This is a genomic window from Roseobacter sp., from assembly GCF_045106495.1.
GTDB lineage: Bacteria > Pseudomonadota > Alphaproteobacteria > Rhodobacterales > Rhodobacteraceae > Roseobacter.
In genome coordinates, this window is record NZ_JBGCEQ010000010.1 from 115,344 (window position 1) to 230,288 (window position 114,945).

The following is a 114,945-nucleotide window of genomic DNA, read 5'->3' on the forward strand; positions in this document are numbered from 1 at the left end:
AAACGGGTCGGTGATATCTTCGATTTGGGTAAAACTGGGATGCGGGTTGCGCAGATGGAAAGTTTGAAACCGATCATCCCAGTCTGTCAAACTGCGAAGAACAGCAAAAGAAGGTGTCGCACCCATTCCGTTCATGCGGTTCTTTTCATTGATCACATGGCACCGGCCACACATCGAAAGCGACAGAGTCTCTCCTTCTGCGACATCGCCGTCGAAATCGACAACCGGTACCGCAACAGCCGCCGCCACTTGCGTAGAGAACGGACTGCCGTCGGGCGCAATGAAGCTTTCAATGGTACGCTTGCCAATGTCCGAGCGCAGCCATGTCGCGAAACGTTCCGCGCGTGCGTCGCCTTCATGTTCAAACGACCACTGCTTACCCAATCCCACAAAGAGAGTTTGGCCCCCTTGCGTGAAGCGCATCTGGGCAGCTTCATCTTCCCCCACACGGGTGATGCGCACACCGGTTTTCAACACGAAACGCGGCACGACAAATTGGGCGAAACCCGATTGTTCCAAAACGTTTGGCACGGCAAGCCGCAAGTCTTCTTCGGCTGCCAAGGGGCGCAGAACGCCGATGAAAATCAAGGTCGCCAACAAGATCCGCACAAGCACTCCCCAATTCCGCCGGACAGAGGTTCAGCCTAGAACCAGCTCCGCGCCACCGTCAAGTTTTCAAAATGCACCGCCCAAAAGCGCCAAAAGGAACCCAATATGAGTGAAGATTTCAACATGTCGATGCGAAAATTTCTCAAGCAGGTCGGCGTCACCTCCCAGCAAGCCATTGAAGAGGCCATGCGTAACGCCGGTGACACGGACAACAAGACCTATACCGCGAAAGTCGTTCTGACCGTCGACGGGCTGGATCTGGAACATGTCGTGACTGGTGAGATCACCGGCCACCGGGACGGATAAGATACAAATGAGCCTGACTCGAGACGACGTTCTAAAGATCCTCAAGACGGTAACCGATCCGGTGACCGAAACCGATATCATGGCCGCTGGGTTGGTCAAAGCGCTGACTGTAAGCGACACAAGTGACGTGCGCTTTGTTATTGAGGTTCCGCCCTCGCAGGCGGCCCTCTATGCCGAGGTACAAGCCGCGGCGGAAACGGCTGTCAAGGCGCTTGATGGTGTAGGGACCGTATCCGTGGTCATGACCGCGCATAGCACCCCTTCCGCCCCGCCTAATCTGAAGCCGCAAAAGTCTTCCGCCCCTTCTGGACCGCAGAAAATCGCAGGCATCGACCGGATCCTGGCCATCGCTTCGGGAAAGGGCGGTGTCGGGAAATCGACCGTCGCGTCCAACATAGCCTGCGCTCTGGCAGCAGAAGGCCGCCGCGTCGGCTTGCTGGATGCGGACGTTTATGGCCCGTCGCAACCCCGCATGCTCGGTGTTTCGGGGCGACCCTCCTCTCCCGATGGCAAAACGATCCTTCCGATGCGCAATTTCGGCGTGACCATGATGTCCATTGGGTTGATGACAAATGACGATCAGGCCGTTGTCTGGCGCGGACCCATGTTGATGGGCGCACTGCAGCAAATGATGAATCAGGTGCAATGGGGCGCGCTGGACGTGCTGATTGTTGACCTGCCCCCAGGCACGGGCGATGTGCAAATGACATTGGCGCAAAAAGCCCATGTCGACGGCGCAATTATCGTCTCTACTCCGCAGGATGTCGCTTTACTGGATGCACGCAAAGGGATCGATATGTTCAATCAGTTGGGCACGCCGATCCTGGGCATGATTGAGAATATGTCGACTCACATCTGTTCCAAATGCGGCTACGAAGAGCATGTGTTCGGGCACGGAGGGGTTGCAACCGAAGCCGAAAAGCTGGGCGTACCATTGATGGCAGAAATCCCCTTGCATCTTGACATTCGGATTGCGGCGGATGGCGGTGCTCCGATTGTCGTATCAAAGCCCGACAGCGCGCAGGCAGAAGCCTTTCGGGATGTGGCACGGGCGCTCATTGCTGACGGAAAAGCATGAGCGGTCCGGGGTTTCCACCCCTTTTTCAAGGGCTTGCAACAGCTGGAGCTGATCCCTTCGATGTCGCGCGCAGCGAGGCTGATGCAGGGTGCGATGCCGGTCTGGTGGCGTATGACATCACGCTGGACCGCCTCCGCGCCGCCTTGGTCTTTGCCCCGGAAGTTTCCCTGCGCGACGCCATGATCATGCTACCCATTTGCGGGATAGGTTTTCAGAACGCACTGGGGGCCTTGGCGCCGCCCGAAGTTTCCGTGCATCTGGCGTGGCAAGGCGACATCCGAGTGAACGGTGCGGTCTGCGGTGCGCTCAAAGTGGCTGCTGCGCCACATGACGCGGACCGCGCTCCCAATTGGCTTGTCGTCGGGCTAACGCTCACACTTTGGTCTGACGCGGCTGACGCAGGCACAACCCCCGATCAAACAACCCTCTTTGACGAAGGGTGCAGCGAAGTTGACGCAACCCACCTTTTGGAAGCATGGGTGCGCCATACGCTTGTCTGGATTAATCGCTGGGAAGAGGATGGCGTCAAACCCGTTCATGACGAATGGACGGGGCTGGTACATGGTGTCTCACAGCAGATCGACATAGACGGCTCCAGCGGCACGTTTTTGGGTGTTGACGAAAACTTCGGTTTGCTGTTGCAGCAGGATGATCAGACACAGATCATGTCGATGATGCGAAATTTGACGGAGGTCTCATGAAACTGGCTCGGGCTATTCACTTTGACGATAGCGATACACGCGTTTTTCACAGCCCTGCGCGCACCGGCGAGTGGTGCATTTCAGGCGGTTTCGAGTTTTCCAATTGGTCCGAAGGGGATCTGGTTGGTAAGGCAAAACAGGCCTTCACCAACGGTTGGATGGGGTTGGAGACCTTTGGTCGCGTGAGCTTCGTCGCGGTAACACAGATCGAGGAAAACGAGCGCGATGGGATCGCCGCAACGCTCGCGCGGCATTTCGTGGAAATCTATGGCGCGCCCTCGGTCGAGTCCGCCATGGGAGTTGCCCTGGAAGAAATCAACCAGATGCTGGCGCTCTGCGACGATCAGGATTTCAATACTCTGCTGACCGTCACACGTGAATTGACCGAAGCCGGCGTGAAAGAGAGCTATCGGATGATTGAACCGCAGGATGCAGGCATTGAGCAATTTGCGATCCATGGGTCACTGGACGAAGAGCCGCATCAACACTAACCTCACTCCGACTTGGCGTTAAACGTAAACAGCGTCTCTCCATCGATCGTGTAATTATTGATCATATCTGCAGCGCGTGGGCTGGTTAGCCAGTTTTCGAGCAGCACGGCAAGATCATTGCGTACATGTGCGTGTTTTTCTGGGTTGACCGCCAGATACGCATATTGATTGAAGAGCGCCGGATCACCGGCATAAAGCAGCGACAAATTGGCCTTGTTACCAAAATTCAACCAACTCGCCCGGTCCGCCAGGATATAGGCATCCAGGCCTGCGGCAGTGTTCAGGCTCGCTCCCATGCCTGCGCCTACTTCATGATACCATGCACCAAAAAGCTCTGGGTCCAACTCCGCTGAGCGCCAGAGAGCGCGTTCCTTTTTGTAGGTGCCGCTGTCATCGCCTCGGCTGACAAAAGCCGGTTCAGCCGTACCGATCCGCCTTAAGGCATCTGCTGCCGATTGTGCACCACCTGCATCCGCAGGGTCGTCTTTAGGCCCAATTAGCACAAAATCATTGTACATGATTTCGCGTCGGTACGTGCCATAGCCTTCGATGACAAACTGCTCTTCCGCGGCACGCGAATGCACCAGAATAGCGTCTACATCCCCCGCCTTGCCCAGACGCAGCGCTTGCCCGGTTCCCACCACCAGCAATTGTACATCAAGATCAAGGTCCTGCTTGATGGTCGGCAACAGGACATCTGCAAGACCAGAGTTTTCAAAAGACGTCGTCACGGCCAGCTTGATCTCTTGCGCCAAAACGGCAGTGGACAAAATACTCGCCACAAAGAAGCTGATGATACGGGCGATCATATGATGATGTCTCCTCTGAAAAACGCCTGTAGCTCAGCGGTGCGCGGCGCTTTGAAAAACGGGTCCGCTGCGCCCGTTTCATGCACAACGCCGTGCAGCATGAATATAGCATCGCTCGCCAGCCGCCGCGCTTGACCCAGATCATGAGTTGTCATGATAATCTTAGTTTTTCCGCGCAAGGCATCGTGCAAAATAGTTTCGATTTCTCGTGTCGACGCGCCATCAAGATTTGCACAGGGTTCATCCAGAAACAACACATCCGGCTTGCGGATCAACGCACGCGCTAGCGCCAGTTTTTGTTTTTCTCCTCCCGATAATCGGGTGGCCTGAAGGCTGATACGGTCGGCAAGACCGATCCGGTTTGTCCATTTTTCAACCTGATCCTCAATTTGCGCGCGCGGGGCGCCGCTCAGTTTCAGCGGATACTTGAGATTGTCTGCCACGGTGCGCCTCAGCATGATCGGTGTCTGAAACACATAGGACTGACGGTGGCGCGCTTCAGCTTCAGGCACAGACCATGTCGTCACTCCTTTGCTGAGCCGTTCCACCCCGTGCATCACCCGCAACAAAGTAGTCTTGCCGCTGCCGTTGGGACCGATGATCATGGTCAGACCCTCTGGTTGAAGCGTCAAGTTGACTGGCCCCAAAAGACGTTTGCCACGTCGGTACACGGCAACGTCCGCCAGTGTCAGAGGCAGGATCGAACTCACCACCGTCCCTCCCGCTCCGTGCGCGACAACCAATGGATCGCGATGTTTATGCCAACGGCCAAAGCGATCAGCACAAATCCCAAGGCCAACGCCAATGCAAAATCTCCCTTGCCGGTTTCCAATGCGATGGCTGTGGTCAAAACGCGGGTGGCATTGTCGATGTTACCGCCCACAATCATGATGGCGCCGACCTCGCCAATGGCGCGCCCGAACCCGGCCAACGAGGCCGTCAAGAGGTTGCGCCGCCCGTCCCAGATCAGCGTCTTTATGCGTTGCCAGTTGGTGGTATTCAGCGAGATCAGCAAGTCATGGTATTCCGCCCAAAGCTCGCGCATCGCCTGATGGGTGATGGAAGCAATGAGCGGTGTAATGATCACGACCTGCGCGATGATCATCGCCGATGGGGTAAACAGTAGACCTAGGACGCCAAAGGGACCGGAACGTGACAACAGAATATAAACGATCAAGCCAACCACGACCGGTGGCAGCCCCATGAGCGCATTCAGCAAAGATATGGTTAGCCGCCGATAGCGAAACCTGCGGATCGCCAAAAAGGTCCCAAAGGGCAGCGCGATGACCGAGGAAATAACCAGCGCAGACAGGCTCACCTGCAGAGACCTCAGGCTGATGCTCATCAGATCAGGGTCCAGGCTCACCACCAGCCGGAACGCCGACACCAGACCTTCGTAGATATCGTTCATGTCTCAGGCCGGCTCATAAGCAATGCGTTCAAAACTAAGTTGCTTCGTCCTATGACATGCGCCGCAGCAGCGCAATGAGATCAGACCAGTTCGGCGTCGGTCATGATCTCGACCAAGGCGGGCCCCTTGTGGTTCAATGCCTCGGTGATCGCAGCTTCGACGTCTGCCGGATCTGTGACTTTGACGCCATGCCCCCCGCACAGCCGGGCAAAGGCCGCAAAGCCCGGGTTTTGCAGGTCCGTTTCCCAGACCGGCCATTCGCCTGAACGCTGTTCTTTGGAAATTTTACCGAGTTCGCCGTTGTGGAGAAGAATATGCGTAATATCCATCCCGTATTTGACCGCCGTGGTGAACTCCATGGGGTATTGTCCAAAGCCGCCGTCGCCCGAGATGGATACCACCTTGCAGCCTTTTAGGTCTGATTTGTCCTGCGTCGCGGCCCAAGCTCCCAAGGCTGCAGGCAAACCAAAGCCGATGGAGCCGAGATAGCCCGACATCAACACCCGTTGCGTTCCTTTTGTTTCCAGATAGCGTCCAAAGGAATAGGTGTTGTTTCCCACATCGACGGCAAAAATTGTGTTGTCCGGCACCAGCCGCCCCAAAGCCTCAAAAATTGCGAAGGAGTGGATGCCGCGACCTGCGTCTTCCTCTAGCCGATGTTGCTTTTCACGCCGCCAAATATCCCAACGGTCAACAAGTTCTGAAATCTGGTCTGCCCCATTCGGATTGATGCATTCGGCCTGGGAAATGGCCGTGCAGAACGCGCCAACATCGCCCCAGATCGGCAATTTCACTGGATGAAATTTTCCCAACTGCATGCGCTCGTGATCCACTTGAATGATGTCTTTGCTGCGCTCGATCCCTGTGTGATTGGAAAAACTGGTGCCCAAGGCAATGATCAGGTCGGCTTCATTCATGAACCAACTGGCTATGGGCGTGCCGGAGCGGCCCAATACACCGCCGGCGCAGCGATGACTGTCTGGCAGCAATCCTTTGGCTTTAAATGTAGTCAGCACTGGTGTTCCGAGTTTTTCCGCCAACGCAGCGATGTCGTGCCGCATCGGATAAGCTCCGTGGCCCACGACAATGATCGGCCGTTTGGCTGATTTGATCAGGGCAGCCGCTTTGTCAATCTCGCTTTGCGCAGGAAGAACAGGCGCTTGGGTCACCCGCCCTTCCGGTGCACCCGCCGCCTGATCCGAGGCATTGGTTTGGACATCGTCAGGAAAAATAAGATGCGCCACATCTTGTTCGACAATGGCAGTCTTGCAAGCAAGCGAAGCAAGCTCTGCATGGTTGGAACTACCGAGCACAGGTTGTGAAAAACGGGTGACCGCCTGAAAGGCTGACACCAGATCAATGTCCTGAAACGCCCCGGGACCCATAACTTGAGTTTGCACTTGGCCGGTCATTGCCAGAACCGGAGCGCGGTCCACTTTCGCATCCCAAAGTCCGGTCAACAGGTTCGTCGCCCCCGGCCCTGCGATTGTCAAACAAGCCGCTGGCGTACCTGTAAGTTTTCCATAGGCCGAAGCTGCAAAGGCCGCAGCCCCCTCGTGACGAATCCCAAAATACCGCATTCTTCCATCAACAACGGCCAACCTGATGGCATCGGACAATCCCAAGTTTGAATGCCCCACCATGCCAAAGACGGATTGCACACCCCAGTTGGCAATCGTTTCAACCATCACATCCGTGACGGTACGTACATGTGGCGGTTCGGCCGGAATACCTACAAATATATCACCGTCCCGTATGTCGATGGGATAGATGTCCTGCCCGCTGTCTTCGTGGCCACCGGGTGGTTTACCGGTCAGCGGATCGAAGTCCCAGCCGTGCCAGGGGCAGCGGATCCAGCATTTGCCGTCGATGCCCTTTTCGATGGAGCCCTCGCCAAGTGGCCCTCTTTGATGCGGGCAATGATTGTTCATGGCAGCCCATTGCCCATCAAAATGAACAAGGCAGATGGAAGTTGTCCGCGCCGTGACCGTTTTCACACGTCCTTCGGGCAGGTGATCGGTATGACCAACGCGGATCCAGTCGAGGGTTTCATCACTCATGGGGTTCTCCTGCATCGCGCGCGCTTGTGAAAAAATCGTATAATTTCTGGGCTATTGTCAAAATGCCAAAACATCCCAGTGCCCAGATCAGCAGTTCGAAAGGGGCGGCATTGGTTCCGCGGACCCATTGGCCCACAAGCCCGCCTTGAGGGCGCAAGGCTTCCCAGCCAAAGAGGCCCGGGCGTGGCCAAAGAGACAGGTACCAAAACCGCGAAAGGTAGAAAAAAATTGCGGCCAACAAGGCTACGACAAGGATCATAATGAGCCGACGCGTCATTCCAATAGCTCCATCGTATCCGGATCGAGCCGAAGAACCAGCAAATCGCCACGCCGCTCCACTTCTCCCTCAAGCGAGATGTATTGCGCCACGTAGTGATAAGCTTCTTGCGGCAGATGCCCGCCGTCTGGCCCGGTGATCAATAGAAATTCCGACCCCTCAACCGGATGTGTGGAGACAAAAACCGGCGGCACCCCTCCGATGAGACAGAGGTTGGCACAAGCTTTGTGTGCCAGCCCACGACCCGGTCGCATGGCGCCCGCGAGGCACTTGCCGTCACAGATTTCCCCGGCCAGTTTCCAACGTCCGAGCTGTTCGGTTTTGACCTCCGGGGCATCTCCTTCAACCGCGTCGAGCCCATTCTTGCCGCCTCGTAACTGCATCATATCCAGATCGCCACGTTCCAGTATGACACCCGAGACCTGTGCAAGTTGTCCCTCCAAAGGAATGGCCCGGCTTTCCACACTGGTCTTGCCGGTGCCAGCCAGCATAAGTGTGTGTCCTTTCTTGATCAGCTCATTGCCTTCGGTCACGCGCAGCAATGGATAGGGGGTCAGTTCTACAACGCCGGTGACAGTTTGCCGCCCATAATCAAAACGAAAGGCGCCCTCGCCCGGATTGTCTTGCGCCACGCCCAACGCCAAGCCGAACCCTGCAAGGCCGCTAACGAAAAGCACGCAAACCGCAAGTAAAAGACCGCGAAGATTCTTGGGCGTTGGCAAATAGCCCACAAAGAAGGGCTTGTTTTCATTGCTCATGGTGTAACCTCCCTGCCCGGCACAGGAACCGGCTCAACATAGGTGCCCGGCGCGTTTGCGCGCGTATCAACCATGACAGAGCTGCCTTCGATTTTCAGATTGTAGGTAGGGACCATTTCCGTGAACGGCGCGGGCGAGCGGCCGGACGCCACATCATATTGGAACCCATGCCAAGGGCAGGTGACCAGACAATCGATGATCTTGCCCTCGCCCAAGGGTCCATTTTGATGTGCACAGGCATTCGAGATGGCGCTGAGTTTGTCTGCGTTCAGATAAACGGCCACACGCTCGCCACTTGCCAAGAGTTTTATCTTGGCAAAACCGTCGGTCATTTCGGACAGATCACAGACAAGCACCCAATCCTGCGGATCCGCCTGGAGCGCGCGATCTGACCTGCGCTCGTGCAGAGCAGCCAAAAGGTGCAGCGCCCCGACCGCACCAGCCCCGCCCAAGAAAATTACGGTGAAAGCATGATTTTGTTGATCCTGTAGGATTCCGAACGACACATGCGCCACCACGGAAAGATAAGCAGGGTAAACAAGATAGTGGATACGCTTCCAAACCGGAGGGCTGAGAAATTTCATCCAGAAATCATGGCTTGTGGCCGCTAAGACAATCAGAACAACAAGTGCAAAGATGCCAAAGACTTCGAAGGGGAAGCCCGCCAATTGTCCATAGCTTGTATTGGCGAAAAGCAGTGCTTCGTATTTGTTCGAATTGGAAAAGGCAAAATACCAATCAATGATGTAACCTGCGTGAGTGATAGCAACAAAAACCGTCATCACGCCGAAATGGCGCCGATTGTAGAGCAATGGTAAAAACCGGGGATCCAGCCGGGCCAGCGGGCCAATACACAATATCACCGTGAGCATCACAAAGGCACAAGCGCCAAAGGCGCGGGCATTGTGCACCTGCGCGTTGATCGGGCGCTCATGGCTCAGAATACCGGGCGCTGCATAGAGAAACACGTAAAGAAACAACCCGACGCCCAAGAGCATCACCGCGTCATAGATGTATTTGTTGTTGTTCCACTGAACAGGAATGTATTTCACGCTCATTGGCTGACCTCCGCCGGTGCCGACAACAACAATGGGGCAATGTCGGCAGGCCAGACCTGGCGTAGACTTAGGCCTGTCAGGATGATTGCACAAATGCCTATGGGCAGGATCCACCCTACCGCGAAATGGGCCTTGCGCGGCGGATCGTAGCGGTTTTGCCAGTTTTCACTTTCGGTCTCGTAGAGGTACCAGCGCCAAAGCACCAGCGGCCAGATGACCAAAACACCTGGGATCAGGAGCGGACGAAAAATATAGGCGTCCCGGGCGTCTTCGTCGATCCGGTCCATGCCAATCGTTAGAAATACCGCGGCCACAACCGCACCAATGCTGCCCCAAATGCGCAACCCCATCAGGATCGCTTCGGCTTGATTCATGCGACGCCTCCGAATGTAACGCCGGAGATGGCCGACATGTCTTTTTTCCAGGTCGTCAGGTCGTCCTGGTTGAACTGCGACAGATGCGTATGTCCGCAGGCCCGCGCCATCACTTGCATCAACTCAACCGAGGCTTCAAAGAAATTCGCCAGCTGCCGCGCGGATTTATCAACCACAATGCGACTGACAAGATGCGGTTTTTGCGTCGCTATCCCAACAGGGCAATTGTTGGTATGGCAGGCGCGCATGGCCAGACAGCCAATCGCCTGCATCGCCGCATTTGAAACCGCAATCGCATCAGCACCCATAGCCATCGCCTTGATGAAGTCTGCGGGTTTGCGCAAGCCACCGGTGATCACTAACGATATGTCATCGCGCTCCAAACGGTCCAAATGCGCGCGAGCACGGGCCAGCGCTGGAATGGTCGGCACTGAAATGTTGTTGCGGAAAATGATCGGTGCCGCGCCGGTGCCTCCGCCACGCCCGTCCAGAATGATGTAATCAACACCAACTTGCAGCGCGGCATCTATGTCCCGTTCTATGTGTTGCGCGCTCAGCTTGTAGCCAATGGGAATACCGCCCGTCCGGTCACGCACTTCATCCGCGAAGTCCTTGATTTGCGCGGGATCCGCCCAGTCCGGGAAACGGGGTGGTGAAATGGCATCCTGGCCCTCTTTCAGCCCTCTCACATCGGCAATCTTGCCCTTGACCTTGGCACCGGGCAAATGCCCGCCTGTTCCGGTTTTGGCACCCTGCCCGCCTTTGAAATGGAACGCCTGAACTTTGTCCAGTTTGTCCCAGCTAAAGCCAAAGCGTGCAGATGCCAACTCATAGAAATAGCGCGAATTGGCTTCTTGCTCTTCCGGCAGCATGCCACCTTCGCCCGAACATATGCCGGTACCTGCCAATTCGGCCCCGCGCGCCAACGCCACCTTTGCAGGTTCCGACAAAGCACCAAAGGACATATCCGAGACAAAAAGGGGAATCTCCAATCGCAAGGGTTTTTGCGCATTCGGCCCAATAATGATTTCTGTTCCAACCGCGGCATCCTCCAGCAGCGGCGGCTTGGCAAGCTGCGCTGTGAGAAGTTGGATGTCATCCCAATCGGGCAGTTCCGCCCGCAACACACCCATGGCGTCTACACGCCCATGATGCCCGGTCTTGCTCAGACCATCCCGAGCATATTGCTGGATAAGACCGGTATAGGGTTCACCGGTATCACTATGGCTAGGGTCCGCATAAAGCCCCAGGTAAGCGTCTCGGTTGTAGGGTTGTGGGTTGTCATGGCCCCATTGATCAATCTCGTCGGCATCCACCATGAGCTGGTCGCCGTCGACCCATGACTTGAACTTGGGCAAGGCTTCCTCGTTGGCATAAGACGACACACCGCTGTCAAGTCGGTAATCCCAGTCGTGCACCCCGCAAATGAGATCTTTGCCGCGCACATGCCCATCTGACATTAACGCCCCGCGATGTAAGCACCTTCCATAGAAAACCGATATGTCATCATCAAATCGCACCACAACCAGATCGACCTCGCCCACGATCGCATACTGGGGGTCGCGATCCGGCAATGTGCTGATCGTCGCTATGGGTGTCGGTGTCATTTCATATTCCTTGTCTACCTGAATGAGGTGCCCTTTGACCGGGTATCATTGCTGGGTGGATTACATCAACTTGCGACAGGTCGCTGGCACAAGCCAAATCACTTTTTTCTGTACAGTGAAATTTTAGCATATGCGTAATGCAGTTGCGCTGTTGTGTCTTGCGGCAACTCCACCAGCCGTTGGCTCTACTTGCGTTCTAAAGCTTCAACGGGAACCTTGGCATATGTATATAACAATCCGCAATTGACTTAGGTATCCGCGTCGGAGGACATCAAAGGATTGGTTTTCACCGCCCGCACTCCCGCGCGCGCAATCGCCACGATTGTCAACAACGTCAGAGTCCAGAAAAACCACGTGATCGGACCCCGCAAAAGGATCATCGGATCACTGCCTGACATCAGCATGGCCTGTCTGAAATTGTCTTCCAGCAAGGGCCCAAGGATAAAGGCGATCAGGAAAGGGGCTGCAGGGATATGGTACCGCACCATCAGATACCCAACCCAGCCCATGACAAACATGACGCCAACATCAAAGATGTTATTGTTTACCGCAAAAACTCCGTAAATACAGAGTACCAATACGGCAGGGATCAGAATGCGTTTGGGAATGTCGGCAACATATTTGAAACCACGAATGGCCACCGATCCAATCATGAACAGGAAGAAGGAACTCACAATCAGACCGATGAAAAGCCCGTAGATGATATCCACATTCAGAATGAACATCATCGGCCCCGGTTGCAGACCGTGAACCATGAAAGCGCCGATGATGATTGCCGTGATCACATCGCCTGGCACCCCTAGCGCCAAAAGCGGGATCAGCGTCGCCCCGGCCACGCCGTTATTACCCGCCTCAGAGGCGGCAACCCCTTCGATTTCACCCTTGCCGAAATTGTCTTTGTTTTTCGAGGTACGCCGCGCTTCTGAATAGCTCAGAAAAGCCGAAGGGGCCGCGCCGATGCCTGGGATGGAGCCCAAGAATACGCCAATGAAACTGCCCCGCAGGATGGATTTGAAACTGCGACGGTAGTCTGCCCAGGTGACCCAATTCTTGCCAAGACTGCGCGCTTTGCCCACATGCGCGGTGGGGTGCCAGACCATGGCCAGAATTTCCGGGATCGCAAAAAGACCAATCAAAACGGCAATAAAATTTAATCCGCCCATCATATTGGGGTCACCGAAGGTAAAACGATTGGTGCCATAGACCAGATCCAGCCCTATGGTCGCCAGCAAAAGTCCAAGAAGTGCAGAAAGCGCGCCGCGCAAAAGGCTCTCCCCGGAAACGCCGGCGATGATGGTCAGGGAAAACAGGATGAGTGTAAAAAACTCAGGCGGTCCGAAGCTGAGCGCAAAGGACGCCAACCAACCAGCAAATAGGATAAGAGCCAGGTTCGAGACAACATCCGCCGTGCATGAAGCCCAGAGTGCCATGCCCAAAGCCCGCCCCGCCTCACCCTTTTCCGCCAAGGGATAGCCATCGAGGATGGTGGCGGAAGAGGCTGGAGTGCCGGGTGTTTTGATAAGAATGGCCGGTATGGATCCGCCAAAAATTCCACCCTTGTAGACGCCCAGCAAAAGAAGAATGCCAGTTATAGGTTGCATGGCAAAGGTAAAAGGCAAGGTCAGGGCCACGGCCATGGTTGCCGACATGCCCGGGATTGCGCCACCAACTACACCGATGGCGACACCGACAAAGAGGGCTAGAAAAGACTCGATGTTACCTACCAGGCTGAGACCCGCGGCGATGCTGTCGAGAAAACTCATGGCAACCTCAAAAACTCACCCTGGGGAATGGCAACCCCTGCCACATGGGCAAAGAATGCATAGAGCACCAAGGGAATAACCAGGGCACAAACAACGGCCGTGATCGGATGCCGAGTGCGGACCAGAAACGCGCTGGCGAGAAAGACCAACATGGACGTCAGCACCATACCTAACCGGGGCAAAAGATACATCGTCAGCGCCATGATGATCGCCATACCGAGCAATCGCAGCCACGCCGCGCCAGGATCATCAACCGGTGAATTGACAGGCTTATCAGCGGCGGGCAACCTTATGCCCGAAAAAACCAAGCCCAGCCCGGCCAAACCGGTGAAACCGGCAAGGGTATAGGGCCAGAAAAGCGGCGACAAAACGATGTTGCCGACATTGCTGGGCGAAGACACCCATGAAGGGATCGCGTAAAGCGTCAGAAAGAGGGCTGCGACAACGGCCCCAAGGCCCAGTCGTAATTGCACCTGTCGCTGCGTCATATCCCCCCCTTTTTGCAAACCACCGGGTTTGAACGAAAAACGCCGGGGTGCTTTGCCACCCGGCGTCAAACCTTAAAGACTGTTCGGCGCTTTTGACCTAGCCTTCAATTCTCATGCCCAATTCGTCAACAAGTTTCCGAAAGGTATTGTATTGTGCATCGATGAAGGCATTTGCGTCTTCGGGTGACATTAGCTCAATTACCGATCCGCGCGTCGTCATCTTTTCCAAGAACCCTGCGTCCTGCGTAGCTGCTGCCATCCAGGTACCCCATTTGTCTGCAACGTCATCGGGCAGGCCGTCCGGCCCGGCGATCCCGGTCCATCCCACCAACTGGTGCAACGCGGGTTTACCAAGATCGGCGGCTGTCGGCACATCAAAGCCGGCAACAGGTTCTTTGGTGGTGACCATTAAAGGTACCAATTGCTTGTTTGCCACAAAACTGGAAATGGCCGAAGAATTGGTGCAGAGGAAGGTCGCCGTACCGTTCAAAACGGCGGTTGCGGCGGCGCCGCCGCCTTTTTGCGGAATATGCGTGGTTTGGGTCAGCGGTTCAGCAACACCGAATTCCTTCAACACCATGACCGCAGCAAGATGCAAAAGCGAGCCGACGCCTGATGAGGAATAGGTCACGCCGCCCTCGTCCACCTTGGCAATCAATTCTTCCATTGAAGTAATGCCCGACGACGGGCTGACCGCACAGGCGACGGGATTAATTTCATAGACCGTCACGAACCGAAAATCGTCAAGCGTATAGGGCAATGTTGCCTTCATCGCCGGGTTCACCGAATGCGACCCCACGCGGGCGAACAACATGGTGTAGCCGTCCTCTTTGGCGTTTTGTACCGCGACAGAGCCTGTCGCACCACCGGCACCCGTTACGTTCGCCATGACGAGAGGCTTACCGACCGCCGCGCCCAAAGGTTCGGCAATTGTGCGCGCCGAGATGTCAGTAGCGCCGCCTGCTCCATATGGAATGACCATATTGATCGGTCGCTCAGGATATTCCGCGAATGCCCCGCTTGCGACCCCAACGCCCAAGGCGAAGATCGCTCCTATTGATTTGAATGACATCATATTCCTCCCAGAATGACCGGCCTTTGAAGCTCCCCAGGGCGCGGCCGATGACGCCCTTGACAATTGGTAACGTTAAGACATGCTTTATAGTAGTAATAATATATTACAAACTTCGTTAGCATTGCTAACAATAAAGGCCGAATTTGAATGTCCATTCGCACGCTGCGTACGCTCATTGCAGTAGACGATCACAATACGTTTAGCGCCGCAGCAGATGCTGTCTTTGTCACCCATGCTGCCGTCAGCCAACAAATGCGGGCGTTGGAGGAGACATGGGGTGTCCAACTATTTGACCGTTCAAGGCGCACCCCTGAATTAACACCTGTTGGTCGCGCGTTGGTCGCCAAAGCCCGCGAAGTCGTCCGCGCCTATGACCAGATGTTACCTTCCGTTTTGGGCGAAAACGGCGTCAGCGGCGAAGTCCGGCTGGGCGCACTACCAACAACGCTGACAACACTTGTGCCATCTGCCATTTCGATGCTCGTAAACAGCTACCCAACCGTGAGGGTAAGGTTATTCCCCGGGCTGACCAATCAGCTGGTGTCGCAACTGGAGCGCGGTGCATTGGATGCTGCCATTGTGTCACGTCCTCAGCTTTTGCCGACCGGCTTTGAGTTTCGGCAGATCGCAGAAGAACCCCTACAGCTGTTGGCGTCCTTGGACACAGACAGCGACGATCCTTTTGAGCTGATTGCCAAACACCCATTCATTCGTTTCAATCGGGAGGCAGTCGTCGGACACATGATCGAAAGCTGGCTTCAGACGAAAAACATCAGGGTAGTCGAAGCCATGGAACTGGATGGCTTGGAAGCCATTTCGAGCATGGTCTACGCCAATTTGGGCGTGGCAATTGCGCCGAAACGTGCCGTACAATCTGCCAGTCCACTGCCTCTGAAACGACTGTCTCTTGGCGAAGATGCCCCGATCAGGCGCCTCGGACTGACGTTTGCACAAGATACCGCGCGCGGCCGTGTCTTGACTGAATTGCATCGCTTTTGCCTTCAATCTGTCAGCATCGGTGCGTTTGGTGACACAGTTCTATCTGCGCCAAAATGACATCGCACGAGATTACCTATCTGGTCATTGGCGGCCTTGCCGGCGGCTTCATCAATGGGTTGGCGGGCTTTGGCACGTCGCTCTTTGCTCTTGGCTTTTTTCTGACCGTCATTCCGCCCGTCGAAGCCGTGGCCATCACCGTTTCAATTTCCGTGATCAGTGGTTTGCAAGGCTTGTGGATCGTACGCCATTCGGTGACTCGGAATCCACGCCGCCTGATGCGGTTCTTGCTCCCTGCCCTGCTTGGCATCCCAATTGGCGTCGCGTCGCTCAAGCAAATTGATGTATCCGTTCTGAAATACCTGATCGCCTTCTTCCTCATTCTTTACGGTGGGTTTTTCACGTTGCGACGCAATTTGCCGAAGATCGAACGACCGACCCCGCTGGTTGATATGATTGTGGGGTTTTTTGCGGGTATTTTTGGCGGGGCGGCCTCATTGTCTGGTGCTTTGCCGACCATGTGGTGTGCGATGCGCGCCTGGCCGAAATACGAAACGCGCGCGGTGCTGCAACCGTTCAACGTAATTGTGTTAGCTTCAACCGCCGCAATGCTCGCATGGGACGGCGCATACCATGCCGAGACGCTGTTCCAATTGTGTGTTGCAATGCCAGCAGCTGTGGTCGCAGCGCAATTCGGAATCTTTATTTTTCACAAATTGAACGACGAGTTTTTCCGCCGGTTGTTGATCGCAATTTGCTTAGCCTCTGGGACTTTATTGTTTATGCGAGAATTGCTTTGACACGAATAGACTTTCACCAGCGTCATGGTCCGCGGCTCTTTGTTAGGTATATTTCCCGAATTTTTTAACTTCCCAACTGATTTTATCGCCATTTTGGCTAGAGGTGGCACTGATACTTGCAGACCCGCCTCCGCCTGTGCACTCCGGTAACAACGAAACAGAGATTTAGCCTATGACTTCGTCAGATCGGTCGTCCGTTTCGCCGTAGCGTTTCAGAACAGCGGGCTTGGTGCCTTCGTAAACTCGATCAAGGTTCTTCACGATCTTGGCGTTTTCACGTTCGAACAGGCAGTCGCCCTGAAGGTCTGACGCAACAATGAAAGGACCCATGCGTTTTGCACGAATGACCCACATGGCTTGTGCAATTCCCAGTTCCTCATGCCAATGCACGGCCTCAACCGTTTCGACACCGCGCCCCAAAGGCGCACCGGTGCCGTACCCGACCGTGGACAGATATACCGCGCCATTGGGCACAAAGTATTCTTTATAGTCCTTGGAAGACATCCCGCCTTTGCCAATAATCAGCCGCGCACCGGTCTTGGCCATCCATTCGGGCAACCACTTGGCAAATCGGAAACTGGCTGTGGCCGTGACGGCGCCAAGGTCAAAAGACCCATCTTCACGGATCACCGCCGCCGGTGAACAATGAAAATTCGCCGCACTTTGAGACGGCAATTCCATAGGGATGTTGGCCTTGTCGTCGAGCGCCCGCATGTAGACACCCTCGCGAGCGGTGTAGATCAAGCCGTCCAGATAGACGATATCCCCCAAACGCAAGTCTGCGATCGCTTCGGCGCTGGGGGTGGTTGAGAGCGTAACTTCACGCAGTTTCATTCCGCGGCCTCCCGGGTTGGTTCCCATTCAACGGTTTCTCGACGCTGGTAGTCGGTGAACCAGTCAGGATCCGTTCGATGTTCCACACGTCCGTTGGGAAACAGCCGTGCCACAGCCCGGCGTGAAGACAGACAAAAGGCATGGACCGACATCTGCATACCTCCAGTATGGCAATACCCAACTTCAATATTGCAGTCTATCACCATGTTTTTGCCAACAAACCCCATTGCACCCATACCGATGGAGTTCCCAATCTCCTTGAATTCGTCTTCCATCTCAGCGATTCTGGGATCAGGATTTCGGCTGCCGACGGTTCGCAAAACCGATGCCCGTTTGCCCAGAACCATGCATGTGTCTTTCGAGCCGCCAATTCCGATCCCGATGATGGCTGGCTGACAGGCAAGCCCGCGTTTGCCAAAAGCCACCAAACTGTCGAGGTAAAAGCGTTTAATGCCTTGAATACCATCAGATGGAAACAGCATCCGGTAGTCGGTGCCAAAGAGCCCACCTTTGTGGACCGTGATCAAATCAATCCAATCACCGTCGGGCTCGAAGCCGTATTCAATCTCCGGCGCACCGATGCCCACGTTGTTATTGTGGTCTGTGCGCCATAACGGATGAACCCGGTTGGGTCGCAGTGGCACCTTGGACGTGGCATTGGCCGTCGCTCGGCGCAAGGCCGCCTCCAAGGCGATGGGCCCTCCCTCGACACGCGCGTCATTGCCCATTTTGACGAACCAACGTGGCACGCCAGTATCACCGCACATGGCACGGCGGTCCTCCTTGGCCGCCTCGTAGTTCTCAAGCATTGCTTTTAAAACAAAGGACGAAAGATCACCGTCTTCGGTTTTTGCCGCCTGTCGCAGCCCGTCAAGATAGTCCTGCGGTATCTCGATTGCGGCCTTGTCCATCAAGGTTTCCGCTGTCGTCTGGATCAGGTCAATTGAAATCATTGCGCTGCCACCAAGGTTTCGGGCGCACCATCGGGCAGGATTGTGTCACCTGGTCTGACAATCGAGAAATCAACGTCTTCCCGTGTAACTTTAACGTCCGCCCCAACTTTTTGCGTAACCGTATAGTAAGAAGCGTACATGTCGCCCGGCTGAGGAAAATCTTCGCGAAAATGTGCTCCACGTGAATTCTCCCGTGCCAGACCAGCCTTGGCAATCACCCGCGATACTTCACAAAGGCTCGCCATATTCAACCAGTCATGCCACGTCAAATTGAACGCGAGGTTGTCTGGAGCAACGCCCACCTCCCAAAGGTCACGTTCTATCGTTTCTACCCGCCCCAAACCGCGGTTCAAACCCGCCGCATCCCGCATCACGCCAACATCTTCCCACATGGCTTCCTGCAACCGATTGCGCAAAGGTTGCACGAAATCTGGCGGCCGTGAAAGTGGATGGCAGGCACGGGTGTATTCGGCTGCAAGAAAGTCTTCATCCGGATCGCGCAAGGCGCCCATGGCGCGGATGTCAGCGCCCATCGTATCTCCTGCGATGCCGCCATAAACCGTAGAGTTCGCAACACCATTGCCGCCTAGCCGATTGGACCCATGCGCGCCCCCCGCGTCTTCACCTGCCACATAAAGCCCTTCCAGAGCAGTACGTGTATCGACATCAACAACCACCCCACCCATGAAATAATGGGCGGTTGGCACAACTTCGACAAGGCCGCCAGCCAGATCAAAGCCACTGTCTTCACAGCGTTTGACCATGCCTTTGAATTTTGCGCGCACATTGTCGGGACCGAGATGGGACATCGAGATGAACATGCCCACCTGACCGGGATCGTTGCTTTTTCGCATCTCGGCATAGATCCCGCGACTGACTACATCGCGCGTTGCACGCTCGCCTTTGTGGTCATAATCAAACATGAAGCGTTGCCCGGACCCGTTGAGCAATTGCCCCCCCGCACCGCGTAAACCCTCTTCGAGCACCGTTCCCGTCATTCGGCTATGCGCGCCTGCGAGCAGGCCGGTCGGGTGGAACTGCACCATTTCCATATCGCGCAACGGCAGACCGACCCGCAGTGCCATAGCAAGCCCATCCATGGTCTTGTCACCGCTTGGCGTATGGTACTTGTACATGGTTGGACCGCCGCCGGTCGCCATCAAAACCGCCTTGGCACGCACAAATCGGAATTTTCCGGTGCGCATGTCGATCATCAGAACGCCAGCCAGTGCAGAGCCATCCTTTGTCGGTATCAACCCAACCGCGCGGTGTTCTTGCAGCTTTTCCATAGGTCTGCTCAAGACCTGCTCCATCAACCGGTTGATGATCTCGATGCCCGTCAGATCCCCTTTGTGCACAGTGCGGTCAGCCGTTTGGCCAGCGAAAGCCTTTTGATGTAGCGAACCGTCAGCATTACGGTCAAAAAAGCAGCCGATTTCGTTTTCCAATTCCCGAACGCGCGTCACCGCCTCTGAGCACAACCGCCAGGCCATATCCTGATTGGGCAACCATTTGCCGCCTTCAATCGTGTCCATAAAATGCCGCTCGACTGTATCGCCCCCTCCCAGAGCCACGTTATAGCCACCCTGGACCATGCGCGTGCAACCGCACTTGCCAATCAAGCCTTTGACCGCAATGGTGATTTTGGTGCCAACTGGCGCTGATTGTTGGGCATGTAAAGCGGCAAATAGACCCGCGCCACCGGTTCCTAGGATCAGAATGTCGGTATCATGGCGTTCAATGTCTTGGATCATTCTTTACACCACCTGCAAAAAAAACGTGCCGGATATAAGAATAGCTGCACCCAGAGCCCCTGCGGCCAGCGTCTTTTGCGGGGCAGACCAAGGCAGCCATTCCAGCGCCATCAGTCGCAACCCCCCGAAAACATGTACAGCCAAAAGGAAAACCAAACCAAACTCTGCGAGCTTTACAATAGGTTGTTCAGAAAACGTTAGAAACCGATTTAACTTCTCTGGCTGGTTCAGGGCGAACGAAAGCACCCAGAAGTGTAGCGGCAGAAACAAGGCCAGCGCTACGCCGGACGCACGATGCAGAACGAAAGCAAGCCAAAGGGGATGCGCGCGCGCGGGTTTCATAAGCCGCCTGTCCAAGTGACTGCGACAACTGCCTGTCCTCCCATGACCAGCAAAAGGAGCCCTGTACACCAGGTGACGACGTCCAGCGCCCGACCACTCAGACCCATTGTTTCAAAAGTGATCACCCGTAGACCAATGGCGGCGTGAACCGACACAGCCAAGACAAAAGACCCGTAAAACGCAAACCACAGAAGCGATCCTTGAGTCCGTCCCAAAATTTCTTCCGCCGACAGACCACCTTGGACCGCGTAAATCATCACGGCTATATGTCCCAGCGTCAGTGGCGCCATGATCAAGGCGCTTATGCGTTGCAACATGTATAGCCTCAGGTCGAGCATGATTACTTACGCCTGCCGAAAAATGACTTGGTTGTTTCGCGTTTCAAACCCGCGATTGCGGACATGGGGTCGAGGTCGTTGGGACAATATGCCGTGCAACTGCCCATCGAATGGCAGTTGTGGCATCCCCCAGACCCCGAAACTGCATCGAGGATGGCACCCCGATTACCGTGTTTTTCGTCATTGCACAGAGTCCAGGCGCGTTGCAGCGCCGCGGGACCAAGGTAGTCTGGATTGCCGGAAACCGTGTCGCACGCCGCGTAGCAAATGGAGCAATTGATACATTCAATACCGGCACTCGCCTCAACTCTTGCGCTGTCACCCGGATCGACCAAAACAATGGGGTCCTGGCGCGAAGCGCTTGGGGTATGCGTTCCACCGGCAGCAACCCATTTGTCGAAAAAGGGATCCATGTCCGTTGCTAAATCTTTGATAACAGGAAGGTTACGAAGCGGAGCGATTGTCACTTTGCGGTTTTTAAGCACCTTTTTTACATGAGTGCGGCAGGACCAGCGCGGTTGCCCATTCACCATCATTGCGCAGGATCCACACATGCCAACGCGGCAAGCAAACCGATAAGTTAGCGTAGGATCAGCATATTGTTGTATCCATGAAACCACGTCCAGTACCGTCTGGTTATCCTGTGCTGGCACATCAAAATCCTGAAACTTGCCAGCCTCTCCCGTACCCCGCCAAACCGAGACTTGCAGAGTGTCGGCTTGTCCATTCATTGGAATTTCCCGGCTTGTGACTAATGGCAACGCGCTTATGATATAAGCGCCATAATTGCTAACGAGAAGGAATAATTTCTTATGAATTGTGTAAGAAAAACTTACATAAATTGGGCAAATGCTGATGTCTGAACTCTCCCTCGATCAGCTTTTTACTCAGCGTTTTGGGGAGACACCGAGTGTGCCAAAGGCGCTGTCCGCAAACTCAGCCCTGCAACGCATCGCATCGCGCGGTTCGTGCCGGCGCTTTACGTCTCAACCGGTCGATCCGGCTATGTTGGAAGCTCTTTGTGCAGCCGCCCTTTGCGCGCCCTCCAAAAGTGATCTGCAACAGCGCGACATTCTCATCGTGACAGATCCGCTGCTTTTGCAAAACCTGAAGTCGCAGCTCAGCGCTCAACACTGGATCGAAAACACACCTGCAATGGTCGTGTTTCTCGCCAACAACAGGCGCCAGAGACAAATGCAATCGTGGCACAATCAGCCTTTCCCGAATGATCATTTGGACGCTTTTTTCAATGCCAGCGTAGACGCAGGCATAGCTCTTGCATTCTTTATGGCCGCCGCCGAAATGACGGGATTGGGCTGTTGCCCCATCAGCACAATTCGCAACCACATGAGTGAAGTTCAAAGGTTCTTGCGCCTACCAGATCATGTTTTTCCGATTGCCGGGATGGCGATAGGGCACCCGGCGCAACCACCAACGATCAGCGCCCGTCTGCAATTGTCGAAAACGGTGCACCTCAATCAGTTTTCGGATGTCACTCCGCAGGACCTGCACTCCTACGACGAAAGGCGATTGGACGGGGCAGATGGAAAAGGCTGGTCCGCCGACAAGGCGGAGATGTATGCCTTCCCTCAGCGAGTTGATTTTGCTGACTTTATTCGAAGCATCGGCTTTTCACTTGATTGAAAAACCGACCATAACTTAAAAAGCGCAAGCATAGCTCAGACGCTTGAAGCAAATGCGATGCGGTATTTGTATAAATCTTTTTTACTTTGGATATGCGCTTTTTTGCGTGAACCCAAATTTCAGTCGTCATGCGTCAAAAAAAGTGCTCAAGCCTCTTGTGATTATCATTATTTCCGATATTCATGAAATATGGAAAAAGAGTCAATTTCATGTTTTGTAGTTCTAAGCCATCCACAACGGCTTGCCGTTTTCCGGATGCTGATGCGCAGGTATCCAGATCAGGTTCCCGCTGGAGAAATCGCTGATGCTTTGGGGCTGAAAGCATCAACAACGTCAGTATATCTTTCGGCTTTGAACTCAGCGAAGCTCATCACACAAACCCGACATGGCACCTCTTTGCGGTATCAAGCTGATACAGGAGTAGCCGCAGCATTGGTTGACTTTCTCTTCAATGATTGCTGTCGCGGTCGCCCGGACTTGTGCCCGCCATTAAAAGCGTTATCGCGCAAGGACGAGGCGTCCGCGAGCTCCACCACCCCCTATAACGTCCTTTTTATCTGCACTGGAAACTCTGCAAGGTCGATTTTCGCAGAGAGCATTTTGCGCGAGTTGGATGCATCACGATTCAATGCCTACTCGGCGGGCACCGCTCCAGGCTCCGAGTTGAACCCGTTTGCCTTGGAAATGCTGGATTCGAAAAACCATGACACATCGATGTTACGCTCAAAGCATATCTCGGAGTTTCAATCCGCCAAAGCGCCAAAGATGGATTTTGTCTTTACCGTATGCAATCGCGCCGCAAATGAAAAATGCCCCAGTTGGGACGGCCAACCGATCAGTGGTCATTGGGGGGTACCAGATCCGGTACAGGCGCAGGGTAGCCTGATTGAACGTCGATTGGCGTTCCAACAAACCTATGGTGCACTGCGAAACCGCATCATGGCATTTGCAGCCTTGCCACTCGAAACCCAGACACGATTATCGTTACAAGCCGCCGTCGATGACATTGCGGCATCAGATCTTGAAGGACCTTTTCAATGACTGTCTATGCGCTCAACGGTCTAGGACGTATAGGAAAACTCGCCCTACGCCCCTTGTTGGAACGTGGCGCCAAAATAGCCTGGATCAACGATGCGGTTGGCGATCCGGCAATGCATGCACATCTGTTGGAGTTCGACACGGTACATGGACGCTGGCCTGCCGAATTCAGCGTGGATGCGGACAGCATCACCGTCGACGGCACGCGCCTACCCGTCCACAACGAGACGCAATTGGATCGGTTGCCCTTAGAGGGCGTTGATATTGTGATCGATTGCACCGGAGTGTTTAAGACCGAAGCCAAGCTTGCGCCCTATTTCAATGCAGGTGTGAAAAAAGTTGTGGTTTCGGCGCCGGTCAAAGACGGGCCGACGGCAAATGTGGTTTTTGGCGTCAACAATGACGCCTACGAACCTGCAAAGCACAGCATTGTAACCGCCGCCAGCTGCACGACCAATTGTATCGCCCCCGTGGTCAAGGTTGTGCATGAAAATATCGGGATCAAACATGGCTCGATCACGACGATCCATGATGTGACCAACACTCAGACCATCGTGGACCGGCCCGCCAAAGATCTGCGCCGCGCGCGCTCTGCGTTGAACTCGTTGATCCCGACAACGACAGGCAGCGCCACAGCGATCACGCTAATTTATCCTGAATTAGCCGGACGTCTCAACGGCCATGCAGTGTGGGTTCCGTTGCTCAATGCGTCGCTGACGGACTGCGTTTTCGAGTTGGAGCGCGCAACCACTGCGCAAGAAGTCAACGCGTTCTTCGAAGCCGCGGCCAATGGACCCCTCAATGGCATATTGGGATATGAGACCCGACCTCTGGTCAGCGCGGATTACACCAATGACCCGCGATCGGGGATTGTCGATGCACCCTCCACCATGGTGATTAACGGCACACAGCTCAAAGTCTATGTCTGGTATGACAATGAATGGGGCTACACCAACCGGCTGGTAGATGTGGCCTTCATGGTCGGCGACAGCCTGTGAACACGCCGCACGCAGGTGCTGCCTATGTTGCGGTCACGGCTGCCTATTGGGCCTTCATGCTCACGGATGGTGCGCTGCGCATGCTGGTGCTTTTGCATTTCCACATGCTTGGCTTTTCACCGGTACAATTGGCCTACCTTTTTGTGCTTTATGAAATCGCCGGAGTTGTCACCAATCTCAGTGCGGGGTGGCTTGCCGCCCGTTTCGGGCTCACCTCAACGCTTTATGCTGGTCTCGCCTTGCAGGTCGCTGCCTTGGTTGCATTGGCCCAGCTTGACCCGGCATGGGCGATCTCTGTTTCGGTTGTTTTCGTCATGGCAGTTCAAGGTGCGTCGGGTGTCGCCAAGGATCTGGCCAAGATGAGCGCTAAATCCGCTGTCAAACTGCTGGCCCCGACGGAGCAAGGCGGACTGTTTCGATGGGTCGCATTACTTACTGGCTCGAAGAACGCGGTGAAAGGTTTGGGCTTTTTACTTGGCGCCGTTTTGCTCGGCACTGTAGGGTTGAAGACCGCTGTGCTAGGGATGGCGCTGGTTCTGACATGTATCCTCGTCTTGGTTGTCCTCAAAATGCCCGCGGGCCTGCCCACGGGGCGAAAAGACGCAAAATTTCGTGAGGTGTTTTCAAAAAACGCGAATGTGAACTGGCTCAGCTTTGCTCGCGTCTTTCTCTTTGCCGCCCGTGACGTCTGGTTCGTTGTGGGCATCTCCATCTATTTCTACGCCGTTTTGTCGGATGGCTCCGTCGCAGGCAACCGCACCGCGTTTTTCACCATCGGCAGTTTCATGGCGCTCTGGATTATCCTCTACGGTGCCGTACAAGCGGCTGCGCCAAAACTACTCAAGGCAAACGCACGACCTGAGGTCGCGCTCATCAACAGTGCGCGCTACTGGAACGCCAGCCTGATCGCGATCCCAGCTTTGTTGGCGGTTTTGGTTTATCTCGCGCGGGACCCTGCGCCCTGGCTCACGGTCACGGTGATCCTGGGATTGTTGATCTTTGGTGCGCTCTTTGCTGTCAACTCGGCGCTGCATTCCTATCTGATCCTTACGTTCAGCACAGGCGCGCGTGTCACGATGGACGTCGGGTACTACTATATGGCAAACGCCTTGGGCCGTTTGATGGGCACTGTGATGTCTGGGCTCAGTTACCAATTCGGCGGCGTGTCACTCTGTCTGGCCACAGCGGCGGTTCTTTTGGTGTTTAGTTCAATAGGAGCCGCGCGCTTGCGCCCCCTGTCTTCTGACGCCGCCACCGCCCCTTCAACCTAGCCCGTGCTGGTGGCCAGTATGCGGCTGATTTCTTTCAAAGACCGACCTGACTCCCTTTGCCACCCGGCAAAAGCCACTTGAACAGCCTTCATAGCCCCCTTTGACGAAGGCGGTTTGTCAATTACGCCTTCAGCGATCAGGCGTGCAGTCACATCACGGGACAAAATAAATCCATCCACGCCCATGAATCGCAAAAAATACTGTCCAGTCGCACCGCCCAACCGTGTGCCTTCTGCCTTCAGATGGGCCAGCAAACCGGCGAAGTCCTTGGCAGCGAAGTCTCCCGCAAAACGACCAAAACCGCCGTGTTTTTCTGATTCTTCACGCACGAAGACGGCATTTTCCTGAACCGCTCTGATTTTCGGACCATGGCGTACGATAGATTTGTCGGAGATTAAGGCGTCAAACCAAACGTCATCCATCATCGAACAAGCACCGGGATCGAACCTTTTGAACGCAACCTCAAAGCCTGGCCACATGGCCTCGACCACCTTCCAATTGAACCCTGCGTTGAAAATCGCACGACTCATGGCGGCCAACCATCTGTCGTCTGTAATTTGCGCCAGAGCATCTAGCGGTTTGGCAAGTTCAAACCCGTCAAAAACAGCCTCAACCGATCCTTTTCGACCGATGCTGATCTCCAAAATTTCATCAAGTGTTCGCATTCGAGCCCCCTTTGATCTCGGCCGCAAGCTTATCCGCTTTCGCCCACCAGCCGTATGGGTTTTCTTTCACACCCGTCGTGCGGAAATCACACCCTGCAGGCCGCGATAAATAGCCACCCTCTTGCAACATCTTGCTTGCTGCAAGAGGGTGGTTTCTATGAACTCCGAACCCACCTTGTTGGCCTGCTATGTCACGCGTGACCGGTCTTGTGCCACAATGCGCAGTGCGGGCTCATGACACTTGGTACTTTGCGATATGCGCTCCAATTTGCGATTCAAATATGCCTCTGCCTTTACGTGTTGGCGCCCTCTGTTCGTGCTGCCGATACAGTAGTCTTTGCCGCCGCCAGTTTGAAGACGGCGCTGGACGAAATTGTGGAGGAGTACGACGGCCGAACAGAATCAAAAACCGTGGTGTCTTATTTAGGCACGCCGGTACTGGCACGTCAGATCACGCAAGGTGCGCCGGCAGACGTAATCATCTCTGCCAGTCCAGACTGGATGAATTGGCTCGAAGCAGAAAACGCCATTGAATCTGGCAGTCGGTTTGATTTTCTGGGAAACCAGCTTGTCCTGATCCAGAATCGTCAGGCTGTGCAAAATCAATCAACAACAGCCACATCTCTGCTGGAAACCGTTAGAAAAGACCGGATCGCTATGGCTCTTGTCGATGCTGTACCGGCTGGCATTTACGGCAAATCGGCCTTGATCTCATTTCGCGCTTGGGAGGAATTGGAGGCACAAGTCGTACAAACCGACAATGCACGCGCAGCCTTGGCGTTGGTTGCAAAAGGTGCCGCTCCATTTGGTATAGTTTATGCTACTGATGCAAAAGCCGAACCACGAGTCAGCGTGGCGCTGACGTTCCCACCGGAGAGCCATGCCAAAATCATCTACCCCGCGGCCATTGTTGCTGGTCGCGCAACGGATCCGGCGCTGCTTTTCGTTGCGCACCTGCGCGGCGCCGAAGCGAAAGCAATATTCGAAAAACACGGCTTTAACGTGCTCGGTACTGCACCATGACGGATTGGCTGGGGCCTGAAGAATGGCGCGCTGTCGCTCTCTCCCTCAAAGTGTCATTTTGGGCCACAATGCTCAGCCTGCCGATTGGGCTCTGGGTTGCGTTTGTCTTGGCGCGGTGTGATTTTCCCGGCAAACAAATCCTGAACGGGCTTGTGCACCTGCCTCTGATCCTGCCGCCGGTTGTGACCGGTTACATTCTTCTGGCAACCTTCGGCATTCAGGGGCCCATCGGCAGCGCTTTGCAGGAAATTGGCATCGTTTTTGCTTTTCGGTGGACAGGTGCGGCACTGGCAGCCGCCGTCATGGCATTCCCGTTGATGGTGCGGGCCATGAGACTTTCAATCGAAGCGGTAGACCCCAAACTGGAAGAGGCCGCAGGCACGCTTGGCGCGTCAGGTCTTTGGGTTTTCTTGACGGTCACTCTGCCGCTGATCCTGCCGGGCGTCATCGCAGGGGCCATTCTTGCTTTTGCCAAAGCCATGGGCGAGTTTGGTGCAACGATTACCTTCGTATCAAACATACCCGGTCAGACCCAAACCGTACCTTCCGCAATATATGCGTTTTTGCAAATACCCGATGGCGAGGCGTCCGCCTGGCGATTGGTCATCGTTTCCGTCGTCATTGCCATGACCGCGCTTTTGCTCTCTGAATGGTTGGCCCGCAGACCCGTCGCGCAGCGAGGCAGCGCATGACGCTTTCCGTTTCTTTACGCCACAAGTTCGAGGGCTTTGACCTATCCGTGGATTTCGAAGCCCCGCCTGGAATCACAGTGCTTTTTGGTCGTTCAGGCGCGGGGAAATCCACTATTATCAACGCCGTGGCGGGGCTACTGAAACCCGATCATGGTCGGGTTGCGACCCAAGACTGGGTACTCTTTGACACCGATCGGCAACAATGGGTCGCGCCGCACAAACGCAGGCTCGGCTACATCTTTCAGGACGCGCGCCTTTTTCCCCATATGACTGTACGCCAGAACCTTCTCTACGGACGTTGGTTTGCGCCAAAGTCGGAACCACGCGACGAAATGGACAAGATTGTCGAGATGCTCGGCATAGGCCATCTGTTGGCTCGCCGGCCTGCAGCTCTGTCGGGTGGAGAAAAGCAGCGTGTCGCCATTGGCCGCGCACTTTTGGCTAATCCCAAAATCATACTGGCAGATGAGCCGCTGGCCTCCCTCGACGAACCCCGCAAGGCAGAAATTTTGCCCTACTTCGAGCGCATCCGCGATGAGGTATCTGTGCCCATTCTCTACGTCAGCCACGCGGCTGCCGAAGTGGCGCGGCTGGCGACAACCGTCGTGGCACTGGACGGCGGAAGCGTGGCCCGTCATGGCCCGGCGTCGGAAGTTCTAAGCGACCCAACGGTAATTCCCTTGGGCGTCCGCTCAGTCGGAGCGGTCGTCGAAGCGCGGGTAAGGGAACATCACGCTGATGGTTTGAGTACACTGGACGCCGAAGGGGCGCCGCTGCTCCTGCCGCATGTCAATCATCCGCCCGGCACATCAATGCGGGTTTGGATTGAAGCGCAGGACGTCATGCTCGCCACCGAACGCCCCAATGGGATCTCAGCTCTGAATGTGCTCGATGTCACCGTGCGTGAGGTCCGCTTCGGGGCAGGCCCCGGCGCAATTGTACAGCTGTCCTTTGGGAACGCATTCATCCTTGCCAGGGTGACTAGGCGGTCAGCCCAAGCCCTCGACTTGCAACCGGGCCGCAAGATTCATGCGGTGCTCAAAGCCGTTTCAATCGCACGTGATGCCGTGGGCTAAGGCGGCCAGGCTCAATAGTCAGACACCAGCAGATGCAGCGGCGCTTCGTCTTCTGTGATCTTTGAAAAGCGACCGATCGGCATTTCAAACACATTATCAGTACGGTCATCGTTCACCGTGGACACTTCGCCGATCAAGCAGTCGGCTTTCTCAGCCCAAAACGCATGCCATATCCCTGGCATCAGCGTGACACTTTCGCCTGGCAGTAAGCGCAGTCGCGTCCCGGCCTCAAAGCTCCGCACGACACCGTCACAGGGCACGGTGACCTTTGCGTCACGATCAATGGTCCCTTCGGCGTCTGGCGCAAAGAGTTCGATGATCAAATCACCGCCGCCACGGTTGATGATGTCTTCGGCTTTGATGTTGTGGCGATGCATCGGAGAGAGTTGGTTTTCCCGTGAAATCATGATCTTTTCGGCGTAAAGCATGCCTCTCCCCGCGCCCAGATCTTCAACCGCACCGTTACGGGTGGTGAACAGAAATAGGCCCATTTCGTCGAAACGCCCTTCACCGTAGTCGGTAATGTCCCATCCCAAACCGCGTGAGCGCAATGGTTCTGCTTCTGCGCTACGCTGCTTTTCGGGCGCCCAATAGGCAAAGGGCGGCAAAATGTGGCCAAAACTGCGGACAAAGGCATCGCCAGCTTTGAGGATTTCATTGACGTCGGATCTGTTCATGGCGTGTCCTACTCCTGCCGCATGGCCCTGATGTTTTGCACATGCCAGAACTGTCGCGACCTCTCAAGATGAATAAATGGCACAAAGCGATCTTCAGCCAGTTCATGTTTGTGCATGGCATCCAATCCAATCCATGGGTTGAATTGTCAGTAAAATATCAAGGGACCACACCAAGCACCAAGTAGGTGGGTTGTTCAAACGCTTGTGACGTCTTTCACATAAAGCACCCAATGCTCACCGTCATAGTCCCACCCTTCTTTTCGATTCTATCTCGGGCCTGTATCCGAAAGCCGAGTTTCTCGTAGAGGCGCCGCGCCGGATTGATGTCACCGGTAATCAAGCTAACCCGATCATATCCAGATGCACGTGCCTTGGCTTCTGCATGGGCCAAAAGCATAGTCCCTGCCCCTTTGCACCGGGCGCGCTCATCTGTGGCAAGCACATTGATGTACCAGCTTGGCACCGCCAAATTCTCCAACGCTACCAAAGGCTTGAATAAGTTTGGAACAACTTCCATATCCTTGGCACTTGTTTCTTCGGTGATCGGGTAGGAGACCAGCGCGGAAACAACTTCTCCTGCAACCCGCACTACGTCCGCATTTCGAAAGGAAAATCCGCCGGTATCGCGGGATGCGCGCGCGGTACCGATGTCCATTAATGACTCACTGCCAACTTGCATGGATTGCCATGCAACCAACGGCAACCCATCACCTGCAATCACGATCAATTCGGCCAAACGCGCCGTGTCCGCTTTGGTGGCAGGTTGCGGTGTTTGTATCAAATCGTCCAACATGTAGCTCTCCCAGAATGACGCGCACTGCTTTGAACAAACAGCGCGACTTGATCGGTTTTAGTATTCAAAAAAATGCGTCGCTTTTGCGAATGCCGCGCTGGTGGGCATGTTCTGTCTTTGAAATCGGCAAAGGCTCGACCGCGCCAGAGACACAAGTTTTGTCGCTGGATGCAACGGTCACACTGGCATATGCAATGAAAGCTATGGCGATACAGATATTGTATTTAAACATGTTTTTCCCTTTTAATGTAATGCTTTGATCCGGCAGTGCTGCGGTCAGGCCTGCGCCTTATGACCCGCTGCCAGGCAGATGTCTGTGATCTGTGACACAACAGCCGCCCATGACCTTGATGTTCGCAAGAATGTCGAAGTGAGCATGATTAAACGGACCCAACTCTGTTGATCGCCACTGTTAGGCCGAACGCAATGATCAAACTACATGGCTCGTGTCCGATACGTTTGCTCGCGAACCGCCAACCCGCGGGGCGCAATAGTTTTCGCCGTTCAAAACATCCCGAAATTGATCTGGGTAGGAGCAGTCGATCACATAGCGGATCGGAAACCCACCGGCATTGCGGACCACTTCGTAAATTGCTTCTGCTAACGACTGAACGGAAGGCAAGCAACCTTCGGTTTCAAGCGCAAAAGCGACCGCACCAGGTAAGTCGCAATCCCACGCTGCTAACACCATACCTGCCGCTTCGCCTACATGCGTGAAGGTCTTGGCGCTGACCATTTCCGCATCCGCCAAAACGCGCATTTGCGTCCAATGTACCATTCGCGCCATGACAGGGTCAAATCGAGCCCCAGAATCTTGGGAGGCGCCAGCAGTTTCTACGAAACCGATCAAGACAACCAGCAAATCATCGTTCTCGTTTCGATCACGAAGAGTTTTTATGAAGCCTGCGTCGTGCGAGTACAGAGCAATGATCTCGTCTTTGCAAAATCGCAAATAAGCGGCCCAAGCCATTCCAGCCCGCCATGTCGTCGTGTCCATGACAAAATCGCACACCGTTTTGCCAGCGAGAGCAGTTTGCCGCTCCGAGTACGCGGTCAACGCCGTGCGCCCTTCGGCACCTTCCACAAGGCGCACTGTCGAAAAAAGGGGATGATCAAAGCCTTTTTCAAAAGTCATGAAGGAGTCCAACCCGCCATCTGAAAGGCAATAACGAAGTGTTCTCGCATAACCGTCCAAGCGCATTTTGAACCTCCATTTACTACTATGAAGCCAATATGCGGTGTAGCCTCACGTTGATGAAAGTGAACGCGTGGTACACATCAATTAGTTATTTTGTTAATTTGGAACAATTGCTTGCAGGAAACTGATCAACGCGTTTTGCAAATCGATGGTGTCAAGTAGACCTATAGTACAGCCGTGAGGTCAAATAAGCACAAAATCGGAAACCGCATCAGCTGGTCACCACATCGCGCAAAGCTCCGTCCAGCCCGAAGGCTATCGACGCCACGTTGATAGAAGAAATCCTAATGGCAGCGCCAATCGCTTTGGGTGTTTTACCAGAACGACGATAAGAACCAACTTTTCGCGCGCCATGATCCAAGGCTGTATCAAACTGAGGGCTGCTTTGCGATGATCTGTTCGGTCGTGCCCGCCAGCTGCATGGCGTCCGATTGCAGGCCATTTCAATTGGATTGAAACCACCCGCAGAGTATTTGGAAGATAAGCCGACTGCGCACCCGGTTTGTGTCACAGCGACCGGCAACTATCGGACTGTCTGTTTGGAGCCGGCGTCAGCGAGCTGGACCGTCAGGCCATTCTGTTCCAACAATGGCTATTCAAGATTCAGGAAATCAGCGCGCCATAAGTGCATCTACCTCCGCCCGCGTCGGCATTGCGGGTGCTGTTCCTTGTCGCGTAACGGAAATTCCAGCTGTTGCGCATCCGATCCGAACTGCTTCAAGGGCGGGTTTACCCTCCGCCAAAGCAGCCGCAAATCCGCCGTTAAACGCATCCCCTGCACCGGTGGTTTCCACAACCTTGCCTGCTTTGACTGCAGGCACCAAACCGTGACCGTCCAGATATGCGCCCCGTTCGCCCATTGTGATGATGGGAACCTTTACCCCCAGACCACGCAGGGCTGCAGCTGCGCGACCCGCGTCATCTTCTGTCTCAACCGCGATACCTGTCAGCGCCTCGCACTCGGTTTCATTCGGCGTGACGTAATCACACAGGGCCAGCATCCCATTTGGTAGTTTCGCTGCCGGCGCCGGATTGAGAATGCTGACAACCCCAGCCTCCCGGGCAATCTGGAGCGCGCGCACTGCCGCGTCCATTGGTTGTTCCAACTGGGTCACAAAGACGTTGGAACTGCGGATGACTGCTGCTTTAGCCTCGACATCAGCCTCGCTAATCAACGCCGCCGCACCCGGAGCGATGATGATCGCATTGTCGCCAGAGCTTTCCTCAATGAAGATATAGGCCGCCCCTGTGTAGCTTTCTGCGATTTGATCGACGTGGGCCGTGACACCTGCCGAGGCCCATGTCTCCAATGCCAGTTTGGCAAAATCATCCTGGCCCAATTTGGTTATCATATGGGTATCCGCCCCAATTTGGGCGCAGGCCACAGCTTGATTGGAACCTTTACCACCCGGCCCCAACGCAAATGAGTTTCCCAAGACTGTCTCACCCATGCGCGGCATGCGGTCCGCGCGATAAGCGGTATCGGCGACGAAGACGCCGAGGATTGCAACCTTTCCCATGCTTCAGCTCTCGGTTTCCGGCGGGATCACCCCTTTTCGCAGTGCAAAGCATCCATAGAAGCGACGCTCACCAGTTTGGATAACAGCATAGGCCTTTTTGGCCCGATCATAGAAGCTGAACCGTTCAACTCCGAGCATCGTGGGTCCGCCAACGGTGCTTACCTCTGCCTGTACCTCCTGCATGACCGGCAGCACTGTATCTGGCTCGCCAACCACTTCCATTCGCGCCGCCGCGTCGTCCACAAAGGTATCTATCGGATAAACCGAAAGCACGGCACGGACGACTTCGGCCGCAGTGCAATCAATGCGCAGCACCTCGCCTAATACGGTTTGTCGCGCTATGCTGTCGGCAGGAAAATTGGTGTCTGATAAAATCAAGTCGTCGCCGTGCCCCATGGCGTGCAGCGCGTAAAGCACATCGGCATTCAAGATCGGATCTATCCCTTTAAGCATATTCTGTCCCTCCCAATTATTTTTTCAAATCGTTTTGCACGCAGTCAGCCAGTGCCTCACCGATGGCCGCATGTGCTGTTGCAGCCAAATGTATACCGTCAATCGGGTCAACCGTTGCTTTTTTCCCCATATCAGCAAAAGCGATTCCCTGACGCTTCGCAACCTGCTCCAAGAGCGCAGGCAAGGCGCGCGACTTTTCCGCGGCCCCCTCAAAAATTTGCTCGAAAACGCCAGTTTCCATGACCGGAACAGGCGCCACAAGCAGAACAGTCGGTGGCGTCCCTTTTGGTCCGCTGTCACTGCCAAGGATCTCTTTCACCAGCCGTTGCACGCCCAGCGCGATGTCATTGGCAGACAGGCTGAACCGCGCTTTGAGGTCATTCGTGCCCAACATGACGATGACCACGTCAACCGGGCGGTGACTTTCCAAAATGGCCTGCAATGACCGCAAGCCGTTTTTGTGCGCCCCTTCGATCGGATCATCAAAGACGGATGTGCGACCGGGATGACCTTCCGCAACTACGTCAAACTCACCACCTAACGCGTTGGCCATAACGGAAGGCCAGCGCAAGGGCTTATCAAGCCGGCGCATATCAGAGATATTGCGCATGGCGCGCGTACCGTGCGTATTGCTATCGCCAAAACAAAGAACAGTATACGTGGACATTGCGCTTACGCAATCCTGTGACCGGCCGCGGCGTCAAAGCAATGCAAATGATCAACATCTGGAGCGAGGTGAATGATCTGCCCCGGTGCAAAGGCGTGGCGCTCTCGAAACACGGCCGTAATGTCCTGGCCTGCAAAACGCAGAAACACCATTGTTTCTGAACCGGTCGGTTCGACGACCTTGACTTCCATGGGCAAACCTTCGCTCTGGCCAACCAAGTTAAGATGTTCAGGACGCACACCCAAACGCATCTCGCCCTTGTAAGCGTTAAGGCCACCCAGCGGCACGCGGTGACCTGCCAATTCCGCCACACCTTCGTTGATCGTAGCCGACAGAAGGTTCATTGACGGGGCACCGATAAAAGTGGCTACAAATTCATTGGCAGGATTGTCATATAGCTCAAGCGGTGTGCCGATTTGTTCAATTCTACCCGCCTGCATCACGACAATACGGTCGGCGAGCGTCATGGCTTCAATCTGGTCATGGGTCACGAACACAGTTGTGGTTTTCAAGCGCTGATGCAGTTCTTTGATTTCCGTGCGCATTTGTATCCGCAGTTTCGCATCCAGGTTCGACAAGGGCTCGTCAAACAAGAAAACTTGGGGATCGCGCACAATCGCACGGCCCATTGCCACCCTTTGGCGCTGGCCGCCCGAAAGATGTCGCGGTTTGCGATCGAGGTATTCCGTCAGGCTCAGTATTTCGGCGGCTTCTTTCACGCGTCGCTCGATTTCCGATCGGTCGGCCTTGGCAACCTTGAGCGCAAAACCCATGTTTTCCGCAACAGATTTATGCGGATAAAGTGCATAGGTCTGGAAAACCATCGCAATGTCACGCTGGGCCGGCGGCAGGTTGTTGACCACGCGTTCACCAATGGCGATGGTCCCGCCGTTGATGGGTTCAAGCCCCGCGATCATGCGTAGCAACGTGGATTTGCCGCATCCCGACGGGCCAACCAACGCCACGAATTCCCCATCGGCAATATCGACGTTCAAACCATGTATGACCTCAGTTGCTCCATAGGATTTCCTGATGTCCTGAATTTTGACGCCTGCCATTCGCAGTCTTCCCCCCGACTTCGAATTTTGATGCTAGACAAAGGGGTTTACGTTGTCCACGCCCGGCAGGCAGCTTTTGTTGACTTAAGGTAATTCTAGACCATAGTGATGTCTCGTCGGGGGATCGTGTGACGTCAAAATCGCTAAAAATCGCCATTGTCATGCGCACTGTATCCCCCATCGATGAAACGTATCACCACGTCCCGGGAGGATGGAAATGAAAGTAGACCTTTATAATTATATCAAGGCGGCACAGAAGATGAACCGTCGCCAGATGCTGAAAGGCACCGCTGCGGTGGGGGCCGTCGCGATGATGCCAAAAGCTGCCGCCTATGCAGATGGGCACGCAAACGTACGCGCTGAAATTCTCAAAATTCCTGGCGTAGGTGCAGGTTCGCCCACGGACAGCGACTGGCAAAAAGTGGGTGAAATGTGCCTTGCCGCCACAAAGGAAAATGTGGCCGAAGGCGAATTTGACGGCGTTGAACTGACCTTCATGGGATTGAACAACCAAAACCTGCACAACTTTCTTTTTCGCGGATTTTTGAAGCCGTGGGAGGCTTACACTGGCGCGACAATCAACTGGATTGATCTGGCGCAGGCCGATTACAATGCGCGTCTGCAACAGTCTATTGCCACCGGCACAGTAGATTTTGACATAATCGAAATGGGTGCGCCCTTTGAGGGCGACGTTCTGGGACGGGGCATGGCATCAGAGATGCCTGACTGGGTCAAAGACCAGATCGATATGGACGACTATGTGGACTATCTGAAAGCCCCGGTCGGCACATGGGATGGTAAAACCTATCGCGTGTCGATTGACGGCGACACCCATACATTCGCCTATCGCAAAGACTACTATGAAAGCGAAGAATTGGCGCAGGCCTGGGCAGATGCGGGCAACACGACGCCCTGGGAACAGCCCACGACATGGGAAGCGGTCAACGCGCAATCCAAATTTCTTGTGGGCAAGACCGATCCGCTCACCGGTCTGGATGCGCATGGATATCTGGACCCGCTCAAAGGATGGGGCGGTTTTGGCTTCTACTTCCTTGAGAACCGCGCAGCGCCCTATGCCAAGCACCCGGATGATCCGGCATGGCTCTTCGACCCCGAGACCATGAAACCGCGGGTCAACAATCCTGCCTTCGTACAGGCTATTCAGGACGTGATGGACTTGATCGCGGCCAATGCCTACCCTGCTGACCAGATCAACGCAGACCCGGGAACAACCGCATTCCAGCAATTCCTGGCGGGTACTGGCGGAATGCTGAACTGGTGGGGCGATGTCGGGTCTTCGGCACGCACGTCCGACACGTCCGTTGTTGGCGATGTTGTTGGCTTCGACATCAACCCTGGCTCGGAACGGGTTTGGAATTCACAATCCGGCGCCTGGGAAGACACGCCAAACGTATCGCCAAACAATGCTTACATTGGCTGGGGCGTCTACGTTATGGCAACCGTTGAAGGCGACGAAAAGAAAAAGAAGGCCGCCTGGTCTGCCGCTGCTCACTTGGGGGGCAAAGACCTGTCGCTTTGGGCCTCAGCCTATCCATCTGGTTTCCAGCCATACCGGAATTCGCACTTCCAGTTTGAGGAATGGGAAGAAGCCGGATACGACCGTGCCTTTGTTGAAGATTACCTTGGCTCCAACGCAGACAGCTACAACCACCCGAATGCCGCAATTGAACCACGCATTCCGGGCATCTTCCAATACTATTCTGTTGCCGAAGATGAACTGGCCAAAGGCTATGCTGGGCAATACGCCTCTGCTCAAGAGACCGCTGATGCTATTGCAGCGGCTTGGGAAAAAATCACGGATCAAATTGGTCGGGACAGCCAGATAGCGCTCTACAAGGCGTCGCTTGGTTTGTAACGAAACCGTACAGACAAACGAAAAGGCGCAGCGGTTCGCTGCGCCTTTTTTGTCCATGTGCGATTAATCCGTCAACCAACAACCTCTCCGACGAGCATTTCCGGGGTGCCACTATAAAACTCGGAAATATCTGCCACGACCGGCGCGGCAGCGGCCATCGCGGCGCCAAAAGCTGCCTGATCCTTGAAAAGGATCGTTGCAATCACGTGATACCCGGCCGGCGCATCATCTGCTCCTGCCAGCCCTTTTGTAACTACGGTACTCGCAATGTGAGCACCCATGTGCTTGTCGAGCAAATCCATATGGGTCGACAAATAGTAGTTGTGGTCAAAAGTTGTCTCTGCTTTGGCAGGGTACATAACTTGCAGCGAAACGCTCATTCGGTCCTCCTCTTGCATCAAGTGTCCGCGAAGTTAGTCAAAGAACCATCCGAAGGTACAGCAAAAACGCCGAAACACCCGACATGCAAAAGAAAATGACCTACGACGATTTTCGTGGTTAACAGTTTGCGCATTGCCCGCTAACGTCTCGGAATGAATAGCGAAGGCGACTTACTCCACACGGTCACAGCCGATAACATCACCGATGCTCGCAGACGTTTCGGCCGTAGTCTGGTCTGGGCAACGGCCCTGCTTTTTGTTGCCCTTGCCGCGCTGCAATTCATGCATGACACGGGTCGCATCGAAATCGGGTTCGACACATGGCGGCCGGTGCTCTTTGCCTATCTGCTCTGGGCAACAGCGCTTTGCGCGGCACAGGTGATCGTGAATGGGGAAAAAGGCAAACGCACTTTGTTTGTTTTGCCAGCGGCACTTTTCGTCATCAGCCTTGTAGTATTCCCGCTGCTCTTTGCACTCTATGTGTCCTTCACAGATTGGAACCTCGCGTCCTTAAACGGCCCGCAGCCCAATGGTTGGGACAACATGCGCCAGATGTGGAACGACGCATTTTACTAGAAAAAAAAAAAAAACATGGTGTATTATGTTGCCGCCGTCAGCGTGGAATATGTTATCGCCTTTGGCTTGGCACTCTTGCTGAATGCGCAGATACGCGCGCGCAAATTTTTCCGCGTGGTGTTTTTGCTGCCCCTCATGTTGAGTCCCGTGGCGGTCAGTTGGATGGTTGGCAAATCGATGATGGAGCCGCGTTTTGGCCCTCTCGCCCGACTGGCCCGCGAATTGGGGTGGGACAAACCTAGCTTTTTCGGATCACCCGAACTGGCCCGTTTTGTGATTATGGCGATGGATGCATGGACCTTTATTCCCTTCATGATGATCATGCTGCTCGCTGGTTTGCAGGCCCTGCCCCGTGAAGTCATCGAAGCCTCTAAGGTAGATGGGGCTACGGGTTGGCAAAGCTTCAAGGAAGTTGTTTTCCCGCTGATGCTGCCGGTCTCTGTCACAGCCATCGTGATCCGGATTATCTTTAAACTGAAGCTCGCGGACATCATTATCAATGTCACCTCAGGCGGCCCGGGAGGTGCCACGGATTCCGTCACCAGCTTCATTTTCCGCGAATACAGGGATCGGTCCAATGTCGGCTACGGCACACTTTTGGCGATGGTCTACCTGGTTTTGATTGTGATCTTTATCACGGTGCTGCTTAAGCTGGTGAGCCGATTTATGGAGCGTCCTGCATGAGCGCCATTTTTAAAGAACACGAGTCAGACCGCAAAGTTCAAGTCAAATGGTGGACCAGCCGAGTAGCGATTTACGCAGCCTTAGTCACATGGGCGATCATCTGTCTGTTCCCGATCTTCTGGACATTGACGACCTCTTTCAAACTGGCGCCCGATGTGATGCGCGGCAACATGATCCCCTGGTGGGATTTTACGCCCAAGTGGAAGGGCTGGGAGAGTCTCGGCCTATCGCCGCGCCTAATTGGTGAAATCTCGACTGTGCGCGAGGAGTTTCTCAAACGTTTCTGGAATTCCGCCATTGTCGCGGTGTCAGCTTCATTGCTGGCCGTGATCCTTGGATCACTGGCCGCATATGGGTTGTCTCGGTTCAACTACCGCTTCGGCTTTATGCGCAATTCCGACATCTCATTCTTTTTCCTTAGTCAGATGATCTTGCCGCCAGTGGTTTTGGCCCTGCCCTTTCTGGTTCTCTACAAATCGCTCGACCTGCTCGACAGCCGAGTCGGCTTGATCCTGCTCTATACGCTCATGGTTTTACCCATCGTGATCTGGATCATGCGGGACCAGTTTCAGGGCATTCCGGTGGAATTGGAGGAAGCTGCACTGGTCGACGGGTTGGGCATTTGGGGGGCCTTTGTGCAAATTGTGTTGCCGATCGCCCTGCCTGGCATGGTGGCCGCGTTCATCCTCAGCCTCGTACTTTGTTGGAACGAGTATTTCTTTGCTGCCCTGCTGACCTCCACGGACGCTAAAACCTTGCCGGTAATGGTGGCATCACAAACCGGTTCACAAGGCATCAACTGGTGGTCCATGGCTGCGCTGTCTTCTGCAGCCATTTTACCGCTGGTCGTTGTTGCGATTTTCCTCGAGAAGTACATCATCAAGGGCATGGCCGCGGGGGCGGTAAAGTAGATCTTTTTGTTTTTTTGAGCGGGACCGGATTGCCTGAAACGGACGAACTGGCACAACAATAGGTTAAATCTCGTCATCTGCAGATTTTTGCTGCCTCTGCAGTGTAACAGCCCTAACAATCAATACGCGTGCGATTCGGTCCTGAATTGGGATCTCCACGTTCAAAACAACACGCGGTGATTAGAACACTCGCTGCTGCTCGAAATCTACGGCGTCAATTCTGCGGCGATGTCTTTGGTCTGTTCATAGAGCCTGCGAAAAAGCGCATAATGCTTTTCATAGGTGGGATTGGGAACCGCCCGCACGGTCTCCTGTACCGGATTCCACCGCGCGATATCCCCACGATTGACCGCGCCAATCGCCAAAGCCGCCAGAAAAGCGTCGCCGTAGCTCGCGCCCAGTGTTTTTTTGCAAACCATCTGATCGATACCAGTGATGTCGGAGGTGGCCTGGAGCCACAGACGGTTTTTCGTCCCACCGCCGACCGCCATCAGCCGTGACGGTCGCTGCCCCAATGCAGCAAAGGTGTCAGTAACATGACGCGTGCCAAAGGCGATCCCTTCGATAAGCGCGCGGTACATATCACCACGCTGATGTGTCAGATTCAGACCAAAGAAGGCTCCCTTGGCATCCACGTCGTGGATCGGTGTCCGCTCTCCAGAAAAATAGGGCAGAAACAGCAAGCCATTGGCACCCGGAGGGGAGGCTAATGCTTCTTCGGCCAACACGGAAAAGGCCTCCGCCACGGTCAAATCGCGCGCCATTTGATCGCGAAACCAATGCGTGAGCGTCCCGGATGTCGCTAACCCAGCCAAGGAAGCGTGTTCGCCTTCAAAAAGCCAGGGCGCATACCAAATCGCGGCATCGCTGACCTGTTTCTGGCTGTGCAGGATCATAAAGATCGTAGAGCCATACATCATCATCATGTCGCCCGGCTGATCCACCCCCACCGAGAATGCCTCCGCCGCCGCGTCAATCGTCCCGGCCGTGACCGGTGTACCCTCCGTCAACCCAGTTGCCTGTGCCGCCTGGGCAGTAATCTGCCCCGCGATCTCATGTGACCACATCAGACGCGGTAACTTGTTTAAGGGCACGATGTCATTGGCAAGATCATCAACCCAAGACTGGGCCGCAACGTCATAGAGCGGAGAGAAATTGGCGGCCGTGTAGTGATCGATGACAACCTCACCAGCCAGCCGTTGTACCAGAAAACTGGTTGAGGTCAGGATGTGTGCGGTGTTTTCGAAAATCTCTGGCCGCTGCCGTTTGAGCCAAAGGATTTTTGGCCCAACGGATTGTGAGGTCAGGGCATTGCCGCAGCGTTGGATAATCGTCTCTTCTCCGATGCGCGCCGTCAGGTCGCGCACCTCTACTTCTGCCCGCCCGTCCACACCGTAAAGAATCCCATTCATCAAAGGCGTGCCGTTTGCATCCACTGGCAACATGCACGGGCCAATAGCACTGCAGGCGACGGCCTTGATATCAATCGCGTCAACACCGCTATCCGCCAGTAGTTTTTTGCAGACAAAAACGAAGTCGCCCCACCAATCCTCTTCCGGGCGGTGCTCGGCCCAACCGGGCTGCGGGACCAGCATTTCATGCCCACGCGCCGCCTGCGCAATCACTTTTCCTTCGAAATCTACCAGCACCCCCTTGGTCTCATAGGTGCCAATGTCGATGCCCAGTGTGTAACTCATCACGTATAATCATCCCGTCTCAAGGAAAAATCAGGTCCGATCTGCGCCAATGCCGCGGACAGCAATTCTGTCAATGAAACGAGGTCACGCAAATCACATAACTCACGCGCGGAATGGGAATATCGCATCGGAAAACCCAGATCGATTGCCGCGACGCCCCGCCCGACTAGCTGCACATAGGACAGATCGGTCAGTACTCCCGTTTGCGCCGAGCGTTGCAAGGAAATACCTGTCGCCGTGGCCGTCGTTTCGAAGAGATCGACCATGGCAGGATGGGGGATCACCCCGTTCAGCGTACCGCGCCCGTGAAACGAATAGAGACTCATGCCGGGACCACCGCCCAGCATCATGTCACCGCGTGCGGCCATATCTGGCGTATCACTGGCAAGCATCAGGTCAATCTGAATGGCAATATCCGGTTGTAGCTGTTGCGCGACCGGTTGCGCGCCGCGCAAGTTAAACTCCTCTTGCACGGTAAAGGCGAGGTGTACGGGTGGGCCACTGCGGCGTTTTTTCAAAGCACGTGCGACCTCCAGCAAAACGGCGCACCCGGCCCGATCATCCACACTGGTACCACTTATGCGATCCGCCCCCATTACCGCCGCGCGCGGTGCGTAGACTAAAGGCACACCAATTTTGACGCCGTGATCCTCCGCCATTTGACGCGTCGAAAACCCTGCGTCCACAAAAAGCTCGGGAACCGGATGAACTTTGTATTTCTCATCCGGCGTGGTGGCGTGGTGGCTTTTGTTTGTGATAATACCACTTAGATCACGGCCCTCGCCCAAACAGATCAGCACCTCTTGTGCTGCCAGCGCCCGTTCCGGCACACCTCCCAAGCGCTCCAACTGAAGCAATCCGTTTTCTTCAATGCGGCGCACGACAAATCCCAGTTGATCCATATGCGCAAACAGCATCACCGAGGGTCCGTCTCCGTCGAAAGTCGCGACCAGATTGCCAAGTCGGTCGGTCTCGCTGGCAACATCCATTTCATCCAAACGGGTGCGTATGGCGCGACGCACACGGTCCTCGTGACCCGATAATCCCGGCACCTGCATCAGAGCCAAAAGATCGTTTTTGATACGCTCCTTCATCCGCGCGATGCTCTGGCGCGGTCCATGAAATCAGAGGCGCGGTCTGGGTCCACAGCTTTCCATGTATCGCCATCCACCTTGAGAGATGATCCGACAATGCAGCCGTCTGCGATCTGCAAGACCTCTGCAACGGTCTCATGTTTGACCCCGGTGTTGGCCAATACAGGCGTATCAGGCACCACCGCTTTTACCGCTTCTAGATCGGAGAGTGCTGCGGCTTCGCCGGTGATCTGACCCGAAACAAGCACTGCGTCTGGGATCGAGGAAAACACCGCAGAACGCGCACGATCTGCCAAGGGCCGTGTATCAAGAGAATGGGCAAATTCAGCTGAAACATTAAAGAGCATTGCCATATCAGAACGCCCCAGCTTGTCGCGATAACGTACCGCCTGCCCGGCATTCGGGGACCACAAACCCATGTCGGAGGCATAGGTTCCGGTGAAAATTTCGCGCACAAATGCGGCGCCGCTTGTTGCACCAACGGCCACGCTAGCCATGGGATCCCACAGCATATTCACGCCGAAAGGCACTGTAATTTCGTGGCGCAGCTGACCAATGACATAGGCCATCATGGCGGTAGACGCACGATCCACCTCAAACTCATAGGGCCGATCATTTTCATTGCCAAACATAACAGCATCGAAACCGGCCCCTTGCAATGCATGCAGATCTGCGCGAGCCGCCTTCACCAGATCAAAGTCAGGATCGTAAAGCGGCGTACCAGGCAAGGCTCCCAGATGTACCATGCCAATGACAGGTTTTGGCGTCGTGAATATCGCATTGAAACGTTGAGTCATGCCCTCTCCCTTTTGCTCGGGTCAACTTAGATTTTGTGGTCTGTTCACGCAAAGGGAAAGTGGTCTATTGTCCGACCAAACATCTGGGAGTTTGGCATGACACTGAAAACGCGACATTGGGACCGGCTGGGCAACGGGGGTGTCACCTTCACCGAGCTAGGGTTTGGGACGGCCCCCCTGGGCAATCTTTACAAAGCGATTTCCGACGAAGAGGCCCGCGCTACCCTGAATGCAGCATGGGAAGGTGGCGTGCGGTATTTCGATACAGCGCCTCTCTATGGACTAGGGTTATCGGAAACACGGCTCAATCCGTTTTTGCGCGGCAAACCCCGTGATGAATATGTGCTCTCCAGCAAGGTAGGACGCCTGATCCAGCAATGCGCCCCGGAACATCGCGCCGGTGTTGGCAAATGGTTTGAAGTGCCGCAGCGGCGCGAGCAATTTGACTATACATACGATGGCGTGATGCGCTCGGTGGAACATTCGTTTTCGCGCCTTGGCGTAGATCGGATCGACATCCTTTACGTGCACGATCTGTGCATCTTCAGTCATGGATCCAAAGAAGTCTCAGACATGCGGATCGAAGAGTTTTTTGGTGGGCGGGGTTATGACGCCATGGTGTCCTTGCGCGATCAGGGCATGATCAAGGCCATTGGTGGCGGCGTAAACGAGTGGGAAGTCTGCCAAACGCTGGCAGAGCGCGGGGATTTCGATCTCTTTCTTCTGGCCGGGCGTTACACGCTTCTGGAGCAAGAGGCGCTCAACAGCTTTCTGCCACTTTGCGAAAAACGCGGCATTGGCATCGTCACGGGCGGGCCCTACAATTCGGGAATTCTGGCGACCGGTGCCAAGCCCGGCGCCTACTACAATTATGATCCCGCCCCGCAAAACATAATAGACCGTGTCAATGCAATCGACGCTGTCTGCCAGGATCACGGGGTGCGCATGGTGGATGCTGCGTTTCAGTTTCCGCTGCGGCACCCATGCCATGTCGCTGTGATCCCCGGAGGTCAGGGCGTATCGGAAATGCACGCCAACCTGAACGCCGCGCAAGCCGTGATCCCCGATGGCCTCTGGGATGCACTGAAGGCCAAAGGATTGATGCGCGAGGATGCGCCAACGTGAAGATAGACGCGCACCAGCACTACTGGCAGCCAGCGCGCAGTGACTATGATTGGATGCCGCAGGATAATCCCACATTGAACAGGGCCTATGGTCCCGCCGATCTTGCACCCTCTTTGCGGCGTCACGGCATTGAGGGTACCGTTCTGGTTCAGGCGGCGGCGACGGTGGCAGAAACAGAATATATGCTAGGCCTTGCCGATGCCACACCAAGCGTCAAGGGCGTGGTCGGCTGGATTAACTTTGAAGACAGCGGCGACCTGCAACATCTGAAAAGACTGGCAAATCACCCGAAGTTTCTGGGTGTTCGCCCGATGATCCAGGATATCCCGGACGTCGACTGGATGCTGAAGGACAACATCCAATGGGCCTTCCAAGCCATCGTTGATCTGGATCTGACCTTCGACGCCTTGGGGTTCCCTCAGCACTTGAAGAATTTCGATACACTACTGTCGAGATATCCAACAATGCGTGTGGTCATCGACCACATCATGAAACCCCACATACGGGATGCGATGGCAGGCCAAGAGGCATTTTCCGATTGGGCTATTGGCATGTCGCGGCTCGCGCATCGGACGGGTACTTATTGCAAGCTTTCCGGAATGGTTACTGAAGCCTCAGAAGGCTGGACTATTAATGATCTGCGCCCTTTTGCCAATCACGTGATCTCCGCCTTTGGACCGTCAAGGGTAATGTGGGGATCAGATTGGCCGGTCTGCCGTCTGCAGGCAGAATATGACATTTGGCACGACACGGCCCTAGGCCTGACTGCCCATTTGAACGCGCAGGAACGCACGGAGATTTTTGGCGGCAGTGCTGCGCGGTTCTACCGTTTGGACTGAGTGGCGAAACCCGCAAGATGGCTGGTACGAGAACATTCCGGGTATTGCGCGGTTGTGAATCATGCGCGGGCGATCTAGATGGTTGGCCCCGTTTCCGAAACGGAAACCCCAGCACGGCCACAACCAGCTAAGGTACAAACAAATTACCACGGAATCCGAGCCGCTTGGCAAGAACACCGGTGGAAGATATCAATTAGGTCAGACCAGTTCGAGCAACAACTTGGGATGGTTTCGACATGCGCGCTTGAATCTTCCAAACATCAGTTCCTGTTCCAAAAACCAGCATTCCCACGTAATCCAAACCGCAAGCATGATCCGCCCATGGCGCGGCTAAGGTTGCGACTGTTCGCGTCGAGAAGTTTGAGAGCATCCTGCTTTGCAGCGTTGAACATTGTTCTTCTCAATCCGTACAAGACGGGACACACCGATGCACGGTTGCGTTTGCTCAAAAAGCGACTGCGAGACTTCGAAGATGGGCTTCTGTTGACCTCAAAAAAGGCGCGATTTTTCCTCAGACATTATGACACCCCTCTTGTTGGAGAATTGACCCCCCGTCCAATCTGGCGCACGGTCGGATCATGAAAATTCTGACAAACCCATTTCGTGGCCACGGGCTGCCTCATCCTGATTTGGAGGATGTTCCAGCGCCCAGTGTCGCCTCTCAGAAGCCTGTGGATATGTTGAAGCGATGCCCCCGCGCAGAAGTGTCGCCACTTTTGACCTCGCAAGCGCTCGCGGCGCAATGTGAAGTGGCAGAGGTCACAATCAAGGACGAACGCGCGCGCATGGGTCTGGGTAGCTTCAAAGCACTAGGCGCGGCCTATGTCGTCGCCTGCGATCATGCCGCAGGAAAGGCTGCAGGAACTACTTACATCACGGCAAGCGCCGGCAATCACGGCATGTCAGTTGCGGCGGGCGCGGCTGCCTTTGGTGCGCGTTCTATCGTGTACATTGCACAGACTGTTCCAGAGGCTTTTGCGGACAGGCTGAAGCAGGAAGGGTCGGAAGTGGTGCGCGAAGGCGATAATTATGAGGCTAGCATGCAAGCGGCTGCAAAAGCCGCCAAGGATCAAGGCGCGGTGTTGTTATCTGACAGTTCCTGGCCTGGATATTTGGAACGTCCACACCGCTTGATGGAAGGTTATCTTGCGCTGATGGCGGAAGTATTCACGCAAATTGAAGCGCAGCCTACACATATCTTTTTGCAGGCGGGGGTTGGCGGGCTAGCTGGCGCGGCAGCCGCGATAGCGCGTGATCATTGGGGAGATGGACCGCTGGTCATTGTGGTTGAGCCTGAATTTGCCCCAGCCCTTATCACTTCAATTGACAAGGCGGAGCCCGCACAAACGACGGGTCCGGCATCGCAAATGGGGCGTTTGGATTGCAAGGAGCCTTCGCTCATCGCACTCAAAGGTTTATCCAAGGACGCCGATTTTTTTGTGACGCTCAGTGAAGATGAAGGGCGCGCAGGTGCCGACGCTGCAGCCCAGGTCGAACTTAAGAGTACACCTTCTGGTGCGGCAGGTCTGGCGGCCCTGATCGCCAGCCCGCCACATCGCGCAGCGCTTGCGTTAGATCATCAGTCCCGCGTCTTGCTCATTCTGAGTGAAGGACCGGAAGGGTGATCGCCAAAGATCGTGGGTTTCCCACAGAAGAATACCGCCAAAGGGTCACGCGCGCGCAAGAGCTAATGAACGCCTCCGATCTGGACGCGCTTTTGCTGACCACCGAGCCTGAGGTGCGTTATTTTACCGGGTTTCTCACACGTTTTTGGGAGAGCCCGACCCGACCCTGGTTTGTGCTGTTGCCACAATCAACCGACCCCATTGCCATTATTCCCTCAATTGGAAGCCATTTGATGGGGCAAAGCTGGATTGACGATATCCGCACCTGGCGGTCGCCGGACTATTCAGACGATGGCGTTTCGCTTTTGGCTGCCTGCATCATGGAGCAAGTTTCCGCGAAAGGCCGCATCGGTGTCCCCAGCGGAACCGAAAGCCACCTGCGTATGCCGCTGTCATCCTGGACTGCGCTGCAATCCCGGATTGGGTTACGTAAAATGGTCTGCGATAAGAGCATCGTCCGCAACTTACGGATGATCAAATCAGATCGCGAGATTGCAAAAATACGCGAAACCTGCGCGATCGCGAACCGCAGCTTTGCGCGTGTGGCAGAGATTGCGCATGTCGGCGCCGCGCTGGACACTGTTTTCCGACGGTTTCAAATGCTTTGCCTTGAAGAAGGCGCCGATTGGGTCGGCTATCTTGCTGGCGCCGCAGGCCCCGGCGGATACGGCGATGTCATTTCGCCAGCAACTCCAGATCCGCTACGCTCGGGCGATGTTTTGATGTTGGACACGGGTTTGGTGCGGGATGGGTATTACTGCGACTTTGACCGCAATTTTGCCGTGGGCCCAATTGCGGCTGAAGCAGAAGAGGCATATGTGAAACTGCTTGACGCCTCCGCGGCGGCTTTTGACAAGGCCCGTCCGGGCGTAACCGCAGCGGAGTTGTTTCACTGCATGGACCAGATCGTGACCGGTGGAGCAGGTGGATCCGACGCTGGGCGCATGGGCCATGGGCTGGGGATGCAACTGACAGAATGGCCATCACTGATCGCGCAGGATGAGACAGTGCTCGCCCCGGGCATGGTTCTGACGCTTGAGCCAGGAGTTTCAATCGCGCCAGGCCAAACGCTGGTGCATGAAGAAGACATCGTGATCACAGAAAATGGCGCTGCCTATCTCTCCGCGCCTGCACCACGCCACATGCGGGAGCTCGCGTAATGGCAGAACAGGTATTCTCCTATTCGGTTCTGAAGAGCCTCCCCCCACAACTCGGCCTGATCGTCTTGCAATCCGATGTGACGCTAGAAGACGACTTGCGCGCATTGTTACCGGCATCGGTCAGCCTGCGCGTCTCAAGGGTGCCCTCGGCCACCACCGTCAGTACTGAGACCCTTTCGCAAATGGAGCATCACCTGAAGGCCGCGGCAAGCCTGCTACCCCGCGGCGTCAACTTTGATGTCATCGGCTACGGCTGCACTTCCGGAACGGCACAGATCGGTGCCACGCGTGTTGCAGAGTGCATACGTGAAGGCACCGAAGCAAAGGCGGTGACGGAACCCGTCTCCGCGCTTTTCGCGGCATGTAAAGCCCTGCAAGTCAATCGCATCGCTTTACTGTCGCCGTATGTGGAGAGCGTATCCGGGCAGTTGCGTAAAACTCTTGGCGATCAAGGCATAAAAACGCCCGTCTTCGGATCTTTTGCCGAAGAGGAAGAGGCCAAAGTTGCGCGCATTGATGCGGCATCGATAAAAAACGCGGCACTTCGACTGATGGCGGCCAAGGATGTGGACGCCTTGTTTTTATCCTGCACAAACCTGCGCACTCTGGATGTCATTCCACAATTGCAACGGAAGCTTGGCGTGCCGGTGCTGAGCAGCAATCTGGTTTTGGGATGGCACCTGCTGATGTCTGCAGGGGCAATTCCTCCCGAGGTTTTGCCCGGTGATCTTCTTTAAATCACCCGTCGTAAATGTAGCCAATTCCGCGAACAGTCCGAATGATGGTCGGTTTCTGCGGGTTACTCTCGATCTTTCGGCGCAACCGGGAAATCCGAATATCAATGCTTCGATCGAAGGGGTCCCAAGAGCGGTCATGGGCCTGTTCGAGGAGTTGATCTCGATTGAGCACACGCGACTTATTCTCTGCAAATACACGGAGCAGGCTGAATTCCATAGCCGTCAAGGGCACGTCCTCCCCGGACTCGGAAAATAATTTTGCCGCTTCAAGGTCAAGCGTAAATGCCCCGAATGTGGCGGTTTTTCCAACCTTTGCCGATGTGTCCGGCACAATGTCAGGCACTCGTTTGCGACGCAAAACAGCTTTGACTCGGGCTTCAAGCTCGCGCAGATCAACCGGTTTTGCCAAATAGTCATCAGCTCCCATTTCCAAACCGAGGATGCGGTCGATCACTTCACCCGCAGCCGTCAACATTACAACTGCTACCGGATTTTCGGGCCGAAGCCCCCTAAGAAGCGACAACCCGTCTTCTCCCGGCATGTTGATATCCAGTAGGATCAAGTCAATTTCGTGAGCCTCGAGTTGCGCCCGCAAGGTTGTTCCGTTCTCAGCTACAACAACTTCAAACCCACGACGTACAAGGTATTCTCGCAGCATATCACGCACGTCCGGCTCGTCGTCACAAACCAGAATTTTCGGTTGGACGTCACTCATGCCTGCGCTCCCACGTTGTTCAGAATGTCTGCAACAAAAGATCGCAGTTCCCTTGGCGACACCGGTTTTTCAAGAAACGGGCGTTGGGCTTCTTTCAAGAAGCTTTGCGACGCGGTGCCCATGGTGTCTCCGGTCACAAACCCGATCCGTGTGACCAGAGCCGGAAAATCGCTTTTGATAGCGTCGAAAAATCCTCGGCCATCCACTTCCGGCATGTTGAGATCGCTCAAGATCAGGTTGTACTCGGCTTGCGCCAGCATCTCGAGACCCAGCGCAGCTTCATTTACAACATCCACTGCATACCCTGCGCGGGTCAATATTTCAGCATTAAGGTCTGCAACATCCGCTTCGTCGTCCACAATTAGAATTCGGGCTGGCAAATCCGTTGGCCTAGCCTCAATGGGTTTGCACGCCGCTTCAAGTTGCGCCTGTGTCAGTGTCGGCAATGCGATCAAAAATCGGGCCCCAACCTTTTTGCTCTTATCTATTGTGATGGCACCTTTGTGGGACATGATAATTCGGTGACAAATCGTGAGACCAATGCCTGTGCCTTCGCCCACATCCTTTGTTGTAAAAAATGGCTCAAATATACGGGAGTGCTGGGCGTCGGGTATGCCCGGTCCATTGTCTTCGACTTCAATGACCGCGCTTTGCCCGTTGCGGGATGCACGCGTGCGTACCGTGACTCTGTCGCCAGTTTCCGTGATTTGTATCGCCTGCGCGGCGTTCAAAAGCAAATTCAACACCACCTGCGTGATCTGATCGCTATCTGCTTCGCATCTGGGCAGATCCTCAGCGAGCTCATAATCGATTTCCAGCGTATTTCCCAAGTCGCCATAGCGCGCCACATCAACGGCAATGCGCACAATCTCGTTTATGTCGGTAACCTCCATTTTTGAGGGTTGTTGCCGGGCCATTGACAGGAAGGTTTTGACGATCTTGGCACACCGTTCCGCCGCTCCACTGATTTTATCAACCTGCCGCAACATGTCGGCGTCCTGTGTGTCTTCACGCAACATCAACGAGTGCCCGACCACGACTGAAAGAGGGTTGTTCAACTCATGTGCCACGCCAGCAAGCAGTTCCCCCAACGCCGACATTTTCTCGTTTTGATAGATCGCTTCGCGCTGCGTTGTAAGTTGAGCCTCAACTTTCAACTCTTCGGTCAAATCCCGAGAGTGCGTGACGATCGTAGGGTGTCCATTAAATCGGATCAGGCGTGCTGAGACTGCACACCAAATGGCCACACCATCTCGATTGTAAAATTGCGCTTTAAATTCCTTCACGAGGCCGTATTTATGGATCTCTGCCAGAAACTTCTCTCGGTCCCTCTTGTTGACATAGTATTCTTCGGGTGGTTTCGCTTCGCCGAACAACGCTGTGGTTTCAGGGCTGGAAAACAATGTCTCACCCGTCTGCAAATCCAGCATACGAATGGGCGCCGGACAAGCTTGCAAAACCTGCCGGATCAAAGCGTCGCGCTCCATTTCTTCTGACAAATCAGTGTAGGCCGACACGACACAGGCTCGACCGGTGAATTCAACGATGCGCCCTGCTGCCGAAGCTTCGAATTCCGTCCCATCAAAACGCCGGCACAGAACATTCGACGGCTGACTAGCACTGTTTTCATGCAGCGTTTCAATATACCCCAAATACCCTTTTCTGGTGGGATGGTGTTGAAAGGCATGGGTTGTTTCGCCAAATATCGAGCGGGCCTCTTGCGAGCGATAGATGATCTTTCCGTCATCCAGTTGCGACAGAACAATCGCGACAGGGCTGGTATCCAAAACCGTGGCCAGCAAGGTTTCGCGATCATGTACTATCGCATCAGTAGTATGCTGTTCGGAAACGTCACTTCGAGTGACGATACATCCTCCATCTAATGCAGGTTTGAATCGCACCAAATATGTGCGCCCGTCAAAGTGCTCTGCAATGACATCTCGTTCAAAATTCACGCGATGAATGGACGCGCGGTTGAGAAAAGCCTGTTTGTCACCAAAGGGGTCAACAAATTCGCCTTTGTCCAGACACGCTGAGAGAATGTCATCCCATGGTGTTCCTGGTACTATCAGTTCGGCAATTCTCGGAAACATGTCGACATACTGCTGATTGCACGTGACCAATACGTTGTCGCAATCGAAAACGGCCACACCCTCGGACACCGCTTCGAGCGCATCGCGCAAAGCTACAACGTTATCGCCTTTGGTGCATTGGGTCGTCTGATCCATGTCGCCACTCTAGTTCTGTATTGTTTCAGTCTATTTTCACGCCAGCGTTCAATTGTTTCAATTGTTTCTAAGGTTTGTTCGCTTCCACTTTACGGCATCCGGATACCTTATTGTTTAATATCATTTTTTTACTTTTCTTTGGATTTTCTTGACTGAGATAAAATTGAAACATGAATCCCAATAAGACGACATCAGACTGCAACACGAGACCGCCAGAACCAGATGCATCGGATTTGAATGATCCGACTTTTTGAACTGAAACTCTGTGATGAGAAGGAGTAACGCCCATGACCGTTTCAGCCACAAATTCGATGATACGGGCTCAATGTGCGGGACATATCACCATTCAATCGGTGATTAAGTCAGTCACAAACCTACTGCCGAGCCTGCGCCGTCGCCTGCCAAGCTACAACAGTGTGTCCGCGCTGGATGATCGCCTGCTGCAAGACATCGGCGTGCGCAGCATGAAGGAATTGGGTTTCGACCACCGCGACCACCTCCACCAACTCGTTCGCAGGTTTTGAACCAAATACCCTTCTCTTTGGCAGCGCCAGAAAAAAGTGCTGCCCTCTATATGAAAGACTTTCCAATGACCAAACGATTTGACTCAATACTGGACACTGTCGGCAACACGCCCGTCGTTCGCATCCAAAAACTTGGCCCCCAGCATGTGGATCTCTACGTCAAACTCGAAGCTTTTAATCCGATGGGCTCCGTCAAGGACCGCCTTGCCGTGGGTGTGATCGAAGCAGCCGAACAGGACGGCTCGTTGCGCCCGGGCCAAACGATCGTTGAGGCCACCAGTGGAAACACCGGCATCGGGCTTGCCATGGTCTGCGCACAAAAAGGCTACCCATTGGTTGTGACCATGGCAGAAAGTTTCAGTGTCGAACGCCGCAAACTCATGCGTTTTCTGGGCGTACAAGTGGTTCTGACGCCCGCATCTGAAAAAGGTACGGGCATGGTCCGAAAAGCCCGAGAGTTGGCCGAGACGCATGGTTGGTTTCAGTCACGTCAATTCGAAAACCCTGCAAATGCGGCTTATCATGAGGCAACGACGGCTGTTGAAATTGCGCGAGATTTTGAAAACATCGGGTTGGACTACTGGGTGTCCGGTTTTGGCACGGGCGGCACAATCAATGGTGTTGCCCGAGGACTAAAACGCCTGAGCCCCACTACTCAAATCGTCGCGGCCGAGCCCGACAACGCCGCTCTGCTCAGCAGTGGTATTGTGCAACCTTTCCAAGCGGACGGTAGCCCGGCGGAAAGCCACCCCGTTTTTCACCCTCACGTGATGCAGGGTTGGACACCTGATTTCATATCCAAACTCACGAATGATGTGTTGCAGGCGGGAAACATTGATCAGGTTCAGCCCGTGCCAGGCGCCGCAGCGATGGTCATGGCCAAAGCGCTTGCACGACAGGAAGGTATTTTCTGCGGTGTCAGTGGCGGCGCAACTTTTGCTGCCGCCATGGAGGTTGCCAAGAGAGCGCCGGAGGGAGCAACGATCCTAGCCATGATACCCGACACAGGTGAACGGTACCTTTCGACGCCTCTGTTCGAAGATGTCCCGATCGAGATGACTCAATCCGAAAAGACCCTCTCGATGTCGACACCAAGCGCAAGATATGATGCGCCTCAGACCCTTTCCGCCCAGGTATAATGACCAAAAGCCAATCAAAAATGACTTGCCGCCCAGTTCCCATTGGGCAGTCTTTTTCTTTTGTGGCGTTGATGATCGTTATGCGAAAAGCGGACATAAAAATGAAACATCTGAAACGAATAGGGCGGCTAAGTGATGTCACAAAGAGATATCTCCTCGGCAGGCATGTCACACGGTTCAAGCACGTGGCCAGGCCATTCTCGTCCCAATGATTAGCTTTTCACCGCGGCCAGCTAACTCCCGCCATCGATCCGGCAACCACAGAAACAAAAATGGAAATTCAAATTGTCAAAAAGACCACAAAAATCGCAACGAACGGCGTCGATGTCCCCAAATTATTGGGCACTATTGCAGCGGTCCGCGCGCAACCTGATCCGGCGAATTTCACATTTCGCGACAGTGCCGATTGGTTGAGCGATACACATTGCCGTTTGAGCTTTAACGGCTGCGGCTGTGCGGTAGGCATCATAGGTGGATAGTGATGACACTACTCCGGGGCGTGGCGGAAATAGAGCCCCATCGCCGCTTGAATATTTGCTGTCGACCTTGGCAACTTGAATCCCGCAGGGTTCGGGAACATTGCCTCCGCACACCAGATAAAACTTGCCACCTTAAGACCAGCGTTGAGGCCAACATGGATGAGCAACGAGTCCCTGGCTTCACCGATCAGGTGCGCAATCGATTGGACACAACACGCACCCACTTCAAAACATCTAGGGACGCACCCGTCACTGGTCTGGAATTGATCGTGAGATAAACGATGGCTGGCGCGATCATCTTTGGCGTGCAACCCCGCAAAACATGCCACGTGCCACCAAGGGTTTTCTTGATAAATGCGGTGCTTGGCAAACACCGATTCACTGAAAAGACTACAGATTATTGATTTCATATCGAAAACCGTGAAATAAAAGACAGTCTCAATTTCCGTAGACGCAGGAAGCGCCGGACTGGCTTGCCACCATCACCTGGCACGCAAGAGTTTTGATCACGTGCTTTCTGAGCATGGAAACCTGGACCAAAAATGGTTGCAGGAACGTTGGTTGTCGCTGCACCTGTTAACACTGATTTCGATCGCCCGTTCGCCTGGACTTGCCTTGGCCGGGGCGCAACCGGCCGATTTCATGCACAAACACTGTCGCGGAATTCTTGCACTGCTAATGTCGAAGCTTCAGCGTGCCGGACACTTTGTGCACATCCGTTCTATCAGTATCCCAATCCAGATCGGGATACAGGGTGACGACGCATCGCTAGACCTGGTATGATCAATGTTTGATCGTCGCTACGGGAGTTTGCGATACAGCGCAAAATTCCGATTTCGCGATGAAAGTCGACGCGTCAAATCACCATGTCACGCACAAATACTATCAAAACTCCTACAAAACTGCACTCGGCGATGTGCTCGTTGTTGGATTTTCGACCAAAGGCATACAACTGCCACATGTAACGCTGGCCACGGGACACGACGTGACCCTTTGTTCGGGTCGTCAAGCTCAAGCCTCGCGGCACTGCTGGGGCCGCGGCATCGTGTATTAGTGCCACAGAAGCGGTTACCTCAGCCGCCCGGAAAGCCGATGCGCCGCTATCTTTACTGTTGCAGAATCCTTCTTTTCAGCTTGCCGGGCGTAGCCATCAAGTAACCCAGAAACTAGCTACTTTTTTTGCTAGCGGTGGCCTTACATATGGTCGCGCACGAGTAGCTATCGCAAACTAAGTGTTTGTCAGATTTGATTTGGGCGCCTGTGTCACGGTGCCACCGGCTGGGTGTGAGCGGATGCTAAACAAGATCGACCGTTTCAATGCGGACCAAAAGATCAATGCGCCGCCACTAGACCACCCGAACGGTTCGTCGATGTCCCGCGCGCCGAACCCACCAAACTCACCCTTGCCGCTGGCAACAAAAACGGCGCTCTGGGTAGCAAGAAGACGAAGAAACTACAGTTGGCTCCATGTTCTCGCTATTGAAGCCTCTGACCATTTGAACAAATGACCAGTGCAACGGCTGCTCGCGGTCTGTTTCCCATTGGGCTTTGGTCTATGCGCTGCTGCGACTCTTCCCTAATCGACGGCGTCGCCGATGACGCCGGTTACATCGCGCAGCGCTTCGTTCGGCTTCTCGAAACTGCCCCGAAAAGAAGTTCAAAAAGAACCTTCGCATGAAACAATTCCTTCAAAACCACTAACGCTATGATGCAATCATCTTTGGCGCACGTGTTTTGGTCATCGGTTGGGCGGCACGCGACGCGGACATGTAGTCGACTCATCTGTTGAAGCGTCACGGCGTGACACAACTCCGCAAGAGGGCCTTTTAAAACAGATCAAAGACGGAGATACGACTTCGATCCGGAGCACCACTTTTCAATATCTCTCTAAAACCACTGTGAATCCAACGTAACCTACGCATCCGGTTGGCGCCCTTTATGCACCACGACGCACTGTGTTGGACCGCCTACATGCGAAAGCCGTATGCAATGCAGGCACCGAGTTTCGTTTCAAAACGACCTTCAAATACCCGCTGACTATTCATGGAACAAAAGCGCGCTTCACGATGCGGAACTGCTCACCAGAGTCGACTGAGACTTTCTCCGCAAACCTTGCAAGCATATCAACATGTCCGAGGTAGCCCGTCGACGGAGTTATTTGATAATTCGGATTAAAATCCCGAATTCACGTCATCCATGGAGGAGATACAATAACCGCACAGGCTTCTCAATGCGGTAATGAAAACAGAACAAGACTGGTTGATTTCGAGTTATCAATCCCGTCCCGTATAACATGCAATCCGGCCTGAAACACTTGAAACAAAACATAAGTGTTTCAGACATCTGGCTGAAATGGAGCAGCGCTACTTTCGGGTCAAAGAGAGAATACGAAAGACCCAGATATGCCTGTTCCTATTGCCCTAAAATCCTGTCCTCAAGCAGACAATCGTCCAACCGTTGTAGCCTTGCATGGCTCAGCGAGCCATTCCGGCCAATGGCGTCAATTGGTAACCGATCTTCAAGATAGATACCGGGTTTTAACACCCGATTTGTGTGGCTACGGTGCCGCTGCAACACACAGCGACCACGGACCCATAACCCTCCAGGAGATTGCACGGGCGCTTTTGCCCGTGATCGCGACTTCGTCGGAACCGGTGCACTTGATCGGCCATTCCTTTGGCGGTGCCGTTGCTTTGAAAATTGCCAGCATGTGGCCGGAAAAAGTGCTTAGTTTAACATTGGTGGATCCAGCAGCTTTCAACGTGGTCTGGAACGCCTACGGTATCTCTACGCCGCATACCATGGCGTTCAATCAAGCGGTCCGAGAGTCGCGCAATGCGCTGAAAACCGGCGCCTCGGGAAAAGCCATGCAAATATTTTTCGATTTCTGGTGTGGTCAGGATGCGTGGAGCCAAGCCGACGTTCGCCTGCGCTCTCAGCTCGCCACCTCAGCGCACCAAATGCATAACGACTATGTGGCGTTGGTGTCTGATCGCTTTACAAAGGCGGACGCCACTGCAGTGCGTTGTCCGGTAACATGTGTAACGGGAACCGCGTCTCCCGTAGAGATTCAGCATATTGCCGATGTAATGGCTTTGAAGTTGCGCCGTTTTGAACATCGTCTTGTTCAGGATGCGACCCACATGGCGGCCGTAACTGATCCCGATTTGATCAACCCAATAATCGGCGAAATTCTTGATAATGTTGATACCCGGTGGCACAGATGTAGACGCGCAGCCTGATTTTCGGCGCATAAGATATGAATGGTGACTGCCTTGGAACAAACTCTTTTCGAAAAATACGGCGGCTTTTCGACAATCAGCAGAATAGTAATGGCACTCTATGAGCGGTTGCTTGATGATGATGACGTTGGCCCGTATTTTGATGATGTCGACATGCCGAAGCTGATGGATCACCAAACAAAGTTCGTCTCTGCGCTGATGGGCGGCCCGGCCTCCTTTTCCGACGCCCATATTGAACGGGCACATCAGCACCTCATTGTCAGGGATGCAGATTTTGATCGTTTGAAAGAATTGGTCGATGCCACCTTGTCTGATTTCAACCTGCAACGCGTGGATATCGATACCGTTCTGAAGTCCTTTGAAGACCGGCGTTCCTTGCTTGTGAGGCCCCAAAATGTCGATTGAAGCGATCAATGAACAACTGTTACGCGCCATTGGCGTGGGCGTGGCTTTGGTTGACCTTTCGGAAATGAGCGTTGGCTTTCGCAATGATACCTTTGCCGAATGGTTCGGCGAGCGGGGCACCGCGACAAGATTGGCCGAGCTTTTCCCAGCACTTGATTTGGATGCGTTGCAAACCAATTTGGGGTCGGACAACAAACACACCACAGAGGCATCTTTCAAGGTGCGTCGCCGCACCATGACAGTTGCGATGGAGTTTAACCGAGCCAAGGATTCCGGCGACCAGATTGCGGTGCTGGTGTGTCAGAACATTACCCGCATCAAGGAGCTGGAGTCGATGATCGACAGCTATTCGGTGATGGTCGAGCGAAACACACGCGACATCAAAAGGGAAAAGGAGCAGGTTGAAAAACTACTTCTGGATATGATGCCCCGCGCGGCATATGAAGAGTACAAATCCTTTGGCATCGTCGCACCCCGGATTTTTGAACCTGTTTCGGTGTTAGCCCTTGATTTCGCCGGATTTGATCTCTTGCTCGGCCAACATGATCCTGCGGTGATTGTCAGTGATCTCAATGACATATACAGCGCGCTGGATCGAATTGGCGAGCAGTTCGGCTGCCAACGTATCCGCACCCATGGTGACAGCTATGTATCGGTTTCCGGCGTGCCCGACCCTGAAACGGACCATGCTCTGGCCGTGTCCAACGCAGCCGTGCGTTTCCTGCGTTATCTGGCGCAACGCAACGCTAGTCATCCCATCCAATGGCAACCTCGGATCGGCTTGGCCACAGGCAGTGTCATAGGTTCCGTGGTCGGTGTTCAGCGCTACATTTATGATGTCTTCGGGCCTGCAGTGACACGGGCTGTGATGTTACGACGTGCCTCTCATCCGATGTCGATACTGGCTGACAATGGCATGGTCGAGGATCTGGACGAGACCTTTGCAACAGAAACACAAGATCCGGTAGACAGTTCAGGCGCCGTACGTTTGTCAGAGGCTTGCGCTACCACCGCGACGGCTGGATAGCGACGTGGCACGGCCGGCCGCCCTCGAACCTCTCTTTTTGGAAATACTCGCCAGGTTGAGTGATGGCGTGGTTATTTTTGATGCGGACGCTTTGCTGCGCATGGCAAACAGCGCGTTTCAAAAAATGAACCCGCGCTTGGGCAGCTTTTTGTCAGAAGGCACTACCTGGGACATCTTCTTGCGTGAAGCCCAAAACAGCGGCTGTTATCCTCCCGAGATTTGCAAGCGGCTTTCCATCATCGAAGCCGATCTTATAGGCACAATGGATGACGGATATCGGGTCATCACGCCTGCCGGACCTGGTCTCTCTTATGTGATCCATCTCAATTCCAGCTCGGATGGAGGATTTATCCTGACCCAGACCGAGCGCGCCAATGATGATGTTTCGCAGGACGCGGAAAGCGAAGTCGAGGTTTTGCTTGGTAAAGTGTTGGAAGCCTGCCCCGCTTGCCTAACCATGTCGCGCATCGGTGATGGCCAGGTGATCTACCGGTCGCCTGCCGCAACTGCGCTTCTTGGACCCGCAAAAAGCAGTTTCTCGCATTTTGCTAAACGAGCGGAACGCGCGGATTTCATCACCGCACTGCTTCCCGATGCGCGCGTGGATGACATGCGCGTCACAGGTATCCGGGCGGATGGCACAGAGTTCCCGGCCGGTATTTCGGCCCGTCTGATTGAATATCGCGGTGAGGACGTGATCGTATCAAACATGGAAGACCTGACCAGTATCCTCGCCGTACAGGCGGAGCTTGCGAAAAAGCGTACTGAAGTGTTTCAGGCAGAAAAAATGTCCGCTCTCGGAGAGTTGCTGGCCGGTGTTGCGCATGAGTTGAACAACCCACTTTCCATTATCGTGGGCAATACCGAAATGTTGATCGAAGATCTTGAGGGCACCCAACACGTCAATCGCGTTGACAAGATGGCAACGGCAGCGGAGCGTTGTGTGAAAATCGTACGTTCCTTCTTGGCCATGGCCCGTCAGGAACCGTTGCACCCCAAACCCACGTCCGCCCATGACATCGTTCAGACAGCTCTTGACGCGGTGGGCACGCTCACCGGCAATGGTACTTTAGAGATTTCTGTGGAGTTGCCGGAAGATTTGCCAGATCTGATGGTTGACGAGCTGCAGATATCGCAAGTGGTAATCAACCTGCTCACAAATGCCATTCACGCTATTCTTGACAGCGAAACTGGCGACAAAATCAAACTCACTGGCTTCTCGGAACTGGCTACAGGCACAGTCACGCTAACCATAGCTGACAATGGTCCAGGAATTGACGAAAACATCGTTACGCGAATTTTTGATCCTCTTTTCACAACCAAGGATGTCGGCAAGGGCACCGGAGTCGGTCTTGCATTTTGTCACCGTGTCGTGTCGGCGCATGGTGGTGCCATTGCACTTTTGCAAAGCGACACGCCCGGCGCTGTTTTCAACGTGACGTTGCCTCAAGCCTTGTTCCGTTAACACGGATAAGGAGGACTACCACGGAAATGGCCTGTGGATACTTCATTAAGAACACTCGGAACCTGCGCAAAGGGCATGCGTTTTTGACATGAATTTAACCACGTAACACTGCGAAAACACTTTAGATTGACGCAAACGACTCGCCCATAGATAATATAAGATAAGAATCTTTCCCGCTGCACCGAAAGGCTGGGTTTTATGAGTGTCAGTAAAGTCAGGTTATCTTGTCTGACCGCAGCCGCGATAAGCGCAAGCGGTGCTTCGCTATTGGCACAATCAGCGCAAGAATGGGAATATCAGATAACGCCATATCTTTGGGGCGCCGGGCAAACGGGTCAAGTGCAATATGGACCCGGTGTGCCACCTGTAGATATTGATCTTAGTTTTTCTGACATACTTGAGAATCTTGATCTTGCAGGCATGATCATTTTCAGTGCAAACAAAGGCCGCTATGGCCTGACCTTCGACTATCAATATGTGAACGTGGGCATGGGTGGGGCCACGCCTGGAACTGATTTTGGCAACGCCGATGTCAATTCAATTTTGTCGCTGGGAACAGTGCTGGGTGAATACCGCATCAGAAACACCAACGAGACCTCTCTCTGGGCTGGCGGAGGATTGCGCTACTGGAACGTGTCGACGGACCTGAGTCTCACAGCAGGCACTCAACCAGCGATCAGTGCTTCGTCAGGCGACAATTGGTTTGACCCCATGCTGGGCTTACGAGGCCGCACGAGCATATCAGACAAATGGTTTGCAACAGGATGGGCTTATGCTGGCGGTTTCGGCGCCGGTTCTGAGTCCATGGTCGATGTACTTGGTGGTGTCGGCTACGACTTTACTGACGCAGTATCAGGCGTTTTTGGATATCGCTACCTTTCCGTCGATCGAGAAGAACCCGGGTTCTCATACGACGTCGAACAGCAGGGATTTATGGCAGGCGTGTCATTCAATTTCTGACGTCCGGATGTGTCACAGTGCCGATACCTCTGACGAAAATGTATAACCAGCAGCAAGCCGTTATTTGACTAGTTGAGTGCGGCTTGCATCCGCGCTGAGCTGCAAAAACACTTCTGCGCGTATTCCGTTTTGCGGATAGCGTCTGCACTATATCCAACGGCTATTCCGCAGTCTTCTCGTGCCGCTCCTGCCATTTGAAAAGCAGCGCCATCTCGCCGGGACGCTGCGAGTGCATCAAAGGACTGAACTGCCTCTGTCAAACGAGCCACCAGATCTGTCTGCAGCTCTTCGCCAACCGAGGCAGGCGTCAGCGGAATCTCGCGATACGTGCGACATGCGTTCATTATCTCGCCCAATGTGACTGTCACTCTGCGATTTCGGCGCTCAGGTCCAGCAACACTAACCAGCAGCTCGCGCTCGCCGCGCGATGCCACGCTACCGATCCGATTGACAGGCACACCCTGTGCTTCCAGCGCAGCAGCGACACGCTCTGCACGACGCTGACCCAAATTATCATTGTAACCAAAGGACCCTACAGCATCGGTAAACCCAACCACGACTGTCGGTTTGTAGCTTTGACGTTCTTTCAGCTGCTGCGCGATCTGCGCGACATCTTCCAAACCTTGTGCATCCAACCTATCGGAATCAAAATCAAAATTTATAGTACCAAATTCTTGTGCCGAGGCCGAGGAGGCAAAGAGCAGCAAAATAACAGCAAGCGCACGATAGAGCATAAAAGACCCACTTTCTGATAATTTTTTGAAGGGATATTGCACTGTCTGCTCAGTTGCAACAAGACTGCAACCAACAGTAGTATATCAAACTTGTAACACTTGCGTGTCAATGCGTGAGGGATACGTAAGCGGTAGAAGACAATGAACAACAAGGTATCAAGAAAAAAAAATCTCATACCCGTAATCGCTTTTTGGGCGACGTCGGTATTCGGTCAACAAACCAGTGCTCTTTCACTGGAAGACTCGATCCTCTTTGTTCTTGAAACTAATCCGGAGATCAAGGCCGCCGAGGCCAACAAGCAAGCGATTGAATTTGAACTTGATCAAGCCCGCAGTTTTTGGGCGCCTCGGGTCGAACTCGAAGGACGATCAGAGGGCAGCTACAACAACGGGACACGCACGTCAGATCTCACGGCTGCTGACGATGGCCTTTTCGGTTATGAAGTTTCCGCACGGATCACGCAGCGCTTATATGATGGCAAGTCGACGCGTTCGGAAATTGAACGCCAAGCCTACAGAATTGATGCGGCTGCATTTCGCGTTTTGGAACGCTCCGAGTTTCTGTCTTTGGAAGCCATTCGTGTCTATAGTGAGGTTCTGCGCACGCAGGCCCTGACCGAAAAAGCCCGGGTCAATCTGGAATACCACCGCGAGGTGCTTGGCAGGATTCAAAGCGCCTTTGACAATGGTGTTCTGGGCATTGCCGATCTGCAACAGGCTGAGGAACGGTTATTTCTGGCAGAAGACACGTTGATTGAGTTTGAATTGACCGATCAGGATGCACGCATCTTGTTTTTGGAAACCGTCGGGGTAACACCGGAAAATCTCAACCCCGTGCCGGATGTCGGCGGCAGACTGCCAAGCAGCTTGGATCAGACGCTTGCCACAGCTTGGCGCAGAAATCCCACGATCCTGTTCTTTCAGTCCGACATCGGCGCAGCAGAAGCCCTGTCAAGACAAGCGAATGCCAATCGATACCCAACACTCGATTTGGAAGCCAAAACCCGTTACGGCGAGGATGTCAGCGGATTTGAAGGTGAGGTCAATGAAGGTTCTATCGGTTTGGTGTTGCGATACGAGATCCAAGGCAACCGCAAGCGCGGCCAACGTGAAGAACAAATCCGGCGCGTCAGTGAACAACGCGCGCGCCTCTTGACGCAGACTCGTTTGGTTGAGCGCGAAGTCCGTCAATCCTGGGCGAACCTGGAATCGACCCAACGACGCGTCAAGATTTTGTCACGGCAAGCGGAGCTTTCGCGCGAATTGCTGGCCTCATACGAACAAGAATTTGATGTCGGCGCCCGGTCGCTCATTGATGTTTTGAATACGCAAAATGCCCTGTTTCAGGCTGAAACTAATCTTTTGAACACCCAATCACTTGAAGTGTTCGTGAAGTACCGTTTGCTCGCTGCTGCGGGAACACTCTTGTCAGCTCTGGGCATCACCCCGCCGGAAGACAGCGCAGCTTATGCCGTGAATGAACAAGGTGCGCCGGGGCTGCACACGCCAGGGGACAAAGCGCGGGACGACGCGATCAGTTTTCGTGACTGGCGCCGGAGTTTGCCGTCGGATTGACGCACGAGACGGAGGTCTGACATTTCCCAGCCGCCCAGCCAGAAAAAATCGCGTGCCGCACATGTTTCGGCGCGTTTGATCGCGAACGATGGCCAATCTGACACGCCGGCAAATGAAGATCCAGACTGGGGATTTGATCCGCAACCGAGCGATCCATTGGCGGCCAGCCTGGCCGAAGCCATGCGTATGGCAGGACGAGATGTGGCGGTTGAAGTTCTTGTCAACGGGATCGCATTGCCACCAGATGGGCGCTTGACCCCTGCGCTCGCGATTACGGCAGCGGATCGGAACGGCGTTCAGGCGCGTCTGATACGTCGTCAACTAGCCGACGTATCGGATGACGTCCTGCCCGTCATCCTGTTGTTGCGCGGTAAAGACGCATGTGTGCTCCGCGCGCGACATCCAGACGGTTCCTTTGAAATCCTTAGGCCAAGCCAGTCCTCGGACCCGCTCATAGCGACCAAGTCCGATCTGGAAGACAGCTACATGGGCCACGCTATCGTCTTGCAAAAACACGTGGAAATGCCGACGCAAACCACCTCTGGCAATTCTCCCCGGCACTGGCTCTGGAGTGCTTTGCGACCCTATTGGACAGAGTATGCACAGGTCATTCTGGCTTCCATTTTGATTAACTTGCTGGCACTGGTTGTGCCACTCTTTACCATGAACGTGTATGACCGGGTCTTTCCCAACGCGGCGCTGATCACCCTGTGGTCGCTCGTTGCGGGCGTCGGATTGGCGCTCGTCTTTGACGCTTTGCTCAAACTGGTGCGTGCCGGGGTCATCGACCGCATCGGACGCAAAGTCGACCGCGTGGTTTCAGCTACAGTCTTCCGCCATGTGGCAAACCTGCAATTGGATGGCGATACGCCGCAGTCCAGCACGCTGATGAACACGCTCAAAGACTACGAACAGGTTGCTGAATTTTTTTCGTCTCAAACGCTGGCAAACCTGATTGATCTCGTTTTTGCCATACTGTTTATCCTGCTGATTTATTACATTGGCGGACCGCTCGCCCTACCGCCAGCCCTGGCGCTCGGGTTGGTACTGATAATGGGACTAATGATCTTGCGCCCTTTGCGCAACGCATCGGAGAAGAACCGCGCAACCGGTGGCGCCAAAACATCGGTTGCGGCTGAATCCGTAGCCGAAATTGAAACGCTAAAAGCCATTTCAGGTCAAAGCCGCATGCAGTCCCGCTGGGAAAGTCAAAGCGCCCTGGCCGCGCAGGCACAAGCCAAAAGCCGACGGCTGGCGACATTTGCCACGACAATCACGGCTTTGGCTACACAGGCCTCATCGATCGGCATCGTTGTCATTGGTGTCTACCTGGCCCTGGATGGTCAGATCACCATGGGAGCTGTGATTGCAGCAATGATCCTTTCGGGGCGCGCCTTGGCGCCCACTGCAGCGGTTACAGGGCTTTTTGTGCGCGGCAGCTTTGCGCTGTCGACCTTGCGCTCACTGGATGAGCTTATGAAAAGACCTTCCGATGCAGACGCTCGCACCCGCGCAATAAATACGACATCGCGCACCGGCATGCTGGAGCTCAAGAAGGTGTCGCTCACCTATCATGGTTCCGTTTTGCCAGCCCTCAAGGATGTGAGTATGCGTGTCCCGGCGGAAAGCCATCTGGGTGTCATTGGTCCAATAGGCGCGGGCAAAACATCCCTTATCCGCGTCATGGCCGGCCTTTGGCCCGCCAGTGAAGGATTGCTTTTGCTGGACGGCCTGAACACGCAACAAATCGCCCCTGCGACACTGCGCAACATGGTGCAACTGGTGCCGCAGGAACCGGTGTTGTTTTCCGGATCACTTGCGGAAAACATTGCGTTTGGTTTGCCGGGTGCACGTGATGAAGACATTTTGCGCGCCTCTCGTGACGCGGGCGTTGACCGCATTGCCGCCGCACATCCCGACGGGTTCGCCATGCAGATATCGGAACGCGGCCGCAATCTGTCGGGCGGTCAGCGACAGATGGTGGCGCTGGCGCGCGCCTTGCTGCCACAACCGCGCGTTTTGATACTGGATGAGCCAACCTCCTCCATGGACATGCAATCGGAAGCGCTATTCATCGCCGGTGTGGAACGGGCGTTGCAACGACGCCCAATGACACTCATCATCTCTACACACCGTATGGCGCTCCTGCAGCTTGTCACGCAGGTTGCTGTGCTATCGGGGGGCGTATTGCAACAACATGGACCAAAGGACGCGGTTCTAGCAAAGCTCAAAAACGCAAACTCGGATGTGCCTTCATGAGCGGATCGGAATGGCAATTCGAAGGTGATAATGCAGCGGCCGATGCGCGAAGCGGATGGCACCTGACCCTTTTCCTGATCCTGCTGGTGACATTTGCTGGTGTGGCGATTGCCTGGGCAAGCTGGGCGCGTGTCGAAGTAGTGGCCCGCGCGACGGGTGTTGTGGTGCCATCAGGACGCGCCCGCAATATTGAAAGCCTTGAGGGCGGTATCGTGCGCGAGATCCTGATTTCCGAGGGTGACACGGTCGAAGCGGGCCAAGTTCTGATCCGCATTGACGACATTGGCGCCTCAGCCAGTCTTGGAGAAATCACGGCACGGGGGGATGCGCTGCGCGCCCGCGCCTTGCGGCTTGAGGCGGAATTGAAGCAGGAAGACGCGCCTGACTTTTCAGTCCTCGGTCTTGCGCCCGATAGCCCCTTGGCTTTGCGTGAGCTGGCGCTTTTTGACAGCCGCCAGGCCGCTGATCTGTCGCAACGCACCATCCTGATGTCTCAGGTCAGTCAACGCGCGCAGGAGATAGAAGAATTGACCAATGCGCAGGCCAGAAACGACGAAAGCCTGGCATTGCTTGACGAAGAAATCCAGTTGCGCGCGGACTCTGGCGTCGTGCCTAGAGCGCAGATCATCCCGATCGAACGCGAAAGGACCGTCAAACGTCAGGAACGCGATGGTGTAATCAGTCGACGGGCGCAAGCTGTGACGGCGCTAGAAGAAGCCGAAGCACGCGTTAAAGAGCTAAATCTGAACCGACGTGCCGAAATCAATGCAGAGCGGTCCGAGACCCTTAACGAGCTGAGCATTATTGACGAAAGCCTCAAACGCGCCTCGGATGTGCTTGAGCGCACCAGCCTGCGCGCGCCCGTGGGCGGGATCGTGTCGGTCTTAAACGTCAACACGCTGATGTCTGTGATCGCGCCCGGCGAGGAAGTCGCACGCATTGTACCGGCGGGTGACAAGCTCGAAGTCGAGGCACGCGTGCGCCCCGAGGACATCGCGTTCATTCGGCTCGATCTGCCGGCCAAGGTAAAGCTTACGTCGTTTGATTTTACCATTTACGGCGCGCTGGACGGCACAGTCGTCCGTATTGGCGCGGATGCGGAACGCGATGAAACCACCGGTGAGACCTACTTTCCGATCATTGTGCGGACACAAACCAATACGCTGACACGGAACGACGAGACCAATGAGATACGCACAGGTATGGTAGCATCCGTCGACATATTGACCGGCGAGCGCACTGTTCTGGACTATTTATTAAAACCGTTGCGCAAGGCCCGCCTGGAAGCCTTGCGCGAGCGATAAACTAGAGAACAGCAGTCTGAGCTGCCCCGGCGCTGTCTTCGAATATCACTTCGACCTGCGCAGGCATGCCGCCACCTGCGGCGGCTATATTGAACGCAGTGACGCCGCCGACATCCAGCTCGCCTGTGGCGGCATCATAGCTTGCCAGACCCGTAATATCGTTTACGCCATTGATGACCTGGCTCAGGTCAACCTGATCTCCCGCGCCAAAGTCTGTAATGACATCTGCAATGTCGATCGGACCGGAGGACAGCACAAAATCATCAGCGCCGCCGCCTCCGGTAAGCGTATCCAAACCAACGCCGCCTTCCAGAACATCATCGTCGGCACCACCATTCAGAACATCAGAATATCCCGACCCAATGACGATGTCTTCGCCGTCACCCAGATTGACGGTGAACCCGGATGTTGCCCCTCTGAGGTCGACAAAATCGCTGCCCCCCATCAGTTCGAATTCGGTAATACCGTCGTAGGGACGATCTGCGGCATCCCATATGACCCCATCGTCGCCGTCGGTGCCTTTGGCGACCGTGCCACCGAGAGACGCATCGCCTGTGACATCTGACAGGATCGCTCGCGTGGTACCATCCGTGCCTATGCTTGTTGTGCCGCTGTCTTGCATTTGCAAAGTGTCAAAGTCCAGCTCAGCAACATTGGCCGTTCGCGCTGGGGCTCCACTGCTGTCAACGACATCGTATTCCAGAATTGGCGTTCCAACGTAACCTGCCGGCACTGTGATCGTCACGTCTTCTCCCAACACCTGGATGCCGACATTTGGATCAGGCGAGGTCAGGTTTTCCACAATGAGCGGAGTATCGGCATCCACTGCATTTGCCGTCAGATCACTGAATGACACGACCAAGGATGTTTCGAACGTTTGCGGCACATCCACGGTTCCTGTGACTTCTGGCGGCGTGTTGATGTTGACATCAAGGGCGACGGGTCCCGATGTTCCGTGATTTGTCGTCGCTGTCACTGTGCCTGCGATTGGGTCCGCAAAAGCCGCTGGCACCGTTAGTGAGAGCGCCGCCACCATCAATGCAAAATCCGCAGGCGCAATTGCACCACGGGTGAGCGTCAAAGATTGTCTGTCGGCGGACAAAACGCCATCCGATGGTGCAATACCGATCGCCAAAGGTGCATCAAACTGAATTGCCGCCTCTTCCAACGTCTCGGAAGGCGTAGTTTGGATGTCGGTGACCACAGCGTTGATGCCCAAAGGCACAGCAAACGCACTGCTTTCGACCAGTAACACGTCAACCGGTGCGGTTGTCAGCGCCAGATCAATTTCGCCCGACAGGGTAAGCTCATAGTTTTCAGTGACATCGCCGCCTTCGTTGGTTGTTGCTCGCACCGTCGCAGCAAGCGGCGTTCCGTTTGTGGAAAAATCTGTCGGGAAAGTGATGGCAAGAGCTGCAAACTCGGTTGCTGACCCGGTAAATGACAAGGTACCTGACACCGCGACAGGCACACCGCCGGTGGAATAGGTTGTCCCAGCGGGCACCCCTGTCAGCGTGAAAGTGACCGTGTCAACGGTCTCGGAGCCGTCGCCATCACTGATGTTCAGCGCCACGTTGGAAGACGGCATGACCGTCACGGGCGCATCGGTCTCCGGTGCATCTAGCACCAGATCGGTAACGGAAATACTCAGGTCCGGTGTTGGTGTTATGGCAAGATCCAGTGACGCCGCGTCTGATCCTTCGGTGTCCGTATAGCTGTAAAGGGCGCTTGTGTCTGATGATACGGCAATCACGCTGAGCCCTGCCGTCCCGGAAAAATCTGGGGCCGGAACAAACGTTACCACCCCTGTTGGCACATAGGTTGCACCGTTTGCATCTGCGGGCGCGCTCAACACACCCGGTATGGTGACAATGCCGTTGACAGGGACAGTTTGCGATACACCGTCGATGAAAACCGCACTGCCCTGCGGTACCGTCACCTCGAAGGAAAGAGTTTCATGCGGATCAGGTGTCGTGCCTTCCAGATCCAATGTATAGATCGTACCATCATCCTCGACACCGCCTGTAGGTGAAATATCTGCGGTCACCGTGGGTTTGTCGGCATCCGGCAGGACACGCAGCAGAAATTGCGAGGATCCGGTCGCCTGGTCGGCATTCTCGAGCTCAAGTGAATTGACGCTGATGTTGATCGGCACTTCGGCCAGGATGCTCGGATCCAGGCTGTCTGGAGTCCTGGCATGTTCGTCGGCCAATCCGATCGTTACGGTGGCAAAATTCGCCTCGGACACGGTGAAAGTACCGTCACCGTTGTCGATCACATTACCCGAGAGCACCACGTAATCAGGAAGTGGACCAATCACCGCAGACACGGCCTCTGATCCGTCTGTATCAGGGCCGACACCCGGTAGGATAATGCTCGACAACAACTGTGGCTTGTCTTCGACAATTGTCACAATGGGGACGGGATCCAGCGGGTTGGTCACCAATGGCAGACCTGTTTCCGTCGGCGTGCTATCGGGATTGAACTGAAACACCGGCGTGTCGGCGACGGGCACGACGTCAATGGTGCGCCTGACCGTGTTGGTTAAGGTCGTATTGTCGATCTCTTCCGAAGTCGCAGAGACCGTCATAGTCAGCGGACCGCTGTAATTAGGCGTCGGACGTACTTCGAGCCCGGCGATTTCTGCAGGTGTCAGCGTATATTGCGTTCCACTGCCGCCATCCGGCGCGATCAGACCGCTCGTCCCGAAGAGTTGCGCGCCCGGATCCCCACCAAGGGTGATCACGATGTCGCCGGTTTGTCTTTCGCCGCCATCTTCACTCGAAATCTGAATGTTGGCCACAAAGGCGCTGTCTTCGAGAATAGACGCAGGCCCACCGATTTCGATCGTCGGTCCATCCACCACAGGGTTGATGACGGTGACAAACTGCCCCGCACCCGTTGTGAATTCGTTACAGGTATAGTTGTTCAACAGCGTAGTGAATTCGATGTTCGCAAGCGCATCATAAGGGTCTGCCGATCCAAATGTCTCGCTTGGATCAAAGGGGTTGGACGGAGAGGACTGATGTGGCGGCGGAGTATAAATGATACCGCCCGAGGTTTCGGTACCTGCCGAACTGATCTGTGCGAAATCGATCACATATTGGCCCGTCACAGGGTCAAACAGGACTGCGCTTGAAGGTTGACCAGAAAGCGTTGCACCCGGTGGAATGGTCAGGCCAAGACCAAAATCTCCGGTCACACCGAGTGGTAGGGTGACCAGATCATTGATCGATGTCCAAGGGCCACTTGGCACCAGCTCAATCGTGAAGAGACTGGCCGTATCTTCTTCTCCCGTGCCCACGAGCCTCAGTTCGGGCATCGGCAGCATGCGCGGATCATCGGGCGGGCAATCCACCGGCGGGCCAACGTTACCTGACGGCAGGACCAACAGAGCGAAGTCCTCAGACTGGACGCTGCCGCCCGGGAGCGCATCAATGGCATCCAACACATCCTGGATTGTCACGGAAGGGCCAATGCTCGGAATACTTGACGTTTCCGCATCGGCTTCGAGCACAATCGCATTGAATGTCATATTGTAGTAGGTGGGCTCCGACACCCCGGATGGACGGGTGACCAGATTGCTCAATTGCGCGTCGGACACGAGGTAGCTGCCCCCCGACGGGTCAATGGGCGTGCCGCCGGAAAACGAGATACCCGCCGGGATGTCGGTAATGATGTAGTAAATGGTTTCGGAACCATCCGGCGCGCCGCCCGCGAAGGTGATCTCTGTGCGCTCGCCGGACAGCGGATCTGCCGCAGTGAAGGGGTCGGCAATGCCAGCAAAACCGTTCTGCAAAGCAGTATCGCTGAGCCTTTGCGTCAATTGGAAAACAGTGTCGTCATAGCCAGCATAGGCATAGACCAGATCAGAGTTGGTAATACCATCGGTTGTCCCAGTAGGCTGATACACCGCATTGATCAAAGCCGCATCGATCCCTCCGGGCGTTGCATCGGGGTCGGCTTGTTGAACCTCTACAATGGGCGTGTCGGCGATGCCCTTGATGTTCACCGTCACCGTGCCTGTGTTTGTTGTCGTCGCCAGAGGGTTTGGCGGATCCAAAGGATCAAGAGGGTCAATTTGCTCTTCGTAGACCGCAGTCACGTCAAAGGTAACGGTTTCACTGCTGTCTTTACCCGTAAGCACATGAAGCGTCGTCGCCTGTGCGGGCGTCACGGAGTACGTACCTGGTGCACCGGGTTCCGGCAGGATTTCGTTACTGTAAGTGGGATCTCCCGCGCCATCGACGCCAATTTGATTGGGCGCGCCGTCAAAAAAGCGCGGCATGCGACCCTGGGCATCGGCACTGACATTGGTGATCACATACGGCTCGACAATCACCTCCGGAGAGCCCGGCGAGTTGCCTGCGTTGTCGATGATGTTACCGTCGAGTTGCACCAGCACGGCAATATCTTCTCTGGCTGATACGGTTTCACTCGGATTGCCGCCATCCGCCGCCGGTGTCACGATAATTTCCACGTTCGACAGCTTTGTCGAACCGGTCCCGCCGCCGTCTGCTTCACGGGTGACAATATCTACTTCAATCGGGATCTTGCCTGCAAAGTGCTGTGGCACGCCACGGAGTTCCACTGCAAGCCATTGATCGTTTTCAAGGCTCCAGTCATTCGTGCCATCACCGTTCAAGCTTGTGAGTAGCGCCGGCACTTTCGGCCCGGTCGGGTTTGAAAGATCGGGCACATAGACCGTGATGCCGGACGGGATGCCGCGCAACACTGTGGAAATGATGGTCTCTGATCCGTCCATGTCGTCGATGAAGGGGGTAAATGCAAATGGCAGCACACCACCCGCGGCATCGACGTCCTGTTCACTGCCAATCTGAAAAGCGATGACCTGACCAAAGTTGTTCACCGGGTCAACATCCACATCCACCGTAACATCGGCGCTGCGGCTGACAGTGGTGATGGTGTTATTGTCCTGAACTGTCAGTTTGAAATTCAGGTCACCTCCAAAGAAGCTACCGTCTGCCGCAAAAGGATCACCATTGGCGCGGTCCACATCATAGTCTTCATAGACAGCCGGGTAGACGGCAACAGAGGCTTTGAAATCGCGAACATCCGGCTCAAATGTGATGGTCAATTCACCCGTCGTTGCATCGTAGGACGCGCTTTCGATCTTGGCGAATTCAGCGGCTGAAATCGGGCCGCTTCCGTCCAGAGCAAAGAAGTAAGAGGCGTCAAGAACCACGTTTGACGTCGTCTCAGTCACGCCGATCCAGGATGATGGCAAGTTGGACACAACCAGCATGTCCAATTCTTCGGATCCATCCTTGTCTGGTGTGGTGCCCTCGAGATGCAAGAACGCCTGTACCTGACCCGGGCCAGACCCATCTGCGGTACTTTCCAGCAGCGTTAGCGTTTCTTGTGCCGCCTCCGAGACATCAACCTCCTGCGCCAGCGCTTCGGCAAGAACACTTTGCGTCCTGCCCGAGCCTACAAAGTCACCATTGGTCACAAAAACGCCTGCCTTCAGCTCGGCATCCACAGTAGGTCTTACGGTAACAACGGTCTGGAAGTCCTGGCTGGCAAAATTGTCCGACGTATCGTTTTCGACGTCACCTGTCCGTGTTTCGCTCCAGTTAACAGTGCCATCAAGTGTGGCCACGCCGGAGAAGTCTCCGGGGAAATTCAGTCGCAGGTTTGTGATGGCTTCTTCAAACTCGGCATTTGTTGCGGTCGCAGCTCTGGCGATGATAAACGCAACGCTTGTGTCACTTGGAACCGTATCAATCTGAGTCACTTCGACAAAACTCTGTCGCCCCCGGAAATCCAGCCGCAAATCCCCATCTGTGGCCGGATCATAGATATCGCTCTCGGTTTCAACCGTCAGCGTAAAGGTCACAGTATCTAGACTCTCGGACCCATCCAAATCCGTCAACTCCAGGCGCCGGAATCCTGCATCGGCAAATCCGCGCGTCACAAAGCTTTCGTCAGTCACGACATCGCGGTTGACCAGAATGAGACGGTCCACGACCGCATCCACGTCGACATCCACTGTGTCCTGTGCCGTCGCGGTGTTGTCTGCAAGGCCTGCAGCGGTGTCCACAGACGTCACTGTTGCGAGCAGGTCTGAGCCCAGAAGGGTCTCAACATCACGGTCATCATTTGACGCGGGCGTCACCCGCAAAGCCGCATCAAATGTGAAAGCACCGGGGTTCAGAACAACAGTCAGCGTCGTGCCATTGATTGTGGCACTGTCAATGTCACTGGCGCCCTGCTCAAACAACGCAATGCTTACAGGACCATCTCCGGCCCGAAGCCACCCGGCCGGAACATTTTCAATTGTGACTTCGCGCAGCGTTTCCGATCCATCCTGATCCGGCGTCGCGGCATTGATCTGCAACAGAAAAGAGGCGTCTTCTTTGACGACGAAATTATCTGCGCTTACCTCTTCCACTGGCGTTTCGCTGCCATCGACACTTAAGGTGATGACCGGCTCGGCCACTGGAGTGACACTGACCAGAAAGGATGTGCTTTGCCCGGCAGCACCGGTTTCGTTGGTCACAACCGTCGGCGTGACTGTGATGATACCAGAAAAATGTTCCGCCAAACTGGTGATTTGCAGTGCCGACAGGCCGGTTGCATCACCGGTCCACGTATTTGCTGTAGACGACAGTTCTGTGCCATCGGACAGGAATGTTGATCCATCCGCGGAAAGTCCTGTGAAAGCCACAGAGATATCGCCCTCGATGGTCTCTGATCCATCGACGTCTGTGATGGCGACGGCTAGGCCCAAATCAATCGGTGCGCCGAAATCTTCGATCACGGTCGGTTCAGACCCGGTGATCGACACATCCCCCTCTTCGCTTACCGTGACAAAGAATGTATCCGCCGCGACACCACCATCTGGCGTGACAATGGTCTCGCCATTCTGCTGCGCTTCGTCAGTGGTGAAAGTGACAGTACCTGAGATCGTCGACGCCGGGCTATCGGTGGAAAAATCATCTGGCAAGCGCACGACAATCTGCTCGTAAGCACCGATTGAAGTAACTGAAAGCGGGAAAGTACCGCCGTTGATGGCTGCATAAACACCGCCATTGTTGAATGATATCTGGCTGCCTGCAGGCAACCCGGTCATTGCAACCTCAATCAACACGATCGTGTCCGAACCATCCGCGTCGCTGGCTGCCGCGGTGAGTGCATCCGCCAAAAGGAACTGCACCGGAGCCTGCGATGTCGCATCCGAATCTGACACGCCTGGCGCATCGTTCTCGGACAGGGTCAAAGCCCGCGGCCCGGACAATGTGATATCGCCTTCTGGTGCTACCGTGACCTCAAAATCGTCTGAGGCGGAGCCACCTTCGTTTGTCAGAGCCGTGACCGTTCCGGTCAGAGTGCTGCCGGGTGCCTGAGTTGAGAAATCGGCGGGCAACCTAATGATCAACGCGTCATATTGAGCCAGCGTGCCGGTAAAATTCAACGTCGCTGGCGCGTTGATAAAGGTCACGCCATCGGTTGAAAACTCAGTTCCGGCGGGCAGCGTGTCGAATGTGACTTGGACTTCGGTCACCGTTTCGGAGCCATCCGCATCCGTCGCTTGCGGCGCCAAGTAGTCGGAGGGCAGGAACGCTACAGGTGCGTCGGTTTCCTGCAAATCAGCCGTGCCGATGACGTCAATGCCCACATCACCTTCTGGTGTGATCCGCAAACTTACGGGTGTTGGGCCATTTGATCCTTCGTTTGAAGTCGCTGCAATCGTCCCGGTCAGTACCCCGCCTGGCAAAGCCGTGCCGTTGACGGATTCCGTCGAATAATCAGTTGGAAAAGTGAGGCTTAGTGCAGCGTATTCAGCCGCCGTCCCAGTAAAGCTGAAATTGCCACCTGTGGCAGGGTCATAGGTAACGGTAGCCGTCGGCACGTTTTGCGCTACAACCCCGGCCGGCAGGTTGGACAAAACAAGTGTGACCGTTTCCAGCACTTCTGCAGGCAGAGCCGGGTCATTGTCACTGATGCTGACAACCCAGTTTGCCGACGGTGTCACCACAATCGACGCGTCGGTTTCGGCGGCCAATAACTCTGTGACGGCTATATCAACATCCCCTGTGGGCGCGATTGAAATGCTCTGCGATGATGTAACACTGCCTTCGTTGTTGGTGGCCGTAATGACGGATGTAACCTCTCCTGAATAATCACCCGGGAACTTGGCTGTCAGGGCATTGGCCTCAGCCGGCGTTCCTTCCCAGACCGCAGTTCCGGCAGTGAAGCTCCCAGTCGAGAAAACCACGCCGTCGGGAAGATCCGTAAACGCGATGGAGACCACCGTGCCGACTTCCGAGCCATCGATGTCATCGACAAAAACATTGAGCCCGAGGTCTACGGTGACGCCTGCCCCATCAATGCCATCACCATCCTCAAACGCCGCGACGGCCGGTGCCTCAACTACGATATCTGGCGTGGACTGGACAACCAGATCAAAACTCTGGGCACCACTTGCGCCTTCATCTGTTGTCGCGCTGAGCTCGCCGGTGATGGTTGCTCCAATATTGCTGTTCGAGAAATCCGCGGGCAGCTCCAATTGCAGTTGCTCGTATTCCGCAAGCGTGCCTGTAAAGGCAAAAGGACCGGTTACCGGTGTAAACGTAAGGCCGCCATCTGTGGAAATTCGGCTACCTTGCGGAAAGCCGGTCAACACAAGGTCGACCTGATCCACGCTCTCGGACCCATCTGCATCCGTCGCCACTGGCGTCAGACCATCGGCTAGACGCACAATAACCGGCCCATCTGTTTCAATGGCGGTGAGAACCCCCGGGCCGACAAAACCCAAGTCACCTTCCGGCTCGACTGCAATGGGGAAATTGAGTGTAGACCCGCCGCCGAAATTTGAACTCGCGACAAGCGTCACATCGAGATCACCCGGCGGCCCGTCAACGCGGCTTTCAGTGGAGAAATCTGTTGGGAACGTAAGCGACAACGCTGCAAATTCCTCTGGCGTCCCGGTAAAGGTAAATGTCTGGGTTGTACCATTAGACGCAAAAGCGCCATTACTTGCGACTGTACCCAGCGGCAGGTTCGGGATGGTGATCGAAATCTCGGTGATTTCTTCACCGTCGCTCGCATTGCCCGCCGTAATGTCGACGAAATCTGCAAACTGGAAGCCAAGCGCGCCATCTGTCTCGATCAATCGAAGCTCGGCCGTCACTTCGATATCGACATCAGACGGGCCAATTCCATCCACACCCGCGTCACGCTCCCGAAATTCCGGGAAGGCAAAATCCGTGGGCGGCAACAGCGGCGATATGCCGATCCCGTCTAATGGGTCGCCGATATCGACTGGTTCTTGCGCGCCGGACCCGCCCGCGCGACCGGTAGCGGAATCAGCAAAGGCGAAAAGGCTAAGTTCAATGGCATCTGCAATGGTTTGCCAGTCACCCGGATCCAGCGCGACAGAAATTATGTTCTGCGACGGAATGCTCAATTTGTCGGATGTCAGCAGGAAGTCGCCCTTTGCGCCGTCCAACAGACCGACAATCCGACCATCCGGTTGAACAAAAAGCAGGTCGTCGCCCAGAATTAGCGGTTTCGTCAATACGGTCCCGTCAGGTAGGAGCACTTCCGTTTTCGAAGAAGCATCAACGTAGACCATGGCGTCATTAACTTGACCGTCTTTGAAACCGGAGACCATTTCCGCCAGTTCTTGCTGCGTTGTGGCACTGGAAACTTCAAACTTGTCACTCAATCGACCATACCTCAAAATGATGTAAAAACATCATGTTACCGTTGCGGAAATTGCAATTCGGCAGGCGCGTGATCGAACATCTAGGCTGAGGCCTGATACGGAGCGCCATTTTGACGTCCATTTCGTGGTGCCTCGAACCGCCAAAAGTCGCAGAGATCACAAGGAGTTTCCGACGCAATTCCAGATAAGATTACAATTTAATGCAATTCACATCAATTTTGAATGAATTTTTCGGTTAATCGCTTGGATTTGGTGTCAGATTTTACAGTGTTGTTTTTGGGTCTCAGCAAAAGTGCCTACCCATTTTAAGGAGATGTCTGCGATCAACACTCTTCTTAAGCGAGAAAACCACTGTCATCGCGTAAAAAAGGAGTGCACAAATCCCTGCACTCCTCAATGATCCTGTTTCGGCGATCCTGTTCCGTCGAAACTACTTCCAGCCGACTTCGTTGAATATTTTCTGAGCCTCTGGGACATTCTTGGCAACTGCGGATAAGTCAACGCCGTCAGGTTTGAAGTCACCCAGTTTCGCAACACTCTCGCTCAACGGCACGCCGGGTACGGCTGGGAATTCGTCGTTGCCGGCGGAAAAATACTGCTGCGCCTGATCTGAAGCGAGGTATTCCAAGAACTTCACTGCGTTTTCATAGTTTGGCGCATTGGCAGCAACCCCGCCGCCGGACAAATTCATATGGGCTCCTTCTGCGTCCTGCGCAGGAAAGACCCAACCGATCGTATCGATGGCTTCCGTAACACCAGAAACGTCGCGGCGCAGGGCGCGCGCAAAATAATAAGTGTTTGAAATCGAAATATCGCATTGACCAGACACAAGGCCGCGCAGCTGATCGGTGTCTCCACCTTCTGGATCTCGTGCAAAATTGTCCACCACGCCCTGAGCCCAAGCTGTCGCTGCTTCTTTACCATGGTTTTCAATCACTGACGCCAGCAGAGTCTGGCTATAGACATTGGAAGACGACCGATGACACACCATGCCATTGTATTTCGGATCTGCTAATGAAACGTAGTCCATAGGCGGTTCAGCAACATCGGCTTTATCGTAGAAAATGATCCGCGCACGTTGGGAAAACCCGAACCACTGATTGTCGCTGTCCTGCAAATTGGATGGGATGCGATCTTCAAGAATTTCACTCTCTATCGATTGCAAAACACCGGCATCCTTGGCACGTTCCAACCGAGAGGTATCGACCGTCAGCAAGATATCAGCCGGTGAATTTGCACCTTCCGCTTCCATGCGCGCAATCAATTCATCGGCTTTGCCCTCAATGCGATTGATTGTAATCCCAGTCATATCTGTAAAATCTGAATACAAGCGTTCGTCGGTATCATAGTGACGCGACGAGTATAAGTTAACTTCCCCTTCTGCATGTGCTGTTGGAACCGCGGCCACTAATGCGGTGGTGGCGAGCGCGATGACTGAAGCTGGTGCGGTTATCGACATTGATGTCTCCCGTATGATAAATAATTCTTACTGTTTTACTCAATTACCTATTTCAACTCGGAAATCAACATAGCTGATTAAAATACTCGGAATTAATTTTAACATTTGCCGCTGAAACCAAAAAATCCAGCGTACCGCTTCTTTTCCCGTCGATGAGGTTTTCGACTGTTGCCAAGGTGCTCCATCGGCTCTGCGACCATGCCGCCATACAACCTTAGTGCCGTAGCGTCGTTTGACAAAGCAGCATCGCAAGGGATGAAAACACATTGAAAATGGTAGTTATTCACGCTTTGGTGAACATCCTAAAGGAGCCACCAATTCTATGCCAACTATCAAGGACGTTGCACGCGAAGCAGATGTTTCCGTTGGGACAGTATCCAAGGTTTTATCCAAAGACGCTACGGTAAAGCAAACCTTGCGGGAACGGGTACTGCATGCTGTGGAAACGCTGAACTACAAGCCCAACCTCGCGGCACGCGCGTTGCGGACCAACAAGGCCAACATCATAGGTCTTGTCGTCCCTGACATAACCAATCCGTTTTTTGCCCAGCTCGCCAAGAACATTGAGGCCGAAGCGGCCAAGTCATCAACGACCGTCATGCTGGCCAATTCCGATGAAGATCCTGAAATTGAAGCGCGACAGGTGCAAGCACTGCTGGACCAAACCCCTCGCGGTTTGATCATCGTGGGCTCGGTTCACCAAATGACGCATGATATCTCAACACAGGTCCCCATCGTCTCTGTGGATCGGCGGTATGGGTCTTATCAACTGATCTCGACAAACCACGAAGCCGGTGCTGCCAGTGTTGCAGACCATCTTTTCGCTCTGGGCCACCGACGCATCGCATATATCTCCGGGCCCCAATGCACCGAAGTAGGACGATTGCGCAAAAAAGGTTTTTGCGACCGGATCATAGAGTTAGCGACTCCTTGTGATCCCGTTGAACTGACCCTTCGAGAAGGACACTTTGACTACAAGTCAGGCGAAAACATCGCTTGCTCACTGGTCAAGGGCAGTCCCGCTGCACCTTTTACCGCCATTGCTGCGGCCAGCGACCAACAAGCGATTGGCGCTCTGCGTGCAGCGCGCGATCTTGGCATCGCTGTCCCGGATCAGATTTCGATCACGGGGTTCGACGACATCGCTCTCGCACAGCTGATCACTCCTAGGCTCACAACTGTGTCACAGCCAACCGCGGAAATCGCTTGCAGTGCCGTTCGATGTTTGTTGTCGGACGCGGATGCTGCAAAAGATGACCAACTGATCGAAGCGGAGCTGCAAATTCGAGGTTCTACCGGGCCGGTACTTTCACCTTAAGCGCGCGACCCGATTTCTTGGCTGATCTTCCCGGCAACTGGCTGCAAAAGTCGCGCCCAGCCCTTATTCTAAAAAACGATAAAGTCTTTCTTGCCATAACCGCGTCGGCGCGCGCAGACTTCATATCCTTCGCGGTCTCCGTCGTCATTGGTGTTACCTTCAAGCGTCTGAAACGAGCCGGCTTCTGCTAAGGTGACCAACCCGACGTGCGTCCAGTCCGTTGAGGTACGCCGCACCAGAAAAAGTGACCCGGCAGGCAACGAATCTGCGTTCGCATCACGTTCTGCCAGAAACAACCCCGCACTCTTAGCCTGCGCGGCCAGACTATCACAGGAGAACGAGCCTTTGATCGGCATAGGCACCGCAAGCTTTTCTGCCGCTTGTTCCATACAAAAAGTCGTGAATCCTGCGCACCATGCCCAGGGCTTTCCCTCATTACCCCTCATATACATGCGCACCCATGGCCCGGAGTTGGCGCCGCCAACTTCCAGCGGGTGCTGCGCGAGATGCGCTTTGGCATAGGCGACAACCGTGTCGGAAAAGCTCATGTTCTTCTTGATCTTGGGGCTTAGCACGGCAATCATCGGAGCCACCATCTTTTGATGTGTTGCAGCATCGACGACACCAGTGACTGGCAGTTTTTTCGATTTCTGAAAGTCTTTTACCGCGTCGGCGGTCACCCCGCCAAAGTCGGCATCGACGGCAACTTGATGATTGTGCAGACACAACCATTCCTGTACTCGACGGGCGGCCATGCCCCGCTTGCCCGAAGCGATATTGCCCGGAAAGGCGACTTCCTTTTCAATCCAGCCGGAAAGCTGAGAAATATCTGTGTCAAAAGTGAACATTTTCAGACCTCGTTATTTGAAGGGTGATTGCAGGTGCGCCAAAACTCAGAAACTGTGATCCTGACATGGTAAAACTGGCAGTCGTCTCATGAATGCAACTCGCAATATCTGGCTTTTGGTTTTTGGACTGGTGTGTTTGACCGCGGGCATATTCTGGAAAAACCTACCGGCGGCCAGCGTCGAAAGTTTGGTTGAAGATGCTGCCTCCCGTCAGCTGAACCGTCCCGTTGCTGTGAAGGTCGACCTGAAAAATGAGATCGATGGTTGGGTTTTTGTTTGTGGCGTCGTAACCGAACCGGATGGTTCCGATCTGAAAATCGAGAGCGAAGGATCCGAAGCCGCGTATGAAAGTGACAATTTTTGCGCCTTGGCGAAAGTGCAGGGCAAGCAGGAGCTTTTTGAATTTGATTTTGGGTCCACTGACATGCCCGCGATGGATTGGTTGGAGCGATATGACTTAAGCACGGATATTCTGACGGCCGGCGAGGGCTAAGTTGCGCGCTCCGACCAGGCCCTTCCGGATCTCCCTCAACGAAGCGCATCTCCTGTCTGCGCTAGATACGCATACCGCCGAGTCCTGCATCCTATAGGCCCACGGCTGCAAATGCTGCATTGACAACAAGGCTGATCAATCCGACGCGAAACTGCTCAAGTTTTTGTTTAGCCAAACCTTTTGCCTTCAATGCGTTGAGCTCGGCCAGGCCTTCGAGACTGCGGATCAGAAGGTTGAACTCGCTTTTTGTCAAATGACCCTGAGACAGCGCTTCTGTCCATTTGGGTAGCTTTTCACGTGCAAGCTCTATGAATTCGGATGCATCCTTCTTTGCCGGTTCCTGCCAGTCAGAAAACAGGTTTTTTGCCAAATCCCCCGCGCCCTCCTGAACTGCGTCCGAGAATCCGTCCCAAGCATCATCAAGATTTGGCATAGTCAGCCTCCCCCACTGCCAAGTGATTTACGACCGGTTTCAAGCTCAATAATTCGGTCAAACTGCAGCGTCAGTACGGTCAAGAACTCATCAACAAAGAATTGGCTCATGCGCTTATTTGGCGCTTTGCGCCACTGGTTGACAAAATCTGCCAGCGAACCGCCATCCGGGTCCACTATGATCGCCCATTGTTTGGCGGTGGATTGAGACGCCTCCTTGCCGCGCCCCTTGGCAAACTCAAATGCCGACGCTGCATCCACCAGAAGCACCTCTGCCGTTTGTTCGTGTTTCGTGTACGATTCAGTGCCCTTGGCAACCAAAGCCAAGCTGCGGGCTTTGAGAGACGTTGCTTGTCTGTAGGCCTCTGCTGAATAAGGATCGGCCAGTTGACCGCAGCCCGCTAAAAGCGCAAAGACCAGTCCGAAAATCCCAAAAAAGCGTATTGGAGTTCGAATCAAATACATCGTTAAAGTCTCCCACCCCGAGGTCCGCCAATCATGAAAAATATTGGGCGGTAAAAAAATAAATGCCCCCCAAAAATCATGCTGAGGATGCTACCTAGAAGAGAACACGAAGAGATTTGTGTCAAGGCTCACGTTCACGGCCATGCCATACAGCCGGACAGACAAGACCACGATGCGGAGGGAAATAGCGACCTAACATTCTGATTCAGTTGCCATTCACCAAGATATTGAGATGTGCCAAAGAAGTTGTCTTCAAAAAGTGATCTATCCGCATCTTGGGATCACAACCCGGGAAATTGTCGGGAAAACCAGTGAACGAGCCGAAAAGAACAGCACTGATAGGAGCGCCCTTGTTCCGGGAACAAACAGTAAAGAGCCTCCGAGCATGTGTGCGGTTCCGGCAAAGCCGAACTAACGTGCAGGCGCGCTTACGAAAAGCGAGCCGGCATCAAAAGCCCTTGTTGGACCCGCTTGCGCGTTCGTATGGCTCAAACACACTGGTCACTCTTCATAGAAACGCTTGGCTTTCGGATGCATACGCAATTGCACCGGTCGGTAGGGTTTCATTTCACCCAAGTGTGACACCCGATCGGCTTTCAGACGCGTCTCTACCGAAGGATGCAATGGAAAGCCAATGTCCACGATGCGAGGTTCGACCGGCCATTTTTTCCCGAACCGGCCAAACTTGAAAGCATAGGTTTCTTCGTGCTGCATACCCAGCGGGTCGGGCGTCACCCGCAACATCTCATCATTTATTATGATGTCCGGCACGCAGTCTCTCAGCTCTTCAATCATCCAGTGCAGTGCGATGTCACTTAGTCTCGATTCAGGTTCAGGGTAACTGCCTCCCACGTCACTATGACACCCCGGAAACCAAACTTGCTTGAGCCACTGCGGTTTGCGACCAGCTGTTTTTTCAGCTTCCGTGGCCATGCCCCATTTCACCCGTGGAAACTCACTGCGTTGTTCATCTATCGCAAGCGCGTGTCGGGCAAATTGCACATCTGAATCCAGCCACTTATCGTAGTTTTTCCGGTTCCAAACCGCGTGATGTCCGTGTTTCCAGATCGATGGCCAATCGCTGATGTTTCCAATCTTGAGCGGGTTGTCTTCGTCCGGTGAGAAATACTTGAACTGAGACCAGCGCAGCTGCGCGTATTGTACGAGAATAACTCCGAGCAAAGCCGCAATCAGGCCAACGATCATCCAATGTGTTGCAGCCGCAATCATGACAATCAACGTAATGGCCAGCACCGCGATAACAGCCAGTGTTGCAAGCAAAATCATTCCGTTTCCGAGGGCTGCAACAGTATCAAAAACACCAATAAAATGCGGTTGCACGTTTCCTTGCACGCTCTCTGGGTTATCCGGCTCAAAGCTACTGTATTTCACACGAAATCTGCGGCCCAATTCCTCACGTCGGCTGAAATACGGTTCTTGCCCGCGTGGATAGCCATTTCCGTGATTATAGACAAAATTGACGGCGTCACTGGCGATTTTCCGCAGACCTGCCCCGTGGCGTGGGACCGGTGAACCGTCCTCCATTTGGGTCGGAATGCCACATAGATTCATGACATTGGCCACGGCGCGCACGGTGTAGGCACCACGCGAGAAACCAAACAGCAAGATTTTATCACCGGGTTCGTAGTAAGAAATGATCTTTTCATAGCAATCAATCACATTCTCATCGATCCCGGTGCCCACGGCTGACGAAATGACATTGCGAAACCGCTTCATGCTAAACCGCGCCGTTTCGCCTGTCCCCAAACCTGGATCATAAAAGCAGACCTGATCAAACGGACTAATCGGCGACGATGGGCCAGGGCGCATCGCACGGTACATTTTGTAAATGTTGGACAGAAGCTGATCCGGCCGCAGCCCGCCCACCTGCCCAGTGCCGTCTGAAAAGATTAGAATGTTCTTTGGCATCTTCGCCCCGGTGGTGTCGCGTTAACGTCAATATTCACACAGACCGGGCATCGGTCAAACACTCAGTCAAACTATAGAATCTATTTAGGATTCTGCCACAGACAACGCGCAGGATACGGTGGCAAAACAAGTCATCAGGTCTGCGAAACCGAGGATTGCTCAAAATCGAGTGAAAAGCCTTCACAACTCAACTTTCGTTGTCGCTTCAGGTAAGTTTTTGATTACCCGATCTTAATAGCCGGTGTGGGCTTGCGTGCATGTCAGGGTTAGGACGATCTCGCCGACCAAGATACCAATTTTCAGAATTTCGTAACGGGTCGCTGCTACTCCAAAAGCGAAACTGCGCAGAATACAGAGCGCAAAATGGATTTTGATCCGTCCCGATCGACACCGCAACGTTACCAAGTATAGGGAACACCACGATGCAAAAGTTTTTTAGCAACATGCGAATTGGCGTCAAACTTCCGGTTATCATGACTCTTTTGGTGGCCTTGGCGATCGTGGTACTTACCGTCGCCAATGCATCGTCCACCAGGAAATTGCTGACGTTAGACGCACAAGAAAAACTCGAAAGCATTGCGATGCTCAAGGCAAGCCGCATCGACTCCTTGATGAACAATATCGATCGCGATATCAGACTGCGTGCAAATGCGCCTTCAACAAGTCAAGCGTTAATCGCATTGGCTGACGGCTATGCATCGGTGGAAAACCCAGAGGAAACCCTGCGTCGGGTCTACGTTACAGAAAATGAACATCCGCTTGGCGAAAAGGACTTACTCGTCAAAGCTGATACGGGTTCCAGCTACGGTTTTATACACGCGATCTACCATCCAATTTTCGATGAATTGCAAAACGAAATGCAATACTATGACGTGTTTCTTTTCGACACCGAAGGGAACCTCGTCTACAGCGTATTTAAAGAGAACGATTTCGCCACGAATATGCTTTCAGGTGAATGGAGCACATCGGGACTGGCTGAAGCCTTTCGGCTTGGGATGGAATTGGGGCCGGAAGATCCATCCGAATTTGTCGATTTTGCTCCCTATGCGCCAAGTGCTATGGCACCTGCCGCCTTCACATCACGCCCTGTCTTCAACGAACAAGGCACACTTTTAGGCGTGCTTGCGTATCAAATGCCGATTGGACAACTCAACCAGGCAGCAAGTGCTCTGCAAGGCTTGGGCGAAACCGCTGACGGTTATTTGGTCGGCGCCGACTTGCTGATGCGCACGGACTCCCCTCTTTCTGAAGCTAATGACATTCTGAACACCGTTGTTGACAACGAAGCTGTCGCTAACGGGTTGAATGGCCAGTCCGGAAATTTTCAAACGATCGGTCATACCGGATCGGACGTCATGGGGTTCTACGTGCCACTTGAATTCAATGGCACGCGCTGGGTTGCGATTGTGCAGCAAAACGTGGACGAAGTTTTCATGGGTTTGCGCAAGGCGCTACTAGAGGACGCCCTCATATCAGCAGCCATTTTTGTTGGTGTACTTGCCATTTCAATATTCTTCTCGCGTAGCATTACGCAGCCGGTTCAAAGACTGACCAACTCTGTCAACCAAGTAGCAAACGGTGAATTGGCGACCGATGTGCCTGGAACAGAACGCGGTGACGAAGTTGGCGAATTGGCACGTGCCGCAGAAGTCTTCAGACAAAATTCCTTACGAATCGAAAAAATGAATGAAGAGCAACAGGCCGCAAACGAAAAGATGGCTGAAATGAATGCGGAACGCGAAAAGGCGGCGGAGCGCGAGCTTCAATTGGCCCGTGAAAAAGAGGAAGCAGACAAGGTAGCGGCAGAAGAACGTGACAAGATGATGCGTAACCTCGGCTTGGCGTTTGGCGAAGTTGTCAACGATGCTATCGCCGGCAAGTTTTCCAGTCGTGTAGACTCCAATTTTGATGATGAAACGCTAATTGAGCTGTCCAATAACATAAACATGCTCATGGAAGCCGTAGATGATGGGCTTTCCAAAACTGGTGCTCTTTTGGCTCAGGTCGCAAAAGGAGATCTCTCTCAACGAATGGAGGGTGACTTTCAAGGCGCGTTTCTGGATTTACAAAACAATACCAATGATATGATCGACTCTCTAGCCTCACTGATTGGCGGCATTTCTGAAAGTGGGTCGACTCTGTCTGGGTCATCAAGCGAGCTACAAGAAACGGCTGATGTGCTATCGCGCCAAGCCGAGCAAAATGCTGCTTCAGTGGAGGAAACTTCCGCGGCCTTGGAACAACTGTCTGCTAGTGTAAAACAGGTCAACACTAACATTTCAGGCGTCAGCCAAAGTGCTCAGGAGGCTCGGAAAACTGCTTCGACGAGTGAAACGATAGCTGCGAAGGCGGCGTCCTCGATGGACAAAATAGCAGATGGCTCAAAGGAAATCGCCCGTGTAATCGGCGTAATCAACGACATATCTTTCCAAATCAACTTGCTGGCTCTTAACGCTGGTGTTGAAGCCGCCCGCGCCGGCGAAGCAGGAAGAGGGTTTTCTGTTGTTGCCTCAGAGGTTCGCCAACTGGCCCAAAGAGCAAGTGACGCGGCAAAAGAGATTGCGGACGTTATCACGCAAAGCGATCTTGCCGTGGCTGAAGGGGTCACAAACGTTGCCAGCGCCAAAGACTCACTAGAAGCTATTGCCCAGACCGTTGTGAATATATCTGAGAACGTAGATATCGTAACAACAGCCATTTCCGAGCAATCAGCGGGCATTAACGAAATCACTTCCGCTGTATCGCAAATCGACAGCAACACACAAAAACAAGCTGCCGCTTTTGAAGAAGTCACCGCATCCAGTCATGTTCTGGCCAAAGAAGCGCAAGATCTAAGAAGTGCTACAAGCAGATTCAACGTCGGCAAAGACACATATAGCGCGCCCTCGCCAGTTGAACAAAGAACAGAAGTGGAAAAGAAAGCCCAACCCACTATCCAAAAGGCAGTCGGAGCTGAGCAGTTTGATGGATGGGACGAGTTTTGAGAAACGACGATTATCCAGGGCTAAAAGCCTAAACGTCCTCGTCGGTGACAGAGACACTAACTTTGCTGATCTGCAATTGAGTTACTTCAGTGACAAAAAGCAGTTGCATGCCAAGCATCGCTGTCACCTACAAAATCATGGACAAGGTCAACACCATTTCGACTAACTCTGGGATCAAAGTCGTCAAACCGGCCAACTGCTAGGGCTCACTTTCTGTTGACGTTGGCTCGAAAAAGGAACGGCTGTCGACGTTACGCCCGACGGCGAAAACTCATCTACCCCAAATTTCAGAATATGCCTCGCGGTATGGTGTGTCAGGGTCAAAAGTGTTGCTATCTCCCATATTGGCAAGTCCATTCTGTGTAACAAGTGCAGGCGAAGTTACATACCCCGAACATGGCTCTTGCTGAATTGCTCTGTTCAATTCATCCACCAATTGCCAACCTTGCAAATTAAGTGGCTCTGCAACGGTAATCGCCTGATATTGTGCGCTCCGAATGCGTTGAAATGCGGCTTCTGAACCATCACCGGCAGATCCTGCTTTCGGAGAAGCGTCACCTGAAATCCCCGCCGCCGCGAGAGCAGGTCCCATAAAATCAAAATAGAGGTCGTTGATCGCCAGCGCGTGCGTCCAACTTGCACCATGTTTTTGGAGCAGACTCGTGGTTAAAGGTCCCATACGGCTCGATGTATCTGCAATAGGTGTGTCGACATATTCAAGCACCGTACCACCCATCACTTCGATGGTCTCTTTGATGCGGTCCGCCTTGTCGATTGCAATTTGATAGGTCGAATCTGTGAAAATAACCACTCCCACGTTTTCTCCGCCATCTTCCATCGCCCATTGCGCCGCGACTTCGGAAACTGACATTGCATCCGTAGAAACATTAGCGAAAATGCCGCCCGGTGCATCGCACCCAATTTTGGGGCCGGAATGCCAAGCCACCATTGGGATGTTCGCATCAGCGACCCCCTCCAATGCAGCTTGTTGTTCAACCGCATCAAACCCATTTATCACGATGCCGTCAGGCTGCAAAGCAAGCGCCTGACCAATGGCCCCTGTCCTACCCTGTACAGAACCGGACCCATCTAGAACTCTGACCTCCCAGCCAATTTTTGCAGCGGCTTCCTCAACTCCATTTGTGACACCGAGGATTCCGCCATTTTTCAGATCACCAGCTAGAACAACAATCATTTTGTCCTCTGCTGCTTTCGGACCAGATGTTGGTCCATCGAATTTGGTTTCTGCAGAAGCGGGCAAACATAGCCCCGCCATCACCGTACTCGCGATCAGCGCACCAATTAATGTTCGTTTTTTCATTTTTTCCTCCCAGTTTTGAATTCTTGTCACCGTTTGCTTGCACCTTTGCGGCGTTGTGCATAGCCAGCGATGCCGATGGCAATCAGCAAAGTTACACCGTTGAACAACGGTTCGACCCAAAAAGAGCCGCCAAATTGCTGGATGCCGGAAATGCCAACGGCCAGAATTGCCACGCCGACAATCGTTCCCCATACATTCACCCGACCCGGTTTAATGGTTGTCGAGCCCAGAAATGCACCCACCAGTGCAGGCAATAGAAATTCCAGGCCGACCGAGGCTTGGCCAATACGTAATTTTGCTGCCAGCAAAACGCCAGCAAGTGCCGTCATCGCGCCCGAAGCGACAAATGCGCCTATCACGTATTTACGGGTTGGAATGCCATTGAGTTGCGCCGCGCGCTGGTTGGCCCCAATGGCATATAGGTAACGACCCACAGGCGTATATTCGAGCACAATCCACATCAAGAAAGTAATCGCGACCAAATAGTAGCCTGTTATCGGCAACCCAAATACGAATGTCGTGTTGAGCGCATAAAACCCATCGGGAAGCACGCCAACCATTTGGCGGCCCCCGGTATGCCAAAGCGCCAGCGCGTAAAGAACTGTGCCCGTTCCCAGTGTCGCAATGAAACTGTCGATCTTGGCGACTTCGACCAAAAGACCGTTAAGGAACCCTGCAAAAGCGCCCAATAACAAGACGACAACAACCGCCAACGGCCAAGGCAGGCCGAGCATTGTCTGCAAGCTTATTGCCAAGATATGCCAAAGCACAATGCCGTACCCGACGGTCAGATCGATCCGGCCCGCTGCCATCGGTATCATTGCGCCAAGAGATAGGAGTGCAATGATTGCTTTGTCCGAAATAATTGCCCGCAGATTGAGTAAGGTTGGGAAGGTGTTGGGCAGCAGGATCGAAAACAGCAGGATCAGAAAAACAGTCAGGATCACGAGGCCGTAAACCGGCAACAATCGCGCCAGTCGTTTTGTCCGGCTCAGAGTTTTCAGTTCTGCTCGCGTGGGTTCCAAGGCGCTGGATTCAAGGGATTGCATCTGGTTGCTCCTTTGCCGAAGCTATGTTGCCGGCAGACGCCGATTGAATAAGGTTTTCCGTCGACAACTGCGTCCCGGTGAGTTCTTTGACCAGTCTGCCTTGGCTGAAAACGATCGCGCGGTGACATATCGTGGCGATCTCTTCGAAATCTGTAGACACGATCAAGATGCCAACGCCGTGGGCGAGGGCCCGGTTAAGCAAGGCGTAAATTTCCGACTTCGCGCCGACATCCACGCCTGCTGTTGGGTCCTCGCAAATCAACAGTTTGCGTTTCGTCGCCAACCAGCGTCCGATCACGACTTTTTGCTGGTTTCCACCAGAAAGCGCTTCAATTGCCAGGTCAGGATCATTGGGTGACAGCCCCAGATCAGAGCCAATCTGCGCCGCATCTTTTGCCTCTTTGCGAGACGACATCAAGTTCAGCAACCCACGTCCGATCGCGGCAGGATTAAGGAATGTGTTTTCCCGGATAGTCAGGTTCATGGCCACTGACTCTTCCGTACGGTCTCGCGCAACGAGCCCAATACCCGAACGTAAAGCACCTTGCGACGAGGTTAAATCTGGTTGTTCGCCATCGAGAAGGATATCACCGGAAAATGCCGCCAAACCAAAAAGGGCGCGCGAAATCACCTCGTGCCCCGCTCCTCTGAGACCGACAAGCCCCACAATCTCATCGCGTCGGAGCGTGATCGACAAAGGCCCAATTGCACCGACTGTCATGTCTCGCAGGTTTAATATGCTATCGCCCGGCGCGCCTTGGGATTTTATTGTGGAGCGTGTTTTTCTGCCCACGATTTTCTGCACCAATTCTTCGGGCGTTGTGTGTTCAATGCGGCGAACGCCCACCATCTTTCCGTCTCGTAAAATCGCAACCCGGTCAGCAATGCGAAATATTTCATCCAATCGGTGACTGACGTAGATCATCCCGACACCCCGTTCCCGCAATGGCCGCAAAGCTTTGAAAAGCCGCTCGACCTCATCTGCAGGCAAAGAGGCGGTTGGTTCATCCAACACCAAAAATTCGCTGTCCACGGCCAGAGCGCGAGCGATGGCCACAAGTGACTTCTCCGTGCGCGTCAGGTCTTCAATCCGGCTTGACGGATCAAAGTCGCACTCGACCAGCTGCAACGCCTTGACAGCAAATGCTTCGACATCATGCCACCGAATGAACCCGCCTTTTTGAGAGTAACCCAAAGCCAGAGCAATATTCTCAGCGACCGTCATCCATTCTATCAAGCCTAAATCCTGGTGAATGAATGCAACTTTTTGGCGTTCTCCAAATCCGGCTGGACGGTGCAAATACGGTTCACCATCAATCAAAACGCGTCCCGAGTCCGGCTGGTGAATTCCACCCAATACTTTGATCAGGGTCGATTTGCCCGCGCCGTTCTCGCCCAAAAGCGCAACAATCTCGCTGCGTCCGACAGACAAGGACACATCTTTCAGCGCGTAAGTCCCGCCAAAAGCTTTGTCGATCCCATCAAAGAAAAGACCCTTGTGAAGGCTTTCCGTCATGATCCTCCCCCCAAAGCACCTTTCGGCACCGACGTTAGAGTAAATCCAAATAGAGTTGAGTTACCCGTAACGTTATGCCATGGTCGCCCCCAATAGTAGAAACTGTCAAGCCTAAAGTTACCGGTAACGTAAGCTCATATGAGATGGATGAAAAAAACAATAAAAACAGCAAGATAAACCTATCTGAGGTTGCAAAAGCTGCTGGTGTCTCCAAAATGACCGCTAGTCGCGTTCTGCGCGGTGATGGCGGATATTCGAAAAAAACCGAAGCGAAGGTCATGGCGAAAGTCGACCAGCTTGGTTACCTGCCGAATCGATTGGCAAGTGTTTTTGCCGGCGACCAGAATTCTACTTTCATCGGCGTATCCATTCCTGATCTGGGCAATGAAGTATTTGCTCAGGTGCTGGAAGGCATCGATCGGAAACTGGGTTCCTTCGGACATCAAACCGTTTTGGGATTGACCCAACACGCGGCCCAGGAAGAGGAAAACTGGATCCGTACGGTTCTGTCTTGGCAACCCGCTGGACTGATCCTCACCGGACGATCCCATTCACCCCGTTCCCATGACATGTTGCGAAATGCGGGCATCCCAGTTGTGGAAATCTGGGACCTGAATTCGAGTCCGCTGGACATGAGCGTTGGCATCAATCATTTCGATTGCGGCTTTGACGTCGGTCGTTTTCTAATTGGACGTGGGTATAAATCCGTTGGCTTTGTTGGCACTTCCCATGACACGGCAAATGCAGCAACCTCCCGGTTGGATGGCTTTACCAAAGCAATAAATGACGGCGGTGGCCAGGTTACAAAACAACTTTGTCTGCATGACACAGCCAGCTTTTACCCCGGCTTTTATGGCACGGAGCAATTGTTGGCCGCAGAAAGTGGATTGGAATGTATCTTTTACCAAAATGATTCCATGGCTTTTGGCGGGCTTCAGTTCTGCGAACAAATTGGGTTAGATGTGCCGCGTGACATTGGCATTGCGGGTTGGGGCGATCTTGCTATTGCTTCGGTATTGAAACGTAGGTTGACGTCGGTGCACGTGTCCCATCTAAAGCTTGGTCAGACCGCTGCGGAAATGATGCTGGCGCGTTTGTCCGGCGAGCCGGTCATCGCGTGTAAAGACATCGGCTTTCGCTTGATCCCCGGTGCGACCGTACGCCAAACGATTTTGTAGGCTACCGCAACAGCGTCACAAAAGGAGCCCTATGCCATGCCCATGGAAACCTATTTGGTCTATTTGGCCGCCGTCGCCGTGTTCTTTGCAACCCCGCCAGATACCAGCCAACTGCTGATCATATCAAACAGTATTCAGCACGGGTTACGCAAAAGTCTGTTTACAATTTTGGGCGATCTGACCGCAAACTGCTTGCAAATGATGGCTGCGGCCTTTGGTCTGGCAGCCGTCATTGCGACATCTGCCAGTGCATTTGTTTGGATCAAATGGTTGGGGGTCGCCTATCTGATCTGGATCGGTTTCCAATTGATCTTTGCCACCTACAAACCAGACGGAATTCAGGCGAGCGAAACAAAATCATCTTTGCGCCTTTTTCGACAGGGTTTCGTAACATCCATGGCAAATCCATTTGCGGTTGTTTTCTTCGGTGCGCTGTTTCCGCAATTCATTGATCCGTTGCAGACGGTCTGGCCACAACTCATTGTTCTAGGGCTGACGTACATTGTCATCGATGGCACAATACTTTTGCTATGGGGATGGCTCGGTATCCGGTCCGCGCGAGCGCTCAAACGATCCTCCTTCGGTGTGGTAAACAAGCTCTGCGGAGCGCTGATGATTGCGGCTGCTGCGCTATTGGCCACCAAAGACTTTCAACCGCAAAAATAGGGCATTTGTCTTGCGCAAGACCCGCTCAGGTCTTTGATTGAACGGGGCATCGCAAGCTCGATCTTCTTTGCACACCTATCCCGGCACACACCATCAAACCCGCGCTGTCACTTCGTCGCAATAAGCACGTTCCATGCGCGGTTTCTAAACAGGGGTTTTTCCGGGCTGCCTCCTGCCGATTGCAACGTTAGAGTGCTCGCATGACTGTCCTTCCAAACTTGTTCGTCAATTGGTTTGCCCGAAAAGGCTGGCACATCCACCCGCATCAGCAGCAAATGCTGGACCGCGCCAGCGTTTCCGCAATCTTGCTGATTGCACCCACGGGTGGTGGTAAAACACTGGCCGGATTTCTGCCCACTCTCGTTGATCTTTCGGAGAATAGGCACAAAGGTTTACATACGCTCTACATTTCCCCGCTCAAGGCATTGGCTGCTGATATCAAACGAAATCTGACGACACCGGTCACAGAGTTGGCGCTCGATATCCGCGTCGAGGACCGAACTGGGGACACACCCGCCAGTCGCAAGAAACGGCAACGCACCGATCCACCGCATATTTTGCTCACCACGCCGGAGAGCCTTGCCTTGCTGACGTCCTACGAGGATGCACCGCACATATTCAAAGGCCTCAAGCGGGTTGTGGTCGACGAAATCCACGCGCTTGCAGAATCCAAACGCGGCGATCAGCTGATGCTCGCGTTAGGCCGGTTGCAACGTCTTTGCCCGGACCTGCGTCGGGTCGGGCTTTCTGCAACGGTTGAAAACCCGCAAGCCATTGCGCATTTCCTCGCACGTCATCCGGACCCTTGCGACATTCTCCTTGCGGACCCCGGACCTGCGCCTGACATTTCGATGCTGACAACACCTCAGGCGCCGCCGTGGTCAGGCGGAAATGCGGCCTATGCTATTCCTGACGTGCTGGAAGCGGTCCGGAAACACAAAACAACGCTGATCTTTCACAACACACGCGCGCAAGCAGAGATCTTCTTTCACAATTTGTGGCTGGCCAATGAGGATGGACTCCCAATAGGCATCCATCACGGATCATTGGACCGTCAACAGCGCGAAAGAGTTGAGGGAGCCATGGTACGCGGCGAGTTACGCGCCATAGTCTGTACGGGCAGCCTCGATCTGGGCATCGACTGGGGGGACGTAGATCTGGTGATCCAGATCGGCGCACCAAAGAATGTGAAGCGACTGGTACAACGGATCGGTCGGGCCAATCACCGTTACAACGCACCTTCAAAAGCCTTGCTGGTACCCGCAAATCGCTTTGAAGTCGTGGAATGTGTGGCCGCGCTCGAGGCTGTTCGCGCTGGCGAGCTGGATGGCAATCCACGTGGGTCCGGGCCGCGCGACGTACTCTGCCAGCATATTCTGATCACTGCGGCTGCGGGTCCTTTTGAGGCTGACGCGCTCTACAAGGAAGTCCTGACAGTTGGTGCTTACGCCGGATTGAGCCATGCGCAATTTGAAGCCTGTCTGGAATTTTGCGCCACCGGCGGATATGCCTTGCGCGCTTACGATCAATGGCAGCGCCTGCAACAGCGTGCCGACGGCCTCTGGCAGCTGCGCGATCCAAGAGCGGCACAAAAGATCCGCATGAACATCGGGACAATACAGGATACCGACACTCTGAAAGTGCGCCTGAAACGCAGTCGCGGCGGCAAACCATTGGGTGAAGTTGAAGAGGGCTTCGCAGCTTCGCTCACACCCGGCGACACGTTCCTAATTGGTGGCCAGATCGTGCGATACGAAGGTCTGCGGGACATGACCGTTGAGGTCAGTCGAAATGCTGCCAAAAAACCAAAAGTGGCCACCTTCATGGGAACCAAGTTTGCAACTTCGACCCAGCTAAGTGCGCGAATTGTGGGCATGTTTCAACAATCAGATTGGCCGGAATTGCCCGCCCATACCGCCGATTGGCTGGCTTTGCAGCGCCGCATCAGCGAATTGCCAAAGCCCGGACGTCTGCTGATCGAGAGCTTTCCCCATGATGGACGCGAACAAACGGTCATTTATGGCTTTGCCGGTCGGAACGCGCAGCAGACTCTGGGCCTTTTGTTGACCAAGCGGATGGAAGAGATGGGGCTGAACCCTATGGGATTTGTGGCCACGGATTACGCAACACTGATTTGGGGGTTGGATGCGCTTTCGGACCCTGCCCCGCTGTTTGATCTGAATGCGTTGCATGTCGGGCTGGACACATGGCTTGCCGGAAACGCGGTCATGAAACGTACCTTTCGTGCCAGCGCCACAATTGCCGGGCTCATTCAACGAAACACGCCTTCTGCGCGCAAATCCGGACGACAAGCAACCTTCAGTTCGGACATCCTATATGACACGTTACACAAGTACGATCGCGATCATCTCTTGCTGGACATCACCCGAGAGGAAGCTCTCCGGGGGCTTATCGATTTTGGACGAATCGAAGAAATGGTGCAGCGTATTTCGGGCCGTATCGACCATTTGAAGCTGGAACGAGTCACACCGCTGGCAGCACCGCTTTTCCTGGAAATGGGTCGTGTACCGGTCAAAGGTGCCGCGGAGGAGAGATTGTTGGCCGAAGAAGCCGCAAGGCTGATGGAAACCGCAGGTCTTGATAACATCACTGCAAGCCACGGCACTGCGACCTAGTCGCAAATGTGTCTTTGAACCGCTTGCAACCTTCCAAAAGATGCGCGATGAACAAATCATGAACTTGTATGGTTTCACCTTCGCGTCTGCGGCGCTCCAGGCTTTCGGCTCGGGCGCATTGTGGTGGCCTGAGGAAAAACTGCTCTGCGTCTCCGATCTGCATCTTGGAAAATCCGAAAGGGTCGCGCGCCGTACGGGGCAGTCCCTTCCACCCTATGAAACCCGCGACACTCTGGCACGTCTTGCGGCAGATCTGGAACTCTCAAAGGCCCGCACAGTGGTCTGTCTTGGAGACAGCTTTGACGATCTGCAAGCCGCAGCCACGCTTCCCGAAGAGGAACGCTTGTGGATCACGCAATTGCAAGCAGGCCGCCGGTGGATCTGGATTGAAGGCAATCACGATCCCGGTCCTATTGAATTTGGGGGTGAGCACCTGCGTGAACTGGCCGTTGGCCCGCTGTCGTTCCGTCATATTGCAAGTGACAACCCCGCCGGGGAAGTGTCGGGGCATTATCATCCCAAAGCCGAGATCCAGACTCGCAGACGGCGGATCTCGCGACCTGCTTTTTTGTGCGATGACCAACGTTTGATACTGCCCGCCTATGGGACCTATACCGGTGGTCTGCGCAGCGACAGCGACGTTTTAAACCAACTGATGGGGCCAAAAGCGCTTGCCATTCTGACCGGTCCCATGCCCACTTGCGTACCCATGCCGCGATAGGGGTTTCACATGGACAATGCCAACCGAACACGGATCGAAGAGAGTTTTGCTGCGCAAAGCATGATGTGTACGCTGGGTGCCAAGCTATACAGCATCGACCTGGCCCAAGCCGTGATCACCGCCCCGATTTTGCCTGGTGCATTGCAGCAGCAAGGGTTTGGCCATGCCGGGTTGACGTTTTCGATTGGTGACAGCGCGGCGGGCTATGCAGCTTTGACAACCTTGCCGCTGGACAGCGAAGTCGTGACCGCAGAGATCAAGATCAACCTTCTGGCCCCCGCTAAGGGCGATTTTCTGCGTGCCACCGGCCGGGTGGTCAAACCCGGCAAGCGGCTGATCGTGGTAACGGCTGAGGTACATGCCATTGCTGCCGGAGAAGAGACCCTGGTTGCGGTCCTGCTTGGCACAATGGTGCCTGTTCCGGTTTGAGTGTTATGCTGTCAGGCCCGTCGGTTCCGGCAAGCCATTGGCGCGGCAACAGGCCGTGACGGTATTGGCCAGCAAACAGGCGATGGTCATGGGACCCACGCCACCCGGCACCGGCGTGATGGCTCCCGCGACCGCAGCACAGCTGTCGTAATCTACATCGCCGACGAGGCGCGTTTTGCCCTCACCTTTCTCCGGCGCGTCCAATCGGTTGATGCCCACATCAATTACCGTCGCGCCCGGTTTGATCCAGTCGCCGGGCACCATTTCGGGTCGCCCGACCGCCGCCACGACGATATCTGCGCGGCGTACCACATCGGGCAAATCCTTTGTGCGGCTGTGCGCGATGGTCACGGTACAGCTATCGCCCAGCAACAGCTGCGCCATCGGTTTGCCGACAATATTTGAACGCCCGATCACAACCGCATCCATTCCCGAGAGGCTACCGTGATGATCGCGCAGCATCATCAGGCAGCCCAACGGCGTGCAAGGTACCATGGATTTCTGACCCGTTCCGAGAAGACCCACATTGGAAATATGAAACCCATCCACGTCTTTTGCAGGCGCGATGGAGTTGATCACCAGATCTTCGTCCAGGTGCTTAGGTAGCGGCAGTTGCACGAGAATGCCGTGGATCTTAGGATCCGTATTAAGCTGATCAATCACCGCCAACAAATCGTCTTCGGAGGTATCCGCATCCAGCTTGTGCTCCACCGACTTCATGCCCACCTCGATGGTCTGCTTGCCTTTGGAGCGCACATAGACCTGGCTCGCCGGATCCTCGCCAACCAAGACCACAGCCAGCCCGGGCGTGATTCCATGGTCGGCTTTGAGTTGGGTAACATGTTCTGCAACTTGCCCGCGCACTGTTGCTGCAAAGGCTTTTCCGTTGATGATCGTGGCTGGCATCTATTTTCTTCCTATTGTCGTTTGAAGGTCACCTTGTGGGACCATGAGTGACCGTCGCTGATCACCAGTTCGTCAAACTGCATCAACTGCAGCAAATCGTAAAAGGTCGCGACATATTCGAGCTCTTCTTGCCGAAAGAATCCGCCCTGTCGGACTGAAACCGTCAACTGGGCCATGATCGCACGCGCGCGGTACAGGGTGGAGAATACCTCGTCGTCCAATGCAACCAGTATCAATGTATTGGCGCCCTCGCCTTTCCCGAAAAACACAAACCGCGGACTTTCGGGCGCATCCAGCTGGGCGGTGGTCAGTACGTTTATGAAATCTATGCGTACTGCCTTGCCAGCGCCCTGACTGGCGCGCACCACCCGATCAAAATCCTCTTCCGAGGTAATCTCCGGGTAGTAATATCCTACGTATCGCTCTTGAGCAGCAACAGCCCCGGCAATTAGTAGCGCAAACAATACGGCAATTGATCTGGTCATCATGGTCTCCCTAAATGTCATGACGCTCAGCTTGCGGGGTACATGGTCGGGGGGCAACCCAATATAAGCCCCCCGCTCTTGATCGTCACGGCTTTTGATCAAAAGAGACCTTCGACATCTCCGTCTGCGTTCAGCTTGATGTTTTCAGCTGAAGGAACACGCGGTAGGCCGGGCATGGTCATGATCTCACCGCAGATCGCCACCACAAATCCGGCACCCGCACTCAGACGCACTTCACGTACCGGGATATCAAACCCTGTTGGCGCGCCGCGCTCGTTGGGGTCGGTGGTAAAGCTATACTGCGTTTTGGCCATACAGACCGGCAGATTACCATACCCCTGATCTTCCCAATCCTTGAGCTGGTTGAGGATTTTCTGATCCATCACGGCGGCATCCGCACGATAGATTTTGGTGGCGATCGTGTTGATCTTATCGGCAAGGCTCATCTCATCAGGATAGATCGGCGCAAAATTGCCCTCTCCCTTTTCGATGGTTTCAACGACCTTGGTTGCCAGATCCGCAGACCCTTCAGAGCCCAATTCCCAGTGACGCGACAAAATCGCTTCGGATCCCTGGCTTGCCACGTAATCCTTGACCGCCTGTACTTCGGCATCGGTATCCGTGACAAAATGGTTGATCGCAACCACAACCGGTACGCCAAAGGACTTTACGTTCTCGATATGACGACCGAGGTTGGCACAGCCGCTTTTCACCGCTTCCACGTTTTCCGCACCAAGGTCGGCCTTCGCCACGCCCCCATTCATTTTCATCGCCCGCACCGTGGCAACAACAACAACACAGGACGGTGTTAAGCCAGCTTTGCGGCATTTGATGTTGAGGAATTTCTCTGCACCAAGATCCGCGCCAAAGCCCGCCTCTGTCACCACGTAATCCGCCAGTTTCAGCGCCGTGGTTGTGGCAATCACCGAATTGCAACCATGCGCGATATTCGCAAACGGTCCACCGTGCACAAAGGCCGGGTTGTTTTCCAGCGTCTGCACCAGGTTCGGTTGCATCGCATCTTTCAGCAGAACAGTCATCGCACCATCTGCTTTGATATCGCGCGCATCGACGGGGGTTTTGTCGCGGCGGTAGGCCACGATCATATCGCCCAGGCGTTTTTGCAGGTCGTTCAGATCTTTCGACAGGCACAGGATCGCCATGACCTCGGAGGCCACTGTGATGTCGAAGCCTGCCTCGCGCGGGAAACCATTGGCCACGCCGCCCAGCGACGCGGTGATCTGACGCAGCGCCCGGTCGTTCATGTCGACCACGCGGCGCCAGACCACGCGGCGTGTATCGATCTCGAGTGCATTCCCCCAGTAGATGTGGTTGTCGATCATCGCGGAAAGCAGCGAGTGTGCCGAAGTGATGGCGTGGAAATCGCCGGTGAAATGCAGGTTCATTTCTTCCATCGGTACGATCTGCGCATAGCCACCGCCAGCGGCACCGCCCTTCATGCCAAAGTTCGGGCCAAGCGAGGCTTCGCGTATACAAACGGCGGCTTTCTTGCCAATACGGTTGAGACCATCACCCAAGCCGACAGTCGTTGTTGTTTTTCCTTCGCCGGCAGGCGTCGGGTTGATTGCTGTTACGAGGATCAGCTTGCCGTCTTCTTTTCCTTGAACAGAGTTGATGAACTTCTGGCTGACCTTCGCCTTGTCATGGCCGTAGGGCAGCAGGTCATCGCTGGAAATACCCAGTTTCGCACCGATCTCTTGAATTGGTTGCTTGCTCGCTTCTCGCGCAATTTCGATGTCGGTCTTGTAAGCCATGAATCAGTCCCCAATGAAGTGCCGTATAAGGCAATGTTGCTGCGTCCTGCATACGAGCGTGCTGAAGTTGGCAGAAGAGCAATTCCGACATTTCCGCATGATGTTGCGGCGGAGAACAGTCTAATCGTTTCTTTTCGGAAACGAATGTTACGTACGCGCATCTTCAAAATGCTTCCAAATCGGCTGATCAGGAATGTGCAAGGTTACTGTATCCCCCTGTGCCACCGGCCCTTCCCGTTCAACCCAGGCCGTTACGCCGCGCCGGTTCTTTGCTGCAGGTTTGAACGCCGGTCCAAAACCGGGGCGGTCTTTTTCAATTTCACGACCGGGATAAATGCAGGGTCGGTTTTCCATGTCGATGGCAATGCTGGCGCCGCTTTGAAACTGCAGACGCGACGAAGGTGGCACGTGGCTGAAATCAGGGATGCCCTCAATCACCAACGACGCACCTATCCACGCCGGATCCATTTCGCTCAAACCCATCTCGCCGGCGATCTGCGCCAGCTCTTCGACCGAAAGAACTGAGAGTTGCCTCACATTACGTATTTCGGTGCCTTTCGGGTATTGCGCTTTGGTCCGCACGCAGGCCGGACGGGTCAGACCGCCATGGCATTCGCCATCGATGCCTGTGAACTTCAACTCTGCCGCTGAAAGCGTCTCGGCCCGCAAAGTTGCGTCACTGTCAATGACACGGCCCAACCATGTGACGGTACCGCAAAAAGATGTTGGCATAAGCGCGGGCATTTTTTGAACTCCTGTTCTGGCGACGTCCCAATCTGATCAAAGCTCCGACAAAATGAAAAGGCCCTGCAGGAGCAGGGCCTCATGACTTTTTGTGATGTCACCAGCTTGCCGGTGTGATCATGCCGAAGGTTCGGGCTCCAGACCACCGCCCGCGGGTGGCGTCTTTTTGCTCTTTGCCTTGGCCTTCGGGATGCCCGTTACGCTCGGTGCCGACCCGCTGTCGGGTTTGTCTCCTTCATCCTCAGGCGGAACGGGAGGTTCACCGTCCATCACCCGTTTGATCTCGTCACCGGTCAGTGTTTCGTACTCCAACAAACCCTGTGCCAGACGTTCAAACTCTGTCTCGCGCTCGACAATAATCTTGAGTGCCCTGTCGTAGCCATCCTGAATGAAGCGACGCACTTCCTCCTCGACGGTTTCCTTGGTATTGGCCGACACTGAAAATCCTGCTGTGGCGCCTTGATAGCCCTGGGCCGCCTCGGAATAGTCAATGTTGCCGACTTTGTCGGACATACCCCACTGCAAGACCATCGCACGGGCCAGCGCGGAAGCCTGCATGATGTCTCCCGCAGGTCCGTTGGATACAGAATCCGGACCATACTTGTGGATCTCCGCCGCCTTGCCAGCCATTGTCATAGCCAAACGCTGATGGCATTCGTCCTTGAACATGTTCAAACGGTCCATTTCCGGCAGGCTCATCACCATTCCCAAGGCGCCGCCGCGCGGAATGATCGTCGCCTTGTACACTGGGTCGCATTTTGGCAGCGTCATTCCCACCAAGGCATGGCCCGCTTCATGATAGGCGGTCATTTCCTTTTGTTCCGGCGTCATCACCATGGAGCGGCGTTCTGCACCCATCATGATCTTGTCTTTGGCTTGTTCGAAATCGATCATAGTGACAAACCTGCGACCGACACGCGCAGCGCCAAGTGCGGCCTCATTCACAAGGTTGGCCAGATCAGCGCCAGAAAAGCCGGGCGTGCCGCGCGCAATGATCCGCAGGTCAACATCAGGACCCAGAGGTGTCTTGCGGGCGTGAACACCCAGGATCTTCTCGCGTCCCTTGATGTCCGGGTTGCCCACGGTGACCTGTCGGTCAAAGCGACCGGGGCGCAACAAGGCAGGGTCCAACACGTCTTTGCGGTTGGTTGCCGCAATAATGATAACGCCCTCATTGGCCTCGAAACCATCCATCTCTACCAAGAGTTGGTTTAGGGTCTGCTCGCGTTCGTCGTTGCCGCCGCCATATCCGGCTCCCCGATGACGGCCAACTGCATCAATTTCATCGATGAAAACAATACATGGCGCGTTTTTCTTGGCCTGCTCGAACATGTCGCGCACACGCGATGCACCCACACCAACGAACATTTCAACAAAATCCGACCCCGAGATCGTGAAGAATGGTACACCGGCTTCGCCAGCAATGGCGCGGGCCAAAAGTGTTTTACCCGTTCCGGGAGGGCCCTCAAGCAAGGCGCCTTTGGGAATTTTGCCGCCCAATCGGCTGAATTTCTGAGGATTACGCAGAAATTCGACAATCTCCTCGAGCTCCTCTTTGGCCTCATCGATTCCTGCGACGTCATCAAATGTCACGCGCCCATGCTTTTCGGTCAGCATCTTGGCCTTGGATTTGCCAAACCCCATGGCGCCGCCCTTGCCGCCCCCTTGCATACGGTTCATGAAATATACCCACACGCCGATCAGCAGCAGGAAGGGCAACAGAGACATCAAAAAGGTTTGAAACCCGGATTGCTGTTGTTGTTCCGCCCTGACAGCAATGTTGTTGTCGATCAAAAGCCCAGTTATTTCGGCGTCTTCCGGTTTGATCGCGACATAGTCAACACCATCATCCTGACGGAAACGTACTTGTTCGCCATCCAGCGTCACGTTGCTCACGGAACCGGACTCGACGGCATTTACAAATTCTGAATAGCTGATTTCGCGACTTTGCAGCGTGCTGCCTGGGCCACTGAACAGGTTAAACAGTGCCAGGATCAACAGGAACAGAACGACCCAAAAGGCGATATTGCGTGCATTGCCCAACGAAATTCTCCCAAAAATGCGCGTGGTGCGCACCGTCACGGTACCACCACCCGATTAAGATAGACACTGTACCGGTGAGTTCAATGCGATAAAAGCCCGGAAAAGAAAGCTTCTTTACCTACTTCCAACCGCGCGCACCATCCATTTTCATGTCCAGCATGGGGTGCAGCGACGAGATCTGCACCGTTCCACACAGCCGGCATGCTCAACAACACGTCGCGCGGCAGGCCAACTTTGCGCCAGTCAGGCACCTGCAGCAATCCTTCCGCGCCGAGCGCGCCGATATGTGTCGCGGTCCCTTTTGAACGGGTGTGCATTCGCCAGCGGCGATCCCAAAGACCGTTCAGCCCACAGGTGTGCGCCTCTACCGGCTTGTACTCTCGAAAGACCCAAACCGCATTTCTAGTGCGCGCCACCTGACAGCCGTCCACAGTCGCGTTCACGCCTTGTTTTAAAGAAAAAATGGCCCCCAAAACGGCTTTGCGACGCGGCGCATATGCCGCACCGCTGATCCAACCAAGAGCGCCCAAAAGTATGCGGCGGGCAATTTCATCCGGTAATTTCTCGTAACTTTGCCAATCCAAACGCACGGCCCCACTTTCGACGGTTGCCGCCGACTTGGCCGCCGCCGCCGTCTGCCAGCTCAGTGCTTCGCGCGCAGAGGACATGTTGGAGGCAACTTGCCCCAACGCCGTGGTGTTGATGCCCAGCGGCTCCAAGACTTCCAGAGCCCGCCTGATTTTTACCCGGTCAAATCGGTTGTCTTCGTTGCTGGGATCTTCACACCATGTGACGTTACGTCGCCTTAGGTTTTCCTGCAAATCTCTGCGCCGGACATTCAAAAATGGCCGGACCCAAGTGACACCGTTCTGCATGCGTTGGGGTGCCATCCCCGACAGTCCCTCGACGCCCGCGCCGCGCGCCAAACGCATCAAGACCGTTTCGGCCTGATCATCGGCCGTATGCCCAAGGGCGACCATCTGGATGTCCTGCGCAAGCGCCCAGTCCGAGATCAGTCGATATCGGGCCAGCCGTGCTTCGTTTTGCAGGTTGCCGTGTGAAGATCGATCAGTCCATCGTGCAATGCAGTGAGACAGATCGAGATCCTTGCACAAATGCGCTACAAAATCTGCTTCCTCTGCAGCCTCCGCACGCAAACCGTGATCGACCGTGATCACATGCAAGCGTGTACCATGAATTTGCGAGAATTCGTGAAGCATGAAAAGTAGGGCCACCGAGTCGCTGCCGCCCGATACGGCAACGCCCAGAGTTTCTGGCGGCCCCGGCAGCAGATGTTCCGCCAAAATGCTGCCCAAGTCTAGCGACGCCACATCATACACAACCGAGTGTTTGCATCTCGGAGCGGGCCTGTTGCGCCGCCGGATCGGATGGGAAACGCAAGCCGACCTCACCCAACGTGATGCATGCCTCTTGCGTTTGCCCCAAGCCTCCGAGCGATCGGCCCAGGCGAAAAAGGGACTGCGGGGCAACGGGTCCCGTAGGATCCACGCTAAAACTGCTGAGGTAAGCGCGCGCCGCCTCACGCGTGTCTCCGAGGCCTTCCAGCGCTTCGCCGCGCCCGAGATCTGCACCTGCAGCAAGAGGGCCGCCGGGATAGGTCTGGCTAAAGGTCGAAAACAGTTCGGCCGCACGCTGAAAATCGCCTTCTGACAGGGCAGATTGCGCTTTTTTGAAGTCTTCCTCTTCGCCGACCGCCAACTGTGTCGATCCTTCCGGGATTACCGGGGCACTGCCTGCACCGGGCACAGGTGCTGCTGTGGGTTCACCCGCCTCACCACCCAAAGTCGTGTTCTGACCCAGAGCGGCGATGTCACCACCCTCAAGCTCGACCAATCGAAACTCCAAGTCGCCGATACGGTTTGTACCATCTTCGACGATGCGATTGATGCGGAATTCAAGCTCTTCCGTCTTGGACGTCAAGCGCTGCATTTCAGCCTCGATCACATTCATCCGGTCCAAAACAGTCGCTCCAGATGTATCTACCGACGGTCCCCCTGTCGTCGAAAGCTCGCGCCGCAACTTCTGGATTTCGACATAAAGCACGGTCATCTCCTGACGGATGTCCGCCAGGGTTTGATCATCCTGCGCTGAAGCCGCGAAAGGCAAGAGCGCGGCAAGAACGATGGCAGGTGCGAAAAAACGCATGATGCTACCCTGTCAAGCCACCGGCCAAGACCGTCACCGCACGGCGGTTCTTGGCATAGCAGGCCTCGTTTGAACAAATCTCGATTGGACGCTCTTTACCATAGCTCACAGTACGCAAACGCGTACCGGCAACACCTCTTGAAATCAGGTATTCGCGCGCCGCATTGGCGCGTCGCGCACCTAGCGCCACGTTGTACTCCCGCGTGCCCTGTTCGTCTGCGTGACCCTCGATGATCGCGGTGAAGTCCGTGTTTGTAAGCAACCAGGTCGCCTGACCATCAAGAACCACGCGCCCCTCTTGAGTCAGCGTCGATTGATCGACGGCGAAAAGCACCCGGTCTCCAACGGCCTGATTAAAGTACGCCGCCGATGTCGGATCGTTTGCGCTACCAGGGACAATCGGTCCTCCAGCGCCGTCAACACCTCCGCCCGACCCATCACCGCCCAAACGGCTTGGGTCCGTACAAGCCGCAAGCGCCAAGCCTGCAACAAGGAGAAGAATTTTTGCTTTTGTGTTCATGCTCTCTGCCTTTGGAATTCTAGATTTTCGTCGTTGTTTTGTTGGTGTTTTACCACAATTCAAACCGCATGGAAACGGCACGCATGGCGTCATTTCTGCAACGGCGACCACGAAGGATCGGACCCCCCATCCGGTGTGGGCACGGGGCGCAGGTTTCGCCCCGAGATATCAACGGAATACAGTGTGGAACGACCGCCTGCACCTTGCGTCTCACGCGTAAACATGATCACGCGGCCGTTGGGAGCCCAAGTGGGGCCTTCATCCAGAAAAGATGCCGTTAAAAGACGTTCTTCCGCACCATCAGTACGCATTACGCCGATATGAAACCTTCCGCCGTTTTGTTTGGTGAAGGCGATTAAATCGCCACGTGGCGACCATACGGGCGTACCATAACGCCCCGGACCAAAAGAAATCCGCTGCGCCTCGCCACCACCAGCAGGCATAATGTAAAGCTGTTGTGACCCTGATCGGTCGCTTTCGAAAACGATCATGCTGCCATCTGGCGAAAAGCTGGGCGCGGTTTCAATCGAAGGTGCGGAAGTGAGCCGGCTCGCGCCACCGCCATCAATGTTCATGGCCCAGATGTCCGTATTCCCGCCCTGGCTCAAAGAGAAGACAATAGTCTGCCCGTTCGGTGCAAATCGGGGTGCGAAACTCATCGTACCATCCTGGCTTTCAAGTACCCGTTGCTGCACGGAGCCCACATCCAAAACGTAAATGCGCGGGAACCCGGTCGCATAGCTTGTGTAGAGCACACGGTCACCATTGGGCGAGAAACGCGGAGCCAGTACGATGGCACTGCTATCGGTCAAAAACTGCACGTTGGCCCCGTCATAATCCATGATCGCCAACCGCTTTTGGCGGGCATCTTTGCTGCCGGTTTCAGAGACATAAACCACGCGGCTGTCAAAGTATCCACCTTCGCCAGTAATTCGGCTGTAAACGGCATCGGCCACTTTATGAGCCATGCGCCTCCAACCATCAGTGGTACCAGTAAATTGCAAACCGCTTCCCATTTCGGCGCCAGAAAATACGTCGTAGAGGCGGAATTTGACCGCCAGCTGCCCGCCCTGAACGGCTACTGCGCCCGTGATCAAAGCCTGCGCATTGATCGCTTTCCAGTCCGCATATTGGATGGGTGCCGCAAAACTGTCGATTTTGCTGATAAACGCCTGCCCCGGAATTTGACGAAAGAGGCCCGTGCCGATGAGGTCATCCGATACAATCTGGCTGATCTGCGCGGCCAGCCCGGTCGCCTCACCGGTTTCAGCCTCAAAGACAGGTAGGGCAAAGGGCAACGGTTCGATCACACCTTCGGTAATCTCAATACGCAAAGGCCCGTCGCTTTGGGCTTGTGCAAAGCTCACAGGAAACGCGACAAGACCTAGAGCCGCGACCAATATCATTCCCAGAAGTCTCATTTGATACGCATCCTTTCGGGATTGAACGTCATCTCAATATCCTGCCACTGACTATACTTTTCCACGGGTAAATCGAACCCCTTTGCGCCACATCTGATGATCGCACGGCGCGCCGCTTCAAAAGCCTGACGCGCAGCCTGTTCTGACCCACCAGAGCTGGAAGCCATGCGGATGGATGAGCTCACCGGTTTGCCGTCCTGCGTCATTGCCAGGCTCACAACCACAGTTGTGGTCAATGCATCGGTAGACAGGGAACCCACATTCCAACAGCGCGACACGGCAACACGCAAGCTTTCCTTTTCGCCTGACGTCAGGGGTGGGCCGCGCGGCGCCGCAGGTTTGCTTGACCCACTTGCCAGAGCTTCTGCCAATGCCAATGCCACTGCATCACTGGTGTCATCCACATCATTGGCTTCATCAACGGGCGTTTGCTCGTCAGGCGCGTCCGGTTCGACCACCTCTTCTGACTGGGCCGTCTCGATCGGTGTTTCCTCTGCACGAGGCGCAGGGGGGCGTGCCGGGGGTCGCAACGAGGTTGTAATCCGTCGGCTGGGCGTTTCAGCCTCTGTTACGATTTGGGTGGCTGCCGCCTCAGGCGCCGTGGCCTCGGCCGTCTCCTGCGGCGTTTCACCTGCAACGTCTGGTGCCACGGCGTCCTGTTGAATCGGATCCGGCAGCGCTTCCGGGACGGGTTGAGCTATGGCTTCAGGGGCCACGCGCTCCACGGCTTGCGGAACTGGCGCGTCGCTCACTTGAGGCACCGCGACTTCGATATCTGCAGGAGGTTCGGGGAGCACAGGGGCCTGATCGCTCACATCAGCTTGGGGCGGCGCCAACTGCGATACGTCAGGTGCCTCCTCCGCTTCAGGTTCCTCTGCCTGTTCCGGCGGTGTCTGCACAGTGGTTGCATCGTCCGTCGCAGCAATCTCCGGCGCATCTGCTGTAAGTTCAGGGCTGAACGGTTGCGCAACCTCGGTTGTGGATTCTGGTGATTGTCCCACCGTCGACATGGCGGCGAATTCAGCACTGGACACCACCGAAACGGAAGTGGTTTCGAACGGCAACGGCTCTGCGGCAAACACATCACCAAAAACTAGCCAGCCGATCAGGGCAATATGGCCTGCACCCGAGATATAGTGACCGGTATGCACCCCGGCCTACCGATCCGTCCCGCTGGCCGACGCATCCTCACCATCGAGGGTCGGCCCGCCGATGTCTGTCACCAGACCAATGTTGGCAAAACCGCCTGCGTTCAAAGCACCCATGACTTCCATGACCTGCAGATAAGGCACCGCTCCATCTGCACGCAAGAAAACCTGATCACTTGTGCGTTCCGCGGCAATGGCGCGCAGTTTTGGGATCAACTCATCACGCTCGGTTTCGGTTGTCTGAATTTGCAAAACACCCTCGGCAGTGATGGTGATTGTCAGCGGCTCTTCCTGATCTGCAGGCAATGCACCTGCCGCGGTTTTGGGCAATTCAACCGGCACACCCACGGTCAACAAAGGCGCGGCAACCATAAAGATAATCAGCAGAACAAGCATCACATCCACAAAGGGTGTCACGTTGATTTCTGACATGGGCTGCGCTTTGCCACGACCGCGACGCCTGCGGCGGTTGCCGCCTCCGTCCGGTTTTTGAACAACACCTGCGCCCATGGCTCAACCGTCCAACTGGCGGCTGAGAATAGTGGCAAACTCATCCGCAAAGGATTCGTATCCCGACAGGATCTTGTCGCAATCAGCACTGAGCTTGTTGTAGAAAATCACCGCAGGGATCGCGGCCAACAGGCCCAGACCGGTCGCCAACAAAGCTTCGGCGATCCCAGGCGCGACCACGGCCAGATTGGTGTTTTGCTGTTCCGCGATTTCGATAAAGGCATTCATGATGCCCACAACCGTTCCGAAAAGGCCAATAAAGGGCGCAGAGGACCCCACCGTGGCGAGAACGGTCAAACCACCGCGCAGATAGTCCGCTTCCTTGTTGATTGAGACATCCATCGATCTGTCGATCCGAGAAGTCGCGCCGGCAATCAGCCCGCCATCGTCTCGATGCGACCGCCGCCACTCGGTCATACCTGCGGCGAAGATCTTTTCCGAACTGCCCGAGGGCGCAGGCCCAATGGTCTCATACAACCCGTCCAGAGGGTTGCCGGACCAAAAGGCTTCATCGAATTGCGCCGCTTCTGCACGGGTGCGTCGGTACACAATCAGTTTCATTATGATGATCGACCAAGACCAGAATGACGCGATGATCAGCATGATCATCACCAGTTTTACAATCAGTGTCGCGCGGGCAAACAGCCCCCAGAATGAGAAATCAATCTCATGCGCCAGTGCCAGCGTTTCTGCTTCCATGATGCCTGCTCTTTGCTTTTTACCGCCATGGGCCGAATTTTCTCGGGCCTCAATTGAGGGCGATTCTAGCGAAGTGCAACGCAGATTGCTATCACTATGCTGTCAGCTAGGGTCACTAATTGGCATTGAGCGAAGTTCTGCTGGCAATCTCACGGGTTTTCCGTCCGCGCCAATGCAAACAATCACGACCTCGGCGGCAAACAACAAAGTATCATCGCGCCACAATTTTTGCACCATGACCATGCGTGCGGAAGTCAGTTTGCAAAGGCTGGTCGCGACAGACAACACATCATCAAAATGCGCAGGCTGTATGTAATCCGCCTCGACCCGACGCACGGCAAACACGGTGCCTTGGGCCTTCATCGCCCGTTGATCAATGCCGATCTCGCGCACCCAATCGCTGCGTGCCCGTTCGATGTAACGCAGATAATTTGCATAGTAGACGATGCCCGCCATGTCTGTGTCTTCGTAATAGACGCGGATCGGAAAGCGGTGCATCAGATCACCTGTCGCCTGTGACAGGCCGCAGCTTCGGCCACAAGCCCGTCTGCACCAAAATGCAGCGTCTCGGCAGCCAGAACATCGCGATGGTTCAGGTAGCTGATCACCATCATCTTATGCCCCTCAAACACGTCCTGCACACGAAACGCGAGATCCGGCTGGGCCTCAAGCGCAGCACCCCAATAGGCACGCAGTGCTGTGCGTCCACGGATCACACCCGTGCCCATCAAGTCACGCGCCTTAAGCGATCGAAAAACGATATTCTCGTCATAGTGCGACACGATCCGATCCAGATCATGACTGTTCCATCCCGCCTCCCACTCCTGCGCGAAAGCCTGGCAGTCGATCATTGTGCCAACCCCACCCGCGCGGCAAGGCGTAACGCATGGCTAGGGTCTTGCGATACTGCTGGCATCACCGGGTCATAAGCGGCACGGATCAGCGCGGCAACATCCGGGCGCAGAATAGTTTTCTCACCGGCCACCGCCAAAGGCGAAGCACCACGAAAAGCCGTATCTGACCAAAGCAAAACCGATTGCACGATCTGGCTCAGCGCCAGCGTTTCAGCCGGAACCGCACTCAGTTCCTCGTCCATCTTCAGAAAAACAAAACAGGCCTTGATCGCGCCGTCCGTGTCAAAATGAAAAATACGGTATTGATTGGCGTCTACCGATTTCAACCGGATGATCAGCGGGGCCAGATCGGGGATCAACCGGTCCAAACCGGGCACGTCCGGTAACTCGTCCCAATTGCGGAAAAAGAACACCATGAAGTTGCTGCCGAGTTCCGGGTCCGTTTCCGCCATTTGATGCCCGGACAAGACCATCATCGCCTCCAGCGCGCCCTTAACTACGGCTAGCGTATCATCCGTGACCCCAAAAACGACCGGTGCGATCGGCCTGCCCCAACGGGCAAAGGAAAAACTGCCATCTCCACGTGTGAAGAGCGCTTCTATGGCGGCTGCGTCTATCATGAATGGTGTCTTTCTACCTTTGCCGCTTTCGTCGGTATGGTCACGCAACCTCTCATCCGCCAAACAGGTCCGTTTGCGTTTTCGGCGGTTGCATTCCCAAATGCGACCATCCTTTTTGCGCCAGCATGCGACCGCGCGGTGTGCGCTGGATCAATCCTTGCTGCAACAGAAAGGGTTCTATTACTTCCTCCAGCGAGTCCCGACTTTCGGACAAGGCCGCGCTCAAGGTCTCAATCCCCACAGGCCCGCCCGCGTAATTTTCTGCCATCAGTCGCAAATAGCGCCGGTCCGCGCCATCCAGGCCCAGCAGATCAACACCCAGCCGGGTCAACGCCATATCGGCAAGTTTCTGCGTCACACGGCCATCGCCTTCTACCACGGCAAAATCCACCACACGTCGCAGCAATCGCCCCGCGATCCGTGGGGTGCCCCGCGCACGACGGGCTATTTCACGCGCCCCACCTTCGTCCGCAGGGGCGCCGAGTTTGCGCGCATTGCGATCGACGATCACAAAGAGCTCATCGTCGGTATAAAACTGCAGACGCGTAGGAATGCCGAACCGGTCGCGCAATGGTGTCGTCAGCAAACCCATCCGCGTTGTGGCCCCCACAAGCGTGAAAGGTTGCAGCTCAATGCGCACCGTGCGCGCCGCCGGACCTTCGCCAATCACCAAATCCAGCTCAAAGTCCTCCAGTGCCGGATAAAGAACTTCCTCAACAGCCGGATTGAGACGGTGGATTTCGTCAATGAATAAGACGTCGCGGGGTTCCAGGTTGGTCAGGATCGCCGCCAGATCACCAGCCTTTGCGAGCACCGGGCCACTGGTCATGCGAAAGTTCACGCCCAACTCGCGCGCCATGATCTGCGCCAGCGTGGTTTTGCCCAACCCGGGCGGACCGTGAAAAAGCGTATGGTCCATGGCTTCGCCGCGCTGGCGGGCCGATTGAATGAAAACACTTAGATTTGCGCGCACGTCAGCCTGCCCCACGAACTCGTCCAGCATTTGCGGCCGCAAAGCGCGGTCATGGTCCTCTGGCAAGGGCTCTGGCCGCACGGTCGGGTCGATGTCTGTCATGTAAAGTCCTGCAAGGCTTGCATCATCCTAGCCTTTCGGGGCCAACAGTTTCAACGCGGCTCGGATAAGTGCCGGGGTGTCGGCATCTGGTATGTCGCCCGCTGCCTGCGCCACCGCACCCGCCGCATCGCCTGGCCCATAGCCAAGGTTGCCAAGGGCGGACAATGCGTCCGCCTGCGCCGAGGATGAAACGGGCGCAGCGCGCGACGCAACCGGGGTCTCCAAAACCTGCGATGACGCGCCCTCTTCCGCCTCTGCCAAAGTGGTCGCCATGGCCATGACACCTGGTGCTTTGTCTTTCAGGTCCAGCACCACGCGTTGCGCAATCTTTGGGCCGACGCCCTTCGCCGCCTTTACCGCGTTCCAATCGCCCAAGGCGATAGCGCGGCTGACACCATCCGGCCCGAGAGTCCCCAGAATGGCCAATGAGGCTTTGGCCCCGACGCCTTGAACTGAGGTCAACAGCCGGTGCCATTCCTTCTCGGCAAGAGTGGTGAAACCAAAAAGCTGCAGCAGGTCTTCACGCACGACGAGATCGGTAAAAAGGGCGACTGTTTCGCCGACGCCCGGTAACGTCGCCATAGTCCGATCAGAGCAATAAACGAGATACCCCACACCTCGCACATCGATCAACAGATGATCCGCGGCCTTGTAGTCGACCCGTCCGGTGATTTTGCCAATCATGCCCGCGCTCTTCTAACCGCCGCTTGCAGGCCGCTCGCCTGCCCATGGTGCGCATGACAAATGGCGATGGCCAAAGCGTCGGCAGCATCGGGTCCTTTGATCGCAGCACCTGGCAGTTGCATTTGCACCATGTGAAGGACCTGGTTCTTATCCGCGTGGCCCACACCAACGACAGTTTTTTTCACTGTATTGGGCGCGTATTCAGCGACCGTCAGACCAGCTTGAGCAGGTACCAGCATGGCGATGCCCCGCGCCTGTCCCAATTTCAACGTACCCGCTCCGTCTTTGTTGACAAATGTCTGTTCCACGGCTGCCTGTTCCGGTTTGAACTCAGCAAAGATCAGAGACAATTGGTTGTGCAAAGACAACAGCCTTTCACTCAGGACATCTCCGGTTGATGTACAAGCGCCATTCGCCACATGTATGAGTCGGTTGCCCAAGACATCAACCACGCCCCAACCTAGGTTGCGCAATCCTGGATCGATGCCAATAACCCGTATCAAAAGCCCTGCCCTGACAATTTATTTCTTTTTTGATCCACTAGCACGAAAGGCGAACATCCGCCAAGAGTTTCCTTTCAGGGTCCTCAAATGCCTTGCAAGCGACCAAGGCACCGCTCCATCGTCAAAATACGTCATTTTGGAGTCTGTTTTCGACAGCTATGAAGTATTGTTTTTTGTTTATTTACTGTACGTTAACCAACAAACTCATCCATGCACGGCGTGCATATCAAACATGCAAATTCTCACCTTGCTGAAAAACTAAGCAGGTCCTATCTGCCCCTTACAACACACCGACATGATCGGTTCACCTTCAGACAAAGGACGGCACTTATGACTACTTTCGACACATCCCGCACCACATACGGCACCGCATCTGCAGTAAGCCGTTTCTTCGGTTTTCTCAGCACAGCCATTGCAGCTGTCATCGCATGGAACGATTCCCGCGTGACACGTAACGCATTGGCATCGTTGTCAGATCGTGAACTGGCAGACATCGGCCTGCACCGCTCCGACATCGACGTGATCGCGGATAGCAACATCATTCGATAAGCCTTGAACAGCTTGCAAAGCAAGACGTTCCGAGAAAAGAAAAACCGCTTCTTCGACATCGAAGAAGCGGTTTTTTACTATTGAACATCGACAAAGGATGTTCGTTCACACACCCGAACAACGCGTGGCGCCATCCGTACTAAATCAAGGTATCAACTTCGTGATATTTTCCGCCACATACCGTGACAAACGATCGGGTTGCATCACCCAAGCGGCGGCCTGCTCGACGGCCATGCCCGCAGACAATTCCTGTATACGATTTTCATATGTCGCAATCCCAACAGATGAGATCATCAACGACTTCACGAGCAAAACGCCGGCGACAATAAACACAATGATCCGCAAACCGTAGAACGACCGCTCGCGCTTGGGTTCAACCTGAATCAACCCGGTATCGTCAATTTTTGCCGTGTAGCCGCGGGACAGTTTCTGATGCTTCGTATTTACGGAAGCGACACGTTTTTCAAATTGAGCGTAATCAACCACCACACTCTCCTGACAATCAGGCCCCCGCCAGATCAAAAAGTAATTTGCTTCAAAAACGGGTAAATTTCAATTTAATTTGGGCGAAGTGCCCCAAAACAGGGCAATTAAGGCAGATTTCTACTTAAAGTAAGTGTTGTCCAGTCAACAATCTCTTCGCGATTATGAAGATTGATCCCAGATTGTGCATAAACTGCAACGACGTCGTTGGCCTGTTCGTTCAGGATGCCTGACAAAATGGCGTATCCTCCCGGCTTCAAGTGATGCGCCATGTCTGGTGCCAAAGCGATCAAGGGGCCTTTGAGGATATTGGCAAAAACAAGATCGAATGGGCTGGCATTTAACAGGCCCGGATGATCAAACCCCGCCGCTTCAACGCAGTGAACGCGCCCTTGCAAGCCGTTTGCAGACACATTGCTTGTCGCGACATCCACAGCGACCTGATCAATATCGCTCGCCAGCACAGGATTTGGCCAGATGCGGGCGGCAGCCATTGCCAATACAGCGGTGCCGCAACCGATATCCGCGACGTTTTGGCCGACAAAACCCGCATTGGCCAGCCTGTCGAGCGCCCGCAGGCACCCCAGCGTGGTCCCGTGGTGACCGGTTCCAAATGCCATTGCGGCCTCAATGAGCAACGGTTCGCAAACTTGCGGCACTTTGTCCGCATCATGGCTGCCGTAGACAAAAAAACGACCTGCCTCCACCGGCGCCAGCTCCCGGCGGACATGTGCGACCCAATCGGTTTCAGGCAATTCCGACACAACAAAGGGTTTTGCTCCCATTGCAGTTGCCAACACAGTGAGCGCCGTGTCATCCGGTGGCTGAGTAAAGTAGCCGCCCACTTCCCATAGGCCGGATCCGTCTTCGACTTCGAAGACGCCGACACCGGTCGGTTCCGGGTCCAGATGTTCCATTGCCGCGCCGAGCGTTTCAGCGGCAGCCTTTCCGGGCAGAGTTGTCAGCGCAGTGAACGTCGGCATTAGCGTCTCCGGTAACGATCTGGGTTCGGGTAGGGCCGCGCTGGAGGGAGGTCAAGGGGGCCGGAAACCGCTGGTTGAAGACTGGCAACATAACGCCACCCCCAAAGCGCCGATAGACAACCGACCAGCATACCAGCGACAGCTTGACCATAAATCACACCGGGCGCGCCATAAACCGTTGCAAGGAGTGCCGCTGCAGGCCAACTCAACAACCCGTCTTTCGTCCAGTTGACCAATGTCGACCGCCCCGGTTTGCCCAACGTATTGAAGGCGGCGTTTGAGACGAACAAGGCGCCAACAAAGATGAACCCGGCGACACCGATTGTTGAAAAGGCATAAAGAACGTCAGCGCCTTGCCCGGTCAACCCGAATGCCGCCACGACATAGGGGGCGGCCAAAACCAGTGCCCCCCATGTGGTCAACGTAT

Annotated in this window: 108 protein-coding genes (2 of these 108 running past the window's edge); 43 read left to right on the forward strand and 65 right to left on the reverse strand. The window is 54.6% G+C overall.

Going from position 1 to position 114,945, the window contains the following annotated elements:
• On the reverse strand, positions 1-615 hold the 5' portion of the coding sequence (locus AB8B75_RS07590) for a c-type cytochrome (protein ID WP_405361133.1). The gene continues 123 nt to the left of window position 1, outside the view; the window shows 615 of its 738 coding nt (coding positions 1-615); its start codon is at positions 613-615; its stop codon lies beyond the left edge, outside the window.
• Between the two features lie 99 nt (positions 616-714).
• Here AB8B75_RS07590 and AB8B75_RS07595 point away from each other — a divergent pair, with 99 nt between their 5' ends.
• From AB8B75_RS07595 to AB8B75_RS07610, 4 genes are read left to right on the forward strand one after another with little or no spacing between them, the layout of a single operon-like run.
• Positions 715-915: a DUF6494 family protein gene (locus tag AB8B75_RS07595; RefSeq protein WP_405361135.1), complete on the forward strand. Its 201-nt coding sequence runs from the start codon at positions 715-717 to the stop codon at positions 913-915.
• Positions 916-922: 7 nt separating this feature from the next.
• Complete coding sequence (locus tag AB8B75_RS07600) at positions 923-1,993, forward strand: Mrp/NBP35 family ATP-binding protein (protein ID WP_405361137.1); 1,071 nt, start codon at positions 923-925, stop codon at positions 1,991-1,993.
• Positions 1,990-2,694, forward strand: coding sequence for a DUF4444 domain-containing protein (locus tag AB8B75_RS07605; RefSeq protein WP_405361139.1), 705 nt, complete (start codon positions 1,990-1,992; stop codon positions 2,692-2,694). Before AB8B75_RS07600 ends, AB8B75_RS07605 begins: the two co-directional genes overlap by 4 nt.
• On the forward strand, positions 2,691-3,185 hold the full coding sequence (locus tag AB8B75_RS07610; protein WP_405361140.1) for a DUF6505 family protein: 495 nt from the start codon (positions 2,691-2,693) through the stop codon (positions 3,183-3,185). Before AB8B75_RS07605 ends, AB8B75_RS07610 begins: the two co-directional genes overlap by 4 nt.
• Positions 3,186-3,187: 2 nt before the next feature.
• On the opposite strand, the gene AB8B75_RS07615 is transcribed toward AB8B75_RS07610, so the two are convergent.
• The 12 genes from AB8B75_RS07615 to AB8B75_RS07670 all read right to left on the reverse strand — a co-directional run bounded on the left by AB8B75_RS07615 (position 3,188) and on the right by AB8B75_RS07670 (position 14,862).
• Complete coding sequence (locus tag AB8B75_RS07615; RefSeq protein ID WP_405361141.1) at positions 3,188-3,994, reverse strand: substrate-binding domain-containing protein; 807 nt, start codon at positions 3,992-3,994, stop codon at positions 3,188-3,190.
• A complete protein-coding gene (locus AB8B75_RS07620; RefSeq protein ID WP_405361142.1) occupies positions 3,991-4,707 on the reverse strand; it encodes an ATP-binding cassette domain-containing protein in 717 nt (238 codons plus the stop codon). The genes AB8B75_RS07615 and AB8B75_RS07620 overlap by 4 nt, the downstream gene beginning before the upstream one ends.
• Positions 4,701-5,405, reverse strand: a complete 705-nt coding sequence (locus tag AB8B75_RS07625) for an ABC transporter permease (protein WP_405361143.1) — start codon at positions 5,403-5,405, stop codon at positions 4,701-4,703. The genes AB8B75_RS07620 and AB8B75_RS07625 overlap by 7 nt, the downstream gene beginning before the upstream one ends.
• A gap of 80 nt (positions 5,406-5,485) precedes the next feature.
• Positions 5,486-7,465 (reverse strand): thiamine pyrophosphate-dependent enzyme, encoded by a 1,980-nt coding sequence (locus AB8B75_RS07630; RefSeq protein WP_405361144.1) that lies wholly within the window; start codon positions 7,463-7,465, stop codon positions 5,486-5,488.
• The gene (locus tag AB8B75_RS07635; protein WP_405361146.1) at positions 7,458-7,742 is read right to left on the reverse strand and encodes a hypothetical protein; all 285 of its coding nucleotides are present in this window, start codon (positions 7,740-7,742) and stop codon (positions 7,458-7,460) included. The genes AB8B75_RS07630 and AB8B75_RS07635 overlap by 8 nt, the downstream gene beginning before the upstream one ends.
• Positions 7,739-8,500 (reverse strand): hypothetical protein, encoded by a 762-nt coding sequence (locus tag AB8B75_RS07640; RefSeq protein ID WP_405361148.1) that lies wholly within the window; start codon positions 8,498-8,500, stop codon positions 7,739-7,741. The genes AB8B75_RS07635 and AB8B75_RS07640 overlap by 4 nt, the downstream gene beginning before the upstream one ends.
• Positions 8,497-9,558, reverse strand: a complete 1,062-nt coding sequence (locus tag AB8B75_RS07645) for a Rieske 2Fe-2S domain-containing protein (protein ID WP_405361149.1) — start codon at positions 9,556-9,558, stop codon at positions 8,497-8,499. The genes AB8B75_RS07640 and AB8B75_RS07645 overlap by 4 nt, the downstream gene beginning before the upstream one ends.
• Positions 9,555-9,932 (reverse strand): hypothetical protein, encoded by a 378-nt coding sequence (locus AB8B75_RS07650; protein ID WP_405361150.1) that lies wholly within the window; start codon positions 9,930-9,932, stop codon positions 9,555-9,557. Before AB8B75_RS07650 ends, AB8B75_RS07645 begins: the two co-directional genes overlap by 4 nt.
• Positions 9,929-11,539, reverse strand: a complete 1,611-nt coding sequence (locus AB8B75_RS07655) for a glutamate synthase-related protein (protein ID WP_405361152.1) — start codon at positions 11,537-11,539, stop codon at positions 9,929-9,931. The genes AB8B75_RS07650 and AB8B75_RS07655 overlap by 4 nt, the downstream gene beginning before the upstream one ends.
• Positions 11,540-11,787: 248 nt before the next feature.
• Positions 11,788-13,302, reverse strand: coding sequence for a tripartite tricarboxylate transporter permease (locus AB8B75_RS07660; protein WP_405361154.1), 1,515 nt, complete (start codon positions 13,300-13,302; stop codon positions 11,788-11,790).
• A complete protein-coding gene (locus AB8B75_RS07665; protein ID WP_405361156.1) occupies positions 13,299-13,790 on the reverse strand; it encodes a tripartite tricarboxylate transporter TctB family protein in 492 nt (163 codons plus the stop codon). Before AB8B75_RS07665 ends, AB8B75_RS07660 begins: the two co-directional genes overlap by 4 nt.
• Positions 13,791-13,887: 97 nt before the next feature.
• On the reverse strand, positions 13,888-14,862 hold the full coding sequence (locus tag AB8B75_RS07670) for a Bug family tripartite tricarboxylate transporter substrate binding protein (RefSeq protein ID WP_405361158.1): 975 nt from the start codon (positions 14,860-14,862) through the stop codon (positions 13,888-13,890).
• Between the two features lie 150 nt (positions 14,863-15,012).
• Between AB8B75_RS07670 and AB8B75_RS07675 the strand changes: the two genes are divergently transcribed.
• Both AB8B75_RS07675 and AB8B75_RS07680 read left to right on the forward strand, forming a co-directional pair.
• Positions 15,013-15,921, forward strand: coding sequence for a LysR substrate-binding domain-containing protein (locus AB8B75_RS07675; protein WP_405361159.1), 909 nt, complete (start codon positions 15,013-15,015; stop codon positions 15,919-15,921).
• A complete protein-coding gene (locus AB8B75_RS07680) occupies positions 15,918-16,661 on the forward strand; it encodes a sulfite exporter TauE/SafE family protein (protein WP_405361161.1) in 744 nt (247 codons plus the stop codon). The genes AB8B75_RS07675 and AB8B75_RS07680 overlap by 4 nt, the downstream gene beginning before the upstream one ends.
• 165 nt (positions 16,662-16,826) lie before the next feature.
• Here the strand turns inward: AB8B75_RS07680 and AB8B75_RS07685 are convergent, their stop codons facing one another.
• From AB8B75_RS07685 to AB8B75_RS07710, 6 genes are read right to left on the reverse strand one after another with little or no spacing between them, the layout of a single operon-like run.
• Complete coding sequence (locus tag AB8B75_RS07685; RefSeq protein WP_405361162.1) at positions 16,827-17,495, reverse strand: fumarate hydratase C-terminal domain-containing protein; 669 nt, start codon at positions 17,493-17,495, stop codon at positions 16,827-16,829.
• The gene (locus tag AB8B75_RS07690) at positions 17,492-18,448 is read right to left on the reverse strand and encodes a fumarate hydratase (protein WP_405361164.1); all 957 of its coding nucleotides are present in this window, start codon (positions 18,446-18,448) and stop codon (positions 17,492-17,494) included. The genes AB8B75_RS07685 and AB8B75_RS07690 overlap by 4 nt, the downstream gene beginning before the upstream one ends.
• A complete protein-coding gene (locus AB8B75_RS07695; RefSeq protein ID WP_405361166.1) occupies positions 18,445-20,202 on the reverse strand; it encodes an L-aspartate oxidase in 1,758 nt (585 codons plus the stop codon). Before AB8B75_RS07695 ends, AB8B75_RS07690 begins: the two co-directional genes overlap by 4 nt.
• Before the next feature lie 3 nt (positions 20,203-20,205).
• Positions 20,206-20,544: a succinate dehydrogenase, cytochrome b556 subunit gene (gene sdhC / locus AB8B75_RS07700; protein WP_405361168.1), complete on the reverse strand. Its 339-nt coding sequence runs from the start codon at positions 20,542-20,544 to the stop codon at positions 20,206-20,208.
• A complete protein-coding gene (locus AB8B75_RS07705) occupies positions 20,541-20,882 on the reverse strand; it encodes a succinate dehydrogenase (RefSeq protein ID WP_405361169.1) in 342 nt (113 codons plus the stop codon). Before AB8B75_RS07705 ends, sdhC begins: the two co-directional genes overlap by 4 nt.
• A 2-nt stretch (positions 20,883-20,884) precedes the next feature.
• Positions 20,885-21,613, reverse strand: coding sequence for a succinate dehydrogenase/fumarate reductase iron-sulfur subunit (locus AB8B75_RS07710; protein WP_405361170.1), 729 nt, complete (start codon positions 21,611-21,613; stop codon positions 20,885-20,887).
• 124 nt (positions 21,614-21,737) lie between these two features.
• On the opposite strand from AB8B75_RS07710, the gene AB8B75_RS07715 reads away from it, so the two are divergent.
• The 4 genes from AB8B75_RS07715 to arsJ all read left to right on the forward strand — a co-directional run bounded on the left by AB8B75_RS07715 (position 21,738) and on the right by arsJ (position 25,833).
• Entirely contained in the window at positions 21,738-22,526 is a 789-nt protein-coding gene (locus AB8B75_RS07715) for a nitroreductase family protein (RefSeq protein WP_405361172.1), read from the forward strand.
• 189 nt (positions 22,527-22,715) lie between these two features.
• Complete coding sequence (locus AB8B75_RS07720) at positions 22,716-23,567, forward strand: helix-turn-helix domain-containing protein (RefSeq protein ID WP_405361173.1); 852 nt, start codon at positions 22,716-22,718, stop codon at positions 23,565-23,567.
• Positions 23,564-24,562, forward strand: a complete 999-nt coding sequence (locus AB8B75_RS07725; RefSeq protein WP_405361175.1) for an ArsJ-associated glyceraldehyde-3-phosphate dehydrogenase — start codon at positions 23,564-23,566, stop codon at positions 24,560-24,562. The genes AB8B75_RS07720 and AB8B75_RS07725 overlap by 4 nt, the downstream gene beginning before the upstream one ends.
• Positions 24,559-25,833 carry an organoarsenical effux MFS transporter ArsJ gene (gene arsJ, locus AB8B75_RS07730; RefSeq protein ID WP_405361177.1) on the forward strand — a complete coding sequence of 425 codons (1,275 nt, stop codon included), beginning with the start codon at positions 24,559-24,561 and terminating at the stop codon, positions 25,831-25,833. The genes AB8B75_RS07725 and arsJ overlap by 4 nt, the downstream gene beginning before the upstream one ends.
• Here the strand turns inward: arsJ and AB8B75_RS07735 are convergent.
• Positions 25,830-26,498, reverse strand: coding sequence for a DNA-3-methyladenine glycosylase I (locus AB8B75_RS07735; protein WP_405361178.1), 669 nt, complete (start codon positions 26,496-26,498; stop codon positions 25,830-25,832). The genes arsJ and AB8B75_RS07735 overlap by 4 nt on opposite strands.
• Before the next feature lie 234 nt (positions 26,499-26,732).
• On the opposite strand from AB8B75_RS07735, the gene modA reads away from it, so the two are divergent.
• The 3 genes from modA to modC are packed head-to-tail and all read left to right on the forward strand — an operon-like array spanning position 26,733 to position 29,289.
• The gene (modA, locus tag AB8B75_RS07740) at positions 26,733-27,521 is read left to right on the forward strand and encodes a molybdate ABC transporter substrate-binding protein (protein ID WP_405361180.1); all 789 of its coding nucleotides are present in this window, start codon (positions 26,733-26,735) and stop codon (positions 27,519-27,521) included.
• Positions 27,518-28,213 carry a molybdate ABC transporter permease subunit gene (gene modB, locus AB8B75_RS07745; RefSeq protein ID WP_405361182.1) on the forward strand — a complete coding sequence of 232 codons (696 nt, stop codon included), beginning with the start codon at positions 27,518-27,520 and terminating at the stop codon, positions 28,211-28,213. Before modA ends, modB begins: the two co-directional genes overlap by 4 nt.
• The gene (gene modC / locus AB8B75_RS07750; RefSeq protein WP_405361184.1) at positions 28,210-29,289 is read left to right on the forward strand and encodes a molybdenum ABC transporter ATP-binding protein; all 1,080 of its coding nucleotides are present in this window, start codon (positions 28,210-28,212) and stop codon (positions 29,287-29,289) included. Before modB ends, modC begins: the two co-directional genes overlap by 4 nt.
• Before the next feature lie 11 nt (positions 29,290-29,300).
• On the opposite strand, the gene AB8B75_RS07755 is transcribed toward modC, so the two are convergent.
• Together AB8B75_RS07755 and AB8B75_RS07760 are read right to left on the reverse strand one after the other, a co-directional pair.
• On the reverse strand, positions 29,301-29,966 hold the full coding sequence (locus AB8B75_RS07755) for a D-lyxose/D-mannose family sugar isomerase (RefSeq protein ID WP_405361186.1): 666 nt from the start codon (positions 29,964-29,966) through the stop codon (positions 29,301-29,303).
• A 214-nt stretch (positions 29,967-30,180) separates the two neighbouring features.
• Positions 30,181-30,759, reverse strand: a complete 579-nt coding sequence (locus AB8B75_RS07760) for a GNAT family N-acetyltransferase (RefSeq protein WP_405361187.1) — start codon at positions 30,757-30,759, stop codon at positions 30,181-30,183.
• A gap of 14 nt (positions 30,760-30,773) precedes the next feature.
• Between AB8B75_RS07760 and AB8B75_RS07765 the strand changes: the two genes are divergently transcribed.
• Complete coding sequence (locus AB8B75_RS07765; protein ID WP_405361189.1) at positions 30,774-31,019, forward strand: hypothetical protein; 246 nt, start codon at positions 30,774-30,776, stop codon at positions 31,017-31,019.
• A 170-nt stretch (positions 31,020-31,189) separates the two neighbouring features.
• On the opposite strand, the gene AB8B75_RS07770 is transcribed toward AB8B75_RS07765, so the two are convergent.
• The 5 genes from AB8B75_RS07770 to AB8B75_RS07790 all read right to left on the reverse strand — a co-directional run bounded on the left by AB8B75_RS07770 (position 31,190) and on the right by AB8B75_RS07790 (position 35,655).
• Positions 31,190-31,894: a hypothetical protein gene (locus AB8B75_RS07770; protein ID WP_405361191.1), complete on the reverse strand. Its 705-nt coding sequence runs from the start codon at positions 31,892-31,894 to the stop codon at positions 31,190-31,192.
• Positions 31,895-32,568: 674 nt separating this feature from the next.
• Positions 32,569-33,477, reverse strand: a complete 909-nt coding sequence (locus tag AB8B75_RS07775) for a ribokinase (protein ID WP_405361192.1) — start codon at positions 33,475-33,477, stop codon at positions 32,569-32,571.
• Positions 33,478-33,480: 3 nt separating this feature from the next.
• Positions 33,481-33,930, reverse strand: coding sequence for an RbsD/FucU family protein (locus tag AB8B75_RS07780; protein ID WP_405361194.1), 450 nt, complete (start codon positions 33,928-33,930; stop codon positions 33,481-33,483).
• Positions 33,931-33,946: 16 nt separating this feature from the next.
• Entirely contained in the window at positions 33,947-34,597 is a 651-nt protein-coding gene (locus AB8B75_RS07785) for an SGNH/GDSL hydrolase family protein (RefSeq protein ID WP_405361196.1), read from the reverse strand.
• Between the two features lie 5 nt (positions 34,598-34,602).
• A complete protein-coding gene (locus AB8B75_RS07790; protein WP_405361197.1) occupies positions 34,603-35,655 on the reverse strand; it encodes an ABC transporter ATP-binding protein in 1,053 nt (350 codons plus the stop codon).
• Positions 35,656-35,872: 217 nt separating this feature from the next.
• Between AB8B75_RS07790 and AB8B75_RS07795 the strand changes: the two genes are divergently transcribed.
• Entirely contained in the window at positions 35,873-37,531 is a 1,659-nt protein-coding gene (locus AB8B75_RS07795; protein WP_405361199.1) for a twin-arginine translocation signal domain-containing protein, read from the forward strand.
• A gap of 71 nt (positions 37,532-37,602) precedes the next feature.
• On the opposite strand, the gene AB8B75_RS07800 is transcribed toward AB8B75_RS07795, so the two are convergent.
• Positions 37,603-37,911, reverse strand: a complete 309-nt coding sequence (locus AB8B75_RS07800) for an EthD family reductase (protein ID WP_405361200.1) — start codon at positions 37,909-37,911, stop codon at positions 37,603-37,605.
• 153 nt (positions 37,912-38,064) lie between these two features.
• On the opposite strand from AB8B75_RS07800, the gene AB8B75_RS07805 reads away from it, so the two are divergent.
• The 3 genes from AB8B75_RS07805 to AB8B75_RS07815 are packed head-to-tail and all read left to right on the forward strand — an operon-like array spanning position 38,065 to position 40,082.
• Positions 38,065-38,487, forward strand: a complete 423-nt coding sequence (locus tag AB8B75_RS07805) for a hypothetical protein (RefSeq protein ID WP_405361202.1) — start codon at positions 38,065-38,067, stop codon at positions 38,485-38,487.
• A 15-nt stretch (positions 38,488-38,502) separates the two neighbouring features.
• Positions 38,503-39,171 carry a carbohydrate ABC transporter permease gene (locus tag AB8B75_RS07810; RefSeq protein WP_405361203.1) on the forward strand — a complete coding sequence of 223 codons (669 nt, stop codon included), beginning with the start codon at positions 38,503-38,505 and terminating at the stop codon, positions 39,169-39,171.
• The gene (locus AB8B75_RS07815) at positions 39,168-40,082 is read left to right on the forward strand and encodes a carbohydrate ABC transporter permease (RefSeq protein ID WP_405361205.1); all 915 of its coding nucleotides are present in this window, start codon (positions 39,168-39,170) and stop codon (positions 40,080-40,082) included. Before AB8B75_RS07810 ends, AB8B75_RS07815 begins: the two co-directional genes overlap by 4 nt.
• A gap of 206 nt (positions 40,083-40,288) precedes the next feature.
• On the opposite strand, the gene AB8B75_RS07820 is transcribed toward AB8B75_RS07815, so the two are convergent.
• The 3 genes from AB8B75_RS07820 to AB8B75_RS07830 are packed head-to-tail and all read right to left on the reverse strand — an operon-like array spanning position 40,289 to position 43,670.
• Complete coding sequence (locus tag AB8B75_RS07820) at positions 40,289-41,779, reverse strand: FGGY-family carbohydrate kinase (protein WP_405361207.1); 1,491 nt, start codon at positions 41,777-41,779, stop codon at positions 40,289-40,291.
• Positions 41,779-42,873, reverse strand: a complete 1,095-nt coding sequence (locus AB8B75_RS07825) for a M42 family metallopeptidase (RefSeq protein WP_405361209.1) — start codon at positions 42,871-42,873, stop codon at positions 41,779-41,781. Before AB8B75_RS07825 ends, AB8B75_RS07820 begins: the two co-directional genes overlap by 1 nt.
• Entirely contained in the window at positions 42,870-43,670 is an 801-nt protein-coding gene (locus tag AB8B75_RS07830; RefSeq protein WP_405361211.1) for a BtpA/SgcQ family protein, read from the reverse strand. Before AB8B75_RS07830 ends, AB8B75_RS07825 begins: the two co-directional genes overlap by 4 nt.
• 96 nt (positions 43,671-43,766) lie before the next feature.
• Between AB8B75_RS07830 and AB8B75_RS07835 the strand changes: the two genes are divergently transcribed.
• The 5 genes from AB8B75_RS07835 to AB8B75_RS07855 all read left to right on the forward strand — a co-directional run bounded on the left by AB8B75_RS07835 (position 43,767) and on the right by AB8B75_RS07855 (position 49,156).
• On the forward strand, positions 43,767-44,795 hold the full coding sequence (locus tag AB8B75_RS07835) for an aldo/keto reductase (protein ID WP_405361212.1): 1,029 nt from the start codon (positions 43,767-43,769) through the stop codon (positions 44,793-44,795).
• A complete protein-coding gene (locus AB8B75_RS07840) occupies positions 44,792-45,634 on the forward strand; it encodes an amidohydrolase family protein (protein WP_405361213.1) in 843 nt (280 codons plus the stop codon). The genes AB8B75_RS07835 and AB8B75_RS07840 overlap by 4 nt, the downstream gene beginning before the upstream one ends.
• 578 nt (positions 45,635-46,212) lie before the next feature.
• On the forward strand, positions 46,213-47,259 hold the full coding sequence (locus tag AB8B75_RS07845) for a pyridoxal-phosphate dependent enzyme (RefSeq protein WP_405361215.1): 1,047 nt from the start codon (positions 46,213-46,215) through the stop codon (positions 47,257-47,259).
• Positions 47,259-48,419: a M24 family metallopeptidase gene (locus AB8B75_RS07850; protein WP_405361398.1), complete on the forward strand. Its 1,161-nt coding sequence runs from the start codon at positions 47,259-47,261 to the stop codon at positions 48,417-48,419. The genes AB8B75_RS07845 and AB8B75_RS07850 overlap by 1 nt, the downstream gene beginning before the upstream one ends.
• On the forward strand, positions 48,419-49,156 hold the full coding sequence (locus AB8B75_RS07855) for an Asp/Glu racemase (RefSeq protein ID WP_405361216.1): 738 nt from the start codon (positions 48,419-48,421) through the stop codon (positions 49,154-49,156). Before AB8B75_RS07850 ends, AB8B75_RS07855 begins: the two co-directional genes overlap by 1 nt.
• Position 49,157: 1 nt before the next feature.
• On the opposite strand, the gene AB8B75_RS07860 is transcribed toward AB8B75_RS07855, so the two are convergent.
• The gene (locus tag AB8B75_RS07860) at positions 49,158-49,871 is read right to left on the reverse strand and encodes a response regulator (RefSeq protein ID WP_405361218.1); all 714 of its coding nucleotides are present in this window, start codon (positions 49,869-49,871) and stop codon (positions 49,158-49,160) included.
• The gene (locus tag AB8B75_RS07865; RefSeq protein ID WP_405361220.1) at positions 49,868-52,099 is read right to left on the reverse strand and encodes an ATP-binding protein; all 2,232 of its coding nucleotides are present in this window, start codon (positions 52,097-52,099) and stop codon (positions 49,868-49,870) included. Before AB8B75_RS07865 ends, AB8B75_RS07860 begins: the two co-directional genes overlap by 4 nt.
• Before the next feature lie 287 nt (positions 52,100-52,386).
• Between AB8B75_RS07865 and AB8B75_RS07870 the strand changes: the two genes are divergently transcribed.
• The 3 genes from AB8B75_RS07870 to AB8B75_RS07880 all read left to right on the forward strand — a co-directional run bounded on the left by AB8B75_RS07870 (position 52,387) and on the right by AB8B75_RS07880 (position 54,241).
• The gene (locus AB8B75_RS07870) at positions 52,387-52,623 is read left to right on the forward strand and encodes a hypothetical protein (protein WP_405361222.1); all 237 of its coding nucleotides are present in this window, start codon (positions 52,387-52,389) and stop codon (positions 52,621-52,623) included.
• A 65-nt stretch (positions 52,624-52,688) separates the two neighbouring features.
• On the forward strand, positions 52,689-53,762 hold the full coding sequence (locus tag AB8B75_RS07875) for a PLP-dependent cysteine synthase family protein (RefSeq protein ID WP_405361224.1): 1,074 nt from the start codon (positions 52,689-52,691) through the stop codon (positions 53,760-53,762).
• A gap of 272 nt (positions 53,763-54,034) precedes the next feature.
• Positions 54,035-54,241, forward strand: coding sequence for a hypothetical protein (locus AB8B75_RS07880; RefSeq protein ID WP_405361225.1), 207 nt, complete (start codon positions 54,035-54,037; stop codon positions 54,239-54,241).
• Between the two features lie 8 nt (positions 54,242-54,249).
• On the opposite strand, the gene AB8B75_RS07885 is transcribed toward AB8B75_RS07880, so the two are convergent.
• A complete protein-coding gene (locus AB8B75_RS07885) occupies positions 54,250-54,651 on the reverse strand; it encodes a hypothetical protein (RefSeq protein WP_405361227.1) in 402 nt (133 codons plus the stop codon).
• A 1,992-nt stretch (positions 54,652-56,643) separates the two neighbouring features.
• On the opposite strand from AB8B75_RS07885, the gene AB8B75_RS07890 reads away from it, so the two are divergent.
• From AB8B75_RS07890 to AB8B75_RS07910, 5 genes are all read left to right on the forward strand, one after another.
• Entirely contained in the window at positions 56,644-57,483 is an 840-nt protein-coding gene (locus AB8B75_RS07890) for an alpha/beta fold hydrolase (RefSeq protein ID WP_405361229.1), read from the forward strand.
• A 33-nt stretch (positions 57,484-57,516) separates the two neighbouring features.
• Positions 57,517-57,888 carry a group 1 truncated hemoglobin gene (locus tag AB8B75_RS07895; RefSeq protein ID WP_405361230.1) on the forward strand — a complete coding sequence of 124 codons (372 nt, stop codon included), beginning with the start codon at positions 57,517-57,519 and terminating at the stop codon, positions 57,886-57,888.
• Positions 57,878-58,915 (forward strand): adenylate/guanylate cyclase domain-containing protein, encoded by a 1,038-nt coding sequence (locus AB8B75_RS07900; protein ID WP_405361232.1) that lies wholly within the window; start codon positions 57,878-57,880, stop codon positions 58,913-58,915. Before AB8B75_RS07895 ends, AB8B75_RS07900 begins: the two co-directional genes overlap by 11 nt.
• 4 nt (positions 58,916-58,919) lie before the next feature.
• Positions 58,920-60,380, forward strand: a complete 1,461-nt coding sequence (locus tag AB8B75_RS07905) for a sensor histidine kinase (RefSeq protein WP_405361233.1) — start codon at positions 58,920-58,922, stop codon at positions 60,378-60,380.
• Between the two features lie 198 nt (positions 60,381-60,578).
• Entirely contained in the window at positions 60,579-61,340 is a 762-nt protein-coding gene (locus tag AB8B75_RS07910; protein WP_405361234.1) for a hypothetical protein, read from the forward strand.
• Between the two features lie 68 nt (positions 61,341-61,408).
• On the opposite strand, the gene AB8B75_RS07915 is transcribed toward AB8B75_RS07910, so the two are convergent.
• A complete protein-coding gene (locus AB8B75_RS07915; RefSeq protein WP_405361236.1) occupies positions 61,409-62,074 on the reverse strand; it encodes an OmpA family protein in 666 nt (221 codons plus the stop codon).
• 141 nt (positions 62,075-62,215) lie between these two features.
• Between AB8B75_RS07915 and AB8B75_RS07920 the strand changes: the two genes are divergently transcribed.
• The 3 genes from AB8B75_RS07920 to AB8B75_RS07930 all read left to right on the forward strand — a co-directional run bounded on the left by AB8B75_RS07920 (position 62,216) and on the right by AB8B75_RS07930 (position 67,212).
• Positions 62,216-63,649, forward strand: coding sequence for a TolC family outer membrane protein (locus tag AB8B75_RS07920; RefSeq protein WP_405361238.1), 1,434 nt, complete (start codon positions 62,216-62,218; stop codon positions 63,647-63,649).
• A 75-nt stretch (positions 63,650-63,724) separates the two neighbouring features.
• Positions 63,725-65,908: a type I secretion system permease/ATPase gene (locus AB8B75_RS07925; RefSeq protein ID WP_405361239.1), complete on the forward strand. Its 2,184-nt coding sequence runs from the start codon at positions 63,725-63,727 to the stop codon at positions 65,906-65,908.
• A complete protein-coding gene (locus AB8B75_RS07930; RefSeq protein ID WP_405361240.1) occupies positions 65,905-67,212 on the forward strand; it encodes an HlyD family type I secretion periplasmic adaptor subunit in 1,308 nt (435 codons plus the stop codon). Before AB8B75_RS07925 ends, AB8B75_RS07930 begins: the two co-directional genes overlap by 4 nt.
• A gap of 1 nt (position 67,213) precedes the next feature.
• Here AB8B75_RS07930 and AB8B75_RS07935 read toward each other — a convergent pair whose 3' ends face one another.
• Together AB8B75_RS07935 and AB8B75_RS07940 are read right to left on the reverse strand one after the other, a co-directional pair.
• Complete coding sequence (locus AB8B75_RS07935) at positions 67,214-76,906, reverse strand: hypothetical protein (protein ID WP_405361241.1); 9,693 nt, start codon at positions 76,904-76,906, stop codon at positions 67,214-67,216.
• 430 nt (positions 76,907-77,336) lie between these two features.
• On the reverse strand, positions 77,337-78,365 hold the full coding sequence (locus tag AB8B75_RS07940) for an extracellular solute-binding protein (protein WP_405361243.1): 1,029 nt from the start codon (positions 78,363-78,365) through the stop codon (positions 77,337-77,339).
• Positions 78,366-78,687: 322 nt separating this feature from the next.
• Between AB8B75_RS07940 and AB8B75_RS07945 the strand changes: the two genes are divergently transcribed.
• Entirely contained in the window at positions 78,688-79,683 is a 996-nt protein-coding gene (locus AB8B75_RS07945) for a LacI family DNA-binding transcriptional regulator (protein WP_405361244.1), read from the forward strand.
• 68 nt (positions 79,684-79,751) lie between these two features.
• Here AB8B75_RS07945 and AB8B75_RS07950 read toward each other — a convergent pair whose 3' ends face one another.
• A complete protein-coding gene (locus AB8B75_RS07950) occupies positions 79,752-80,531 on the reverse strand; it encodes a peptidoglycan-binding protein (protein ID WP_405361246.1) in 780 nt (259 codons plus the stop codon).
• Between the two features lie 88 nt (positions 80,532-80,619).
• Between AB8B75_RS07950 and AB8B75_RS07955 the strand changes: the two genes are divergently transcribed.
• Positions 80,620-81,024 carry a hypothetical protein gene (locus AB8B75_RS07955; RefSeq protein ID WP_405361248.1) on the forward strand — a complete coding sequence of 135 codons (405 nt, stop codon included), beginning with the start codon at positions 80,620-80,622 and terminating at the stop codon, positions 81,022-81,024.
• A gap of 91 nt (positions 81,025-81,115) precedes the next feature.
• On the opposite strand, the gene AB8B75_RS07960 is transcribed toward AB8B75_RS07955, so the two are convergent.
• From AB8B75_RS07960 to AB8B75_RS07970, 3 genes are all read right to left on the reverse strand, one after another.
• Positions 81,116-81,457 (reverse strand): hypothetical protein, encoded by a 342-nt coding sequence (locus AB8B75_RS07960; RefSeq protein WP_405361250.1) that lies wholly within the window; start codon positions 81,455-81,457, stop codon positions 81,116-81,118.
• Between the two features lie 2 nt (positions 81,458-81,459).
• On the reverse strand, positions 81,460-81,921 hold the full coding sequence (locus AB8B75_RS07965; protein WP_405361252.1) for a hypothetical protein: 462 nt from the start codon (positions 81,919-81,921) through the stop codon (positions 81,460-81,462).
• Positions 81,922-82,422: 501 nt separating this feature from the next.
• Complete coding sequence (locus AB8B75_RS07970) at positions 82,423-83,850, reverse strand: phospholipase effector Tle1 domain-containing protein (protein WP_405361253.1); 1,428 nt, start codon at positions 83,848-83,850, stop codon at positions 82,423-82,425.
• A 422-nt stretch (positions 83,851-84,272) separates the two neighbouring features.
• Here AB8B75_RS07970 and AB8B75_RS07975 point away from each other — a divergent pair, with 422 nt between their 5' ends.
• Positions 84,273-86,834: a methyl-accepting chemotaxis protein gene (locus AB8B75_RS07975; protein WP_405361254.1), complete on the forward strand. Its 2,562-nt coding sequence runs from the start codon at positions 84,273-84,275 to the stop codon at positions 86,832-86,834.
• A 271-nt stretch (positions 86,835-87,105) separates the two neighbouring features.
• Here AB8B75_RS07975 and AB8B75_RS07980 read toward each other — a convergent pair whose 3' ends face one another.
• Genes AB8B75_RS07980 through AB8B75_RS07990 form a run of 3 tightly spaced genes read right to left on the reverse strand, consistent with a single transcriptional unit; the run spans position 87,106 to position 90,720 of the window.
• Entirely contained in the window at positions 87,106-88,155 is a 1,050-nt protein-coding gene (locus tag AB8B75_RS07980; RefSeq protein WP_405361255.1) for a substrate-binding domain-containing protein, read from the reverse strand.
• Positions 88,156-88,181: 26 nt separating this feature from the next.
• Positions 88,182-89,204, reverse strand: a complete 1,023-nt coding sequence (locus AB8B75_RS07985; RefSeq protein ID WP_405361256.1) for an ABC transporter permease — start codon at positions 89,202-89,204, stop codon at positions 88,182-88,184.
• Positions 89,191-90,720, reverse strand: a complete 1,530-nt coding sequence (locus AB8B75_RS07990) for a sugar ABC transporter ATP-binding protein (protein ID WP_405361258.1) — start codon at positions 90,718-90,720, stop codon at positions 89,191-89,193. The genes AB8B75_RS07985 and AB8B75_RS07990 overlap by 14 nt, the downstream gene beginning before the upstream one ends.
• A 143-nt stretch (positions 90,721-90,863) precedes the next feature.
• Between AB8B75_RS07990 and AB8B75_RS07995 the strand changes: the two genes are divergently transcribed.
• From AB8B75_RS07995 to AB8B75_RS08015, 5 genes are all read left to right on the forward strand, one after another.
• Entirely contained in the window at positions 90,864-91,898 is a 1,035-nt protein-coding gene (locus AB8B75_RS07995) for a LacI family DNA-binding transcriptional regulator (RefSeq protein WP_405361260.1), read from the forward strand.
• A 36-nt stretch (positions 91,899-91,934) separates the two neighbouring features.
• On the forward strand, positions 91,935-92,564 hold the full coding sequence (locus AB8B75_RS08000; RefSeq protein WP_405361262.1) for a LysE family translocator: 630 nt from the start codon (positions 91,935-91,937) through the stop codon (positions 92,562-92,564).
• 200 nt (positions 92,565-92,764) lie between these two features.
• On the forward strand, positions 92,765-95,200 hold the full coding sequence (locus tag AB8B75_RS08005) for a ligase-associated DNA damage response DEXH box helicase (RefSeq protein ID WP_405361264.1): 2,436 nt from the start codon (positions 92,765-92,767) through the stop codon (positions 95,198-95,200).
• 58 nt (positions 95,201-95,258) lie between these two features.
• Positions 95,259-95,921, forward strand: a complete 663-nt coding sequence (pdeM, locus tag AB8B75_RS08010) for a ligase-associated DNA damage response endonuclease PdeM (RefSeq protein WP_405361265.1) — start codon at positions 95,259-95,261, stop codon at positions 95,919-95,921.
• 9 nt (positions 95,922-95,930) lie between these two features.
• A complete protein-coding gene (locus tag AB8B75_RS08015) occupies positions 95,931-96,350 on the forward strand; it encodes a PaaI family thioesterase (protein ID WP_405361267.1) in 420 nt (139 codons plus the stop codon).
• Positions 96,351-96,353: 3 nt separating this feature from the next.
• On the opposite strand, the gene folD is transcribed toward AB8B75_RS08015, so the two are convergent.
• From folD to ruvC, 18 genes are all read right to left on the reverse strand, one after another.
• Entirely contained in the window at positions 96,354-97,256 is a 903-nt protein-coding gene (folD, locus tag AB8B75_RS08020) for a bifunctional methylenetetrahydrofolate dehydrogenase/methenyltetrahydrofolate cyclohydrolase FolD (protein WP_405361268.1), read from the reverse strand.
• Between the two features lie 11 nt (positions 97,257-97,267).
• Positions 97,268-97,741 (reverse strand): hypothetical protein, encoded by a 474-nt coding sequence (locus AB8B75_RS08025; protein ID WP_405361270.1) that lies wholly within the window; start codon positions 97,739-97,741, stop codon positions 97,268-97,270.
• A 98-nt stretch (positions 97,742-97,839) separates the two neighbouring features.
• Entirely contained in the window at positions 97,840-99,516 is a 1,677-nt protein-coding gene (locus AB8B75_RS08030) for a formate--tetrahydrofolate ligase (protein ID WP_405361271.1), read from the reverse strand.
• A gap of 147 nt (positions 99,517-99,663) precedes the next feature.
• On the reverse strand, positions 99,664-100,260 hold the full coding sequence (locus AB8B75_RS08035; RefSeq protein ID WP_405361273.1) for an MOSC domain-containing protein: 597 nt from the start codon (positions 100,258-100,260) through the stop codon (positions 99,664-99,666).
• 117 nt (positions 100,261-100,377) lie between these two features.
• Entirely contained in the window at positions 100,378-102,303 is a 1,926-nt protein-coding gene (gene ftsH, locus AB8B75_RS08040) for an ATP-dependent zinc metalloprotease FtsH (RefSeq protein ID WP_405361399.1), read from the reverse strand.
• A gap of 80 nt (positions 102,304-102,383) precedes the next feature.
• The gene (gene tilS / locus AB8B75_RS08045; protein ID WP_405361274.1) at positions 102,384-103,634 is read right to left on the reverse strand and encodes a tRNA lysidine(34) synthetase TilS; all 1,251 of its coding nucleotides are present in this window, start codon (positions 103,632-103,634) and stop codon (positions 102,384-102,386) included.
• Between the two features lies 1 nt (position 103,635).
• Positions 103,636-104,469, reverse strand: a complete 834-nt coding sequence (ybgF, locus tag AB8B75_RS08050; protein WP_405361275.1) for a tol-pal system protein YbgF — start codon at positions 104,467-104,469, stop codon at positions 103,636-103,638.
• Positions 104,470-104,473: 4 nt separating this feature from the next.
• Entirely contained in the window at positions 104,474-104,989 is a 516-nt protein-coding gene (pal, locus tag AB8B75_RS08055; RefSeq protein WP_405361276.1) for a peptidoglycan-associated lipoprotein Pal, read from the reverse strand.
• Between the two features lie 89 nt (positions 104,990-105,078).
• The gene (gene tolB / locus AB8B75_RS08060; RefSeq protein WP_405361278.1) at positions 105,079-106,410 is read right to left on the reverse strand and encodes a Tol-Pal system beta propeller repeat protein TolB; all 1,332 of its coding nucleotides are present in this window, start codon (positions 106,408-106,410) and stop codon (positions 105,079-105,081) included.
• On the reverse strand, positions 106,407-107,561 hold the full coding sequence (locus tag AB8B75_RS08065) for an energy transducer TonB (protein ID WP_405361280.1): 1,155 nt from the start codon (positions 107,559-107,561) through the stop codon (positions 106,407-106,409). Before AB8B75_RS08065 ends, tolB begins: the two co-directional genes overlap by 4 nt.
• 6 nt (positions 107,562-107,567) lie before the next feature.
• Entirely contained in the window at positions 107,568-108,068 is a 501-nt protein-coding gene (tolR, locus tag AB8B75_RS08070) for a protein TolR (protein ID WP_405361281.1), read from the reverse strand.
• A 3-nt stretch (positions 108,069-108,071) separates the two neighbouring features.
• Positions 108,072-108,767, reverse strand: a complete 696-nt coding sequence (gene tolQ, locus AB8B75_RS08075) for a protein TolQ (RefSeq protein WP_405361283.1) — start codon at positions 108,765-108,767, stop codon at positions 108,072-108,074.
• Positions 108,768-108,869: 102 nt separating this feature from the next.
• Positions 108,870-109,268, reverse strand: a complete 399-nt coding sequence (gene ybgC / locus AB8B75_RS08080) for a tol-pal system-associated acyl-CoA thioesterase (RefSeq protein WP_405361400.1) — start codon at positions 109,266-109,268, stop codon at positions 108,870-108,872.
• On the reverse strand, positions 109,265-109,618 hold the full coding sequence (locus AB8B75_RS08085; RefSeq protein ID WP_405361284.1) for a nuclear transport factor 2 family protein: 354 nt from the start codon (positions 109,616-109,618) through the stop codon (positions 109,265-109,267). Before AB8B75_RS08085 ends, ybgC begins: the two co-directional genes overlap by 4 nt.
• Positions 109,615-110,241, reverse strand: coding sequence for a hypothetical protein (locus AB8B75_RS08090; protein ID WP_405361286.1), 627 nt, complete (start codon positions 110,239-110,241; stop codon positions 109,615-109,617). The genes AB8B75_RS08085 and AB8B75_RS08090 overlap by 4 nt, the downstream gene beginning before the upstream one ends.
• A 52-nt stretch (positions 110,242-110,293) precedes the next feature.
• The gene (ruvB, locus tag AB8B75_RS08095) at positions 110,294-111,316 is read right to left on the reverse strand and encodes a Holliday junction branch migration DNA helicase RuvB (RefSeq protein ID WP_405361287.1); all 1,023 of its coding nucleotides are present in this window, start codon (positions 111,314-111,316) and stop codon (positions 110,294-110,296) included.
• A gap of 27 nt (positions 111,317-111,343) precedes the next feature.
• Positions 111,344-112,000: a Holliday junction branch migration protein RuvA gene (ruvA, locus tag AB8B75_RS08100; RefSeq protein ID WP_405361289.1), complete on the reverse strand. Its 657-nt coding sequence runs from the start codon at positions 111,998-112,000 to the stop codon at positions 111,344-111,346.
• The gene (gene ruvC, locus AB8B75_RS08105) at positions 111,997-112,503 is read right to left on the reverse strand and encodes a crossover junction endodeoxyribonuclease RuvC (protein ID WP_405361290.1); all 507 of its coding nucleotides are present in this window, start codon (positions 112,501-112,503) and stop codon (positions 111,997-111,999) included. The genes ruvA and ruvC overlap by 4 nt, the downstream gene beginning before the upstream one ends.
• Before the next feature lie 330 nt (positions 112,504-112,833).
• Here ruvC and AB8B75_RS08110 point away from each other — a divergent pair, with 330 nt between their 5' ends.
• Positions 112,834-113,052 (forward strand): DUF1127 domain-containing protein, encoded by a 219-nt coding sequence (locus AB8B75_RS08110; protein WP_405361292.1) that lies wholly within the window; start codon positions 112,834-112,836, stop codon positions 113,050-113,052.
• 144 nt (positions 113,053-113,196) lie between these two features.
• Here the strand turns inward: AB8B75_RS08110 and AB8B75_RS08115 are convergent, their stop codons facing one another.
• From AB8B75_RS08115 to AB8B75_RS08125, 3 genes are all read right to left on the reverse strand, one after another.
• Complete coding sequence (locus AB8B75_RS08115; RefSeq protein ID WP_405361294.1) at positions 113,197-113,538, reverse strand: hypothetical protein; 342 nt, start codon at positions 113,536-113,538, stop codon at positions 113,197-113,199.
• A gap of 104 nt (positions 113,539-113,642) precedes the next feature.
• A complete protein-coding gene (locus AB8B75_RS08120; RefSeq protein WP_405361295.1) occupies positions 113,643-114,518 on the reverse strand; it encodes a 50S ribosomal protein L11 methyltransferase in 876 nt (291 codons plus the stop codon).
• A protein-coding gene (locus tag AB8B75_RS08125) for an MATE family efflux transporter (protein ID WP_405361296.1) crosses the window boundary here: on the reverse strand, positions 114,518-114,945 show its 3' end. Its footprint extends 964 nt past the window's final position; the window shows 428 of its 1,392 coding nt (coding positions 965-1,392); the start codon falls outside the window, past its right edge; the stop codon is at positions 114,518-114,520. The genes AB8B75_RS08120 and AB8B75_RS08125 overlap by 1 nt, the downstream gene beginning before the upstream one ends.

Bases quoted from the DNA above. Each gene is read 5' to 3' on its own strand.
- AB8B75_RS07595 (WP_405361135.1), top strand. From the start codon at position 715: ATGAGTGAAGATTTCAACATGTCGATGCGAAAATTTCTCAAGCAGGTC.
- AB8B75_RS07600 (WP_405361137.1), top strand. From the start codon at position 923: ATGAGCCTGACTCGAGACGACGTTCTAAAGATCCTCAAGACGGTAACC.
- AB8B75_RS07605 (WP_405361139.1), top strand. From the start codon at position 1,990: ATGAGCGGTCCGGGGTTTCCACCCCTTTTTCAAGGGCTTGCAACAGCT.
- AB8B75_RS07610 (WP_405361140.1), top strand. From the start codon at position 2,691: ATGAAACTGGCTCGGGCTATTCACTTTGACGATAGCGATACACGCGTT.
- AB8B75_RS07615 (WP_405361141.1), bottom strand. From the start codon at position 3,994: ATGATCGCCCGTATCATCAGCTTCTTTGTGGCGAGTATTTTGTCCACT.
- AB8B75_RS07625 (WP_405361143.1), bottom strand. From the start codon at position 5,405: ATGAACGATATCTACGAAGGTCTGGTGTCGGCGTTCCGGCTGGTGGTG.
- AB8B75_RS07630 (WP_405361144.1), bottom strand. From the start codon at position 7,465: ATGAGTGATGAAACCCTCGACTGGATCCGCGTTGGTCATACCGATCAC.
- AB8B75_RS07635 (WP_405361146.1), bottom strand. From the start codon at position 7,742: ATGACGCGTCGGCTCATTATGATCCTTGTCGTAGCCTTGTTGGCCGCA.
- AB8B75_RS07640 (WP_405361148.1), bottom strand. From the start codon at position 8,500: ATGAGCAATGAAAACAAGCCCTTCTTTGTGGGCTATTTGCCAACGCCC.
- AB8B75_RS07645 (WP_405361149.1), bottom strand. From the start codon at position 9,558: ATGAGCGTGAAATACATTCCTGTTCAGTGGAACAACAACAAATACATC.
- AB8B75_RS07650 (WP_405361150.1), bottom strand. From the start codon at position 9,932: ATGAATCAAGCCGAAGCGATCCTGATGGGGTTGCGCATTTGGGGCAGC.
- AB8B75_RS07655 (WP_405361152.1), bottom strand. From the start codon at position 11,539: ATGACACCGACACCCATAGCGACGATCAGCACATTGCCGGATCGCGAC.
- AB8B75_RS07660 (WP_405361154.1), bottom strand. From the start codon at position 13,302: ATGAGTTTTCTCGACAGCATCGCCGCGGGTCTCAGCCTGGTAGGTAAC.
- AB8B75_RS07665 (WP_405361156.1), bottom strand. From the start codon at position 13,790: ATGACGCAGCGACAGGTGCAATTACGACTGGGCCTTGGGGCCGTTGTC.
- AB8B75_RS07670 (WP_405361158.1), bottom strand. From the start codon at position 14,862: ATGTCATTCAAATCAATAGGAGCGATCTTCGCCTTGGGCGTTGGGGTC.
- AB8B75_RS07675 (WP_405361159.1), top strand. From the start codon at position 15,013: ATGTCCATTCGCACGCTGCGTACGCTCATTGCAGTAGACGATCACAAT.
- AB8B75_RS07680 (WP_405361161.1), top strand. From the start codon at position 15,918: ATGACATCGCACGAGATTACCTATCTGGTCATTGGCGGCCTTGCCGGC.
- AB8B75_RS07685 (WP_405361162.1), bottom strand. From the start codon at position 17,495: ATGAAACTGCGTGAAGTTACGCTCTCAACCACCCCCAGCGCCGAAGCG.
- AB8B75_RS07690 (WP_405361164.1), bottom strand. From the start codon at position 18,448: ATGATTTCAATTGACCTGATCCAGACGACAGCGGAAACCTTGATGGAC.
- AB8B75_RS07695 (WP_405361166.1), bottom strand. From the start codon at position 20,202: ATGATCCAAGACATTGAACGCCATGATACCGACATTCTGATCCTAGGA.
- sdhC (WP_405361168.1), bottom strand. From the start codon at position 20,544: ATGAAACCCGCGCGCGCGCATCCCCTTTGGCTTGCTTTCGTTCTGCAT.
- AB8B75_RS07705 (WP_405361169.1), bottom strand. From the start codon at position 20,882: ATGCTCGACCTGAGGCTATACATGTTGCAACGCATAAGCGCCTTGATC.
- AB8B75_RS07710 (WP_405361170.1), bottom strand. From the start codon at position 21,613: ATGAATGGACAAGCCGACACTCTGCAAGTCTCGGTTTGGCGGGGTACG.
- AB8B75_RS07715 (WP_405361172.1), top strand. From the start codon at position 21,738: ATGTCTGAACTCTCCCTCGATCAGCTTTTTACTCAGCGTTTTGGGGAG.
- AB8B75_RS07720 (WP_405361173.1), top strand. From the start codon at position 22,716: ATGGAAAAAGAGTCAATTTCATGTTTTGTAGTTCTAAGCCATCCACAA.
- AB8B75_RS07725 (WP_405361175.1), top strand. From the start codon at position 23,564: ATGACTGTCTATGCGCTCAACGGTCTAGGACGTATAGGAAAACTCGCC.
- AB8B75_RS07735 (WP_405361178.1), bottom strand. From the start codon at position 26,498: ATGCGAACACTTGATGAAATTTTGGAGATCAGCATCGGTCGAAAAGGA.
- modA (WP_405361180.1), top strand. From the start codon at position 26,733: ATGACACTTGGTACTTTGCGATATGCGCTCCAATTTGCGATTCAAATA.
- modB (WP_405361182.1), top strand. From the start codon at position 27,518: ATGACGGATTGGCTGGGGCCTGAAGAATGGCGCGCTGTCGCTCTCTCC.
- modC (WP_405361184.1), top strand. From the start codon at position 28,210: ATGACGCTTTCCGTTTCTTTACGCCACAAGTTCGAGGGCTTTGACCTA.
- AB8B75_RS07755 (WP_405361186.1), bottom strand. From the start codon at position 29,966: ATGAACAGATCCGACGTCAATGAAATCCTCAAAGCTGGCGATGCCTTT.
- AB8B75_RS07760 (WP_405361187.1), bottom strand. From the start codon at position 30,759: ATGTTGGACGATTTGATACAAACACCGCAACCTGCCACCAAAGCGGAC.
- AB8B75_RS07765 (WP_405361189.1), top strand. From the start codon at position 30,774: ATGACGCGCACTGCTTTGAACAAACAGCGCGACTTGATCGGTTTTAGT.
- AB8B75_RS07770 (WP_405361191.1), bottom strand. From the start codon at position 31,894: ATGACTTTTGAAAAAGGCTTTGATCATCCCCTTTTTTCGACAGTGCGC.
- AB8B75_RS07775 (WP_405361192.1), bottom strand. From the start codon at position 33,477: ATGGGAAAGGTTGCAATCCTCGGCGTCTTCGTCGCCGATACCGCTTAT.
- AB8B75_RS07780 (WP_405361194.1), bottom strand. From the start codon at position 33,930: ATGCTTAAAGGGATAGATCCGATCTTGAATGCCGATGTGCTTTACGCG.
- AB8B75_RS07785 (WP_405361196.1), bottom strand. From the start codon at position 34,597: ATGTCCACGTATACTGTTCTTTGTTTTGGCGATAGCAATACGCACGGT.
- AB8B75_RS07790 (WP_405361197.1), bottom strand. From the start codon at position 35,655: ATGGCAGGCGTCAAAATTCAGGACATCAGGAAATCCTATGGAGCAACT.
- AB8B75_RS07795 (WP_405361199.1), top strand. From the start codon at position 35,873: ATGAAAGTAGACCTTTATAATTATATCAAGGCGGCACAGAAGATGAAC.
- AB8B75_RS07800 (WP_405361200.1), bottom strand. From the start codon at position 37,911: ATGAGCGTTTCGCTGCAAGTTATGTACCCTGCCAAAGCAGAGACAACT.
- AB8B75_RS07805 (WP_405361202.1), top strand. From the start codon at position 38,065: ATGAATAGCGAAGGCGACTTACTCCACACGGTCACAGCCGATAACATC.
- AB8B75_RS07810 (WP_405361203.1), top strand. From the start codon at position 38,503: ATGGTGTATTATGTTGCCGCCGTCAGCGTGGAATATGTTATCGCCTTT.
- AB8B75_RS07815 (WP_405361205.1), top strand. From the start codon at position 39,168: ATGAGCGCCATTTTTAAAGAACACGAGTCAGACCGCAAAGTTCAAGTC.
- AB8B75_RS07820 (WP_405361207.1), bottom strand. From the start codon at position 41,779: ATGAGTTACACACTGGGCATCGACATTGGCACCTATGAGACCAAGGGG.
- AB8B75_RS07825 (WP_405361209.1), bottom strand. From the start codon at position 42,873: ATGAAGGAGCGTATCAAAAACGATCTTTTGGCTCTGATGCAGGTGCCG.
- AB8B75_RS07830 (WP_405361211.1), bottom strand. From the start codon at position 43,670: ATGACTCAACGTTTCAATGCGATATTCACGACGCCAAAACCTGTCATT.
- AB8B75_RS07835 (WP_405361212.1), top strand. From the start codon at position 43,767: ATGACACTGAAAACGCGACATTGGGACCGGCTGGGCAACGGGGGTGTC.
- AB8B75_RS07845 (WP_405361215.1), top strand. From the start codon at position 46,213: ATGAAAATTCTGACAAACCCATTTCGTGGCCACGGGCTGCCTCATCCT.
- AB8B75_RS07855 (WP_405361216.1), top strand. From the start codon at position 48,419: ATGGCAGAACAGGTATTCTCCTATTCGGTTCTGAAGAGCCTCCCCCCA.
- AB8B75_RS07860 (WP_405361218.1), bottom strand. From the start codon at position 49,871: ATGAGTGACGTCCAACCGAAAATTCTGGTTTGTGACGACGAGCCGGAC.
- AB8B75_RS07865 (WP_405361220.1), bottom strand. From the start codon at position 52,099: ATGGATCAGACGACCCAATGCACCAAAGGCGATAACGTTGTAGCTTTG.
- AB8B75_RS07870 (WP_405361222.1), top strand. From the start codon at position 52,387: ATGACCGTTTCAGCCACAAATTCGATGATACGGGCTCAATGTGCGGGA.
- AB8B75_RS07875 (WP_405361224.1), top strand. From the start codon at position 52,689: ATGACCAAACGATTTGACTCAATACTGGACACTGTCGGCAACACGCCC.
- AB8B75_RS07880 (WP_405361225.1), top strand. From the start codon at position 54,035: ATGGAAATTCAAATTGTCAAAAAGACCACAAAAATCGCAACGAACGGC.
- AB8B75_RS07885 (WP_405361227.1), bottom strand. From the start codon at position 54,651: ATGAAATCAATAATCTGTAGTCTTTTCAGTGAATCGGTGTTTGCCAAG.
- AB8B75_RS07890 (WP_405361229.1), top strand. From the start codon at position 56,644: ATGCCTGTTCCTATTGCCCTAAAATCCTGTCCTCAAGCAGACAATCGT.
- AB8B75_RS07900 (WP_405361232.1), top strand. From the start codon at position 57,878: ATGTCGATTGAAGCGATCAATGAACAACTGTTACGCGCCATTGGCGTG.
- AB8B75_RS07910 (WP_405361234.1), top strand. From the start codon at position 60,579: ATGAGTGTCAGTAAAGTCAGGTTATCTTGTCTGACCGCAGCCGCGATA.
- AB8B75_RS07915 (WP_405361236.1), bottom strand. From the start codon at position 62,074: ATGCTCTATCGTGCGCTTGCTGTTATTTTGCTGCTCTTTGCCTCCTCG.
- AB8B75_RS07920 (WP_405361238.1), top strand. From the start codon at position 62,216: ATGAACAACAAGGTATCAAGAAAAAAAAATCTCATACCCGTAATCGCT.
- AB8B75_RS07930 (WP_405361240.1), top strand. From the start codon at position 65,905: ATGAGCGGATCGGAATGGCAATTCGAAGGTGATAATGCAGCGGCCGAT.
- AB8B75_RS07940 (WP_405361243.1), bottom strand. From the start codon at position 78,365: ATGTCGATAACCGCACCAGCTTCAGTCATCGCGCTCGCCACCACCGCA.
- AB8B75_RS07945 (WP_405361244.1), top strand. From the start codon at position 78,688: ATGCCAACTATCAAGGACGTTGCACGCGAAGCAGATGTTTCCGTTGGG.
- AB8B75_RS07950 (WP_405361246.1), bottom strand. From the start codon at position 80,531: ATGTTCACTTTTGACACAGATATTTCTCAGCTTTCCGGCTGGATTGAA.
- AB8B75_RS07955 (WP_405361248.1), top strand. From the start codon at position 80,620: ATGAATGCAACTCGCAATATCTGGCTTTTGGTTTTTGGACTGGTGTGT.
- AB8B75_RS07960 (WP_405361250.1), bottom strand. From the start codon at position 81,457: ATGCCAAATCTTGATGATGCTTGGGACGGATTCTCGGACGCAGTTCAG.
- AB8B75_RS07965 (WP_405361252.1), bottom strand. From the start codon at position 81,921: ATGTATTTGATTCGAACTCCAATACGCTTTTTTGGGATTTTCGGACTG.
- AB8B75_RS07970 (WP_405361253.1), bottom strand. From the start codon at position 83,850: ATGCCAAAGAACATTCTAATCTTTTCAGACGGCACTGGGCAGGTGGGC.
- AB8B75_RS07975 (WP_405361254.1), top strand. From the start codon at position 84,273: ATGCAAAAGTTTTTTAGCAACATGCGAATTGGCGTCAAACTTCCGGTT.
- AB8B75_RS07980 (WP_405361255.1), bottom strand. From the start codon at position 88,155: ATGAAAAAACGAACATTAATTGGTGCGCTGATCGCGAGTACGGTGATG.
- AB8B75_RS07985 (WP_405361256.1), bottom strand. From the start codon at position 89,204: ATGCAATCCCTTGAATCCAGCGCCTTGGAACCCACGCGAGCAGAACTG.
- AB8B75_RS07990 (WP_405361258.1), bottom strand. From the start codon at position 90,720: ATGACGGAAAGCCTTCACAAGGGTCTTTTCTTTGATGGGATCGACAAA.
- AB8B75_RS07995 (WP_405361260.1), top strand. From the start codon at position 90,864: ATGGATGAAAAAAACAATAAAAACAGCAAGATAAACCTATCTGAGGTT.
- AB8B75_RS08000 (WP_405361262.1), top strand. From the start codon at position 91,935: ATGCCCATGGAAACCTATTTGGTCTATTTGGCCGCCGTCGCCGTGTTC.
- AB8B75_RS08005 (WP_405361264.1), top strand. From the start codon at position 92,765: ATGACTGTCCTTCCAAACTTGTTCGTCAATTGGTTTGCCCGAAAAGGC.
- pdeM (WP_405361265.1), top strand. From the start codon at position 95,259: ATGAACTTGTATGGTTTCACCTTCGCGTCTGCGGCGCTCCAGGCTTTC.
- AB8B75_RS08015 (WP_405361267.1), top strand. From the start codon at position 95,931: ATGGACAATGCCAACCGAACACGGATCGAAGAGAGTTTTGCTGCGCAA.
- folD (WP_405361268.1), bottom strand. From the start codon at position 97,256: ATGCCAGCCACGATCATCAACGGAAAAGCCTTTGCAGCAACAGTGCGC.
- AB8B75_RS08025 (WP_405361270.1), bottom strand. From the start codon at position 97,741: ATGACCAGATCAATTGCCGTATTGTTTGCGCTACTAATTGCCGGGGCT.
- AB8B75_RS08030 (WP_405361271.1), bottom strand. From the start codon at position 99,516: ATGGCTTACAAGACCGACATCGAAATTGCGCGAGAAGCGAGCAAGCAA.
- AB8B75_RS08035 (WP_405361273.1), bottom strand. From the start codon at position 100,260: ATGCCCGCGCTTATGCCAACATCTTTTTGCGGTACCGTCACATGGTTG.
- ybgF (WP_405361275.1), bottom strand. From the start codon at position 104,469: ATGCGTTTTTTCGCACCTGCCATCGTTCTTGCCGCGCTCTTGCCTTTC.
- pal (WP_405361276.1), bottom strand. From the start codon at position 104,989: ATGAACACAAAAGCAAAAATTCTTCTCCTTGTTGCAGGCTTGGCGCTT.
- tolB (WP_405361278.1), bottom strand. From the start codon at position 106,410: ATGAGACTTCTGGGAATGATATTGGTCGCGGCTCTAGGTCTTGTCGCG.
- tolR (WP_405361281.1), bottom strand. From the start codon at position 108,068: ATGGGCGCAGGTGTTGTTCAAAAACCGGACGGAGGCGGCAACCGCCGC.
- tolQ (WP_405361283.1), bottom strand. From the start codon at position 108,767: ATGGAAGCAGAAACGCTGGCACTGGCGCATGAGATTGATTTCTCATTC.
- AB8B75_RS08085 (WP_405361284.1), bottom strand. From the start codon at position 109,618: ATGATCGACTGCCAGGCTTTCGCGCAGGAGTGGGAGGCGGGATGGAAC.
- AB8B75_RS08090 (WP_405361286.1), bottom strand. From the start codon at position 110,241: ATGATAGACGCAGCCGCCATAGAAGCGCTCTTCACACGTGGAGATGGC.
- ruvB (WP_405361287.1), bottom strand. From the start codon at position 111,316: ATGACAGACATCGACCCGACCGTGCGGCCAGAGCCCTTGCCAGAGGAC.
- ruvA (WP_405361289.1), bottom strand. From the start codon at position 112,000: ATGATTGGCAAAATCACCGGACGGGTCGACTACAAGGCCGCGGATCAT.
- AB8B75_RS08110 (WP_405361292.1), top strand. From the start codon at position 112,834: ATGACTACTTTCGACACATCCCGCACCACATACGGCACCGCATCTGCA.
- AB8B75_RS08120 (WP_405361295.1), bottom strand. From the start codon at position 114,518: ATGCCGACGTTCACTGCGCTGACAACTCTGCCCGGAAAGGCTGCCGCT.